Origin of the sequence: Microcoleus sp. FACHB-68 (genome assembly GCF_014695715.1) — a bacterium.
Lineage (GTDB): Bacteria > Cyanobacteriota > Cyanobacteriia > Cyanobacteriales > Oscillatoriaceae > FACHB-68.
In genome coordinates this window covers 57,672-173,014 of sequence record NZ_JACJOT010000015.1, presented here as the reverse complement: position 1 = coordinate 173,014, position 115,343 = coordinate 57,672, and the positions used below count along the sequence as shown (strand labels likewise).

The window sequence follows — 115,343 nt, the reverse complement described above, 5'->3', positions numbered from 1 at the left end:
GCATTCTCTATGAAAGCCTAGATGGCGGTATCCTAAATGCCAATCCAGCATTTTGTCGCCTCACAGGTTACACCCAAAACCAGTTGCGCCATTTAGATCGCCGGTCAATTTCTCATCCAGAAGATTTTGCAACTGAGGTGAGAGTCATTCAACAAATGCTGAACGACGGCAATAAACGTCAAACGCTTCGCAAACGATATCTGCGGCGGGACGGTTCCTTTATTACAGCAGAAGTGGCAATGTCGCTCATCGGCGAAGAGGCAGAAGAAAGCTACTTGCTGAGTTTTGTTACAGACTTGAGCGAACACCAACGAGCTGAACTGGAGATTCAGCAGCGGCGGGAACGCGAAGCCCTGTTGAGTGAAATTTCCGCTAAAATCCGCGCCACGTTCGATCTCGATGCGATTTTGCAAACAGCAGTTCAGCGTCTTAGACAGGCACTCGGTGCAGACCGGGTTTTAGCTTACCAGCTACTTGACGATTCGTTAGTCGAGCTTAGCGGCCCAGCGCTGGCTCAGGTTAACCCAAATCTGTCAAGCAGAGGACTTTGTGTTGCTGAAGACGTTCATGCTATTTATCCGACCCTCAAGGGAATATCGTTCTCTGCAGATTGTATTCCCCCGCCTTATCTGGAAGCCTATCGCAACGGGCGGCTGTGGAGTGTGACTGATGTTCGGATAGAAGAGCTGGCCGAATGCCACCATAAAATGCTAGAGCAAATGCAAGTTCGCAGCATGATGGCTGTGGCCATTCAACGCACCGAAGGCACGGAGTCTCGCGGCAGGAGAGACTTTCAGGAGGATGGCTCCAGGCAAGATGCCGGCAACCTCTTGCGCCGGCCCTCGATTCCTCCTTTGTGGGGTTTGTTGGTGGTTCACCAATGTCATGCCCCGCGACAGTGGACGACTGACGAACAGCAGCTTTTGCAAGCAGTTGCCAATCAGTTGGCCATTGCCATTGAGCAAGCCAATTTGGTGCACCAGTTGCAAGCTTATGCTCATGAATTGGAAAACCGGGTTAACCAGCGAACACGCTCTTTAGAACAATCTCTGAAATTTGAACAGCTGACCCGTCAGCTGACTGAAGCGCTGTTGCAATCGCTGGGTGAAGACCAAATGCTAAAAATTGCGGTGGAAGGTTTGGCTAACACCCTGGGCGTTGATGGTTGTTATGCCAGTTTGTTTGATGAAGGGCAGGAAGTTTTTGAGGTGCGTTCTCAACACTTAAGCGGCTCACTGCAACTAGCCGCACCGCTGATTGGATCGCGTTCGTCTCTGCAAGATTGGCCTGAGGGGTTCCGAACCCGGCTCTTTGCCGGTCAACCCTGCATTCACGAAGTTCCGATGTCGCAAACCGAAATTTCTAAGGTTGAGGACACACCGGGCGTACAATCTCTGGAAGCTACTAGGGTGGTGTCTTTGCTAATTAGCCCAATTTTGGATAACCAAGGGTTAATTGGGGTGGTGTGCGTGTTTCATACCACCCACCGCCGGTTTCAAGCCAAGGAAATTAACTTAGTAGAGCAGGTGGCTTCTCAGTGTGCGATTGCCATCCGTCAAGCGCGTCTATACCGGCAAGAACACGAACAGCGCCTTAGTGCGGAATACTTCCGCTTATTCTTAGAACAATCAACGGATGTTTTTGTCGAATATGACCGGCAGTTGTGCTACCTTTCAATCAACGCAGCGGGAGCATCTTTAATCGGCAAACCACAGAGTGAAATTATCGGTAAAACCAACCGCCAACTGATTGGAACCGAAGCCAGTACGATTGAACCATTAATTCATCATGTGTTTAGTACCGGCCAAAAAGTTGTTTTCAATCACGAAGTTTCCCTTCCCACCGGCACTCGCACATTTGAAACGGTTTACGCACCGATTACAGACGCCACCGGCACCATTCATCGCGTCCTTGGGGTGGGTCAAGATGTCACGGAAATCAGGCAGCAGTGGCGCTTATTGCAAGAACAAAATTATCAGCTTGCAGAAGTTAACCGTCTTAAAGAAGAATTCATTGCCACGACTAGCCACGAACTTCGCACGCCCTTGACTGCGATTCTTGGCTTCTCTAGCGTGCTTCTAGAGGAATCTTTCGGCAAACTGAATCCCAAACAAATGCTGTATGTTGACCGCATTCATAGCAGTGGCGAACACTTATTAGAACTGATTAATGACATTCTGGACTTGTCACGAATTGAGGCGGATCGTCTGGAATTAGAGCCGCAACTTGTGTTTATCCGAGATATTTGTGAAAGTGTGATTAGCTTAGTTCAAGAGCGAGTGATGAACCACGGTTTATACTTGGATGTGGATGTAGAACCTGACTTGGAGTACATGGTTACAGATCCGCGCCGGTTGAAACAAATGCTGTTGAATTTGCTGACCAACGCTATCAAGTTTACGCCTCAAGGCACGGTTGGGCTAAAAATTTATCGCACTTACAACGAGACAAAAGAAGAGGGTGACTCTACCGTTTCTACACCTGAAACCATTCACTTTCAAGTTTGGGACACCGGCATTGGTATTGATGAAGCTGACCAACTCCGGCTTTTTTCTCCCTTTTCACAAATCGATTCTTCTTTGTCTCGCAAGTATCAGGGAACGGGACTTGGTTTGGTAATTACCCGCAAATTAGCTGAACTCCACGGCGGTTCTATTACCTTAAAATCTAACAGTGGTCAGGGTTCAAGTTTCACGATTTCGCTGCCCCTATACCAATCTCCTGAGACATTAGCAAATATGCTTGGCAATATTGATCAGGCAAGTTTTGATACGGTTGTGCATCTCGTTCAACATTTGCCTGATGCTTCCCCGCCTGAAGAAAATTAAGTGTGGGAAAAAGGATCAGTGAGAAGACACCGGGAAAAATTCCCCTAAACTGGTCACTTTTCTTTTTTCCCGCCGGCTAAGCACCTAAGCGCCGGCCTCGACTGGCTGACGGCAAACAGATAATATGATCGCCGTGGGTGTGAATGAATCCTGTCGTTCGCAATTTACCCATCAAGCGGGTGACGGTGACGCGGGTAGAACCGATGGCGCTACCAATTTGGGCGTGCGTTAACGCCCAAGGCAGGCAGTAACCGGGTTCGTTGCCGGTTTTGCGAACTAGCTCGCAAGGTTCCCCATATTCTTCCACCAACAGTGTGAGAAACCCTAAAAGCCGGTCAATGGTGCGCCGCTGTCCTAAAGTTGCCAGCCACAGCAATTTCCGCTGATGCTGATAGCGAAAAGCATCCATGACTTCCCGCCGGAAATGAGGCCAGTTGTCTAAGTCTTGCCAGTACATCCACACCACCGAAGTTTGATCGATATGGGCGTAGGCTTGGAGCTTAAACGGAGATTGGGCTACAATTTCAAACGGTTGGCCGGCACCCACGAATCCTAAAAATGCTTCTTCTGATGAATCTATTGCAGTTGAGTCAGACTTTGAGTTGCCGGCAGCGGCACTCATTTGGGCAGTCCCCACCAGTCGCACAGCACCCCGTTGCACCAAATATAGCAGCTCAGATCGAGCTGGAATTCGCTCATCCTTACTAAATGTACGATAGCGATAGTGTTCCTCAGCCCAGTCGAGAATTAGTTGCCAAGTTAAAAATGGTCGAGAGACTTGTGACTGTAAGAATGAATGCATAAAAAAGGCTTTTGCAGAGCGGTGAAGACTTCAAAGACAGCGCATTTATTGAACCCGTGTGAGGAAGTTACACTTCACTCATAAATTTCACAAAATTGAGTAAAAAATCAAACTCCTTTGGGTTTAGCTGCATTGTCTCTGTTTTATTTATAGGTCTTAAGGAAAAATTGAAGGTAGCAAAAAATACTTCTAACCTCCATAAATGTTTCAGGATGTTTTTGTTTGATTGGTTATTTGTGCTGAAAGTTCCAATGACAAGCTGGTATTGAGTCCGCCATTACTTAAGGATGCAGGTGAGTGAGTGTGAATTTTGATTTATCTGCTACTAATTTGCCGGCTGTTAAACGGTTGTTGGAAGGCCGGCTACAAGCTGCCATTCGGCTGCACGGCACAACCTCCCAAACATTAGCCTCTGCTGCTTCAGAAGTTTTTCCACAGTCTATAACCTTACTCCGGGCAAAAGATACAACTCGAATTGTGTACCTTTGTCCGATGGGGTTAAAACTGGCTAAAATCTGGCAGATGTCTGCAATGGATATTGCAACTAAAATTGCAGCTGATTTATCACAGATTGCCGCAGGGGATGCCGGCAGACTGGATTTTACAGTTCAAGCTGTCCCCCCCGGTTGGATTCATTTGCAGCTAACAAACGCTGGTTTGGCGAACTGGTTGCAACGCCTCACTCAGGGGATAGATTCCTTACAGCTTAAAGAATACCTGTGGCAACGAGGGGGAGAAGGGGAGAAGGAGCAACCGGCATCGATAATCTTATCCAAGGCTGGGATAGGGATAGCCGGCGAAAAAGGAAAACACAAAACAGATGTGCTGCAAAATCCCGTTTATCCTTCTAAAAGCCTGTTTCTCGTTCAGTATGCTCACGCTCGTTGCTGTTCACTTCTGCGCTTGGCACATCTGGACGGCACAATTATCCTCAGCGATCCCCATCCTGAACTCTGCTCCCCATTTTGGCACCTACTCGCCCCCAACCCTATCCCCTGGCTCAACTCTGAAGTCTTCCCATCTTCCCCCCTACGGTTGGTGCATCCAGCAGAATGGGGTTTAATTTCCCAGCTAGTTGACACCCTAGATGCTTTATCTCTGCCACCGGCAGCTCATCGGCTGACGGAGTGGCTAAAACTGGCGACTGCTTTGAGTACGGCGTTTGAGAGCTTCTACAGCGCTTGCCGGCTTTGGGGCGAGGTTAAAACTGAAACGCCACAGCTTGCCCAAGCAAGATTGGGTTTGATCAAAGCTACCCAATCGGTGCTGCGGTTAATTCTGCAAGATTTATTCGGTGTTTCTGCGCCGGTGGAACTTTAAGGCTTTGACGAATGAAATGAAAACGGTTTGAATACTACTTTCTTAAAACTTTATTTTTAATGCTTAAAAGCATAGTAGGAAAGGGTTTTAGGATCAGTCTCAGATCCCATATACCAGCCCTATATCAGCCAACAATTTAAATGCATAATCTAAAATCTATGGTTAAGGGTTAAAACATCAATAAAACTTGCAATAAAAATATAAGAAAAGGGATTGACAAACTCAACATACATGGGCTAGAGTTTCTCTTGTGTGAGGAGCGAACCAGCGAGGGCACCGAGACGAAACACGGCCAGTCGTCGGTGCCCTTTCTGATGAGCGCTTATAGTAAAAATGCCTCAATCGCTGCCGCCGCACCGTCTTGCTCAACGCTAGGAGCAACCCATTTAGCCACAGCCTTTACTTCTGCCGGCGCATTGCCCATCGCTACACCAAGGCCGGCATAAGCAAGCATTTCGACATCATTAAAGTTATCGCCAATCGTCATCACGCTAGAAGCCGGCAAGCCCAGTATCTCCTCAGCGAGATAGCGAACCGCTTCGCCTTTGTTCACGGCTGGGTGAGTCGCTTCAAAAAAAGTGGCGACTGATTTGGTTAAGTAAAGCTCAGCCGGCGTGTAGCGTCCGCGCAACGTTCCTAGCAACTGGTCAATTACGGCGGGATCATCGCACAGCGCTAAGATTTTGGTTGGTTCAATTGTCAGAAATTGACGCAAGTCCCCAACTGGAATGGGCTGTACGCCGGTGCGTTCGCCATAAGCGATGCTAGCAGGGGTGAGTTCACGCACATAAAGCCGGTCATCAACGTAACAGTGAATAGAAAGCAGGGATCGTAATTCGGGCAACTCAAAATGATCCAGCAGTTGTAACGCAAGTGCTTGAGAAAGTCGCAAGTGCCGGTGAAGGTGTTGAGTTGTGGGATCTTTAATCAGCGCTCCCTGGTAGGTTATTAAGGGGAGAGTCGAGCCAATTTCCTCATAAAAGCGCAAAGCTGAGCAGTACATCCGCCCGGTTGCAACCGCCACTTGCACGCCTTTCCTTTGAGCTGCCTTAATGGCTTGCTTCACCGGCTCGTTTATTTCATTCGACACCCCGGCAATGGTGCCATCAATATCAAGCACTAAAAGTTGAATGTCTGTGGCATTAATGCCGGCAGTATTTGCGCGGTTAACTGCAGATGTGATATCTATCATCTTTTCCTTTCTCAAACGCGATTGGGACAAATCTTAAGTTTGGAATTCAGCCACCTCCCCCACTCTCCCCCACTCTCTCACTCAGCACTCAGCACTCAGCACTAAAAAGTCCCGAAATGGCCCATTAAACCGAGAAGGACACGGTTATGCCGTGCCCCTACAATTGGTCAGTGAATCATATTTTCAAGCTGCCGGCTACCCAATAGTGAGGGCAAATTGGTTAACTTCCATCCCCGCCGACACTTTCTCACAGTCCATCACAGACTCGTGCCGGCTACTTCATTTTTTGTTTAATGAACGTCATAATTTGAGTGATTTGTTTCTTCAAGCCATCAATTTCAGCCTGCATTTTGGCCATTTGTTGCTTCAGTGCCTGAACATCTGCTGAAGAATCACCTGAAGCTGCGTCACCGGCTGCGGCTGCGGCTGCCGGTGCGGCTGCGGCTGCGCCTGCCGGTGCTTTTGGCGCAATCTTCATTGCCAATTTGATCGCCTCAATCAGCGTTTTCTTTTCAAAAGGCTTTTCGATAAAGGCAAAATGCTTAAACGGTTCCTGAATTTTCTCCGTGACTTCCTCTTTACGCCCCGACATTAATACCAGAGGAATGCTTCGTAGTTCAGCATTCGATTGGATCTGCTGAAACACTTCCCAACCGCTCACTTTAGGCAGCAGGAAATCTAACATAATCAAATTGGGGCGTGCCTGACGGATTAGCTTGAGTCCTTCTTCGCCATCTTTCGCATCTAGGACTTCAAAGTTACCAGGCGGTAACATTTCTCGAACTCGCACCCGAATGACCTTACTGTCATCGATAACCAGGATCTTGTGACTTGCCACGACTGACTCCTCTAGTGGTTGAGTGAAGGATTAAATTTAATGGTGACAGTTTTGTGACCTTGAAGCAGTTGAATCCTAGTTGAGGATGCAACCCCGATCAGACAAACTAGCTCAGGCCAAGGAGGGAAGAAGAATCAGCAATGTCTAGCTGCGGTGCATCCAGCCCAGACCTGGTGAGTCACACTACAGCTAAATGAAGTAGCGTTCTCGCTGCCCAACAAAATCACTCTGATTAGAGTTTTATACAACAGTAATAGCAGCGATACAATTTTTGAGCCGGCTATTTCCATTTTCTGTATTCTGAAGTCTCGCTAAAAACGAGCTGAGTTCTTCATCCCCTAGCTTAATGCCCTATTGGAGCCAACGGCAAAAAAGCAACCTCACTTTTTTAGAGACACCCCACCGGCATCTCTTGAGAAAGGCAAAACATATCACAGTTATTGATGTTAGTAACCTGCCTGAAGGATTATAATCTCACTTTTATGCCTAACCAAAATCAGCAACCTTCTGTAACCCCATCCTCAAACAAACATCTGAGGGCAGAAATCGAAGCAATGCCAGAGTGGCTGCGACGCCCTATCGGTAAAGCCAGCGAACTTTCGACAGTTCAAAGAATTATTAAGCAACGCCAGATCCACACGATTTGTGAAGAAGGCCGGTGTCCCAACCGAGGCGAGTGCTATTCACAAAAAACCGCAACATTTCTGCTCATGGGTCCTGTTTGCACCCGTTCCTGTGCGTTTTGTCAAGTGGATAAAGGTCATGCGCCGATGCCTTTAGATGCAGAAGAACCCCAGAAGGTAGCCGACGCCGTGCAGCAATTGGGATTACGTTATGTTGTCCTGACATCTGTTGCTAGAGATGACTTGCCCGATAGCGGTGCCGGCTGGTTTGTGGCGACAATAGAAGCGGTGCGCCGGCTCAACCCTCAAACTGAGATTGAAGTGCTTACCGCCGATTTTTGGGGCGGTCATTCTGAGGAGATCGCGCCGGCACAGCAGCAGCGCCAACGCATTGAGACCGTCGTTAAGGCAAATCCCGCCTGTTATAACCACAATATTGAAACCGTCAGACGCTTGCAAGGGCCGGTGCGCCGGGGTGCTAAGTATGAGCGATCACTGGATGTGTTGCGGATCGTTCAACAAATTAACCCCAGCATTCCCACCAAATCAGGGTTAATGCTGGGACATGGGGAAACAGAAGCGGAAATAATCGAGGCAATGGCAGATTTGCGAGAAGCCGGCTGTGATCGCATCACCTTGGGACAGTATATGCGTCCTTCCTTAGAACACCTGCCGGTGCAAAAATACTGGACACCCGAAGAATTTAGCCGGCTTGGCGAAATAGCCACAGAAATGGGCTTTTCCCACGTCCGATCTGGCCCACTGGTTCGCAGTTCTTATCATGCTGGAGAGAGGGAATAGGGGATTGGGCAATGGGCATGGGGCATGGGGCATGGGGGATTGGAGGAGTTTTTAGTGCTGAGGGGAGAAATGTTGCTGATTCCTCATTCCTGAGTTCATGCCCGTACCTAAAGGTTGGCGCAGCCTAACCCCATGCCCATTGCCCATTGCCCATTGCCCATTACCCATTGCCCATTGCCCCATGCCCATTGCCCCATGCCCATTGCCCATTGCCCCATGCCCATTGCCCATTGCCCATTGCCCATTGCCCCATGCCCATTGCCCATTGCCCATTGCCCATTGCCCATTGCCCATTCCCCTACTTATAAACCGGCATCTCCCCACGATTGAGACGATCCATATAATTTTTGAGATCAGCAGCCACCTTGTTAGATAAGAGGAAGCCGCCCAGCATATTCGGGAACGCCATCGTTAATATCATCATGTCGCTGAAGTCAAGCACTGAGCGCAGGTTCACCACTGAGCCGATGAAGACGCAGATAACGAACAGCGCCTTGTAAAAAATTGTTGTATTTTCCCCAAATAGATACGCCCAAGCTCTTTCCCCGTAGTAACTCCAAGAAATCATTGTTGAGAAAGCAAACAGGAAAACAGAAATCGCTAAGATTGCGGGGAACCAACTAATGACCGTTGAAAAGGCCGCTGAGGTCATGTAAATGCCATCTAAGTTGGCAGTTGCAGGATCGCTGTAGACGCCGGTGAGAATGACAACAATTGCGGTCATATTGCAAATCACCACCGTGTCGATAAAGGGTTCTAGCAGGGCTACAATACCTTCACGAACCGGCTCATGAGTCCGGGCGGCTGAGTGGGCGATGGATGCCGATCCAATCCCCGCCTCGTTGGAGAAAGATGCGCGTCTCACCCCCTGCACAAGTACGCCAATAAAGCCTCCCTCAACCGCTGTGGGAGAAAACGCTTCCTTGACAACCGTGGCAAAAGCACCAGGGATTTCCGGGATGTTCAACAACAGAATCCACAGGGAAGCTAAGACATAAAGGAGGCACATAGCCGGCACGAGCAGTTCTGCCACTGCCCCAATGCGACGAATTCCGCCGATAATGACTAGAGCGACTAAAAAGGCAATCACTAAGCCGTAGAGCCAACTGCGGCCAGCGAAAACCGGCAGAACTTGGGCAACGGCAGCAAAGGACTGGTTGGCTTGGAACATATTGCCCCCGCCGAAAGACCCGCCGATGGCGAAGATCGCAAAGAAAATTGCCAGAACCTTACCCAGTGGGCGCAACCCAACTTCACCGAGTCCACGAGACAAAAAGTACATCGGGCCACCAGAAACGCGCCCATCTGGGCTGATCACCCGGTATTTAAGGCCCAGGGTACACTCAACAAACTTGCTACTCATGCCCAATAGGCCGGCAAGGGTCATCCAAAACATCGCACCAGGGCCACCCAGCTTGATGGCAATGGCCACGCCGGCAATGTTACCCAGCCCCACTGTTGCTGACAAGGCAGCCGACAAAGCTTGAAAGTGTGTGACTTCGCCCTCTTCCGTCGGGTCGTCATAATGGCCACGAACCACGTAGATCGCGTGTTTGAACGCCCGAATGTTAACAAAACCCATTCGGATGGTAAAGAAGATCGCACCGGCAATCAGCCACAACACAATAAACGGCATACCGCCGATGCTCAAGAACAGCACCCCAGACATCGCCTCAACAATCTTGGCGAAGACAGCATCAATAGCGTCTAAAAAGCCGCCGGCTGGGGCTGCTGTTTCCGCAGCGAGGGCGGCGCTAGGTAAGGCCAGAATCAGTAAAAATAAAAGCCAGGTTCGTTTCATGGTGTGATTTTTTAAACATTGTGAAGCCGCGTGGGCGGTTGTGGTGCTAAGTTCTTCAGGTTTACCGCAATCAAGGGCAACATGATTCTACGCAGTACCGGCTAAACAATCCAGCCAGTTTGCAACCCCGATGGTTGCGCCGCACGCGCCCAGTTTCCTTTGCTGCTAAGTTCGGTTGTTTGACCATAAATTTATGCACTTTTGTGGAAGCCATTAAACTCGATGAGAGCGCAGTTTAAATTGCCAAGTGTGTTTCTTAGCGGTCGTTTACAAAAAAATCTCATTTTTTCAGCTTTACAAATAAGGTGGCAATAGCAGAGCGTAACTGAATTTTATCCAAGATAAATGTATTAAGATTCACAAAATATTTAAGAAAAAAATATAAAGTTGTTATAATTTAAAATATTTCAAAATCTGTAGAGTAGATTAACGAAGTGTACCCTCTGGTTAACCGTTTACCAACCAATGGATTACAGTTCAACACGCACTCTCATGTCAAGAATTTGCATAAAATTGTCATCAATGACGCCTAGAAAGTTGAGATAACCTTGAAAGGGTTAGTGCGTACACTGAGTCAGAAAGATATATCAAAGGTTCAGCTCAGCCTTAATCCTTAAATTCTTTGGGCGCACTATGAAATTGCGGAAATTGTTGCTTGTTTCCAGCATTTTTACCTTATCTCTCATCGGCTGTAGTCTTGGAGAAAAATCATTTGCCGGTGTCTGCAAGCGATTGGATAAGGTAGTAGCAGTTCACGGATCTGTGAGAACGGAAATAGCTACATTTATGGCCATCACAGACGAGCAAATATCACAAAAATCGCAGTTTGCAGCCGGTACTAACTTTGAGAGAGTAGGAGAAGAGGCTACCAATATTAATTGGGCGATTCCCATTAATACCTATCGAGCAAATCTTAATCAGCCTTCTGCCGATGATGTTGAGACTACACGAAGCGCCAGAGACTGGTTGAAGATCGGCAATAATTTGTCTAACTATCAACGGTATGAAGAAGCGCTTAGTGCTTACGACAAGGCAATTCAAATTCAGCCTGACTATGTTGAGGCTTGGGATAGCCGAGGCATTGTGCTAGGGGCGCTGAAACGTTACGAAGATGCGGTGGTTTCTTTTGATAAAGCAATTCAATTTCGACCTGATGATGCTTATGCTTGGAACAACCGAGGCAATGCGTTAAGTCAGTTAAACCGCTACGAAGATGCAGTTGCTTCTTATGACAAAGCTATTCAATTTAAGCCTGATTTGGCTGCGGCTTGGAACAACCGAGGTGCTGCGCTAAGGAAGCTGAAACGCTACGAAGATGCAGTTGCTTCTTATGACAAGGCGATTCAATTTAAGCCTGATTTGGCTGAGGCTTGGCTTAACCGAGGCAATGTGTTAAGTCAGTTAAAACGCTACGAAGAAGCGGTTGCTTCTTTTGATCAGGTAATTTTAATTAAGCCGGACTATGCTGTAGCTTGGTATAGCCGAGGCAATGGGTTAGGTGAGTTGAAACGCTACGAAGAAGCCCTTGCTTCTTATGACAAGGCAATTCAATTTCAGCCTGATTTAGCTAATGCTTGGTATGGCAGAGGCGTTGCGCTGGGTGATTTGAAGCGCTACGAAGAAGCGGTTGCTTCTTATGACAAAGCAATTCAATTTCAGCCTGATTTAGCTAATGCTTGGTATGGCAAAGGCTTTGTGCTAGGTGAGTTGAAACGCTACGAAGATGCGGTTGCTTCTTTTAACAAGGCGATTCAATTTCAGCCTGATCATGCTAATGCTTGGTTTGAGCAAGGCGTTGCGCTAGGTGAGTTGAAGCGCTACGAAGATGCGGTTGCTTCTTTTAACAAGGCGATTCAATTTCAGCCTGATTTAGCTAATGCTTGGTATGGCAGAGGTACAGCGCTAGGTGAGTTGAAACGTTATGAAGATGCGCTTGCTTCTTTTGACAAAGCTATTCAAATTAAGCCGGACTATGCTGTAGCTTGGTATAACCGAGGCATTGTGCTAGGTGAGTTGAAACGTTATGAAGATGCGCTTGCTTCTTATGACAAAGCTATTCAAATTAAGCCTGAGGATGCTAGTGCTTGGTATAACCGAGGCATTGTACTAGGTGAGTTGAAACGCTACGAAGATGCCCTTGCTTCTTATGACAAGGTTATTCAATTTCAGCCTGATTTAGCTAATGCTTGGTATGGCAGAGGCGTTGCGCTAGGTGAATTGAAACGCTACGAAGATGCCCTTGCCTCTTTTGACAAAACAATTCAATTCCAGCCTGATCATGCTAATGCTTGGACTAGCCGAGGTATTACCCTACATTTGCAGGGACGAAATAAAGAAGCACTTGAGTCTGTGGAGAAGGCGCTGCAAATTAATCCCAACCTTCAACAAGCCCAGGAATTAAGAAAAACTATTCTACAACAGTTAGGGCGCTCAAGACAGGCATGAATTCATTGTTATTAGCTGAACTAATACTAAATCGTGACTCACGCACCCTACTTGATATTTCTTACCAAGCGAGTGCTAATCCATCGGCACGGGGTTCTGATGCGGCGATCAAGATATTATTTTTTCGTAAAATGATCTGGCCGCGACCAAATAAACCTGATTCTGAATTCACTTGAATATTGTGACCATGTTCACTTAATTCTTTTGCTAATTGAACACCGGCAGTCGGTTCTAAAAATACGTGATTATCCTTGACAAAATGCCAGCGTGGAGCATCAAGGGCGGCTTGCGGATTCATGCCGTAATCGACCAAATTTACGACTGCTTGCAAATGTCCTTGGGGCTGCATTGGCCCTCCCATCACGCCAAATGGGCCTACCGGCACCCCATCTTGGGTGAGAAAACCGGGAATAATTGTATGAAAAGGACGCTTTGCCGGCGCATATTGGTTGGGATGACCGGCTTCTAACGTGAACCCAATTCCCCGGTTATGCAAGGCGATGCCGGTGTCGGGAATCAGGACACCACTGCCAAATCCTGTAAAGTTGGATTGGATAAACGAAACCATCAATTCCCCATCGGCGGCAGCGAGATAAACGGTTCCGCCTTTGGGTAAACCCGGTTCAGCTAAGGGAATAGCGGTTTCTCCAATCAGTTGCCGGCGTTGTGCTGCATAAGTTTTATCTAAAAGTCGATCCACCGGCATCTCCATAAATCTGGGATCGGCGGTGTAGCGGTGAACATCGGCAAAGGCAAGTTTCATCGCCTCGATCTGCCGGTGGTAGCTTTCAGCCGACTCGCGGGGATATTTCCCTAAGTCAAAACCTTCTAAAATATTTAGTGCAATTAATGTGGCTAATCCTTGGGTGTTTGGTGGCATTTCCCAAACGCTCAAACCGCGATAGTCTGTTGAAATTGGCGTTACCCAATCAGCTTGATGGGCGGCGAGGTCAGCTAAGGTTAGAAAACCGCCGGTTTCAGCGGCAAAATTAGCCATTTCCTCAGCCAGCCGGCCTGTATAAAAACTTTCACCGCCGGTGGTTGCGATCTCGCGTAAGGTTGCAGCATGGGCAGGACTGGCCCAAATTTCCCCGGCTGCCGGTGCGCGGTTATTGTTAAAAAATACTGCTTTAAACGCCTGAAACTCTGGGCCGGTTTGAGATAAATAACTTGCTTCTGCACGTTTCCAAGCCAGGGATGTCACCGGCGAGACGGGAAAGCCTTCCTCTGCGTAGCGAATTGCCGGCGCAAATAATTGCTCAAATGGCAGCCGGCCCCAACGTTCCCACACCGTACGCCACGCAGAAACCGCACCCGGAACCGTCACCGGCAGCCAGCCATAGGTCGGCATTTTATCTACCCCAGAAAAATATTCCGCTGTCAAGTTCTGGCAGCTTTTGCCGGAACCATTTAAGCCGTGCAACTTGCCATCCCAAACGAGGGCAAAAGCGTCTGAACCGATGCCGTTTGAGGTGGGTTCAACAACGGTTAGCGCGACTGCCATTGCAATTGCAGCATCCACGGCATTTCCCCCCGCCCACAACATTTCCATGCCGGCGAGGGTGGCGAGGGGTTGGCTGGTTGCCACTGCACCCCGTTTTCCCAGGATGACTTGCCGGGTTGAGGAGTAGGGATTTTCTGTAAGATTTGCGCGATTCATGGCCTCGGTTGCCGGTTTGTAGATGTTTGCACTCTACAACACTTCTGATGTGGGTGGGTACGGTTTTAGTTTTGTGGGGAGGGTTCCTTAGCTCAACCCAACCTGTGAAGACTCATTAACCCATAAAATCCGCAGTGAGTAAAAAATTTGTTAGGTGAAGTGCATAAATTTAGATTCTACTTCCCAATACAAATAGAGAACAATCCGTTAATACCAATCAACTTAGGAGAATTGACTCGTGAAAAATCTTCTTTCCGTTGGCGCAGTTATTTTATTGGGTGTAGTAGGAAGCACTTGTCCCGCTTTCGCTTGGGAGCCGCATGAGCATCCCTTCGATCCAGCATCGGATGTTTGGCTTCATGATCTCGGTCAAGATGGTGCGAATCAATATTGTCGTGGTCGTTACAACGACTTGCTAAAGACCGGAGATTTACCCCCATCTGCACGAGGCGCAAACCACGTTTGGGCACATCTGGATGCCAATAAGTGCGTTTATAACAAGTAGAGAAGCTAAGTTGGTAGGCTGAAAAATTTTTACCTAGCTTACCCAAACTAATAGATCTGTCTTGGAATTCTACTTTTAAGACAGATCAACAATAACCCCTATGTTTTAAGTTTTGCAACTATCAATGGGTATCCTTCTAAATTTGAGTTGCTTTTGATGATCGCTACTGCCAGCTCACAAGCTCAATTGAGTAAACTCTCCTTATTCAACAATGTATTCATCAAAGCAAACTCTAAAATTGCTGCCCAACCATATCCTAACGGGGAAGGATATCATCAAGGCGAAGTTGCAAGCTTTTTAACAAAGGCGAAATAATCGGTTGGCTCAGGCGAAATTGTTGCTGGGTGTAATCTTCGTCAATTAGTTGACAAACCGTGACAGTTGGTTGTTTGGGTTTACCAATAAAAGCCACACCCCCCAAGCCGCGATAATCAACAATCCAATACTCAGAAATGCCTAAAAGGGCATATTCTTCAACTTTTCGCGCGTAATCTGTTTCCCAGTTGGTACTAACAACTTCCACCACCAATTTAATTGAGCGTCCTAGCGTAATTACAGGTTCTCTTTCCCATAAAGGTTCGCTACCGAGAACGGTTTCATCTAACACCACAATATCAGGCCGGCGGGCAGTTGCTGCCTCTGCAAAGGGACGGATTAAACAAGTGCGTGGAATGAACCAGGGGAGTTTTTCTGTAGCAATGGCAATGCCGATTTGAGTTGCTAGTTTACCACTGACGGTTTCGTGGGGTCCCGTAGGTTCCATATCAACTAATTCTCCGTCAGCGAGTTCGTAGCGGGGGTTATCACTATATTGAGCAATAAATGTTTCAAAGGTTAGAAGTTTTTGCGAAGTATAAGTCATGGGCAGTTGCTAAAATTAATAAAGAACCCGCTAACGAATTTTCCGATAACTCAAAACGTGCCTTAATTTCTGCCATTATACTGGGATTTAGTAGCAAGCACTAGAAACGCTTTAAGGTTCACCGGCACGATTTCTTTCTGTGAAGTTGAGTTAAGCTGAAGCGAGCAGCATGATCTATAAAATTTAGGGTTCAGTTACCACAAACAACTGAACCCTGATAGTTAATACGAGGATAGAAGGTAATGTAGGTGCGATTTAATCTGATTTTTTAGTAGATGCCGGCTGAAAATGAGTTTTTGAAGAGATTTTCAAAACCAAAAGGGGATGATTTTTTATTCTTCTATTTGGAAAGGATGCTCACCCACTCCCAATTGCTGTTTACTGCTTTCTAGTTGTTGCCAAAGCTTTTCAATATCTGTGTAAGCTTCTTCTACAGAGAGTTTTCCCCCAGTCGTTAAGCAGCTGATGATGCTGACGCGCTGAGCGAATTCTTGCAAGTTTGCATTAAAAACTAAATTTTCCGGTTTGACTTCGCCATAATAGCGACTGCGGGCGTACAGAAAACTAGAATTAACTGCCATCTTTGTTCCCCCCAGTTCGATCAATTTATTGCTTATCCTTTTAATATCTCACTAAATAATTATAAAAAGGGTGATGGTGATCGGTGTGAGGTTGTGACAACTTTTAGCCAATCAGGTGATGCCGGCACACATCAAATGTGATAAAGATTTTTCCTTTTAGTGATGTCGATCATAATCAGTAAGTTTACTGAAATAAGGTTGCGAGTTGTTCTAGCTCACAAATAGTCGGCACTTTATAACACAGCAGTTTTTCTAACCTCTATTTTTAATAAGCATTGCGTGAATCAGTTGATCGGCAGTTTCATCAGAAACCCCTAAAACGTGCTGAAGATCGGCTAAAAACTTTTCTTCTTTTTTATGTAAAACGCCATCTGACAAAACTAAATCAACAGAGACAGCAAAGGCTGTCGCTTGAAGTTCAGGAGAAAGAAATTCCTTAGCCGAGTTAACAAATGCCTCAGTTCCATGCTGTTTTAGAAATTGAAGCAGATTATCAAGGACGCTTTTAATTTGAAGTTCTGAATAGCCTTCAAAAAGTTTCATGCGCGATAGCACAAGAAAAATCGTTCGGGTTTCTGTATTAGTAAAGTAACCATCTGAAGCAATTGCCGCTAATGCAATTGCCGCAAAGGCTTCGGCACGGCTCAGCGAATTAAATATTAACGGCTTCTTCGGTTCGCCTTGAGAAAGTAAGTTTTCGTCACTTTGCTGTTGCTCTGACATTTTCAAAGATATCCTAAACAAACTTGAGTTCTGACTCCGAGAAGAGTCGCTCATCTCATATCAACTCACAATTCGCTAGCTAAACACAAAAAATAAAGATTATTTTAATATTATAAATCAAAAGAATACAAACATCTATAAAGGTAACGATTTATTAGTGTAATTTCTGAAGCTGAAGTAAGCCAATGCCCATATTAATCCCATTTCCCAAGATTGTCTGAGTCCAGTGTTCTCAGTGATAGATGAGGACGGAATTGGGGCAATCTAAAGCAGGTGAGGTGAAAATCTTTGTCAGCAAAGCAATAAAAAGCGTTTGTATGTAAAGTTACGATGAATCAGCTCGACTCTCTCTTATTATGTGGTAGATCAGTATTATCACGAGTGCTAGAGGTTTGTTCGTTTCTTTAAAGAGTTGTTAAGTCGCAAAAAGCATGACTTAAGCCGTTGCGTTCACTCAAACTCAGTGGGGTGCCTTCCTTACCTCGGTCGGAAAGATGCAAGTATGCCTAAAAAACAACCTATGCCCTGGTCTCGATATATCCCTGCAGGGTTGACACTCTGTGTGGGGGTGGGACTGTCTGTCCTTGCGTGCATCGTCGTCGCGAGATGGGAAGACAAACGTCGCGAATATGAATTTAACCGTTATGCAGATGGAGTTGCCGCCGCGCTACAGCAGCACTTCAAGGAGGATCTGCAAATTATCCCAAACCTGAGCGACTTCTTTGCCGCGTCTGACAAAATTGAACCGTCTGCTTTTAAGCAGTTCGTTCAGCGCCCTGTGTCTAGCAAAACAAGCATCCAATTTTTAGCATGGGTGCCAAAAGTTACTGACACGCAGCGGGAAACTTACGAAGCAGGAACTCAAACCGGCACGCTTTCTAATTTCCAAATTGTAGAACGAAACACGAACGGTGAAATTGTTCTAGCTCAGCAACGCCCAGAATATTACCCCGTATATTATCTCGAACCGCTCAAAGGCAACGAGAGGGCATTGGGGTTTGATTTAGCAAGTCAGCCGGCTTACCGAACGGCACTAGAAAGGGCGCGAGATACCGGCAAAATGGTCGTCACCGGCAAAGTTGAGTTACAGCCGGCACAAGACGCTCAACTTAGCCTCATGGTCATTCAACCCATTTACAATAATCAAGATAATTTTTCCAATTACAGTCCTGAATCTTTACAAGGGTTTGTAGTAGGAGTGTTTCGAGTTGCTGAAATTTTTGAAGCGGCTTTAAAGGGGCGAGGTGTTGGCAATCTCGATCTTTATCTTGCTGATAAAACGGATACAGCCGGCAGTTTGCTCAATAGCAGCGACGCTTTTCCCTTTGCGTCTGGACAAGAAAATCGATTCCTTGCTTTTTACGACTCCAGCACGAAAAAATTGGTGGAATTTCCCGCTGTCAAAAATTTGCTGCAAGTCGATGGAATCAGCAAAACTGCTCGGACGGTGGGAATGCGAACCTTAACGGTTGGGGGCCGGGAATGGTCACTTTACCTGCTTTCTACGCCGGCTTATCGAGAAATTCAAACAAAACATTGGCGGTCTTGGGCAGTCCTCATTATTGGGTTACTTTGGACTCATATTCCGGTTACTTATTTGCTCACTTCTTTGAGCCGGCAGAGACAGATTGAACAGCTCGCACAAGAACGAACTCGCCAAGCCGAACAGTTGCAAAAAGCGCTCCATCAACTATCAAAAGAGCAGGAAAAGTCAGAGCGTCTGCTACTCAATATCCTACCCCAACCAATCGCAGAACGCCTGAAACAAGAGCAAACAATTATTGCCGATAGCTTTGCAGAAGTTACCGTTTTGTTTGCCGATATTGTTGGTTTTACCCAACTAGCATCGCGAATCTCGGCAACAGAACTGGTACAACTGCTCAACGAAATATTTTCCGCCTTTGACAAACTGGCAGTCTGGCATGGATTGGAGAAAATAAAGACGATTGGAGACGCTTACATGGTTGTCGGTGGCCTCCCGATGCACCGACCTGATCACGCACAAGCGATTGCAGAAATGGCTCTGGATATGCAGCTAGCCATCCTTAAATTTAATGCCGAGCATAGAGAAGCGTTCACGATTCGCATTGGAATTCACACCGGGCCGGTGGTTGCCGGTGTGATTGGCACGAACAAGTTTATTTATGATTTGTGGGGCGACACGGTTAATATTGCGAACCGCATGGAATCTCATGGCATCCCTGGTTGTATTCAGATCAGTGCTGCGACTTATGAGCGATTGCAGCATCTTTATCAGTTTGAGATGCGGGGTTATATTCCGATTAAAGGCAAAGGAGAAATGCTGACTTATCTATTGGCCGGCAGACAACCCGATGAATTATCAGATTATGCTTTAAAACTTTCTGCCCAGCACAGATGCCGAGCTTTGGAAACAAGTCAAGCGGACGTAGGACAGAATGCTTCGGTGTCACCTTCGACTGGATGAACAAGCGCAGAATTTTGGCTCGCCGTCAAATGTAGCGATGTGTCGGTTGCCGGTTTTTATTGCGGTTGTAACCTTCTCGGTTATCAAGCCAGTCATCAACTCAACGGGATTGAGAAGCAGCCACACCGTCTACTAAAAAGTGAAGAAATTTTTTCTGCTCGTCTTTGACTCCGAGAAAATACTTAAAATTTTTAACCGTTCAAGTTTTTTAGCTACTTGTGAAAGTTCAGCGCACTTACTGTATAATGTTCAAAACTTATTAAAATTTAACTTTTCCCCGTATAAAAGCATACAAAACATTCAAGCTCTCTAAATAATAGTTTTTATAAAGCGACGAAAAAATGCGTTGCTATTATAGGTTTAATCATCTAACTTGTCCTCAAAGAGGTTTAAAATTTTAGAAACTCTTACAAGTAGTCTGGAGAGACTTAAGCAATTCTCAGTCCGCTCGGACAGATGAGAGTCTTTATCATGCTTTCACAATCAAAATTTACTTGAGACTTGCCGTGAATCGAGCTGTAGACAGCCTTTATCATGAAATTAATATGGCCAGGGAAATAAATGCAGCCGTCGTTAATGTAAGTGGGCGACAGCGGATGCTATCGCAGCGAATCGCTTTCTTCTGCTTGAAACTGGTTTGCGCTGAGAATCCACTGGAACGAGAAAACCTGCGTGGGGCGCTGGTGGATGCCATTGAACTGATGGAAAAGTCTCACAACGGGCTGATCGGCGGCGATGAAAGCATGAATTTACCGGGACGCCTCTCAAAGACTGTCAACGCGATGTATTTTGAGGCACCGCTGTATTTAGACAAGCAGGTGCGTCAGTATATTGAGCAAGTAAGGGCGCTGATTTCGCTTGCCGATGTTGAACTGAAGGCCGAGAATTCTCATCTGAGCTATATTATGAGTGCCGCATCCTCGGAATTGCTCGCGGCGTTGGATGCAGTGGTGAGTCAGTATCAGAAGGAAAGTGAGGCTGAACAACTAGCACTTGATAGGAAGCTGGTTGAACTTTACAAACAAAGTTGTACGGCGACTGCTGCCGCCCAAGCTCAAGCTCAGCAGTTGCAGCAAACTCTGCACTATTTGCAACAAGCTCAAGCCCATCTGGTGCACAGTGAAAAAATGTCTAGCCTTGGTCAGCTTTTGGCGGGTGTGGCACACGAAATTAATAATCCCGTGACGTTTATCTATTGCAACTTAAGCCACGCTCATAACTACGTTCAAGATGTGCTTGAGTTGCTGAATCTTTACCGGCAGCGTTACCCACAGCCGGCTGCTGAAATTGAAGACTTGAGTGATTGTATTGAACTTGAGTTTCTGCTAGAAGACTTGCCGAAGGTCATGTCTTCAATGAAAATGGGGGCTGAGCGGATTCGTCAAATTGTTTTATCTTTGCGGAATTTCTCGCGACTGGATGAAGCAGAAATTACCGTGGTTGATATTCACGAGGGCATTGAGAATACGTTATTAATTTTGCAAAATCGTTTGAAGGCTCAGCCTGATTGTGCCGGCATTAAAGTGGTAAAAGAGTTTGGAAATTTGCCGCCGGTGGAGTGTTATGCCAGCCAGCTTAATCAAGTATTTATGAATATTTTGGCGAATGCACTGGATGCGCTCAATAGCTACAACGCACAGCGCTGTGAACAAGAGGTGCAGGACAATCCTAGCTGCATTACGATCCGCACGGAAGTCTCGCACCCAGATTATGTGAGGGTGCGGATTGCCGATAATGGCCCTGGAATGACAAAAGATGTAATGACACAATTATTTGAGCCGTTTTTTACGACGAAGCCGGTGGGGCAGGGCACGGGTTTGGGTTTGTCGATTAGCTATCAAATTGTGGTAGACAAGCATGGGGGAAGGCTTGAGTGCGCGTCCCTGCCAGGAGAAGGGGCAGAGTTTGTCATTGAGCTGCCGGTGTGCCAAAGCCGGCAGGCAGTTGGCGATTTAAATTCAATGGTTGCACATCAAGAGCCGGTGGCTGCAAAAGAGCGAGTTTAAAGCGAGATCGCTTAACATCCGTTTAGATTAAATGCCGGTTGTACAAGAGGGTAAAATTATTCTTGCCTTTAAGGAGGAGCAAAAATGTTGACTACTACTTGTTGAATTTATTTTTACAACATTTTGGTTCTAATACTTTATATTCTGGAGAAAAGAAGCCTTAATTTATCCATTAAATTTTAAATTATTCCTGGACTTAATATGCATCCTATTTGCGCGAGCAGTCAGCAGTTTTGTATGATATCCATAAATGGGTGATGTAGGAAATATGTCTTTCGGATGAGCCAGTCGCTAACCTTCTCCGGAATATAATAAACAAAAGTGTGAGTTAACTTAATCAAGTTATCAAAAGGCTCGCAACTTTCAGATCGAGCCTGGGACACAAAGTAATTGAAGATGGAGTAGAGCATCATTTTGATGAAAATAAGTGGATCACCTTGAAAAAAGGCCGGCTGGGAACGTAAGAGCCACGCTTATAAAAATGGTTGTCTTGATCAGCCGTCAAAATTATATGAGCCTTCCGTAAATATTGGGTGTTCTACATTTCACTAAAAGCTTATAGTTTTTTGTATTTGATAGAGAAGACAACAAGCCGGCGTTTCTCCCAAAACCAGACGCTCTCAAAGCATCTAGGTATGAGCTTCTAGCACTTTTAGTGACTCTGATTGTGGGCACTGATATCCTAAAAGATAAAGCGTACCTGCACTTTCGTGTTTCCAGTGCAAGGCTTACTTTGAGGGAAAAGGAACTGGCGAGGGAACTTAGCGGGAGATATCGGAAGTCTGTTGAGATTAGGCAGAGAAAGTGTAAGAGAAGGGGGCCGATTGTGACAAGTTTTTTATCAACTTTTCAGCCGACAACAAGTGCAGCATTTCCAGGGGTGACACTCCCGCCGCAGCTATTTGTAGAACTGTTTCCATTTCACTTAGTCTTTAACCGGCATGGCTCAATTGTGCAAGTGGGAGAAGTCCTGCAACGTATGTATGCCGGTTTGGCAGCCGATAGCCCCATTAACCAGCATTTTAAACTTAATTCTCCTGTAATCGCCATAGAATTTGAAGCGATTCGAGAGCAATCTGGCTGCGTGTTTGTTTTGGAATCCAAGCAAAACGGGATACAGTTTAAAGGCTCGATGGTTTATGTTGAGGAGCAAGACGCTATCTACTTTTTGGGGTTTCCTTGGCTCACTGATCTAGACGCGCTTGATCGGCTGGGATTAACCTTCAAGGACTTTGCCATTCACGCGCCTATGGCTGATTTTTTGTTGTTGGTGGAAGCACATAAAAATGCTTTATTAGAAGCCACACACTTAACAAAAGAGCTGACTGAGCAGCGGGTAAAACTACATGAAACCCTACAGCAAGCCAAACTTGCCACCGCAGAATTAAAAGCAATTTTTGAAACTTCTCCAGATTTATACTTCCGATTGCGAACCGACGGCACGATTCAAGAATATTATGCCGGTAAAATATCAAAATTGTACGCACCGCCTGAAGCATTCATTGGCAAAACACTTCAAGATGTTGTGCCGGCTAATGTGGCGCAGCTCTGTTATGAGGCGCTGACGCAAGTTATTAATACAAATGCTTTAGTAACGATTGAATATTCATTATTCATTCAAAATACAGAAAAGTTTTATGAAGCCAGATTTTTCCCATTTTGGGAACAGCAAGTTATTGTTATTATTCGCGATATTAGCGACCGGAAGCAAGCTGAGGAAGCGAACGTTCTCCTAGCAACTGCCGTCAAGCACGCGGCTGATATTATTGAAATTACTGATGCTGAAGCGAGGCTGCAATATGTAAATTCAGCCTTTGAGCAAGTTACGGGATATAGCAGTGCTGAAGTGCTGGGAAAAACTGCTGATAGCTTGCTGCACACGACTGAGGATGAGGAAGCATTTAATCAAAGTATTTGGAAGACGATTTCTAGCGGGCAAATTTGGAATGGGTGTTTACTCGGAAGGCGGAAAGATGGGGCAATTTACCCTCAAGAGACAACGATCTCTCCCGTCTACAGTGGAGCCGGTACAATTGCCAACTATGTGATCCTCAAGCGAGATATTACTGAAAGCAAGCGCACAGAAAAAGAACTTGAACAATCGCTTTCACTGCTACGCGCAACCTTAGAAGCGACTGCTGATGGAATTATTGTGAGTGAGAGCGGAAAAATAATCGCTTTCAATCAAAAATTTGTAGATATGTGGGGCATTCCTGAGTCTGTAATTGAGTCAAGAGAGCTGAAACAAGTGCTGGCTTTTGTACTAGAGCTACTCAAAGAGCCGGCAGAATTTCTATGCAAAACAATGAATTTGTTTGCTCAACCGGACGCACAATGCTACGAGATGTACGAATTAAAAGATGGAAGAGTCTTCGAGCGCTATTCTCAGCCTCAGTGGATCGGCGGAAAAATCACAGGCAGAGTGTGCAGTTTTCGAGATATTACTGAGCGAAAACAGGCAGAGGAAACCATTCGCTATCAGGCTTTACACGACATTTTAACGGGTTTGCCAAACCGGACATTGTTTAACGAGCGACTTGCCGAATCGCTGACGAATGCCGCCGAAAATCAAAGTTCACTCGCTGTCATGTTTATAGATTTAGATCGCTTCAAAACGATTAATGATACCCTCGGCCATGCTGTTGGTGATAGGTTGTTACAAGGTGTTGCTAAACGGCTAAAAAGTTGTTTGCGAGAGGGGGATATTGTTGCCCGCTGGGGAGGGGATGAGTTTACTTTGCTCTTGTCCCACATCACTTGTAAAAATGATGCGGCTAAGATTGCTCAACGAATTTTAGATACCTTCAAAGTTGGGTTTGATTTAGAAACTCATCACCTTCATATCAGCAGCAGTATAGGAATTGCGCTTTATCCCTTTGGGGGCGAAGATGCGGAAGCACTGATTAAAAATGCAGATGCAGCCCTATATCGCACTAAAGAAGAAGGCCGTAATAACTATCATTTTTATACGCAGACGATGAATTCTAAAGCTTCTGAATTATTAGCATTGGAAAATAGTCTGCACCATGCTTTGGAACGGGAAGAATTGGTGCTTTACTACCAGCCTCAAGTCAATGTAACTACTGGGGAAGTCACCCAGATGGAAGCCCTTGTGCGTTGGCTGCACCCCCAGTTGGGGCTAATTTTGCCTGAAACATTTATTCCGCTTGCCGAAGAAAATGGGCTGATTGTACCGATTGGTGAATGGATATTGCGGACTGCCTGCACTCAAAATAAAGCTTGGCAGGATGCCGGTTTGTCACGGATAGGCGTGGCGGTAAATCTGTCTGCCCGACAGTTTCAGCAGCCAAATTCAGTCGAAAAAGTGGCACAAATTTTGCACGAAACCGGATTACCGGCAAGTTGCTTGGAGTTGGAAATTACTGAAACGACCGTGATGCAAAATGCCGACTTAACCAGTGGGATATTACGCAAGCTTCACAGTATGGGAGTTCGCCTTTCTCTAGACGGTTTTGGGTCGGGGTATTCTTCACTAAGTTATCTGAAAAATTTTCCATTTAATACCCTCAAAATTGCTCGCTCTTTTCTTGATAGTTTGGCTCCAGAATCAAAAGATGCAGCCATTATTAGAGCAATTATTGCTTTAGGAAAAGGATTAAATATTCGAGTGGTTGCAGAAGGTGTTGAAACTTCAGAACAAAAAGATTTACTAAATTCACTAGACTGTGAAGAAATGCAAGGAGATTTATTCAGTCAACCTTTACCGGCTGAGGAAGCGACTCAACAACTGATGAGAGCCGGTTTAAGTAAAGCATTTGATTGTTCCGTCGTTTAGATAAACTTAAGCCGGTGGCATTTCAAACAGCCGCTTTAACCATTCAACGAATGTGAGTGCAATTTCTTTATCGTAATTCAGTACCCGCGCAGTAATTGCTTGCCCCATTGGCATTCCCGGTTTCTTCTGCCAAGCCAGCCAAGTGTGAATCAATGCTTTAGGATGGTGAACCGATTTATAGCGATTAATCTTGGCTTGTTCAATTTCTTGCATAATAGCTTCTGCTTTTGGACGCAAAACATCATCAGCTGGGATGAGATGAGCGATAAAATCTTCTAACATTCCGGGGAGTTGATTATCAGGCATTAACCAGACTCCCACGCGAGGCAAAAAGGGATCAGGCGATGGGCAAACCCAACCTTCTGCCGGGGGAGTTCTAGGAATATTTTTATAGCCGGCTTTTTTTAACCGATCTCCCACAGCTTGCCATCTCGCAGCCAAGTCTTGATCGGCATCAACGACAATTCCTAATATTCGTATATGTTCTTGCTTTAAGCTCTCTTGCAAATTCTTTAAAAGCGCTTCGACTCCGTTCGGACCCTGTTCGTTCGGCGCTTCCTTCGTATCCTCTTCGTTCGGCACTTTCACAGAAAATGCATCCTTTGACATATGTTTGTTACGCAAAGCCGTAATAACGTGTTTATCATCTGATCCTTCAACTAATAACTGGTTTGGTTGTGGTTCTGGCATCAACGTACCTCAATATTTTGACGCACAGCAATCGATAAGTCATCAGGAGTGTATTCAACAGCACGAATATCCTCACCACGTCGGCTTAAGCGAAATAATTTCCCGACGGAGGGATCTTCTGAATCAGCTAATGCTTCTTGAAAAGCAATGATACAATCGCAACTATGGGTTGTTGCAAAGATTTGAACATTTAATTGCTTAGCTGTTTCAAAAAGTAAGCGCCACATATCAGTTTGAGTCCTATAGTACAAGCCGGTGTCTATTTCATCTACCAGTAAGAAACCATTTTCAACAGTTACAGATGCCATTGCTAGATTGAGAATTCGGCGCATTCCCTCACCCATGCTGCCTAGAGGAATTGGGTGATCTTGTCCGTGAAGCTTGAGCAGAATGCCGGTGTTAGAAGTTTGCCGGCTCGTAAAACTGATGCGGTTCACATTTGGCTCAAGAATTTGCAACGCGGCTACCACACTTTCTTCTTTTGGAGTCAGTGTAATTTTATCCCACAGTTCAGATAGTTGCACAAAACTTAGATTGCTCGTTGTGAGAAATAAACTTTGCTTTCTGGTTGTAATATCGGCAGCGATCTTAGTTAGATTACCCAATCGAGAGATGGGGTGCTGTCCAAATGTTCCATCACTGCGGACAGGAATCTTTATTTTAATAGGATGCCCGTATGTCAAGACAAGCTCAAAAGCTAATAAATTTGATTCAAATTCTTCAGAATCCGGCACAGATAACTGTTCAATTGCCTGCTCAATCTGGATTTTAAATGAAATTTTAGCATCCTTTACAGATTTTATATTAATGAATTGTTTTTCTTTAAGATTATGCCCGTAAAATATGTGTAAAACTTGATAGGTTTGACGCAGTTTAGTGCCTTCTTGTGACGACAGTGAATGCCGATCAAGAGTCGTCTCCCCACGATGGCTTAGAATCTCAAACAAACTTTGGATATTATTCTGATTAACTAACAAATAAACAGCTTCCAGCAAACTGGTTTTACCGGCATTGTTTGGCCCGACGATCAAATTGACACGGGCTAAATCATCAACGTGAAAATCTTTAAAGCAACGATAGTTTTGAATCGTCAGATCGCGTAACATAATTTTCCCTGGTAAAAGTTAGTGGTTATCTCTTATCTTAACAGCCGGCTTTCGATTCAATCACCCCTTCAGCTTGGTGAACCAGTGCCCTCAAATCTTCTAGCATTTCTTGGCTTGCAGATTGCCATAAAGAACGCTGATTTGCCTCCAGTAACCGTTCTGCCATATCGCGCAATGCCCAAGGATTTTTCTGTTCAATAAACTCCCGTACAGCCGGCTCCAATAAATACGCCCTCGCCACCCCTTCATACATAAAATCTTCCACACAACGCGCTGTGGCATCATAAGCAAATAAATAATCCACCGTTGCCGCCATTTCAAAAGCTCCTTTATATCCGTGACGCATCACACCGGCAATCCATTTAGGATTCACAACTCGCGAACGATACACCCGTGCAATTTCCTCCTGTAAGCGGCGAACTTTGGGGGCTTCCGGCCTGGAATTATCCCCAAAATAAGTATCAGGATTCTTGCCACTTGCAGCCCGTACAGCCGCCGTTAAACCGCCTTGAAATTGATAGTAATCATCAGAATCCAGTAAATCGTGTTCACGGTTATCTTGATTATGCAAGACAATTTGCATTCCCTTCAAACGCTGCTCAAATGCTTCTGGTGCGGAAATTTCGCCTTTTTTTGAAGATTGTATATTTTCCCCTTGAGGCAAATCTGAGATGCCCGTGTAAGCGTAACTACTCCAGTTAATATAAGCGCGGGCTAAATCTGCGTCGTCTGTCCAATTTTGTGCCTCAATTAAACCTTGTAAGCCGGCACCATACGCACCCGGTTTAGAACCAAAAATGCGATAGCGTGACCGGCTTTGTGCTTGCTGCAATGTTAAACCGGCACTTTCCCACAATTGAGTTTCCTGTTTCACTTGCGCGGCTAAAGGATTTTGCTGTGCCGGCTCATTTAAAGCTGCAACCGCATTGACTGCACAATCAAATAAATCAATTAAATTGGGAAACGCATCGCGGAAAAAACCAGAAATTCGCAACGTTACATCCACACGAGGCCGGCCTAATATTGACACCGGCAGAATTTCAAAATCCACCACTCGCCGCGATGGGCCATCCCAAACCGGACGCACACCCAACAAAGCCAACGCCTCTGCAATATCATCGCCGCCGGTTCGCATCGTGGACGTTCCCCACACCGATAACCCCAATGTTTTGGGATATTCACCGTTTTCTTGAGTGTAGCGTTCAATCAGCGCCTCAGCAGCTTTGCGCCCCACATCCCAGGCTGTTTCTGTGGGGATAGCGCGGATATCTACTGAGTAAAAATTGCGACCTGTGGGCAAGACTTCGGGACGCCCCCGCGTGGGTGCGCCGGATGGGCCACTAGGGACATAGTGCCCATTTAATCCTGTTAGTAATTGGGTAATTTCTTGGGTGGTTTGTTGGAGTGCCGGCAGCAAATAATCACATATCCAATCGAGTTCTTTTTGAGTATGGGATTGGGGATATATTAGGCCGGCATTCGTAGATTTTAAACTTATTGGGGTTTTCTGATTAATAACTTTTTCAACTAATTCTGCTGCTTGATGTTCTAGTTTTTCTATAACATCACCGGCATTGAGTAATTTTGTGTAACCGGCATCTGGCCGGCTCTCGTTTAAAGGCCGGGTGGAATCAATCGTTTGGGTTGGATCTGCGGTGAGAGGGTCGAAATCCCAGCCTAAATCTTCAGCTAATGCGCGGGTTAATCCCAAACGACCGGCACCCGGATGACGGGCAATTGCGACAATTAAATCTCGTAATTGCCGGCCTTGTGGAGGCTGCCCAAAAATATGCAATCCATCTCGAATTTGGGCTTCTTTGATTTCGCACAAATAACCATCTATTCGTGTTTGAATCTGAGCGTTTAAATTTTTGATATCGTCTTTTTCTAGTCCTAAATCGGTTTGCAAGTTTTCTCGCACAATTAGCTGAGTAATGCGCTCTTGTAAAATAGGCAAGCGGGAGGGATCTAAACTTTCTGCTTCGTAATACTCATCGATTAAATTTTCTAGCTGTTGCAAAGGCCCGTAAAGCTCTGCCCGTGTCATTGGCGGTGTTAAATGGTCGATGATGACTGCTTGCGCTCGTCGTTTTGCTTGGGAACCTTCCCCAGGGTCATTGACAATAAAGGGATATAAATGTGGCATTGCACCGAGAGCGATTTCTGGGTAACAACGCTCAGACAAAGCAATGCTTTTACCGGGCAACCACTCTAGATTTCCATGTTTTCCTACATGAACGACTGCATCGGCGTTAAAATGTTTTCGCAGCCAGTGATAAAAAGCTAAATAATCGTGGGTTGGTTCTAAATCGGGAGCATGATAATTTAAACTGGGATCGAGATCATAACCCCGCGCCGGTTGGATTCCTACGAAGATATTCCCAAATTGGATACCGGCAATGGGAAAAGACGGGGTAATTTTTTCTTGGATTTTCCCCCAACGTTCGGTAATTTCTTGCTGCACCGGCTCTGGTAAAGTAGCAAAATATTCTTGATATTCTTCTATCGATAATTCTTGATTGATTGAGCGCAATTCCCGCGCTTCTGAGTCATTTGTTACCCCAGCAGTCAAGCGTTGAATTAACTCATCCCCAGTTGCCGGTATATTCTCTACTTGATACCCAGCCTGTTGCAACGCTTTGAGAATTTCTATACAGCTTGCCAGCGTATCCAAACCAACGCCATTAGCAAGCCGTCCATCTCGCGTCGGGTAGTTTGCCAAAATTAGTGCAATGCGCCGCTGCGCCGGCATTGTTTGCCGCAACCGCACCCAGCCGGCTGCTAAATCTGCAACAAATTCGATGCGATCGCTCACCGGCTGATAAACCACGACATCGGTTTCTAACTGGGGATGCCGGTGTTGCAACGCTTTAAAGGAAACCACGCGGCTGATAATTCGCCCATCCACCTCCGGCAGCGCCACATTCATCGCCATATCTCGCGGCGAAAGTCCTTGAAATCCTGCTTCCCACGCTTCCACCCCGCCACTGCTGAAAATTACCTGCAACACCGGCACGTTTAGGGAGAGAAGGGGAGAGGAAGCGGGGGAGAGTGTGCCGGCAGATTTACCAAAGTCTGGAATTTGACTAATTGCAAAACTTGTCGTGTTAAGTAAAACTTGAATTTCCTCAGCGTCTTTTGGTTGGAAATACTCTAAAACCTCGGCTTGCACATCCGGATCACGCGGGGAAGAAACATACACCGGCACCGGCTGTAATCCTCGCTCAATTAAAGCTTGACAAAGCGCATCCACCGGCGCAGTATTTCCCGCCAAATAATGAGCGCGGTAAAAAAGCAGTCCTACCTTCTTCATTCCTGAAGAGGAGAATCGCGATCCCATCGCTTCCCCACTCCTCTGCTGCCACGCATAAAGCCCAACGCGGGGCACTTCCACAGGTGCCGGCGGATTGTAAGTGCCTCCCAGGCAAACATCAGCGGCAAACTGAAGGGCATTCACGAAATTATCAACGCCACCTTCACAGAAATAGCGCCACAACTGATTAACCGCCTTAAGAGAAATTGTGGAGTGACTGATTAAATCTGGATCGGGCCGGTCGTCGCCAGGAAGTACAATTAAATGAGCTTTGTTACGCGCAATTGTGTCTATTAATACTTCCATTCCATAAGACCAGTAGGCACGTCCGCCTAGCAATCGCACGATAATAATTTGTGCCGATTCTAAAATTTCTTCAGCATAAACATCTATACTTATTTGTTGTTGCAGTTGTAGGAGATTCGCCACACGTAAGGCAGGGAAACCCTTGGGAAGTTTAGAAACAGCAACCGCAAGCGTTTGAATATCCGTATCAGCCGCAGTGAGAAAAACAATTGGTGCCGGTGTTTGAGAAACAAAGGAAATCCCTTCGGATTGAGAATTCCATCCTCCGGGAGATGTGGCGAGACGGTGCATGATGCTAAGCTCCTGTGGCAATGCGAAAGAAAAAGGCAAAAGACGCTTGAGTTTAGTGGTGGAGAGAACTGAGGGGCGATGGATTCAGGCACTCGGTAATGGCTCAAACTCAAGATTGATCACCCGAATACCTCGCCCCCAGCGGCAAAACTGGGATACTGCTTTTTCTTCCAACGTGCTGAACAGCCGCAATCGTCATCAACAATATCTGCCGGCTTCCGATTGAGTTGAAGAAACAAAATAGCAATTTTAAGTCAAATTAGTTAGAAAGACTGGGATCGCAGACTACTATAACAAAGTAAGCGATCCACTAGACGGTCAGAGACTGCGCCAAGGATACCCGAAACGGCGTGGCCAGTTCTAGGCTATGTTGCTGCTAATCATAATAAGGCACTTACCACTGGAAACTCCGAGTGTCGATTAAGAGATGCTAATTGAGTCTCAGGTGAAAAGTTTTGAATCAACTGTCACGCTTTCTGCAAACCAACCGAGATAATGCCTAATTCTCAATTCATCCGTCGAACCTTGCCGCTAGCAATCTTTGAGCAACTGCGCTTTACGCTATTACAGCAAGTTGCTCAAAATCAAGGGGAAACATCTGTCACGATTGCAGAAGATATTCTCGCCTCTGTAGAAATTCCTCAAAGCCAGCGGACAAGACGGTTTGCAGTCGTGGTGTCCCAAAGGTTTAGCGCGTTGCTGACGGCAATCCCCAGCGCCACCACCTCCGCGCTGGGGTGGGAAAATCCTCAAATGACGCTGTATCAAGTCGAGATCAGCTTTGACGAATCGGGGATCGCGGCTTTTTTATCCAATCTGCGGAGTATTCTGCAAAACCACCCCCAGGTACTGAACCTAATCGAACAAGCTGAGGGCATCCTCTGCCCCAATGATGGGAAAATTCAAAGTGAGTTTACGCTGCAATTACTGAACATTCTTGCCCCAGACACCAGCAGCTTTCCTGCCCCGCAGATGGAATACGCTTATTCCGTCTGTCAGCCGGTAGAAGAAGCGTTAAGCCAGCAAATTGAACAGGAACGGCTTTTAAATCAAGTCACGGCTCAAATCCGCCAAAGCTTGGAGTTGCCCGTCATTTTGGCAACGGCGGTTGAGAAGGTACGAAATTGTTTGCAGGTTGATCGGTTAGTGATCTATCAATTTGATAGCTATAACAGTGTGCCGCAAAAGCAGAAAAGCAAAGACGGCGAAGCACACCCCCTCAAAAGCCAAAGCAAAGACTCGCACCGCGTAGAATTAAACATCCCAGACGGCAGCGGTTCGATTGCCTACGAAGCTAGAGCATCCGAGAGTATCTCTTCTGTACTGCACTGGCGTGAGAAAGAGCAGTGTTTTGTGGGGGTACGCCATTTGCGAGATAAATATCGCAAGGGCTTCACTCAGGCAATTGAAGATGTTGAAACAGCTTATGCATTGTCTCCTTGCTTATTAAATTTTCTGCGAGAAGCGCAGGTAAAAGCAAAATTGGTGACAGCGATTGTCGTTGGCGAGGAATTATGGGGCTTACTCATCGCCCAGCAGTGTTTTGAACCGCGCCGGTGGCAAGAAAATGAACAAGATTTTCTCAAACAAATTGCGGAACATTTAGCAATTGCGATTTACCAAGCTCAACTTTATGCTGAGTTGCAACAGCAAAAACAAACCTTAGAAGATCGAGTGAGCGAGCGCACTCAAGCGCTGTATGATGCGCTAATCGCCGCTCAAGCCGCCAGTCGCGCTAAAAGTGAATTTTTGGCGACGATGAGCCATGAGTTGCGGACGCCTCTAACGTGTGTGATTGGGATGTCGGGGACGCTGTTGCGCTGGTCGTTTGGGCAATTAAATCAGAAGCAGCGGAGTTATCTGCAAACGATTCACGACAGTGGGGAGCATTTGCTGAATCTGATTAATGATATTCTCGACCTGTCTCAAGTGGAAGCCGGCAAGACGGTTTTAAATATCAGTGAGTTTTCGCTTTCCCAACTCGCTGAGCATAGCTTGCAACCCGTAAAAGAAAAAGCTGCCGAGAATGGTGTTGAACTCAAAAGTGAGTTAAGACTCGATCCGAGTCAGGATCGCTTTACCGCAGATGAGCGACGCTTAAAACAAATTCTTAACAATCTTTTGAGCAATGCGGTTAAGTTTACGCCTGAAGGGGGAGGAGTGACGCTGCGAATTTGGATCGAGAGCAATGCTGCCTTGTTTCAGGTGCAGGACACCGGCATTGGGATTTCTGAGAATCAGCGCCCTCTACTTTTTCAGAAATTTCAGCAGTTAGATACCTCTTATCAGCGTAAATATGGCGGCACCGGCTTGGGTTTGGCGCTGACTAAACAGTTAGTCGAACTTCACGGCGGCTGGATTGAAGTCGAATCTACCCTTAATGTTGGCTCGACGTTTACCGTATGGCTGCCGGCTCAGCCTTTAAAGGCGGCTCAATCAACCGTTAATCAAGATGGGTTGTCTGTGAATTCTGAAAGCCCGCATGGGCGCATCATTTTGGTTGAAGATGATGAAGACACGGCGACGAGCATCTGCGACACCCTGACAAGGGCGGGATATCAGGTGGTGTGGATGATCGAGGGTTCCACCGCAATTGAACAAATAGAAGTCCTACAGCCCACTACCGTGATTGTTGATATGGAATTGCCCGGTATGGACGGGTATGAAATTATCTATCATTTGCGCCAATCCCCGGCAATGCAACAGTTGAAGGTTTTGGTGATCAAGGAGAAGGCGAGAACGGATAACCAAGAATATTGCCTCGCTGCCGGCGCGGATGATTATTTGGTCAAACCCATACAGCCGGCTCATTTATTGCAAAAAATTGCCGCTTTGACCGCTTCTCAGGCTTGAGCCGCTCTGCTTTCCCCTGAATTATGAGAGAATGTTGTAGAAGTTAATAAATTTTTGTTACATTAGCTTTAAGGTGAAAGGCAATATGGAGATAGTGTCTGCACGGCTAAATCGATTGATCCGCTTCTTACAAGAAGAATTGACCCTGCCGGCCAATGCAATTAAGCTGGCTGTACGAGAGTGTGAGCAAAGCTCAAACGTTCTGCCAATCGTACTTTGGCAGTATGGACTGGTAACGCTAGAACAATTAGAGCGAATCTTTGACTGGTTAGAAACCGCTTAATCTCTTACTGAAGAGGGATTAAAATTAAGAATTAAAAATTAAAGAATAGAAAGGGTGAGTTACATTTTTTTAATTTTTAATTCAGCTTTGAGAGGTTGTTCTGCTAACTGCGATCAGAGCGGGTAAAGCCGCTCATTTTTATGGGCCAGTTAGCCAAAAATATGTTTCCTACCCCTTAAAATTTCGGCAACCACCCCGCCCCAACGATTTCTCAAACTTCAATCAAAGGAACGCTGACATCCATGAGTATCAAAGACAAGCCACAACCCCCTCGCTCTCGCCAGATTGGCAATATTCTATTACTGGTGTCTGGGTTGTTCTTGCTGGCCAACATATTTGTGCCGCAATTTTTTGGCCCCAAAATTCCACAGGTGCCCTACAGCTTATTTATCGATCAGGTAGAAGACGGAGAAGTTGCACGAGTTTCTGTGGGCCAAAACCAAATCCGCTACCAGCTTAAAGCGGAAGGTGACCAACCCCCAGCAGTGTTGGCGACAACGCCGGTACTGGATTTAGAATTACCCAAACGCCTTGAAGAAAAAGGCGTAGAATTTGCCGCCACACCGCCGCCCAAAAATGGCTGGTTCAGCAATATTTTAGGTTGGGTGGTTCCGCCACTGATTTTTGTTGCGATTTGGCAGTTTTTCATCGGTCGCAATGGTGGCCCGCAAGGCGCACTTTCAATTAATAAAAGCAAGGCGAAAGTTTACGTCGAAGGCGAAGCTGCAAAAATTACCTTTGCTGATGTCGCCGGCGTAGAAGAAGCCAAAACTGAATTAGTGGAAATCGTTGAATTCCTGAAAACTCCCCAACGCTTTACCCAAATTGGGGCACGAATTCCCAAGGGTGTGCTGTTGGTTGGCCCTCCTGGGACGGGTAAAACTTTGCTAGCGAAAGCGGTGGCAGGGGAAGCCGGCGTGCCTTTCTTCAGCATCTCTGGATCTGAATTTGTCGAACTGTTTGTCGGTGCCGGCGCGGCGCGTGTACGCGATTTATTTGAGCAGGCGAAAAAGAAAGCGCCCTGCATTGTGTTTATCGATGAACTTGATGCGATTGGTAAATCCCGCAGCAGTTCTGGTATGTACGGCGGCAACGATGAGCGAGAACAAACCTTAAACCAGTTGCTAACAGAAATGGATGGTTTTTCTGCCGGCGATGCAACAGTCATCGTTCTGGCTGCAACCAACCGTCCGGAAACCCTTGACCCTGCGTTGTTACGTCCAGGCCGGTTTGACCGGCAAGTGTTGGTAGATCGTCCAGATTTATCGGGTCGCTTGGAGATCTTAAATATCTATGCCCAAAAAGTGAAATTAGGGCCAGATATCGACCTCAAAGCAATCGCCACTCGCACCCCTGGGTTTGCCGGCGCAGATTTGGCAAATTTGGTCAATGAAGCCGCTTTGCTTGCTGCACGTAATCGCCGCGAAACCGTTGCCCAAGAAGACTTTGCTGAAGCCATTGAGCGCGTTGTTGCCGGTTTAGAGAAGAAAAGCCGCGTCCTCAACGAAAAAGAGAAAAAGATTGTTGCCTATCATGAAGTGGGTCACGCCTTAGTCGGTGCGTTAATGCCAGGTGGCAATAAAGTTGCAAAAATCTCTATTGTGCCGCGTGGGATGGCAGCTTTAGGCTACACATTGCAACTGCCAACTGAAGATCGCTTCTTAATGGATGAAGCAGAATTGCGCGGTCAAATTGCCACACTTTTGGGTGGACGTTCCGCAGAAGAAGTTGTCTTTGGCAGCATCACCACAGGTGCCTCTAATGACTTGCAACGCGCCACTGACTTAGCAGAACGGATGGTGACTGCTTACGGAATGAGCAAGGTTCTTGGCCCTCTGGCTTATGATAAGGGGCAGCAGACGAGCTTCCTAGGGGATGGTGCAATGAACCCCCGCCGCATGGTTAGCGATGAAACCGCAAAAGCCATTGATAGCGAGGTCAAGGAAATTGTAGAAAGTGCCCACGAGCACGCTTTGAATATCTTGAAGAACAACCGGGAGTTACTGGAGAGAATTGCCTCTCAAATTTTAGAGACAGAGGTGATTGAGGGCGAGATTCTGCAAGATTTGTTGAATCAAGTACGTTCTCCTGAATCTGCTGATGGCAAGGTGCCGATTAGCGTTTAAGTTATTCGATTTCTAAGATAGCAGGGCCGGCAATGCCGGCTCTGTTTTTTTTATTTGATAGAAGTTGGGATTTTGGGATTTTTCTCTGCAACTCATCATTCTCATTTTTAGAAGATTAAAAATCTTTCTCAAGGCACATTGGCTTGAGCTAAAGCTTGAATAACATATCAGAGGATACACAAACTTTTGAGCAAAGGAATGAGATAATGATTAACCCGAACCGAGGTTTTCAGTTATTTAGTCGCACCATTGTGACTGGAGTGCTAGCCGGCTTCTTCTGGCTATTCAGCTTGCCGGCTTTCTCAGCGTGGGCAATGCCGAATCTGAATTTTGACAGCAATATTTACTACGCAGATGGGGCGCACACCGCCTTGCAACCCAAGGAGGATTTGACTCAGGGAGACTCTGCGGTTTCTCAAGCAAGGGGTCAACGAATTGATGCGGTTGAAGATTGCAAACAATACCTGAATAAAAGTAATAAAAATAAGGTTGCCAAGCCAGATAAACCCCTGGATAAAATGGGAAATGACCGGCTTGCCGGCGCACTACAAGGAAACAGTGATCAAACAACGGTAGCAGAAGTCGAGTTTAAGCGCTGCATGGAAGAAAAAGGAGTTGCCCCTCAGCCGTAATATCATTCGGGTGCGTGAGTTACGCACCCAACGAACCTTTTTAAGCAAAACTTAGAGAAATCATCAATCTCCTAACCATCACCTTTTAGAAACCTTAATCGACTACCAAACTAAAAATATTTCTAAACCATCTGTGTTTATCTGTGTGCATCTGTGGTTTATAAAAAAATACAGGAAATGCGGTAAACTATAAAAATATTTGCCGCTAATTGTTGCCATGTCTGCTAATTTTGTAAACCCCATAGAATTACTTAACCGAGGACTAATTGTGTCCTGCCAAGCACCGGCAGACTCACCCTTACACGATCCTCAAGTCATTGCAGCAATGGCACAAGCAGCGATCAATCAAGGCGCTGCCGGCATCCGAATTGATACTCCCGCACACGTTAAAGCAGTACGAGAACGTTTAGGTGCCGGCATTCCAATCATCGGATTGTGGAAGCAACAAGTGCCGGGATATGACGTTTATATTACGCCCCTATTTGAACACGCGGCAGCCATTGCAGATGCCGGCGCAGATATTATTGCGATTGACGCAACTTTGAGAAATCGCCCAGAAGCCGTGGGTGAATTAATTTACCGGATTAACCAAGAATTAAACGTGCCGGTGATGGCAGATGTGGATGCAATTGAAGCAGCAATCGCCGCAGCAGATGCCGGCGCAGGAATTGTGGGAACGACACTTTATGGTTACACCGGCATCACTCAAAACCAAACACCCCCAGGATTTAACTTGCTTGCTGAAATCGTAGAAAAGGTGAGAGTGCCGGCAATTTGTGAAGGTGGAATTGCCTCGCCAGAAATGGCAAAACAAGCCCTTGATTTAGGTGCTTATGCCGTCGTTGTTGGCACCGCAATCACCGGCATTGATCTCCAGGTTAAAGCGTATAAATCAGCCTTATTTAACCTAAACTAACCTGATCTGCCGAAACCTGCCGGCACCCGCGCAATTATCTGCGCTATCATCTGCGTTTATCTGCGTTTATCTGCGGTTAAAAAATCAACTCGCTAAAGATTCAGGACTCGTAACCCGTCGCTTCAAAATCACCATATCTGGGCCAATAACCGGACTCCGGGCAACCACAATACTTTGAGAATCCGTAATTTTCAGCCGGCTAAAATCTAAATCCTTCGCCCGTTGTAGCATTTCCTTCGCCAACTTATCTTGACGCCCATTCTTCAGGTTATACCAATCATCACTAACTTTGACCACCAAAAGACTGCCCTGAAAATTCGCTTCTATCGACTGAATTAACCCCTCGGCATATTCAGTAGTAACTTCCGTAACTTGCTGCTGAATCGATGCAATTAAACGCTGTTCTGGTGTTAATTCCGGCGTGGGTTCGGGGACAGGTTCCACCGGCACCGGCGCTGAGGGTGCGCTCAATTCTGGGGGTGTGGGGACGCCTCCGGTGGGAAGTTTGGCAACTTCTGGGGGTTTTTCGGAGAATAGGGCAGATCCCGTCCAAATTACCAGCGCCAGAAGTCCGGCGATTGTGCCGGTTAAACCCCAGTTGGGCAACTTTTGACTCAGGGATGCCGGTAAAAAAGAGCGAATCGTATCCAGCACAACCACCCAGCCATTCCAGAGGCTGAGGAGTACGGGGCGAACTTTATCCAGCACAGAAGGCTGAGGCTGTGCTGGGGGGGGTGCCTCCAGTTTTGCCACCGCCTTTTCTAGCACCCCGATTGTGCCTCGCAGAGTGTTAATACTGAGCGTTTTGAGTAACGATGGCTTCTGGGGTTGCAACCCTTTTGCTGCCGGTGCGTCTGAAGCTTGGGGCGCAGGCGCTTGAGGTTGAGGTTGTGCTGACTCTGGGGGGTTTGGCTGATTTTCGGTCATGTGATCTCCCTTTTTTCAATCCCGTTGAGGGATTCAAGGAACCGCTTTCCCTGTGTTCACCCCTCATTTTATGGGCATTCTAGGATAAAAATCACCTGGGCGCACCGGACAACTGAAGTGGCAGAGTTTACCGGCATCCCCAGAAAACCCTTTTGTGCCGGTTTCTGTCACTAGGCGAATAGAATATATAGCGGTTCTCGATTAGATGAGATATAGACTCACAGCCAAAAGGCTTTGTAATACCAAGCTCTGGGTTACCTCATTCGAGTAAGAGCCGCTATCTAGTTATGCCGCAAGTTCTTAGTGGCGGCAGTGCTTGAAATTGAACAGTCAATGATTCAGCTTTAAACTAATGTTAGATATTTGAATGAAGTGGGAAACCTAAAGTGTAGTTTTAATTCTTAGAGCCAGTATGGAGATTATCTACTTTATCCCATTGCCTGAAATCACTCAATTTGTTGTTGGACAGGTTGGAAGTAGCTGTGCCGAACCTACATTGTGGAAAATTGGAATAATCGTTAGTCTAATTGCTGGTTCAGGAGTGGTTGTTGCGAGTGCGGGTGTTGGGTTTGTAGGCGCTGCTAGTATAATCATACCACTCATTATGACAGGAGCCAGCCTAGAGACTATAGCTGCTACATTAGGGGCCCATATTGCGCTTATAGGTGGTTCTTTAACAGCATTGAACGATTTGATAAACAAGATCCACGGGGTTCTAGGATGCTGACGAATCAATTAATGAGCACTTGAGAAACTGTCATTGGTTTATAGCGGTTCTTACTCGAATGAGGTAACCCAGAGCTTGGTATTACAAAGCCTTTTGGCTGTGAGTCTGTATCTCATCTAATCGGGAACCGCTATAGTGCTTTGTGTTTTAGTTCAGGACAGATCGCCAGTATCCGCCTGCCACACTCTAAGCTTTTACCTTATATTTCAAAAGATCGCGATAGCACACTACCTAAACATTTCAATCCCTGATAGGGATTCACCTAGATTTCAAGGTTACCCCAATGGGTATCAGCGCCACCATCAAAATTTTCAAGTTTCAATCCCTGATAGGGATTCAAGTGGCTTTCAGGCGCTATCACCGGCTCACTTTCCCGGCACGGCAAGCCCACAGAAAGTAAAATCGAATATCTTAGCCGTTTGTCTTATTGTCAAATCTAGCCCACCATGAGCATTACACGCCGTCAGTTTCTAATTTTCAGCAGCCTCACCGGCTTTGGGTTAGCTGCGCTAGGCAAAACCCTTCAGGGACACACTGCCCAAAGTGCGGCTGGCTATGCCATTACTGCCACTGCAGAAGAAGCGGCGACAATCGCCTCTTTACGCCTCAGCCGGCCAATTTTTCGCTTTGTTTCCCTGGCAGACACCGGCACCGGCACTCGCGGACAATATGTTGTTGCTAAGGCGATGACTCGCTACCATCAGCAACACCCCTTTGATTTAGCAATTCTTGCCGGCGACAATATTTACGACACTGGTGAAATTCAAAAAATTGAGGCTGTTTTTGAAAAACCTTATCAGCCCTTGCTTGATGCAGGAGTGAAATTTCAAGCCTGTCTCGGCAATCACGATATTGCCACCGATAATGGCACCCCTCAAGTGAAATATGCCGGTTTCAATATGTCTGGGCGCTACTATACATTTCGCCGCGATTCCATCCAATTTTTTGCGTTAGATACCAATTACAACGCAGATTGGAAAACGCAACTTCCCTGGTTAGAAAAAGAACTTAGCGCCAGCGATGCCCCTTGGAAAATTGTATTTGGTCATCATCCCGTTTATTCTGCCGGCTTACATGGCAGCAGTAAGAAATTAAAGCAAATCTTACGGCCTCTTTTTGAGAAATATAACGTCCGTCTTTACATCAACGGCCATGATCACAATTATGAACGCACCCAAGTTGTTAAAGGCACAACTTATTTAACGTGTGGTGCCGGCGCAGGAACCAGGCCGGTTGGTCATTCTGAAGTAACGGCTCATTCTGTCAGTAAGCTAAGTTTTGCCGCCATTGATATCTATCCCACACACATATTGCTCAGTGGAATAGATAAAAATAATCAAATTTTCGATCAAGGAATTATTTTATTAAACAGCTAAGGGGAATTCAGCACCGGCATCCATTCCGACTAATACCCCATTTCGGGCAGCAAGGGTCGTCACAACTTCGATTAACTCATCTAGATTGACCGGCTTAGGTAGGTGGGCGTGATAACCGGCTGAGAGTGCCTGTTCGCTATCTTCCTCCCTGACATAGCCACTCACCGCAATGGCTGGAATGTTTCCGCCTCGCTCAGCATCAAGACTCCTGATTTTGGATATCAGAGCGTAGCCGTCTTCTTCTGGCAACTTAATATCGCTGATTAAGACATCTGCCTTAAAATATTTCAGTGCTTGTAGTGCTTCACTGGCTGAATTTGCTGCGATCAGTTCTGCTCCCTCGGCTTCAAACAGAAGGGTGAGCAAACATATCGTATCAGGGTCGTCATCAACAACGAGCAACCGCAGACCGTCCAGCGATAGAGATTTATTAAGCATGGATGGAACTCCCATATACGCAAGAGCTTCTCCTAGCAAAGGAATAAACGACCATTGCTACTACAAGATCCGTTAACGCCTATTTCTAGATCCTTTAAGAATAAAATCCCATGCCCGAAGTTGTCAGTGCGCTTTCGGACATAAACGGGAATTTAACCGGAATTTCTTAAGAATTTAACCATGATCAGCATTCAATAGCCGCCCAAACTCCCTGGTGATCACTCGATAACACTCGCAGGCCGTGGCTTCCAAGTTTTCTTGGTTAAGGATGGTAATCTTACCGCGTTTGTAAGAGATAATTCCCGCCTCTTGAAGAGTGCCGGCTGCCACCGTTACACCGGATCGACGTGTGCCTAACATTTGCGAGATATATTCTTGCGTGAGCGGCAACTCGTCCGATTGTAGCCGATTCTGGACTAACAGCAGCCACCGCGCAAGTCGTTCCTCTAGGGTATGAAGCCGGTTACAAGCAGCCGACTGCGACGCCAAACTCAACAGCGCTTGCGCGTATCGCAGCAGCAAAGTTTGCAGCACACCTGCCCGTTCAAATTCACTTTTCAGCACGCTTGCCTTAAGCCGCATCGCAGAGCCGGGAACTTGCACAAGAGCTTGGTTCGTCGTTTTTATGCCTCCCAAAATTACGGGAATACCAACCATTCCTTCCGCTCCAACGATTCCAACTTCGACAGTTGAGCCGTCTTCCATTGTGTAGAGCAAAGAAACCACTCCTTGAACGGGAAAATAGACAAAATCAATGGGCTCGAAAGGTTCGTACAGCACTTGGTGGTTGTTGAGAGCAACTTTTTCCAAGTGAGGAACTAGGCGTTCGTACTCTTGGGCCGGCAGCGCCGCAAGCAGTTGATTTTCCGATCTTCCGGAATCTTTAGATACAGGCATAGCTCTCTTGACCAAGTCCTTATAAAAAAAGTGAGGACATTAGCAACGCAATGCAGAAAACGCTGCCAATGTCAAAAACGATTTGGCAGGAAAAAAAAGACTAAATTTCCTTTTATTCAATCCAATCGTAACAGATTAAGTTTGCATTCCGTCTAACTATTTTATCTAGTTTGTATGTACGATAGCGTACAGATGGAGATAAGCAAACTTAACTGCAAAACTTATTAATTTAGAATTTGCCATTAAAGATTTAAGCCGGCCTAATTGTTGCTGACTGTAGAAAAAATAAACTTTTTAGCGAGTTGTTCGCTAAACGCTCATCGTTGCGTTCGCTTTCCTCGGATTTTCGCCAGTTAGACACTTATTTTAATAAGAAGTCACAAGAACTTCAGCAATCTTTCCGCGCTTACTTCCCTTTGAATTAATCGCCCTTGCAGCTGATATCGTGTGAATATGGAAATCTTTATACAGTTCTCGAATAAACAAACAATCTGAATTAGACAGCATCACCTTTACGCCCAAGCTTGCCAATTTCGTAAAAATATCTTTCAATTTAATTTGGTCAGCTTCAGTAAAAGCATGACGACTGTATGCCGTAAAATTACTGGTTGGGCTTAAAGGATAATAAGGCGGATCAAAATAAACAAAATCTTTGCTTGTTTTAGCAAAATTAAGAACAGCATCAAAAGGTCTGACTTCGATTTGAGCAGTTTTCAGCGCGGCTGAAACCGAGCGCAGCAGATCGGCATTACAAATTGTGGGATTTTTATAGTTTCCCATCGGAACATTAAACGCGCCCTTAGAATTTTCTCGGTAAAGTCCGTTAAAACAAGTTTTATTGAGATAAATTAAACGAGCCGCCCTTTCAACGTCAGAATTGCCAGCACGAGAACGCACTTCATAATAATATTCTTTGTTGTGTCTGGATTGATGATTTTCCAAAAGTGAAATAACTAACTCTACCTGATCTCGCACACAACGATAAGCATTAATTAATTCAGGATTAATATCTGTTAAAATAGAGGAAGCCGGCAACAGGTGAAAAAAAACAGCTCCACCACCCAAAAAAGGTTCATAATAAGTTTTAAATTCTGTGGGAAAATAAGGAATATACTGCTGAATCAGCTTACCTTTGCCCCCAGCCCATTTTAAAAAAGGACGGGGAGAAATTGTCTTGAAATCGTGCGTTAACATGAGCGATAAAAATAGAGAGAGCCAGCAGCTAAGACATTTAAAGTTAACATAAAGAACCTGACCTAGCCGCGTCCAGAACAATTCACCGGCTGCCAAGTCCAAGGCTACTCACCCAAAAACCCGCACTCCCTTCTCCCCCTCTTTCACTCCTCGACTCCCTCACTCTCCCACTCAGGACTCAGCACTCAGGACTAAGCACTCCCATGAACTTGTCGAACTCGCCAACAAATGTTACCAGTTAAAGAGCAGTGACTCTTAGCAGCTCGTGTTAGCCGCTCTTAATATGGTCGTATTTGATGATTTTTGGACGAACGTCTCTCGCTACCCCCGATACTTTATCACCATCATCCTGGGGATATTTTTCTTCTTGTTTGAATGGTTGAAACCGCTGCTAAAGCGACCTGTCACGGCGATTGCCATTGTGGCATTATTGGTGTCGGGTGCAATTTTTGTCAGTTTGACCCTGCGAGCCATGCTGGGGCTGAGTCCAGTCTAGACTAGAGGTTAGCACTCAGAGGTTTTTGCCTTTTGTCATTCCTCCTGTGTCTTTTGCCGGCAGGCAAATAACCCATAACCGAACACAACTGACATCAGGTAACTGACAAAAAGCAAAAGCGCATACTGCATTAAAAAGGTTGAAATTATGGCTACCGATCGTCGAGTTTCCCGCGTGGCTTCCCAAATCAAACGCGAAGTTAGCCTGATGTTGCTAAACGATATTAAAGATGACCGCGTGGGTGCCGGCATGGTTACCGTTACAGATGTTGACGTTTCCGGCGACCTGCAACACGCTAAAATCTTCGTCAGCATCTACGGCACCACAGAGGCCAGAGCCGAAACAATGGCCGGCTTGAAGTCTGCAACCGGCTTTGTCCGTAGCGAACTGGGCCATAGAGTGCGCCTACGCCGCACGCCAGAAGTTGTGTTTTTAGAAGATCGCTCTTTAGAACGCGGCGATCGTATCCTATCGCTGATTAATCAGATCAGCAGCGATCGCAAACCCGACGATCTTTTAGAAATCAACGGCGATGAAGGCAACGATCTTTCAGAAACCGACGGCGATGAAGGCAACGATCTTTCAGAAACCGACGGCGACGAAGACTTCTATATTATTTCGGCAGAAGAGGATTAACAGATTTGGTGAATTTTAATTCCAAAGCAGCGCTGCCTGACGTGGAAACCCTCTCCTTAGAGGAACAGGTGGCTCAAATGTTCGTAATTCGGGCGTCAGGCTACCTGTTTGATCACCAAATTCGTTATCCGGAATGGGAACCAACGGCAGCACACCTCAAACACTTAATCGCTAACCTCGGTGTCGGAGGTGTGCTGTTGCCGGTGGGAAACAGCGGCGATCTGATTTTACGAACTCAACAGCTGCAATCTTGGTCTAAAATTCCCCTGCTGCTCGCCTCTGATATCGAAGAAGGCACGGGCCAACGATTTGACGGGGCCACTTGGTTTCCGCCACCGATGGCCCTCGGTGCCATTGCCGGCAAAGACGCGGTTAAAGCGGAAGGCTACGCGGAAGCAATGGGAGCCTTCACCGCCCAAGAAGCGGTCGCTCTCGGCTTTAACTGGGTGCTTGCGCCGGTGGTGGATGTGAACAATAATCCCGACAACCCGGTGATTAATGTCCGCTCATTTGGTGAAACACCGGCAACGGTGAGCCGGCTGGCAAGTGCCTTTATTCGCGGTGCTCAGCAGTGGCCGGTTTTAACCACCGCCAAGCATTTTCCCGGACATGGCGACACAGCGGTTGATTCTCATCTAGAACTGCCGGTGTTGCCCCATAGCAGCGATAGACTGGCAGAAATTGAGTTGCCGCCTTTTGCCGCTGCCATAGCTGCCGGCGTCGATGCAGTCATGAGCGCTCATTTGGTAATTAAATGCTGGGACGCTGAGAAACCGGCAACCCTGTCCCATCAAATATTGACCGGCCAGTTGCGAGAAAAATTAGGATTTAATGGCTTAATTGTCACGGACGCCTTGGTGATGGGTGCCATCGCCAATGAATATGGCCCTAACGAAGCCCCAATTTTAGCTTTAGAAGCCGGTGCCGATATTCTGCTGATGCCGCTTGATCCCGCGAATGCGATCAAAGCCGTGTGTGATGCCGTTGCAGCCGGTCGCATTTCCCCAGAACGAATTCGCGCCTCCGTCGAGCGAATTTGGCAAGCCAAGCGGAAAATTTACGAACAATCCGCACAAAATCATCCCACCACTCAGGAGTCAGCACTCAGTCTCCTCGCCACACCGGCAGCCATTAGCGCTTCAGCAAATATCTTGCAGGATTCAATGCAAGCCGGTGGATCTTTGCCTTTGCCGGTGGACAAAAAGGACAAATTACGCAACTTGATCATCCTTGATGACATCCTTCTCAGCGATGTTTTGGGCCACCACGCGCCGGCCATCGACTTCCCCAAACAGCTGGGCTATCAACTGAGAATCTGTGACCGCAACAGCGATTTTCTGCTCAAGGATTTAGAGACAGGCGACTCTCACCCCACATTGCTGCAAATCTTCATTCGCGGCAATCCCTTCCGCAGTAGCGCCCAGGTTACTGAGGCAGCACTCGCTTGGTTTAAAAAATTATTACAATCCGGGCAACTACAGGCATTAGTAGTTTACGGTAGTCCTTATGCATTAAAACAGCTCTCAGCGGATCTACCAAAAGAAATAACTTACGTGTTTTCTTACGGACAAACGATCCCCGCCCAAGCACTTGCTCTAGAAACTTTGTTTGGTCATTCCTTTTCTCTCTCCCAAACTTTCTGATCTGGCGGAGCCGGTATCCAAATCTTTGTAACTTACATAATTCTTAGTGGCAGGAGGAACACTCAGCCCGATCAACCCAAAAAATTTTTTAACGCTTCAGTCAGCGACAGAATGACGGCATAGTAAGGGATATAATCGCAGACTCCGCTTACTAAGCCCCTTTTTTGGCAAATTCTTAATAATTATTTAACCTAATTCAGGGGTACTTAGCCTGAAAATAGGAAGGATTCAGTATATGTAGATACAAATTTAGGATTACTATATCAAGAAGGGAGTGTTTACCTCCTGTTACTAGATATTTCATCACACGTTAGTGGTTTTCACTGTCTATCCCTGCTAGTTTGTAAATCAAGATTGAAAGGATAAATATGAATTTGTCTACCGTTCAATATTCCATCGATGTCATAAAAGACGAAGCTCGCGAACTCGTAAGTAAAGGTATCGTCAGCCGGCAGCAACCCATTTACAGCCTGTGCCAGTATATACCGGCGCGTGAGTGGGCCTGCGTAGAAAACGAGTTAGAAAGATGCAACTTCTTACTAAGAGACCGGATTGGCGACCTCATGGGTCGTGAAGTCTGGGACAACGATTAAAAATTAAATCGGCGCTGCGGTGCCTCAAGGACTTGTTTGCCGGTTGACAAACCGCCCATAACATAGGCATTGTGAGTGCTCGATTAGATATCTAACGAGCACTTTATGTTTTCAAGGGGATTTAAGGTTACACTCTGGCAACCCACACACTTCACCCGTTAGAGTCCGAGGACTTGAGATTTTCCAGCTCAGCTCGAAGCGCCGCAAGTTGTGCCGTCAGCGCCTCAACATCTGCCTGAACATCAGGTTCGGTAACTGACTCGGCGCTTGTCGTAACGGTGGCATCTCCTGCCGCCGTTGTTTCGCTGTTTGCCTGTTGAGTCCAGAGAGCATCCACGAAATTTCGGGCCTCCAGCTCAGTCACCGCGCCTTTGTCCGCCCACTCCTCAGTTAGTTTACCGAAATCTGATTGCATCTTAGAAAGATTTTCATCGCGTTTTTGGGAGTCTTGCAGACTTTCAACTAAGGCACCTGTAGCGCCCAAGGTGACGCGAAATCCTTTTTGCAGTAACTCAGTTAAATTATCTGGGTTCATTCGTTAAAAATCGCTTCAAAACGATTGGAACACAATACAGCTAATGATGTCGCTTCGGCTACCCACTGGCATTATCTGCGAGTGTGGGGCGGTTTCCAAAGGTGCCGGCATATCCCCATCCCCCGATCCTTGACGCGTCCCCAAAATTTAACCCACTTGCTCCAGAAACTGGTTAACATCCTCAAGGGTGCGAGTCAGTTCAGCTTCAGTCGTCAAGCGAATGCGCTCATCGCGCAGCGTAATTAAAACTTTCGCCGCAAACGGACTGGGCCAAATATTCGGGTTGCAGAAAATTTCTAAAAACACCTCGCCGGCGTGCTGATATTCCATCGGTTTCTGAGGGCTAGGTTTGCCGCCACCCCCCACGGCTGTCTTAGTGGCTACAGCCTTGAGTTTAAGCATTAATTCTGCCAGTGCCCCTTGCAACTCTCGCGCCGCTTGGGGGCTAAAGCTAAAGGAGACAGAACCTTCAACGAGATTCAATTTTAGTTGGGAAACAGACATGGGCTATCAAATTTAAGATCCTGCTCTTAATGCTAAAAGATAGCGTCGCATTAGGGAAAGCATTTTTGAAATCTCAGATGAGCGGTTGAGCATAATTGATCAATTGTGTCAGGAAAATGTCTTCCCATTGGCAACTTACAAACATTAAAAGCCTTACCCCATAACAGATTGGAAACTTTTTAGCTATTAAGCTCTACACTAAATGACATAGAACTTAATGGTGAATCAGACAACTTTATGTTAGAAGATAACCGCGCCGAAATTCGCAAAGTTTTAATCATTACCCTGCTGCTAAATTTGGTGGTGATGACGATCAAAGCAGGGGTGGGATTCCTCACCGGCTCTCTTAGCTTACTAGCCGATGCTTTGCATAGCGTCACCGACAGCGCCAACAATATATTAGGACTGGTGACCAACCAATTAGCCTCTCCCACACCAGATCGGGATCACCCTTACGGACATCAGAAATTTGACGGGGTGGGAGCACTGGGAATTGCCGCGTTTTTAGGCATTGCCTGCTTTGAAATTCTCCAAGGGGCAGTTGATCGGCTACTCAACGGTGGCAAGCCGGTGAACATTTCTCCCTCAGAACTGTGGTTGCTGTTACTTGTGCTGGGCATCAATATTTTTGTCACCTATTATGAGCGCAATGTCGGGCAGCGCATTGGCAGCAGTATTTTGATTGCAGACGCCAAACACACCATGAGCGATGTTTGGGTGACAATTCTTGTTATTGCCGGTTTAATCGGTGTCTGGCAGGGGGTAATGTGGCTCGATATTCTGCTGGCGTTTCCCGTCGCGCTGTTAGTATTTCGCAGTGGCTGGGAAGTCATTAAAGATAATCTCCCCTGGCTGGTTGATGAAATGGCAATTGCCCCTGAAGCCATTCATGCCATTGTCATGCAAGTACCAGGAGTGATTAATTGTCATGAAATTGCTTCTCGTGGCATAGTAGGCCGGCAGGTGTTTATTGAAATGCACATGATTGTCAATGCCGAGGATGTGGAAACCGCTCACCAAATCACAGAAGAAGTCGAAACTCGCCTGCAAGAACGTTACAACCCGGTGCGAGTTATGATTCATATCGAGCCGCCGGCTTACCAGTCTGAAAATATCACCTATAAATCTGAATCTGAGCCAAATTAGTTGCCGGCAGTTGAGGAAAATTTCCCTAAGTTTTCCACAGAAAGGGGGAGTTTTCCACAGATTTTTGGGGAGTTTTCCACAAAAGTTAATAGGAAGGTTAAGAGCAAACTTCCTAATCATTAATCCGACTTTAACCGGCTCAGCAGTGCCGGCAGCCATTTCTCTCAAGCAAGACTTACGTGTTTAAATCCCGACGTAGATCGAAAGGGAGACGGGGAGATTAGAAGCGGGAGAGAAACATCTCTGACTGCTTTAATTCCTCTCGTCATCCCAATTTTAGAAAGGAAGGCGACCCAAGGGGAGGTTGGGTTGAGCAAAGCTAACCCTGTACCCATCGGACATCCTAGAGCAATCAATTTTTAAAATAAAAGCCGGTTGCTATTGGCAATCTACTCCCATTCAATGGTTCCAGGCGGCTTAGAAGTAATATCGTAAACCACGCGGTTCACGCCTTTAACCTCATTAACAATTCGGTTAGAAAGCGTTTCCAGTAGATCGTAAGGCACACGGGACCAGTCAGCCGTCATGCCATCTTCACTAGAAATTAATCGCAAAACAATCGGGTAAGCATAGGTGCGCTGATCACCCATAACACCGACACTGCGAATCGGTAACAGCACCGCAAAAGCCTGCCAGAATTCGTGATACAATCCCCGCTGATTAATTTCTTGGCGGACAACGTAATCGGCATCTCGCAAAATATTTAACCGTTCTGCCGTCACTTCACCCAAAATGCGAATAGCCAAACCTGGGCCGGGGAAAGGATGCCGGCGTACAATTTCTTCGGGTAAGCCAATAGATCGCCCAACTTTACGCACTTCATCCTTAAATAGTTTCCGCAGCGGTTCAACTAATTTAAAGCGCAAATCTTTTGGCAAACCGCCGACATTGTGATGACTCTTAATTTTCACCGCCACCCGTTCGCCGGTTTTGGGATCAACGTTCGTATCAGCCGACTCAATCACATCTGGATAAAGAGTGCCTTGTGCCAGATAATCAAAAGGGCCGAGGCGTTTAGACTCTTCTTCAAATACCTGAATAAATTCGTGCCCAATTATCTTGCGTTTTTTCTCCGGATCGGTGACACCGGCAATTTGTGAAAGGAAACGCTCGCGGGCATTCACATACTCTACATCAATGTGAAATTGCTCTTTGAACAGCTTCACCAACCGTTCTGGCTCATACTTACGCATAAAGCCTTGATCGATGAACATACAAGTGAGCTGATCTCCAATTGCCCGGTGCAGCAAGAAAGCCAGGGTGGATGAATCAACGCCTCCCGATAGCGCCAGCAGCACTCGTTTATCGCCGACTTTTGCCTGAATTTCTCGAATGGCTTCTTCAACAAACGCTTCTGTTGTCCAAGTCGGTTCGCACTCGCAGATGTGGTAAACAAAGTTGCGAATTAAAGCCAAACCGCCTATGGAATGTACCACCTCTGGATGGAACTGCACGCCGTAAAACTTTTTATCGTGGTGAGCAACAGCGGCACAGGATGTATTGCCGGTGTGAGCGAGCACTTTAAACCCATCTGGCAGTTTTGTCACAGAATCTCCATGACTCATCCACATGGTGGTGCCATCGTCCACATTGGTTAGTAAATCTGTGGGATCGTCTATTAATAAGGAGGCTTTTCCATATTCAGCTCGTTTGGCACGTTCGACTTCGCCGCCTAACTGCTGCACCATTAATTGCATTCCGTAGCAGACACCGAGAACCGGCACGCCCAAGTTCCAAATTTCTGGGTCACAATGGGGAGCACCGGCATCATAAACGGAACTCGGTCCCCCAGAAAGAATAATTCCTTTAGGATTCAACCGGCGCAACTGTTCAGCGGTGGTGCGGTAAGATAAAACTTCCGAATAAACTTGCGTCTCACGAATGCGGCGAGCGATTAATTCCGAATATTGAGAACCAAAGTCCAGAATTACGAGCATTTGGCGATTTACAAACGCTTCTTCTTCCGTCTCTCCTGAAGAGAGCGCCTCTGAGGGGTGTTGGGTTTGTGTTGGCAGGGTCATGCTGATTTTAGACTTTAGATGCGTGGATTTTGGATTGACTCAACAATCAGCAATCAACCCTTCGCAAGCCGGCATTTAGCCATGAATACTTAAGGCTGATGGCATCTTGTGAATTGCTTATCTATAGAGTTCATTCTATGGATTTAAACTACACTAACAAAATTTTGCTAGTAATGAAGCACCTAAATCGCTTTTAACAATGATTTGACGTTTGCGGTCAAACATAACGCAACCGACGAGAACACCGGCTTCTGTATGATTGCGGATGTAATCCTGTGAACGCTGGTCAATTTTTTGGGCGATTGCACGATAAACTAAGTTGACCCAATCAGTGCCGGCAGTTTGATCCAAAGCCCGAAGATATTGCAGCGCGTCTTCTGCGGTGGCACAATTAAAAATTGCTTGTAAATCCTGCGCCGGCAACCCTAAATTCCCACAATGAGCGCAAAGAATCTCTAGGCGTCCGTCGGCTAAGTGGTGGTGGGTATGAAAGATTCCACCGGCTAGTTTGATCAGTTTGCCGTGATAGCCAAATAATAAGAGCGATTTCAGTCCCACGGTGCCGGCAAGTGCCAGAATTGGCCCTAACCAGTTAGCCGTCTTCACGAGCTGTTCTGGATTAACGCCTAAACTTTTAGCTAAATCTAATCCATTTTCTCCAACACAAAGCACTAAATTATCAAAATTGCAAGCTTTTTGTCGCAGTTCTTCGCAGTAGGCGTCAAGTTGTCCTGGGGCGCTTAAAGGTTGAGAGATAGCGGAGGTTCCCAGCAGCGAGAGTCCTTCAATCACGCCAAAGGCTTCATTGGAAGTGCGCGTAGCTAGCTGCCGGCCTTCTGGCAAAATAATTGTGACGGTAATTTTTTCCCCGGCTTGCAAATGCCGGCTTAGGTTTTCTTGTAGCAACCGCCGCGCATAGGCATAGATTGCCGGTTGCTCATTGGCGTTCATTTGCCGGCCAATTCCTTCGCCTCCTTGGATAATGATTTGTGATTCGGAATCACTAAGATTTTGTTGACAAGAGTTCTGCCGGTTTTGGAATTCTACCATTGCCCAAATCGGCGTATTGCGTGTTAGGTCAAGATTATCGCCGGGATCGCTGCGCGTAATAGCTAATGCCATCCCTTCTTTAATACCGGCAACCTGTTCAATCGAAATTTCTACTGTTTCAGCCGGCTCAATTAAATCGATTGATACTGAGGGGATCGGTTGCAAAGCGTTTTTAAGCCGGTGTAATGCAGCGAGGGCAGCCGCACAAGCAAACACCGGCAGCGTATATCCAGAGCGGGGTTTAGAGATATTCATCAGGCAATTGTGTTAATTGATGTGATAATTTCAGCCAGACAGAGCGATAAATTTATATTAAAAATTAAAATACACTTTTCCTATTTATCTAGTTGTTAAAATTGCCTTGCGCCGGCTGGGAAAAGACGAGTTAGAATTAGGGGAAGCGTAAAAGCGAACGCTTTGATGACATCAGAAAGTTTTTCAGGATTGAGCAGCAGATACATCAACTGAGACACTTTCCGATTATCCCCTGCAATTGCCGGTTCACCCTAAGTAGTAGCGCTCTCTTCAGATTCAACTGCTTTGCTTCCTGTAATTTTCAATCCGTGGCAAAAATTTCCCCCATTTACCAATTGTCAACCCCTGCCGGTTTGGTATTTCAATCGTGTAAATACGCATCTGTGAGGTTTGCCTTGCTCAGCTTGACTTCCTTACAGGATTCTTTGGCATCCAATTATTCCACACATCAATCCCTTGGGAAATTATTGCCAAATGTTCCTCAACCCCTATCAGAATTTCTTGTAGGCAATAGTTCAGTTGCTTTTCCTATCTTCTGGCAGACTCAACCATCAAAGTTAACCGCTGCTCAAGCTTGCTTTTTTACAGCCAAAGGAAGAGGGCGGCGTAGGCTTTTATCTCGGCTATTTGCAGTTCCTATCAATTCATTGAGATTAGCCGGCATTGATTGGGCATTCTAAGAAGAATACACCTATAAGCTGCATATCTTCGTCTTAATGTCAATAAGCAATGTAGATGATCGCAAATTGCATAGCAACGCCCGGACAAATTATGTAGTTTTGTCTCAATATATTGAGATATATCTCCCCGCTGATGGATGTGCTCGCACTACCTCACCCTTTACTTTCAGAGAATTACCCGGTAACGCTAGCCTCGCCTTCGATACTTGCTTATTGAAGGTGGGGTTGGCTTCATTCCTCGCTTAACTTCCAAGATTTTGAATGCACGGATTTTGAGTTTTGTTTGAGCAGTAAAAGCCATGAGACAAAACAGTTTCAGCAAATTACCCTTTCACTCAGCAACACTCAGCCATCAACCCCAACTTATATCAAAAGGTTGCCAATTCCCATATGCTCAGAACCGTGGTGGATTTTGCTCCTGTTGAATCACTTTCTCTCTCAAAGCCGGAGATTTCAGAAACGATGATTTCCGACTCCATAGTGCCTTGCGAAGTGCTCAGCACTTGCGAACCGGCGGGGGAGCAAAAGGGGATTTCCAAGCAGGCAATACGTTCTAGCTTAAAAGCTTCAACGTTTGATAGTGTTTTTTCCAACATTTTTGGCGCAGCCACCACCGGCGTGTTGCTAACAGACTTCACGCTGCAGTTAGGTGCGACGAGTTGGGAAATCGGCTTGCTGTGTGCGCTGCCGATGGTGATGAACTTTCTGCAGCCGGTGGGAGCCTATTTAGCAGACCGGCAAACAAGTCGCAGCCGGTATAACTTGCTAATGTTTGGCTGCTCAAGGCTGCTGTGGCTGATGTTAGTGGTGGGGATCGGGTTTGCTAGTTGGTCTCACGCAGACCGGCACCTGCTGCTGCAAGGGACACTGTTTATTGTCTTTGCCGCTAATTTGCTCTCAGCACTCGGCAGCGCCTCCTGGCTAAGCTGGATGAGCGTATTAGTTCCCCACAAGCTGCGGGGACGGTATTTTGGCTTTCGCAACAGTGCCGGCAGCTTGACAACACTGCTGGGCGTGCCGCTGATGGGAATCGTCGTATCTGCATGGGCCGGCGGTACAATTCAAGGCTATGGAGTCGCTTTATCTGTCGCAGTTATAGCCGGATTGATCAGTCTGGGGTGCCAGTGTTTCATGGCAGATGTTAACCCCCAGCAGCAGGAAAACCCTCAAAAGGCGGAGACGGGGGAAGAAGGAGAGACAGAGACAAAAAACTTCGCTACACTCCTCAAAGACACCAATTTCTTAACGTTTCTGCTTTACTTTGGCTTTTGGACGTTTGCGGTTAATCTCAGCAGCCCGTTTTTCAATCTCTACCTGCTGAAAGATTTAGGCTTGGATGTGAGTTGGGTAACGATTTTTAACAGCTTTAGCGCTGGGGCGAACCTGCTGATGCTGATGCTTTGGGGTAAATTGGCAGATCGGCTGGGCAACCGGCCCATCCTGCTTTTAGTGGGGATTTTAGTGGGAGTGACGCCTTTACTCTGGGTAGGCACCAGCAACAATCCTCTGTCTCTTTGGTTGTTGTTGCCACTGCTGCACGCGCTGGGTGGCGGAACTTGGGCGGCAATTGACCTGTGTAGCAATAATATTCAGATGGAAATCGCGCCGAAGCGGCAGCCGTCTACATACTTTGCCATTGCCGCAGCCGTTGCCGGTGTGACGGGTGCGTTGGGAACTACAGTCGGCGGCTTTCTTGCCGAGATCCCGGCAGTCGGTGGTTTAACCGGCTTATTTGCCCTCTCAGCCGTCCTGCGACTGGTAGCCATTGTGCCTTTGCTGTTTGTCCAAGAGCGTCGTAGTCTTTCACTGGGCCAGCTTATTCGTAATTTCTTACCGTTAAAGCCGCAAAGGGTGCCGGTTTTAGCCGCAATTCCTGTAGCCGGTTCTATGGCGATCTCGCAAACCTCAGAAAGGGACTAGGGGCTAGTAAATTAAAAAAATTAGGCTCTTGAGTCAATCGGGTGAGCATAAAATCTGAGAGAACGAGTGGTTAGCCATTGAAAAGCCACTCGACTAATTCTTTATCGAATAGTGCCGGTTCTTCAAACTGAGGCGCATGGCTGCTCTTTTCAAATATGCGGATAGTCAGATTACTGAACTTGTCTCTGACGGATTCCCACAGATATGCCGGCGGCTGAAGATAATCATAGCGACCAAGGGCAAGAAATACAGGCGCTTGTAACTTATCTAAGTTTTGAGTAATATCTATGTCCCGAAAAACCTCGCCCCAAACATAATCAAACATAGCCATATTGACTTCTACTCCTTCCCAAAGTTTTGTCGCATCAAAGTTGTAGTCAAACCAACTTTTGGGTGCCATGAGAAGGCAATAGGTAATAAAGGCTTTCTCAGGTGCGGCTTCGATTTCTTGAGGCAACCGGGCTAGATTTTCAGCAAGCGCTGCTTTACGCTCAGGGCAAACCGAGTCATTCAAATATCGTTGAGCCGCAAGATGCCCTTCCTGCGACAAATTCGGGCCGGCACAGATCATTACCACATGAGACACATGGGCAGGATATTTCTTCGCATATTCCAGCGCCATAAATGCATGACCTGAATGACCAATAACAATAATTTGATCGAATCCTAACTCTTTTCTAACGAGTTCAATATCATCACTCAGTCTATCTAACTGGAACTGAGCCGTATCTTTACAATCATAAGGAGGTGAAAACCCTCGATGATCGACAAAAACCAACTTTAGACTATTACGCAGATTGTTAGAGAAGGTTCGAGAGTAATATAGTGAACTTCCAACCACGATGGCAGGAACCCCCTTACCTTCAACAATGTACTGGAGTTTGAACCCGCTGGAATATACATAGCCTCTTAAAGACATATTCTTACCTGCCCATATTTCATACGCTTAATCACTAGGAAAGCTAAGGTTACGCTTCCCCTTTTCTCAAAATTCTTTCTACCCTCCTAGCGGAGAGTGGGAGAGAAATTGCAAAGTTAAATGCTCATTAGCTTATCAACCTGTTGGACTCAACACTCAAAAGTCAAGACTCAGGACTTAGAACTGAGAACTCATCACTCAGGACTCCTCCTTCACCACTGAGGTTCTGAGGTTATCAACGCCTCAGCTTTTTTTGTATCTAAAGGTTTAGAAAATAAATATCCTTGCCCGGAGTCGCATTGCAGTCCTTTGAGTTGCAGCAGTTGTTGCTCGGTTTCTATTCCCTCTGCGACTACATCCATCCCCAAATTATTTGCTAGCACAACGATGGCTTTAACGATTTCTGAATTTTCATCCTGAGTATCTAACCGGCTGACAAAGGAACGATCAATTTTTAAGGTACTCACCGGCAAGCTTTGCAAGTAGCTTAAAGAAGAATAGCCGGTGCCAAAATCATCGATACATAACTGAATATTTCTGGCTTTAAGTTGGTCGAGCGCTTCCGCTGCGGCTGCGGCATTCTCCATTAGCAAACTTTCCGTAATTTCCAGCTTTAAGCTCGTCGCATCTAGCCCACTTTCGAGGAGAACTGCATCAATTTGCTCGATTAAACACGGTGCTGTGAGTTGTTTGCTAGATAGATTCACATTCACGGACAGTTCTTGAGTGTTGAACTGTTTTTGCCATTCGGCCATCTGCAAACAAGCTTCGCGCAAAACCCACTGTCCGAGAGGAACAATCAAGCCGGTATCTTCGGCAATGGGAATGAATTCGGTTGGTGAAATGAAGCCTCGTGTGGGGTGCTGCCAACGAAGAAGTGCCTCGAAACCTAAGAGTTTACCCGTCTTGAGGGACACAATCGGTTGATAGTGAAGCAGGAATGAAGTATTGAGACTAGAGACAGGAGAATTAAGAATTTTTTCCCCATTTTTTATCGTTGCTGCTTCATCTTTTCCTAAGATGGCTCGCCGCAAGTCTGTTTCTAAGTGCAGGCGTTCTAATGCGTTGGCGTGCATGGCGGCGTTGAAAACTTCATGACGCGCTCTTCCTAAGCTTTTGGCGCGATACATGGCGGTGTCAGCATCGCGCAGGAGGTCTTCAGGCCGGCTATAAGAGTGAAGGGTGAAGGCGGAAGCGTTTCCAGCAGCAATTTCTTGGACTTCACTTTTACTCAAGGCAATGCCAATGCTGACTGTTGTAAACACTTCATGTCCATTGACGTGAAAAGGTGACTTTAAGGAAGCGTGGATCTGCTCTGCTACAGCGTCGGCATCACCGGCATCGTGGATACTGTCGAGGAGGATGGCAAATTCATCCCCTCCCAGACGCGCGACGGTATCACCAGGACGCAGACAGGTTTGCAGCCGGTGGGCAAAAGCGACGAGCAGCTGATCCCCTATACTGTGCCCAAGGCTATCATTAATCAGCTTGAAGCGATCCCAATCTAGAAACAGCACGGCAAATCTGTAATCAGAGCGCTGTTTGGCGACTTCGACGGCATTCCACAAGCATTTAGTGAACAAAGCGCGGTTTGGTAAGCCGGTGAGGGGATCATGAAACGCTGCGTGCCATAATTGCTCTTGCGCCCGCTTGCGCTCTGTTATATCGCGGGTGACGACTGAAAAACCCCGCAGATAACCAAATTTATCGCGGGAGACGGTAATGATCACATCAGCCCAAAATTGCGAACCGTCTTGCCGCACGCGCCAGCCTTCTTCTTCGAGCCGGCCTGCCAGAGCAGCTTGTTTCAGGACTTTCCAAGGTTTTTCTTCCTGAATTTCTTCGCTGGTGTAAAAGCAAGAAAAATGCTTTCCCACAATCTCAGAGGCTAAATAGCCGGTGATGCCTTCCGCACCTGGATTCCAACTAACCACCTGACCGAGGGGATCTAGCATGAAAATGGCGTAGTCTTTGACGCTTTCTAGTAAAAGGCGGAAGCTCTCTCTCTCTTCATACAGCGCTTCCTCTGCCTTTCTGCGATCTGTAATGTCCCGGCAGCTATAAAGAATGGTTCCCTCTTGGATGGAGACGCGCTTGACGTTCACGAGCATGGTGCGACGCTTACCGACTTTGTTCCTTACCTGGCGCTCGATATTTTGAACTTCTCCGGTTGTTTTCAGCTGATCCCAGTCAAAAATATTTTCTCCTAGCAGCTTGGAAATCTTGCCTAAGGCATGAATTTCGGCGACTGAATATCCGAACAAAACTTGGGCGTTGGGTCCGATAAATGTTATTTTGCCGGCGTCATCGGTGATAAAAACTGCTTCTGTAATGTTAGATAGAGTGATTCGATGTAACTCTTCCGAGGCTTGCAGTGCTGCTTCGGCTTGTTTGCGCTTGGTGATGTCTGTGTGAATTTTCATCGAACCGCTCAGGCAGTGATATCCATCAAACACCGGCGTCCCACTAACTAACACCCAAATTGTTTCTCCCGACTTTGTCCGCAGTTCGATTTCATAATCTTCGTAAGTGCCGGTGCTGCATTGCTGTCTTTTTTCTTGCAACAAGCAATAGCCGGCTTCTCCCATTGCTAAGTCATCTTCCGAGCGCCCTAGCAATTCCTCTGCTTTGTAGCCCAGCATTTCACAAAAGTGCTGATTCACAAATTCGATGGTGCCGTCTTTGCCGGCAATTAATAAACCTTCGTTAATCTGCTCAAGTAGCGGGCGATATTCCAAGATAGAAGTAAAATCTTTTATTTCAATATTTTGTTTTGGCTTGCTTATTTTCCAAGCAAAAATAGCCAGTCTTGTTACATCGCCCTGATCATCAAAGACTGGAAATATCACATTTTCTAGGCAAATTTCTGCATAGTCTTCTTCAAATCGCACAGGCTTTGATGTGCGAATGACTTGCTCAATTTGTACTTTTTTTTGTTGAGCAAGTTCGGCAGATTGTAGCTCGTAAATACACTTGCCGGTGATTTCTTTAGGGGATACGCCTAATCTTTGGGCAGCGATTTCGCTCGTAGCGAGAATAATTCCTTGGGGATCAATCAACAAGGCTGACTCTGCCGGCGCATTCAGAAGCGCCTGCACCCTTTCTTCTCTCTCTTGTAGAGCTTTTTCAACCTTTTTCCGCTCCTCAATCTCTTTTTGTAATTGCTCGTTTGCCTGGTTTAATTGAGTCTTGAGGGCGATCAATTGACTTTCCAACTCGGCACACGTTAAATTTACTACCCCTTCAACAGCCGGAAGAGAAGCCTTGGTTTCAGTGGACTCAGCAAGCGGCTGGGCAATGGCGCAACAGTATTGCTTGCCCTCTAATTCGAGATAATATCCTGTGAATTTCACCGGCACATTTTGACCGTTTTTGTGGAGCTGACACGATTTTAAAGTGAAGGAGCCGGTTTGTTTTAGGGTGTGCCAGTGCTGTGCCCAATTTGTGGCACTCAGATCAGGGTTGATATCCCAAATACTCAACTTAAGCAGTGCTTCGCGGGAATAGCCTATTTGCCGGCAGGCGGCTTCACTGGCATAGACGCATCGCCCATCTGAGGTGATCCAGAAGACTGCTTCGGCTGCCATATCAACGCCATGTTTTATTGTGTCAGATGCCGACTTGTGCGCGAATTGGGCAAGTTCACCAGGTAAGTCGGTTGGGTACTGGTGCCGCCAGAGGAGAATAACAGCCTTGTGGCTTAAGGCTTGCAGGGCTTTCCTTTGCGGTTCTGCCAGATTGTGAGGCAAAAAGTCTATCACGGATAAGGTGCCGATTTTAGAACCTTGTGCATCAATGAGGGGGATTTTCGCATAAAAGGCGATATCGCTGGAAGCGTGGGGAGCAGGAATTGCCGGCAACTCCAAGTTTTCTTTTAATTTAAAGCAATGCTGGTAGCCGTTTTCAAGGGAGATTAGGGCAATGGGTGCGTCGCACACCTGTGCGGCTAGGCGGGTAATCTCTTCCAATGCCTCTTCAAGCCAAGGTTCAAATCCATGTGTTTTGGCAGGCGAAGTAGCAAGCTCATCTGTTTGACTTTTCGGCATTGTTGTTGGAATCATTGCATCCTCTAGCTCTTGCTGGCTTGCCAATTTGAACCCTGCGATCTGCCGGTTTTGCCCGAATGTTTGAAAATTTCGCTGACAGTGCGTTAGACACACAGACTATTTAATTTGTTTTGCTGTTGATTTAGTTGTAACTTAAAATACAAACAAGTGTTTTCAGTTAGCCTTCGATTCAAGCTATTTTGGTGCGAATAGACTCGCTCTGATGACTGGTCTTTGTAAACAAATTTAGTTTTTTCTCCTAACCTGCCACCGCCAAATCGCTCAAATGCTTCGCTCTGCCCCTTTGGCTACGCTGAAGTTGACACAAAGATACTTGACTCTTTATTATCTTGATTGTAATCTTACATTTTTTTAAGGATTGTAACTTTATTAAGGCTTTAGTGAGAACTTTAAGAATCAATGCCAGAACAAGTAGTTTAATTTAAGCATTTGTCCAGAAAACACCTTTGTAGAATCTTCATAGTTTATCAAAACCTTATAGTTTATAATATAGGACATTTTATGATAAAATTATAGGGATTTTATTAATTTTTTATTGAAAATCAAGTTTTTATGGCAGCGAATAGCTAGCTGATCTAGCAGCCTCCTCAGTTACAAAATGTTTTACAATTTAAGGAAATGTCGGCTATCAATGAAGACTTTGCATAATTAACTCGCAAGCAGCCCTTTCCCGTCCAGCATCGTTGAGCGATTAGGCGTTTGGCAATCGAGAGACGGTTACCCGTAGTTCAGAGAATTCGGGAAATCGCTGAAATCCTCTAAACTGTAAATATTAAGTAAGATTAAGAGAGCCGCAGCTCTGGCCCAAGTGAGAGCCGGCCAATCAACCGCCTCTAGTCTAGAAGTATGGACTCAGGCTAGTTCCGGCAGTCAGACTCGCAAGCCGGGTCAGGATAAAAACATGAATCAGGTAGATTATCTTCGCATCAGTCTGATTGATCGGTGCAATTTCAACTGCCAATACTGTATGCCAGAGGGCGCAGAAATTGACTACATCCTGAAGCAGAATTTGCTAAGCAATGAAGAACTGCTGACGCTAATTCGAGAAATCTTTATACCAGTTGGATTTCGTCGGTTTCGTCTCACTGGGGGAGAACCGCTGCTGCGTCCGAATGTGGTGCAATTGGTAGGCCAGATTGCCCAGTTGTCAGAAACCGAAGACTTGGCGATGACGACGAATGGATTTTTATTAGCCGATCTGGCTGAAGATTTGTATCAGGCCGGCCTGCGGCGAATTAATATCAGTTTAGACTCGCTGGAACCGGCAACCTTTGACCGAATTGCCGGTAAAGCAGGTCGAAGCCGGTGGCCACAAGTTTGGGCGGGAATTCAGGCAGCTCATCGGGTGGGGTTTGACCCACTCAAGCTGAATGTCGTGGTAATTCCGGGCGTAAATGATGGGGAAGTTTTAGATTTAGCCGCGCTTACCATTGAACGCCGGTGGCACGTCCGATTTATTGAGTTTATGCCAATTGGCAACGGCGATTTATTTGATGGTCGCGGGTGGGTGCCATCAGCGCAGTTGCGGCAGCAAATTAGTGATCGCTGGGGATTGGTCGAATCGCGAGTCACAGGTGCTGGGCCGGCTGACGTATTCCAAATTCCTGGTGCCAAAGGCACACTAGGATTTATCAGTCAAATGTCAGAATGTTTTTGTGATCGGTGCAACCGGATGCGCCTCTCAGCAGACGGCTGGTTGCGACCGTGCTTGTTAAATGAAACTGGCCAGATCGACTTGAAAACGGCTCTGCGAAGCCGAGTTCCCTTAGCTGAGTTGAGGGAGAAGGTGCGCCAGTTACTCGGTCTCAAACCAGAGATTAACTTTAAACAGCGCGAGTCAGGCACGGCTGCCGGCATCTATACGCGCACCATGTCACAGATAGGAGGTTAGTCAATTGTCCTTTGTCACTTGCCCTAAGACAGTAAACGCAGGACAAAAGACAAGTGACCTAAGCTTTGCGGGAATAGTATTCAACCACAAGCAGTTCGTTAACTTGTAGAGCCACCCATTCGCGCTCAACAACGCCGTTGACCTTACCAACCAAGGTGTTTTTGTCAAACTCCAAATGGCTGGGCGTGTGGGCCAAGCCTGGGTTGGCCAAGTTGGCTTCAACTATCTTGCGGGAAGCTTCTTTGTCTTTAACCGCAATGATTTCTCCCGGCCTGCACTGATAGCTGGCAATATTGACTCCACGACCGTTGACGGTAATGTGGCCGTGATTTACCAGCTGACGGGCGGCTGGAATGGTGGGAGCCATGCCCAAGCGGAAGACGGTGTTATCGAGACGCATCTCCAACAACTGCAGGATGACCTGGCCGGTGGAGCCGGTGACTCGGCGGGCTTTGCGGACATAGCGCAGCAGTTGCCGTTCCGTGAGACCATAATTGAAACGGAGCTTTTGCTTTTCCTCAAGGCGGATAGCATACTCAGACCGTTTTTTGCGGTTTTGGCCATGTTGGCCCGGTGGGTAGGCTCGTTTCGGCTGTTTGCGAGTAAGCCCTGGCAGGTCGCCCAGACGACGTACAATTCTGAGGCGCGGGCCTCTGTATCGCGACATGGAATTTCCTCTCTATATCCTTCGGTGGAATTTTACCCAGACATTCTAGTATAAACCTTAACGACTGTGACTTACCCGTGTTAAGTTGGATTCATTTTGAGGACATTAACTAGAATGGCTATGCTTCCTCTTAATCGTTTGCACTATGATCTCCCCAGGATCGGCCAAGGCTGTGATCGGGCCGGCAGCCGAAAAGCCAAGCGTTTGATGCGCTTTTCTGTAAGGCAGTTGGTGATTGCCGGGTTACTGGCAATGGCAGTTCCCCAGCAGCCGGCTACTGCCACGCACGGAAATAATTATCAAAGTTGTGCGTCTAAACTGTTAAATGCCGGTCTTTTTCCAGAAACAGTAGCCCCAGCCTGTGCCGGTGCCCTCGATCCTGAGGAAATGGCTAGCTGCGTTGTGAAAATATATCGGAGAACTGACATTGCCGCGACAGATGCCTTGACGACTTGCCGCAGGGTACGGCGTCCCAACGAATTAGCGACTTGCGTGGTGGATATTAGCAAAACTGCTCAAGCCTCATTAACCCCAGACGTTTTAGACAACTGCCGGCGCAGTCTGTTGCCGAAGCGCTATTCCGAGTGTGTGGTCGGTCTCAGCCGTAATATTGATGTAGTTCCCGCTCAAGCAATGACTGTGTGCATTGATGCAGCGGATCGCATTGCCGATTTCGATCCCAGCTTTATCCCCCAAAATCAGCTGCCAGGGACGCCGGCACCCACACCAAATTAACCCACTATTGGGATGAGAGGGGGGTTGGCGGGGGTTTGGGAAACATTCTCCTATCCCCCATCGCCAAAACTAGCGCAATTTATAGCCACGAAGAATCGTCACGTTGAGGAACACAGCCGTGGATGCCGGGAAGCAGCAACAGATTTTAGGTTATTTCCTAGAGGAGGCCAAAGAGCACCTCGAAACCTTAGAAAAAGGATTCTTAGAGCTGCAAGCTACTGTAACAGACCAAGAACGGGTTAACGAATTGTTTCGAGCCGCCCATTCTGTTAAAGGAGGCGCTGCAATGCTGGGTTTCAACAGCATTCAGCAAATTTCTCACAGGCTAGAGGATTGTTTGAAAATCCTTAAAGAGAATCAAGTTAAGGTCGATCCAAAGATAGAAGCTCTATTTTTAAAGGGGTATGACGCCCTCAAAGACTTGCTCGAACGTCTCCAAGGACCATTTGGCTTGCGGGAGGAAGAAGGAGATCGCGTGGTTCAAGAAACCGAACCGGCTTTTACTCAACTTCAAGATTATTTGAACAGCCGGATCGCTGGAGGCGCGTCCGATGAAGCGGGTACAGACGCGAGTGTTTTTGGTGATCAAGTGGTGAGTGTTCTTAAACAGATGTTACAACTGTTTAAACAAAAAGAAACGCCAGCCAGTCGCCAGCAGTTACAGAAATTGTGTGCCGGCTTAGCAAAGATGGATGCCGGTGCGGAAACTTGGCTCAAACTTGTTAAAACTGCTCATAAAGCAATTTCTCATCCACAGCATTCTTATGCGATCTTGGCTCCTTTTGTGATTAAAGAACTCAAGCAAGCCAGTGATTTAGTCGTCGTTGGTAAAGCCGAGAAAATTGCACCCAGTTACAGTTTGCAGCAACTAGCAGCCGGTGCACCGGCTGCCGGTTTAAAGCAAGTCGTTGTGGTTGTAGAACCCAAGGCAGCAGCAAAAACGCTGATCCAAGCCTTTAGTAAAGAGCAGCTGGTGCAGTTGGTGCAGTTACTTCATAAAGCCACGAAGTAAAACAGACTTGACGCTTTGCAAGGGCTACTTCAATTAACAGGAAAGAAAGATTCCTGAATTGTTTAACGGGTTGGCTAATATCTACAAAAAATAACTCCCCCATCTCTATAAAAGTTCAGAGAGGGGGAGAAATAGTAAAAATCAAATTTGATTTTTACTAAGGGGTAATTTTACAAATGCCGGTATTACAGGCCACCGTTGTTAACGATATAGACTGTGTTGCTCTCTGGGAAGCCTAAGCTGTATCCAGCGCCTTCTACTAAATCCACCTGCAATTCGTCATAGGGGGGTTCCGGTTCGCTGCCGATGTCATTCAACGCTGTTACCGTCACAAAGGCATCGCGCTGTTCAGGTGCGAACGTCACAGTATTGCCTAATTGGACGTAGTCAATACCCGGGGTGGCGCTACTGGTGCCGGCAACCGCATAATTTACCGTTAGGGAGCCACTGAGATCACCCAGACGCTGGATGAGGAATGAGCCGGTGCTTAGGTCAGCTTCTTCAGCCCGATCATCAGATGCGAAGATGACCATCGTCGGAGTTTCGTTGTCCTTAATGTTGACAGTGGCATCTTTTAAAGGCCCAACACTATAGGTCGTAGAATTGGATAAAGTCAGCTTGACCGACTCAGTTAGCTCCACAGTCGCATCATCAACGGGATTTAAGGTAATGTTGGCAGTGGACTGACCCTCTGGGATGACAATCGTACCCGTCAAGGCGTCATAATCATTGTTCACCTTCGCTGAGCCGCCGCTCGTGTAATTAACTGTAAGATTGCCGGTGGTGATAGGATTTCCGGCACCGTCCCGGCGGCTGACTGTGTAGAGACCCTGATCTGCCCCTTCCCTGGCATTGGGGTTAGCGGCAACGATCTCAACAATGGGAACGTCATTGTCAATAATTGACACCGAGGCTGTATTTTTCGTGGCATCGACGTTGTAGCCGGTAGAAGCAGTCAGCGACACATCCACCGTCTCAGTGCCTTCTAATAGCACATCATCAATCGGCGTTACCGTCAGGGTTGCCGTGCTATTTCCCGCAACAGTAATTTGACCGACCAGATCGGCGGGGTTGGAAGAGGTGACGGTGTAATCTGAGTTATCGGTGGCGGCTGTGCCGGCAACGGTGTAATTCACCACGACAGCGGTTGCGCCACTATTGGTAATGGTAAATCCGCCCGTCGTTTGGCCCTGTTCTGCTGCCGTTGCGTCGCCAGTGGCCACAATCGAGACAGTGGGAACGTCATCGTCGGCAATATTTACAGCAGCCGTAGCCTGGGTGCCAATCGTCGCACCGCCTGTGGGGGTGCCTAATGTCGCAGTCAGGGTCTCATTGCCCTCAACCAGCACGTCCTGCGTAATCGCAATGGTCACGGTTTGCTCAGCCGTTTGCCCGTCAAAGAATCTGACAGTGATGGGAGTGTTGGTGTAATCTACACCGCCGATGGCTGTGCCATCTGCCAGGGTTACGGTGGCGGTTACCTCTCCCGCACTACCGAGGGTACGTTTCACCGTGATCGCGGCTGAGGTGGTGCCGTCTTCGTTGATCGTGAAGGTTGGCGCAGTAAATTCGAGAACACCAGGCTTATCATCGTCAACAATCGTCAAAGTGGCGGTATTTTGAGCACCGATGTTTGCCCCAACAGCATTCCCTAACGTTAAAGTCACCGTTTCATCCTCCTCGTTGGGAGTAGTATCAGGGGTAATCGGAATTATTACTGTCGCTGTTTCTGCGCCATCGGCGAAAGTAACTTCAGTGGGTGTAGCATTATCGTAATCTTCGCCCGGTGTGGCTGTGCCGCCGGCTAGTGTGATCTGTGCGCTAGCTTCCCCATCACTCCCGCCGGTGCGGGTGACGGTAACTGCGACGCTGATCGGTGTCCCATTTTCATTGTATTGGTAGGCTGCCGCACTAAACTGTAGGGTGCCAAGGGCCGGCGGCGCAACTTGGCCAGGGGGTGCGGGAGGTGCCGGCACGAAATCCTCTTGAGTGATGGCGGCGACGTTCACATTGTTGAGGACGAGCAAAAACTGGCCCGTCAGCTTATCTTGAATGACGGTGTTCGCTGCGTTTACGTCTGTGCCTTGAAAGATATTGAGATCGGTAAACGCCAGACCAGAAGCCAGCTCAATAAAATCAGTGGTGTCTTCAAAGTCTGTTACGAAATCTGCAATGGTGACGGTTGCGCCTCCACTTTCTTTAGAAATGCCAAAAATATCGCGTCCCTGTCCGCCAGTTAAAGTGTCGCTTCCCAATTCACCGGCGAGGTTGTCATCTCCAACCTCGCCAAATAACTGATCGTTGCCTTTACCGCCCTGTAAACTATCGTTACCCTGACCACCATAGGCGCTATCGTTGCCTTCGTTGCCATAGACAACGTCGTTGCCTTGGTTGCCATAGAGAGAATCATTACCATCTCCCCCAGCGACTAGGTCGTTGCCGATATCACCTAACATGACATCGTTGCCTTGGTCGCCATACATTTGGTCGTTGTCTTGGCCACCTCGCATTGAATCGTTGCCTTGGCCGGCATACATATCATCAGCTCCTTGGTTGCCAAACAACTGATCGTCGCCCAAGTTGCCAAAGATATCGTCATTCCCATTGCTGCCGACTGCGGTATCATTGCCGGCCCCGCCGACGATCACATCCTGAGCCAGATCGTTGCTCAAAAAGTTTTCCAGCCCAGGTAAAGGAACCTGTGTATCAAGTTCGATTACGGGTTGAGGAGTGTCTAAGTCCCCTAGTAAAAAATCATTGCCATCAGCGCCATCAAGGGTATCGCCGCCAACACCCCCCCTGAGTGAGTCATTACCGGCACCCCCCACAAGCACGTCATTGCCTTCGTCGCCCAGCAGTCTGTCGTCGTCTTCTTCTCCCTCTAGCCGGTCATTTCCCTCGCCGCCAGAAAGGGCATCGCTGCCACTGCCGCCTCTTACCAAGTCGTCGCCTGGATCGCCAAAAAGTTGATCATCACCCTGCCCACCTGCAACTAAGTCATTGCCGATGCCGCCCCGGCCTGTATCATTGCCCAGACCGCCGTCTATAGAGTCGTTCCCTTCGTTGCCAAAAATATCGTCATTTCCGATATTGCCAAATAGTTGGTCATCGCCTTGCCCCCCAAATAGTTGGTCATCGCCTTCATCGCCGAGCACGGTATCGTTGCCTTGGTCACTGGCAACGAGGTCGTCTCCTTGGCCCCCACTGACACTGTCATCTCCTTTAGCACCAAGGATCGTGTCGTCTCCCTCCAGACCTAGTAGGGCATTAATACCTGAGGCGTCTATAAAGTCATTATTTGATGAGCCGATGATCTCTGCCATTTTGATGCTCCTAACTGCAAACCTTATTTATTTCCGTGTTCCTACTTATTTTGAGAGTATACCCGCATAAAGGTTCAATTTAATCACTTAGGTAGATGCGAAAAATTCGGTTTAAGAATCATTAACACAGGCTTTTATTTACGGACATAAAAGCCCGCAAAATCTCGATTTTGGCAAGATTTCAGCGATTCAGCCTCTCCTGAGTTTTTTCAACTTAGCAGTTAGGCTTGTTGATATTGTTTAAAAGGTTGATTAGACCTTGAGTTTTACATAATAAAAATTTGTTGAGACGGTTATTTTTCTAGAAAAGTTCCCAGGTTACGAAAAAATTAAGAGGGCTGCGGGCTAAAAGGCAAGTCTTGATTAATGGCATCAATTTCTCGCCGTTCCATTTCGTTGATTTCACCTATATAAGACCGCAAAACTTGGCTAAGACGCTGATTGTAAAATCGGTGCAAACTATGGTTTGGAGTTGCAGGAAAGCCGCGTCGTTTCTTGTGCCGGCCCCCAGCCCCCGGATCGAAAGTTTGGATGCCGTGGTTCACAGCCCAGTCAATGGGTGTGTAATAACACGCATCAAAGTGCAGGCAGTCGATTTCATCAAAGCTTCCCCAGTAGCGCCCATAAAGTTGGTCGCCTTTGGTAATACAAAAAGACATTCCTATCGGTTGCCGTTCGTCTGCTTCTGTATAAGCCGCAACAAACAAAACTCGATGCCGATAGTTGTGATGCAACTGTTCAAAAAACCGTTTAGTTAAGTATTTACTTCCCCACCAGCCAAATTTGTCGCAAGTATTTTCATAAAAGCTATACATTTTGGAAAACAGGGGTTTGGGAATTTCATCGCCCGTGAGGGTTAACAGTCGCAGGCCGGCTTTTTCCACGGCTTTGCGCTCTCGTTTGATGTTGCGGCGCTGGTTCGCGTTGAAGGCTCCTAAATAATCATCAAAGCTATCAAATCCATTGTTTTGCCAAATGTAGCTGTGGTGCAGCCAACTTGTAAAGCCGTGGCGTTCAAGAATTGGTCGCCATGCGGGATCGACATATAAAAAATGAGAGCCAGAAATGCTGTTGCGAGCGCAGAAATGGTCAATGGCATTAACCATTAAGCCGGTCATTTCGTCTTCATCTTCTGAAGGGGCGATTAAAAAGCGATAGCCTTCTGCCGGCGTAAACGGACTCATACCGAGCAATTTGGGATAATATTCAATGCCCAGCCGGTGGGCCAAATCTGCCCACTGGTGATCAAAGACAAATTCGCCGTAGCTATGACCTTTGATATAAAGTGGGGCAGCAGCGATCAGCTGCCGGTCTCGCCATACAATCAAGTGATTGGGCAGCCAACCGGCTTTTGCCGTAGCACTGCCAGAGGTTTCCATATTGTTCAGCCATTCCCACTCTAGAAATGGGGTTTTCAGCGGTAAAGCCAAAGCATCCCACTCGGACTGGGGTACAGAGGCGATTTTGTTAATCCACGCAACCGAATAGCTTGGCTTGAGCTGTTCAACCATAGGTGGGATGGGGGGCTAGGGGCTAGAGAGGGAAAGGGGGAGAGAGGGAGATAGAGGCTAGTGTTGGTTTCTCTGTCCTTGCTCTTGTGCAGCGCTTTCCTAATATAGGGTAATGCAATCACTCATCACGCTGCCGGCGATAGTGCAAAAATACTTCCTGTCCAACCGGCTTAACTTCTAACAGTTCCAGACGAGGGGCTTGTTCGGTTAAAAATCCGTTGCCGTCTACGGGGGTTGGGGCTGTCGATCCCCCTAAAATTAACGGACAAACGGTGATCCACAATTCATCAATCAAATCAACGGCTAGCAATGAAGCGATGAGTTCGCCGCCTCCTAAAACTGCAAGACGCTTTAACCCTAAAGTGGCCAGATGTTGTAGGGCTGCGGGTAAGTCTATTGCTTGCTGGGATGTCTCGATGGCCAAAATTCGCTCGAATCCTGGCTGTTCTCGCCACCGGCTTTCTCCCGCAGCGGTAGTAAGCAACCAGCGGGGGATCGGTTGCTGAAAAAATTTTAAGTTGGAGTCAATGTTAGCTGAGCGTGAACACACTATCTGCACCGGCTGGCTGGGTTTGCCTTGTTCCTGGCGCTGTTTGAGGAGTTCGGGGTGGGTGACTCTCATGGCGCTGCCACCGGCACGCAGGGTGCCGGCTCCAAATATCACGCCATCGGCTGTAGCCATTTGGTTTTCCAGGTGGGCTTTATCTGCTGGGGAACCGAACAGCACTTGGTTTCGTGAGGCTTCCGCAATTTTGCCATCAGCACTCATGGCAACAACTACTATTGTCTCAGGGCGCGTTAAATTGTTTTGCATCATCTCGTTATAATCTGTTAATTTTTACGAATTTGCGATTAATCTGCGGATTATTTAGGTTAATATTTCAAGAGAAAGTTGACGTAAATCAATTGCAGTCTTACCACAAAACAGTAGGATTTGTAAAATGCCAAATGCAATTATTTAAAAAAGCCTGTTTACGTCTGGCGAAGTTTTAATAGCATTTTGGTTTTGATCTGTCAAATTATGGGCGGCACACCAAATAGCCCCTATAATTGATTGAAATGTAGTGACTGATGTTGTTGACCAGCCGCTCTGTGCTGGCATAAACACTTCACCTAAGCCCCTAAGATAGTGGTGGATGGATGCCTAATCTATCCGGTCTATTGAAACAATTTCGTTTTACTGAGATCGGTCCGACTTCCTTTCGCAGAATTCTGCTGTCGCGCATCTTACTTCTGAGCGTGCCGGTTCTACTGCTTGGGGAATATGGGACTTACCGAAAGGCACGCTCTGGCCTACTAGAAACTGCCCGCCAGAACCTTTCTGAAAGCGCTGTTAGAAAGGGAGAAAGAATTCAAGACTCCATCAAAGCATTACAAGCGGGACTGATCACAGCCAGTGAAACCACAGCCCTGCAATCAGGTTCGTTAGAGGTATCTAAACAATTTTTAGAGCAGCTGGCGCAACAATTGCCAACCCCGATCCAGTGCATTCAATTGACGAATGTAAAGACGGGCGCAATTGAAGTGAGTACCTGTGGAGTGCAACCGATTGGAGAGCTGCCGGCTAATATGTGGCCTCAGCGGCGTGATCGACTGGTTCCAGAAGCTTCAGATGTGCGAGTCACAGCGCTGCTGCCCAATGTCTCCCAAGAGGCATTGCCGGCGAACCAAACTGCCACAATGAGCGGTGAAAGCAAACTCAGTTTGCTGTTAAGTGCGCCGGTTTACGATCAGGGCACGGGGGAATTGCGCTACGCGCTGAGAATTCAGTCAGCACTGCTTGAGCCAGAGAAGGATAAACCAAGATCTTTATCTGGCTATACGGTGGTGATTGGCCAAGATGGAACGATTCTAAATCATCCGAATGCCAGCCGAGTGGGACGGAACATTCAGCAGGAGAAAGACGCCGAACGACTCAGAAATATGGTGGGTACGGCGCTCAACGGGAAAACAGATTTTGGCCACCTATTTGGGTTTGAAAACAAAGGTGTGGAATTGCTGGCCGGCTATACGGCGATTCCTAGCCCCATTACCAATGATCGCAATCAAAAGTGGATCATTTTAGCCATCACTCGTCTGGATAACGCCCTGGCCGGCTTAGAAGAAATTCAGCACGTTCTGGTGACGCTGATTTTGGGTTTGTTAGCGGCTAACCTGCTGGCAACCGTCTATCTATCTCGCGATCTGGCGCGTCCTTTAGAAAAACTTGGCTACTACGCCCTAACAGTAGAGGGCAGGCGCTCTTTAGATCGAGTTCCCCACAACTTCAAAATCAAGGAGTTCAATCAACTGGCAGAATCGCTCGACAGTATGGTAGAGCGGCTGACAGCGTGGGCGGAGGAGCTAGAAACGGCATGGAAGGAAGCAAAAGTCGCCAACGAACTGAAAAATGAGTTTTTGGCCAATACTTCCCACGAGCTGAGAACGCCGCTGAATGCGATTATTGGGTGCATCCGGCTGGTGCGCGATGACTGCTGTGATGATGAGGAAGAGGAAATGGAGTTCTTGCAGCGGGCGGATGACGCTGCAATTCATTTGCTTGACATTATCAATGACGTGCTTGATATTGCCAAAATTGAAGCCGGCACCTTGTCGGTGATCACTGAGCCGGTCGATCTCCCAAAATTACTCAGGGAAGTCGTAGATTTACAGACAAGCCACATTCAACAGAAAGGCTTGCAGTTAAATTGGCACGAGCATCCAGAAACGCTGATTGTCGAAGCGGATACCGCGAAGCTCAAGCAGGTGCTGCTCAATGTCGTAGGCAACGCGATTAAGTTTACCGATACCGGCAGCATTACCCTGAAGACTCGGATAGAGCCTTGCCAGTCAACTCAGTCAAGTCCCCAAGCAGCAACAGCGGCACCTGTATGCGAGTCTCGTGTGATTGTCGCGATCCAAGATACGGGAATTGGCATCGATCCCACCCAGCAGCACCGGCTGTTTCAACCGTTTGTGATGGTGGATGGCAAGCGAACTCGCAAGCATGGTGGCACAGGATTGGGGCTGGCCATCTCTCGGAACCTAGTTGAACTCATGAAAGGCTCCATTACCCTGCACAGTTCTGGGATAGGCCAAGGCACGACGGTTGAAATTGCTTTGCCGCTGATCGATATGACGCCGTCGCCCTCGCCGGCAGCAACTCAGAAAACGGAAGAAACCCAACCGCACACCGAGCACGCGGATCGACCCTCCCCCGCTTCCGAAATGCCGATCGCAAACCCCAATCCGTCCTAAACCGGCACCGCTAACCCTCCCCGCTTCATTGACTCGGTTAAAGCGCTGAGAATTCGCACCAACTCCACACCCTTCCAACCTGACGAAACAGGGGAGGGTGTTTTTTTGATGGCACAGTTCAGAAAGTGATCGCAAACCCGCGCTAAAGGCTCAGCCGGCTCTAAGCTGAGTACCTCACGAGGCTCAACCGTTGGGGTAAATCCTGTGCCGGTGCCCTCTAAATAACCTGGATATAAGCTCAGCACTGCCTCCGGTGACATTTCATCAAAAATTAAAGTCCCGTGGCTACCCACAACCCCCAACCGTCTTTGTTTATCGGGATTGCACCAGCACAAGTGGATAAACGCTTGAAAGCCGGTGGCATAACTGAGTGTCACCCAGACTAAGTCAGCCAAATTCTTTTCCCCCTCTCGCTGAAGCCAGACAGTGCCGGTGGCTTGCACTTGAGTGGGAACAAGCCCCAGCCAGGTATTAAAAATGTTAATGTCGTGGACGGCCAAATCCCACAAAGCATCAACATCCGAGCGAACCGGCCCTTGGTGGGTGCGGGTGGCATAGCCGTAGCGCAACTGGCCCAGACAGCCCGACTGAATCGTTTTCTCGCCCTGTTCGACCGCTGGGTGAAACAGGTAAGTGTGGTCAACCACCAGAACACAGCCGTGGTGTTCCGCCAGATGGCACAGTTCCACAGATTCAGCGACATTCAGTGTTAAAGGTTTTTCTGCCAGGACGTGGTATCCCTGCGTGAGCGCGTCAGCAATTAAGGCATAGTGAGTCAGTGCCGGCGTTGCGATCACAACCGCCTCAATTGCCGGCAGGTGCCGCACCTGCGCCCAGTCGGTAGCCCAAATTACGCCGGCATCCAACTTCGACCGCTGCTGGAGTACGCTCAAGCGTTCCGGATGGGGGTCTACCACAGCCACAATCCGCGCTAGGGGATGTTCTAGGAAATTGCGAACCAAATGGGCACCCCACCGGCCAGCGCCCAATACCGCAATCCCCATCGGCTTTTCGATTTCAGATGTTAGATTTTGCATTAATTCCTAACTTATAATTGACTGTTCGCCTATTTTTCTTAAATTTCAAACTTTGGCGCGAACGATATGCCGTTACACATCAATAAATGCAACACGGTTCAAGCCTGTAATTGAGTTAAGATGCCGGCTCTTCAAAAGTTTATTACAAAAATTTTCTACAAAATTTTAGAGGTTTAAAAATACAGTCGCTGACTTTTTAATTTTTACTGTTTGTAATATTTAATTTGCTATTGACAGGTTATAATTATCATAATCAGATGGTTGCAAAAATATTATTTACGCACAGATTTCTATTGTAATATAATACCATACAAATTTTTGAAACCCTTATTTTTTCAAAAAAATTATAAAAAATTTCTGCAAGACTCAGCAAAACCGCACATTTTTTGATGTTCATCCATTCTAATCATTCCAACTAATAGAAAAGCTTTCTTTCAAGGCTCAAAATCGGGATGAGATGCCTCATGCAAAGACAAAAAAGCTTCTTGGGCAGCAGCTTGTTGAGCGGCTTTAATTGACCGGCCTTTGCCTTGACCCAACCGGCGGCCTTCCAGCAACACCTCAGCCGTGAATCGCTGGGCATCATCGTGAACTTGCGTCGTTTCCTTAACGCGATAAACCGGCAAAGCTTTGTAGTGCGCTTGAGTCCATTCTTGGAGAGCGGCTTTGTAATTTTGGCGAGCGGGATCAGTGCGAATTTCAGTCGCTAGTTGCTTAAAATGAGAATCCAGCCACGGGCGGACAAGTTCCAGCGTGTGCGTACTTAGATAAAGCGCCGCTAAGACAGCTTCCAAAGAATCTGCCAAACGTGACTCCAAGCCGGCTGTGTCAGCAGCAGCACTATTAGCAACCAGCAAATAACGGTCCCAACCGTAGCTATCAGCGATCCTTGCCAGAGCGCGATCACTCACCAACACCGAGCGAATTGCGGCAAACTCACCCACTTGACAGTCTGGATAAGTTTCTAATAACAACTCTGCCGCCGCCAGACGCACCACGGCATCTCCGACAAATTCTAGTTGCTCATAATTAGCTGCCGGTGAAATTGTCGGATGAGTCAGTGCTAAATCGAGCAGTTGCCATTGCACCGGCGAGTTTTCAGAAAGTCCTAATTTTTGGAGCAGTTTTTGGAGTTGCTTTTGGCGGTGAGGGTGAGTGAGGGTCATGACAGAACAGCTTGATTGGAATTTTAGAGTTTGAAGTTTAAATGTTATCGCCAATTCAAATTCTAAAATCTAGAATTCCAAATAAAAAAGGGGAGAGAGTCGGACATAAGCCGGGTTCTGTTTTCCTAGCTGACGCGCAGCTAAGAAGGCAGCTATCTATCTCCGACGCCTGTTACCAGACGCCTCTAGCGGTACATCTCGACGGAACGGGTAAAAGACCAACCGTAGTTCCTCTGACCTTGCTCCCAACCGGGGTTTACCGAGCCAGCGCCTCTCGACGCTGCTGGTGCGCTCTTACCGCACCTTTGCACCCTTACCAAAACAGCCCTGAGTGCTGAGTGCTGAGTTTAAAGAGACTCACGACTTAGGACTCAGGACGAAGTTTGGCGGTATCTTTCTGTGGCACTTTCCTCACGGTCACCCGCACTGGGCGTTACCCAGCAAGTTTGGTCTTTCGGGAGCCCGGACTTTCCTCAGACGGGTTAGCACGCCCATCCGCAACCACCTGCGCCTACTCTCTCCTTAATTCCAGTCTAATTCCTTGAGGGACTTTTTACGCTTACCGCTTGGAATACCAAGGAAGGGCGTATGTCCACTCAAGTTTTTTGACACTTAACAGGCAATACAAAGCGTAAGAGGGCTTCACCTCCTCAGGACTGGTGGGATCACTCAGCCGCAGCACCAGTCTCAGGGAAAATGAAGTCCAGGGGTTTGTGGAGCCAGATTTTGGCTTGAGCTGAGAGCGTTTGATTAAAGGCGCGGCGGGTTTGAAGGGGCCAATTTCTGACTCGCGTTTCAGGACAGTTTCAGAGGTGAGTTTTTCCTTGAGGTTTTTACCTGGGGCAATTACGCTGTCAACTTGGGGTTGAAACAAATCGTAAGTTAAGCCCTGTGTAAGTCGCACAATTCGCTGTGTTTGCCCATCTGGGCCAATCAGACAGCAGCTTTCCCAATCCACGTCAATGTCATATTCTGGGGAATTATTTTTAATGTTAATGACTAACTCACGCAGTTCCTCGAATTGGTAACGTTCTTTGAAGTCAAATTTAACTTCAACCAGATCGGCAATATCTTTGTCGGCAAGTTGTTGCCTAAAGCTCGCTCGCTCAAATTTAATCGTGATTTGCTCTCCGATTGAGTTGATGGATTGGTAAAGGACGGATGTGACGACTATCACATAAATAGTCAAAATTAGGAGGTCGTATTCAGTCATGACCTAAACGAGCGTTTCTATTGTTGAGTTTCGGGCGAGTAACACGAGCAGCGCGATGATAAAGAACGAAGGGATCGAGGAAGCAATTTTTTAATTGTGTGTGAGGGGGTTAGTGCTAATTGTTCTGACCTTTCTTTGTAAATTTGTCCGCAATTATCGGGATACGTTTTAATTCAAGATTTTAGGATTTAGATATTTGAGCTAAATCTAATTAATTTTTGACAGCACTATTAGATGCCTCAAATATTAACTTAAAATCTTGCTATATTAAGGTTTCTTCTTAATTGCAGAAAAATTCTCAAACCAGCCCCGTTTCCAGAAAAAATAGACCAAACCAAAGGCAGTTGTAAACATTACTACCCAGCAGAGCGGATAGCCAAAATACCAATTCAGCTCTGGCATATTCCAAGGTGATGTTTCTACATTAAAGTTCATGCCGTACACGCCGGCAATAAAGGTCAGGGGAATAAATATACTAGAGACAACAGTTAAAAGTTTCATGATTTCATTCATTCGGTTACCCATTGAAGAGAGATAAACATCCATCAAACCTGAAGTTAGCTCTCGATAAGTTTCTACCATATCCATGACTTGAACGGCGTGGTCATAACAGTCTCGCAGGTAAATTCGCACGGATGGGCTGAGCAGATCGCTGCCATCTCGAATCAGGGCATTAATTGCATCTCGCTGTGGCCAAATAGCGCGACGCAATGCAAGTAATTCGCGTCTGACTTGATAAACTTTTTCTAATGTTTGGCGAGTTGGGTTCATTACGACTTCATCTTCTAGTTCGTCAATGCGCTCACCATAATCTTCTAACACGGGAAAAAAGCCATCAATAATTGCATCTAACAAAGCGTAGGCTAAATAATCTGCCCCACTTTTGCGAATACTGCCGCGATTTGCACGAATGCGTTCGCGCACCGGCCCAAAACAATCGTGTTCTGGTTCTTCTTGCACCGTGAGTAGGTAATGTTTCCCTAAAACCAAACTGACTTGCTCAATCCAAAAACCGCCTGTCTTTTCTTTGGGCATCACCATCTGAGTAATGATCACTAAGTGGTCATTATAATCAGCGACTTTCGGACGTTGAGGCACGTTAACGATATCTTCTTGGGTGAGGGGATGCAAATTAAAAACTTGACCGAGTTTGCGCCAAGTTTCTTGATTGCCTAAACCCAGAACATCCACCCAAGAAACTGACTCGGTATCTAAGTAGGGCGCACAAGCTTCGGGCGTGGTAACTTTGTGCCGGCTGGCATTGGCTTCGCAGTAATCTATCAGCACAATATCGGGAGGCGGGGCATTTGGTTCAAGGTCAAGGGTGCCCGGTAAACTGCCTGGTTTATCAAAGAAGTAATCAAAGTAATCTTCTTCTTCCTCGTCAGCTTGGATTTCGAGTTGGGAAGGTGATATGCGGTTTTCTGTCATGTTATGTGACCTGAACAGATTTGCACTCGTGATTTTAAGCGATTTATCCTAAATTCTGTGTATCTATTGGTTACATTTACAGGGCTGCGCTCAAGTTCCCCTATCAAAAAAGCAGCTTGCCAGGAAAGGCAAACTGCTTCTATTGTTCAGCAATTAATTACTCTTGACGAGTGACTGCTGACGGCTAAGTGCTGAGAATTACATCATTCCCATGCCGCCCATGCCGCCCATGCCGCCCATGCCACCCATGCCGCCCATGCCACCCATGCCGCCCATGCCGCCCATGTCAGGCATACCGGCACCTTTCTTTTCAGGCCGTTCGACAACGAGGGCTTCGGTGGTGAGAATCATACCGGCAATTGAACCGGCATTCTGTAGGGCTGAACGCACGACTTTGGCAGGGTCGATGATGCCGGCGGCGAGTAAGTCTTCAAACTTGCCGGTGGCGGCATTGTAACCCATGTTGAACTCTGAGTCGCGCACTTGCTCAACAATGACGGAACCTTCCACGCCGGCATTATCGGCAATTTGACGCAGGGGGGCTTCCAAAGATTTGGCGACGATTTCTGCCCCAATTTTTTCTTCGCCAGTCAACCCGGCTTTGAACTCATTCACTTTTTTGACCAAGTGAATCAGGGTGGAACCACCACCGGGCACAATGCCTTCTTCTACAGCGGCTTTGGTGGCGTTGAGAGCGTCTTCAATCCGCAATTTCCGGTCTTTGAGTTCGGTTTCAGTTGCCGCACCCACTTTAATCACGGCTACGCCGCCAGCGAGTTTAGCAATGCGTTCTTGCAGCTTTTCTTTGTCGTAATCCGAATCGCTTCTTTCTAATTCTTTCCGCAATTGGGCGATCCGCTTTTGCACGTCGGTTTTGTTGCGATCATCGGTGCTGGAGACGATCGTTGTCGTGTCTTTGGTGAGCGTTATCTTCTGGGCAGTCCCTAGCATCGTTAGGGAGATATCGTCAAGGCTGAGACCGACTTCTTCGGAGATCAGCTGTCCGCCGGTGAGAACGGCGATGTCTTGCAGCATGGCTTTGCGGCGTTCGCCAAATCCAGGGGCTTTAATCGCGCAGACGTTGAGCACGCCTCTGGCTTTGTTGACAACCAAGGTGGCTAAGGCTTCGCCTTCTACATCTTCGGCAATGATCAGCAACGCTTGGCCGGCGCGGGCGACTTTTTCAAGCACCGGCACCAATTCCTGAATTACGTTAATTTTCTTATCGGTAATCAAGATGCGGACGTTTTCATATTCAACCACCATCCGTTCTTGATCGGTGACGAAGTAGGGAGAAATGTAGCCGCGATCAATCTGCATCCCTTCCACCACATCCAATTCTGTGGCGATGGATTTAGATTCCTCAACGGTAATGACACCGTCTTTGGTGACTTTATCCATTGCTTGGGCAATCATTTTGCCGATTTCTTCATCGTTGCCGGCTGAGACGGTTGCAACTTGTGCAATTTCGCTGCCTTCCACCGGCTTAGCAATCGCCTTGATTTCTTCAACCAAGAAAGCGATCGTCCGTTCAATTCCTCGCCGCAAACTCACAGGATTTGCGCCGGCGGCGACATTCTTCAACCCTTCGCGTACCAAAGCTTGAGCGAGCACGGTGGCTGTGGTGGTGCCATCGCCGGCTATCTCTTTGGTTTGCGACGCGACTTCCCGAATCAGCCGAGCGCCGGTGTTCTCCAGAGGATCTTCTAATTCAATTTCTTTAGCAATCGTAATTCCATCATTAACAATTTGAGGCGCACCGTACTTCGACTCTAGCACCACGTTGCGGCCCTTGGGTCCCAGGGTAATCCGCACCGCATCGGCTAGGGCGTTGAGTCCCTTCTCCAACGCCCGCCTAGATTCTTCATTAAATGCAACAATTTTAGCCATGAGTCGTTTTTTTTAGTTCTCCAAGTAGACAATTTAGCACTCCCAGGTGTTGAGTGCTAAATTTTTGAGTGTGGAGCACCGAACAAAGTTGAGCGGATTTTAGCCCATAGGGCGTTAAGCTGCTAGGCAAATCAGTTTTTCTGTTGAGATTCGGGGGAGAGACGAATAGGGAATGCTGAATTAGATGGGCGTTAGCTTAGTCGGTGGCAGTGCAGTCAGGGCCATGTAGGGTTGGTTGGCCCTTGTCCGCAGGAGCCAGAATTTTCCCAACTCTGGTATTTTATATAAATAAAATAATTTAATCAATCAAGCTTCTAGTCTTAGGATTTTATTATGACAGCAGAGGAATGGAATTAGGAGCCGGCAAAACTTCGAGTTTTTGCGGTGGGAATTCTGCCATAGGAAAACGAAGATATCTTGGCACCTTATTTTATCAATAGGGTTTACATCTAATTACTTATGACAATTATTCAGATTGGGACGACGAATGGCTCGGTTTCTATTACATCCGGGCGCAAGAGTAAAGGGAAGAAAAACTGAAGCAAGTATCCACAATGGGAAGACGGGCGAGTTTTGGGTTGAATTTAATCTTTACAAAATTTTTACCAAATTCGCCCTTTTTTAGAGAAATGCAAAATGTTGAATTTACAATCCCCCTTACCCATATTAATTCTATAAGTTTCTTTGGCAATTTAGAGAATGTTACATTCCCTAAATTCAGCTTAAAAAACCCCGTTTTTGCCCTTATTTAACTGCCACAGCCTCAAGCTTTTCTAAATCTTGAAACAGCGGTGTACTCAAGTAGCGTTCGCCAAAACTTGGCTGCACCATTACAATCAAACGACCGGCATTTTCTGGACGCTTTGCCACTTGGATTGCAGCGGCTAAAGCAGCGCCGGCAGAGATGCCAGAGAGCAAACCCTCTTCCCGCGCCAGACGCCGGCTATATGCCATTGAATCGTCGTCACTAATGGCGATGACTTCATCAATTAAATCGACTTTCAACACTTCTGGAATAAAGCCGGCACCAATTCCTTGAATTTTATGCGGGCCGGCATATCCCCCAGAAAGCACGGGACTGTTGACAGGTTCAACGGCAATGACTTGAAAACTGGGTTTACGCTGTTTAATCACCTCAGCGACGCCGGTAATGGTGCCGCCGGTGCCAACCCCAGCCACCAAAATATCCACTTCGCCATCTGTATCTGCCCAAATTTCTTCCGCTGTGCTTTCCCGGTGGATTTTAGCATTGGCCGGGTTACGAAACTGTTGCAGCATAAAGGCATTGGGGGTTGTGGCCACAATTTGTTCGGCCCTGGCAATTGCCCCTTTCATGCCTTCAACGCCAGGGGTTAATTCTAGCTGCGCCCCATAAGCTTTCAGCATTGCCCGCCGTTCTTGGCTCATGGTTTCGGGCATCGTTAAGATTAAGCGGTATCCCTTGGCTGCTGCCACCATTGCCAAGGCGATGCCGGTGTTTCCAGAGGTGGGTTCCACTAAAACTGTTTTTCCCGGCTGAATTTCACCGGCTTCCTCAGCCGCCTGAACCATACTAATGCCAATGCGATCTTTAACAGAAGAGGCTGGGTTCATCCCCTCCAACTTCACAACAATTCTGGCAACACACCCTTCTGCTTGGGGAATTCGATTTAGCTGAACTAAAGGTGTGTGGCCAATTAGTTCTGTAACATCATGAGCAATCCGCATAACTGTTTTAAGTTTTGAGTTTTGAATTGAGGGATAGCGTAATTTGCTAAACGCTATATGTAATACATAATATTCAATCGCTGGCAATCATCCCGTTTTAGGCACAAATCCTGTAACGAATAGCGCCGCAAAACTTCTTGAGCGGCTAAATTTGATTCTGCCCACACCTCTTGAAGTGCCGCACTCTCCGGCGTCGGGGCTGAATCCGGCTGTCCTTCGCGTTCAACACTTTGTGGCCCTTCTAAGCAATCGAACACTTCTAACAGTGGAATCTGCCAAGGCGGCTTAGCCAACAAATAACCGCCTTTCGATCCGCGCTGACTGCGGACGAAACCCCCACGACGGAGTGTGGTTAACAGTTGCTCTAAATAACGGTCTGGTATCTGCTGACTTGCCGCAATTTGACTGATCTGCACGGGTTCCCCGTGTCCATACCGGCTGGCAAGTTCTAGAAGTGCCACCATAGCGTACTTGACTTTACACGATAGTTCCATGAGTTGCCATCACCCAAAGGCCAACATCGATTTTTATTATACTACGGTTACCCGATGGAGTTTAAGTATTTTTTCTTGACGAACTGGGCTTGCTCGTGACATACTCCTGATTAACGCTCACTAACTACGGTATGTTTATCGGCTTACCGTAGTTTATCTAATTCAATGAGCGACTGAGCAGATTTGTGCTCAAGTTTAGTCAGAGAGAAATGCTGTGATGAAAAAAATAGTTTTAACCACAATTGACGCGATAAGGACTCCCTTTGAACCCGTGGGTGAAACCTTGTTTTGGTCGGGTTACGGTCTGATATATGGAGCAATTACCGGCTTCATGTTTACAGTACAGATAGAGACGAAACCACGCCGGTTTGCCATCATTTGGCGGGTTGCGGCACTAATTGCCGGCACCCTTACTGGAGCCATTGCAGGAGCGCTTCTCGGTGCGTTTGGGGGAGCTTATTTTAAGGAAACCTCTAGCAGTCGTCGGTGCCAGTTTCCTAATTCTCCAAGACATTCCTTTTAATGGGTTTGCTATTGCTGTTTTAGGGAGAATTGGCTGACGACAAGGAAAGCCGGTCTATATCCAAAAGCAAAAATGATTCAAGCCTTGTTTAACCGGCTTCAATTCTTAAAGCGATATTGAACACAAGAAACTCGAAGAAAATCTTTCCCACAGCGCCATTTTAAAGAACAAATTCATAAATTCTTTAAAACTTAGAATCTTCTCATTAAAGAAATCCTCAATAAATAAGAATTAAAGATGATAGTTTCTCCTGTTTTATTAGATCAGTATCCCAACCGGACGCAAACAACCTTTGCCCGCCGATCTCTACTGCCTTTGAAACCCCATGAAATCTGGCAGATTAAAACCGGCGTGGTGCGGACATTTACCTGGAGTGAAGACGGAACGCTGATTCCCCTAGGATTATGGGGTTCCCAGGATATAGTTGGCAAAGCGCTATCAAAAGCTGAACCTTATACCATTGAATGCTTGACGCTGGTGGAGGCAACTGTTTTGCCGGCAAATAACAGTTACGAATTTATCAAAGCGCTGATCCAGCACACTCAACAGTTAGAAGAATTCTTAGAATTGCGGCATTGCAAACCAATTGATGCCTCTCTTTTAAAACTGTTAACTTGGCTCTCTCAAAGATTTGGTCGTGCAGTTGAGCAAGGACAGCTCATCGATCTGCGTTTGACTCATCAAGAAATTTCAGAAATGATCGGTTCAAACCGCGTAACCGTCACCCGGATGCTGAAGAATTTTGAAAAGCAAGGACTCATCAGCCGGCATCAACAGCGTTATATTGTTGTACCCGACCGGCAGCCGTTTTGGCACTATGAAATTTAAATAAAAGCAGGCAGTTTTAACGCAAAGAGCGCAGAAGTCATTACACAATCCTCTACAAATTGTGTGCATTTCCTTTGCGTTCTGTGCGTTAAATATTGTCAGCCTACGCCATGACCATGCCGCCATCGACATTCATTACTTGGCCGGTAATGTAAGCGGCTGCAGAGTCGGCGGCGAGGAAGCGAACAAGGCCGGCAACTTCCTCTGGTTGACCGTAACGCCCTAGAGGAATGAATTTTAAAATTTCCTCAGATTTGAGGCCGTCGGTCATATCTGTGGTGATAAATCCAGGGGCAACCGCATTGACGGTGATCCCGCGAGAGGCGAGTTCTTTGGCAACGGTTTTGGTAAATCCAATGACGCCGGCTTTAGCGGCGCTATAGTTAGCTTGTCCAGGGTTGCCCATTTGACCGGCAACTGAGGCAATATTAATAATACGACCGGCGCGTTGCTTGAGCATAATTTTACTAACTGCTCGCGTGCACAAGAAAACGCCGGTGAGGTTGAGATCAATCACGGCTTGCCAATCTTCTAGTTTCATCCGCAGCAGCAGGGTGTCGCGGGTAATGCCGGCATTATTCACTAAGATATCGACTCGGCCCCATTTTTCAAGGGTGCCATTGATCAGGGCTTCGACTCCATCCGTTTTAGAAACATCTGCTTGCAGCGCCATCGCACTGCCGCCTGCTGCCTCAATTGCCCCGACAATCTCCTCTGCAGCCGCACTTGAGCTGGCATAGTTGACCGCGATCTTCGCCCCCTCTGCTGCTAATGCCAAAGCGATCGCACGACCAATTCCCCGTGAAGCGCCGGTGACAATGGCCACTTGATCGCGCAACCGCTGCAAACTCTCTGGCAATGCTTCCATTTCCAATCCTCTTGTGACTGTGTAACAAACTAGACCATCTTATCGGAACGATGAAGGGTGAAGGGTGAACTGGATAATTTTGCTATAAATTTGCACTACTACGGGAGAATCTAGGTCTTTGAACGATAGGGTTGGGTTAATTTGAAATCTCAAGTTTAAAATTTAAAATTGTATTAATTATAAGCGTCGTATAACGCCGTCGATATATCATAAAAGTGTTCAAACTAACCGCGTAAAAAGAGGATTTTTATGGCAGTTAAAAAGCAATTCAGCAGCTTTCAAGAATTGTTATCTGGTTCCGAGTTGCCGGTTTTGGTAGATTTTTACGCGCCTTGGTGCGGCCCGTGTCAAATGATGGCTCCGATTTTGGAGGAGGTCAATAGCCGGCTCAAAGACCGGCTGAGAGTTGTCAAAATTAACTCCGATAACTATCCTGACTTGGCAACCACTTATCACATTCACGCTTTGCCAACGCTGGTGCTGTTCAAGAATGGGCAGCCGGTGGAGCGCATCGAAGGGGTTCTGCAAGCTCAACAGTTAATTCAGCGCTTGCAACCCTTAATTTAAAATTTTTGTGAATGACAGACTGTTAAGGGAGGGAAAGAAAAATAAAATTAACAATCCTGGTAAAAGAAGAATTTAGGCTTACAATTGGCTGATAAAGTCTAGATTCAAGCTGAAATACCGACAATTTCAGATATTTACTCGTGATTTTTGCAATCAGCAAGAGTTGCTACTTTAGGGGACAAAAATGAACAAAAAACTAGGAAGCCTTGCATTTGCCACACTGTTAATCACGATGGGTTTAACCCATCGAGTGAACGCTCAAAATGCATCGACGATTGAACGGCTTTTAAACACAGGAGAATGTCGGGGGTGCAATCTGGATGGTCTTGTCTTAGCAGGCCGGCGATTCCTTGATCCCATCATTTTTGAGGGAGCGACTTTAAGAGGTGCAAACCTCAGCGGAGTCTCCTTTTCCTTCGCCGATCTCAGTGGTGCTGATCTCAGAGGCGCTAACCTGAGTGGTGCTGATTTAAGAGGTTCTCTGTTAGTCGGTGCAGACCTCAGAGGCGCTAACTTAGAAGGTGCAAACCTGAGCTTTGCGAACCTCAATAAAGCGCAGCTTGATAATGCCACTCTCGCAAAGGCTAACTTGACAAACGCTCACTTAAGTGCATTTATGCGCCAAGCGAACTTGAGTAACGCGATTCTTCGAGGCGCTCAAATGGGTAATGCAACCCTAGAGTTTGCAAATTTAAGGGGTGCAGATTTCAGACCCTTCGGTGAAGGGGAAGGGATGGTGCCAACGAATTTGCGTTATGACATGAGTACGTGTAATAAGCGGGAAGCCAACGACTTTAGTTCCTGTACAGTCACACCGGCTAACTTGAGAGGTGCCGACTTGAGAGGTGCCAATCTAACGAATGTAGATATGACGGGTGTTAATGTGACCGATGCTATCAGAGACTAAAAAATCCAGGCAGATGGGGAGTCTATCTCCAAGCTTTTAACTTTTTAGGGGTGCCGGCTTGCACCCCTATTTCATTTTCAGTTTTTAAGGTTTAAGCAATTCTACTTGATAAAAAAATAGTTGAGACAATAGCCCTATCAAAGGCCGGTTGGAACTTTTTGTAAGACGCCTTAACAAACCAGTACAGTTCTGCCTATCTTTCAATCTCCCACTGTCGCCGTGTTCAAGGGAGAGTTGAATCTTTTTGTTACCTTTAGAAAAGGTTGAAGGGATTGCTCAATCGCGAACAGCAATAACTCATCGGTAGGGTTCCTGATCTCTCCAAATTCTTTTGTAAAGACGGAATAGTTAGATAGATTTTTTCACGGGAGAAACGCCCCTTCCCCAGGTAGGAATATTTAAGGTTCCAAGTTTTCCATTAAATAAATTTTGGCTTTGAGCTTTTAGGAATGATTATGGCTGCAAATACCGCACACATCAAACGCTTGCTAGAAACCAAACAGTGTCAGGGAGGTGACCTGCGTGATGCTAACATGGCTCGGTTTAATCTCAGTGGTGCTGACTTGAGTGGTGCCAAGCTGTCCTATAGCAATCTTAATGGTGCCACCCTTAGCAATGCTAATTTGAGTGGTGCTGATCTGACTTTTGCCAATTTAGTCGCTGCTGATTTAACAAAAGCAGACCTCAGTGGCGTTGACGGGAAAGGCATCAATCTGCTAGATGCCAACCTCAAAGGGTCTAATATTAGAGGGGCCGAACTGATTTTTGCCAACTGTGTGAATACCAACTTGCAAAACGCCAACTTGAGTGGTGCGGATTTGGAAGGCGCTAATTTAATTGGTGCGGATCTCGAAGGTGCTAATCTCAGCGGTGCGGGACTGAGTGGGGCGAATCTCAGTAATGCAGTTTTAATGGGGGCTAACCTGTCAAATGCTGACTTGAGAGAATGCCAGTTAGTTGGGACGGATCTCAGTGATGCCAATTTGAGTGGGGCTAATCTTTCGAGTGGAAACTTATTAAATGCCAACCTCAGTGGTGCCAACCTAACGGGGGCTAATATTGCCGGCGCTAACCTCAGTGGTGCTCAGTTAGACGGTGCAATAGGACTTTATACCGAAACCCCCGTTACCGTTCGACAACATAATTCGCCCAACTCAGAAGCACCCACATCCGGTTTTTCTTACCCAAATTTTCTCCAGCCAAGTTCGCCCCATGCAAAAACGAATAGCTTGCGTATTCCACGCCCAGGATTGCCCTAGCTGAGTGAGTGAGTGGGGAAAGGCAGAGAGCTTTTTTTACCGGCAACTGGAAAATTAGATGCTTAGTCGCTGACAAAAACCGTCTTTCCCACTTCAATTTTCATCTAACTAAGACCGGCGAATATTAAAACAGCACCAATCTTGCCTGCGCCAGAGGGTAGCCACTATCCAGCCATGTTGCTCTAGCGTATCGGCAACCGGCTTGGCTTGATCTAACAAAACACCGCTAATAATCCCCCAAGTAGTCGGTTTGGCTAACATATCCAGGTGCGGGATCAAGTCAATAATCACTTCTGCCAAAATATTGCAGAGAATGCCATCAACCGGCTCATCTACTAATTTGCCCAAGCGATCCAGACTGCCAAGTTCAAAAACGAGGCGCTTGTTAGAAATGCCATTGAGTTCTCGATTGCTGCGAGCAGATTTTACAGCTAAGGGATCGATATCTACACCGTAAGCCTTTCTTGCACCCAAGAGAATCGCGGCAATCGATAAAATGCCGGAACCGCAACCGATATCAGCAATTAGGGCATCAGTTTTTTCATATCCCAGCCGCATCTCTAATGCTTCTAGACACAGCTGAGTTGTGGCGTGGGTGCCGGTGCCAAACGCTACACCGGGATCTAAGCGTAACAGGTGCCGGCCTGGTTCTTCAGGTAAAGGCAGCCATGCTGGATAGACTAACAACTGATCCCCAATCTCCATTGGATGCCAGTATTGCTTCCAGTTGCTTGCCCAATCTTCCTCATCAATTAAGTGCCACTGCATTGCCGGCGGTGGCAAACTCATACAGAGGGCATCTTGGCGCAGCAACAGAGATAAAGCTGCCAAATCTAATAACTGCGCCTGTTCTTCAGGTAAGTAAGCGCATATCAGGCAGGCATAACCTTTAATTTCACTGGAAGTGCCGCGACAGCCAAACGTTTCCAGCCGCCAGAAGATTGTATCTTCTAGGGCTGGATCGCCCAGAATTTGAATTTCCCACCAGCTATGTGCCAACTTCTTGGAATTAAAAATTAGGAATTGAGAACTGAGAAATGGAGATTGGAAAATGGAAAATCAGCGAGGTTGTGGGATTTCACCACAACCGTAGCTTGCTTGATGAGAAGCGGTGGAATTAAGAAATCAGCATTCGATCAAATAATTTCCCCTGACTCTTTCAAACTTTCTCCCCGCCTAATTCCCTATTTTCCAAGCCTTACAGCGTCACCGTGTAGGCATCACGAATGCCCGAAACTTTGGTAATTTCAGCCAAAATGCCATCAGGTAAGGGATCGTCAAGACTGAGAACCATGACTGCATCACCCCGGACTATTTTACGGCCTACCTGCATACTGGCAATATTGACATTAAAACTACCCAGAAGAGAACCGATTTTGCCAATAATTCCTGGCATATCCCGGTGACGGGTAAACAACATATGGTGAGTGGGGGGCACGTTGATCGGGAACTCATCAACGTTGGTGATCCGAATTTCACCATCTCCGAGGACTGCGCCGGTTACGGAGTGCTCGCCCAGAGAGCCTTTCGCCTCTAGGTGCAACGAGCCGGTGTAGTCACGAACTGAAGCATCGCGTGTTTCCACGACGCGAATTCCGCGTTCCTTGGCTTCAATGCTGGCATTGACGTAGTTAACGCGTTCGCGCAAGGCTTGGGAGAGCAATCCTTTTAGCGATGCCACCACCACCGGCTTGCTTTCACTGGTTGCTAATTCTCCCTGTAAGCGCACATTGAGAAAATCAACGCGTCCCCCTGCTAGCTGGCTCACCAAGTTGCCCAAGGTTTCAGCCAGTTGCATATAAGGTTTGAGCTTTTCGAGTACGTCGGGGTACAAGCCGGGAATGTTCACCGCCGAACGTGCCGGCAGCCCCAGCAGCACATCGCGAATTTGTTCGGCAACGTCGATGGCGACATTGATCTGCGCTTCTGCTGTTGAGGCTCCTAGGTGGGGGGTAAGGACGATTTCCTTAGAAAGTGAACGCAAAGGCGAATCGGCTTCCAGCGGTTCGTTGTTGTAAACATCCAAAGCCGCACCGGCAATTCTGCCTTCTTTCAAGGCGGTTGCCAGCGCCGGCTCGTCAATAATCCCCCCACGAGAACAGTTAATAATCCGGGCGGTGGGTTTCATCTTCGCCAGCGCTTCGGCATTAATTAAGTTAGCCGTCTCTGTTGTTTTCGGGATGTGCAGGGTGATGTAGTCGGATTCGCGGAACAGTACATCGAGATCCACTAAGCGACAGCCCAATTGCTCGGCACGCTCTGTTGAAATGAACGGATCGTAAGCGAGCAGTCTCATGCCCATTGCTTTTGCGGCTGTGGCGACATGGGAACCAATTTTTCCCAGTCCCACGATGCCCAAAGTTTTTTTGTAAATTTCAGCACCGATAAAGGTTTTGCGATCCCACTGGCCACTTTTAACAGATTGGTTGGCGTCGGGAATGTAGCGGGAGAGGGAGAACATCATAGCCAGAGCGTGTTCGGCTGCCGCAATTGTGTTACCTTCAGGAGAATTAACGACGACAATTCCCTGACGAGTGGCTGCCGGCACATCCACATTATCCACACCCACACCGGCACGCCCAATGATTTTTAATTGTGCGCCGGCTTCTATCACCGCTTGGGTGACGCGGGTGCCGGAGCGAATCATTAAGGCGTCGTACTCTGGCATGATCCGCACCAGTTCTTCGGGTGCCAGACCAGTTTTTACGTCAACTTGGGCGACTTGGGAAAGAATATCGATACCGGCTTGGTCAATCGGATCGGAAACAAGAACCTTTGGCATGGTCAGCAGATAGGTTGCAACAGCAAGAGGTGAAAGATCACCGGCAGTGAGCGCAGCCTCTAGCCGCAAGGCATAAGACTGGAGGGCGAGCACAGGAACGGTCTTTTACTCGATGGAAAGGTTTCACCGCAGTAGGTCATTTTAACTGTAATGGAGCCTGAAACTGCCAACTGCCCGAAAGTTTTTACCTTCTGTGGGCGTGACAGGCGGTTCATTCTTATTATCCACTACCGCTTGGCTTTGCTGAGCGCCAGTGGGCTGTGTTTTTGGCTAAAAGATTTGTCCGCTTGTGCGCTGTTAACTAATGGGGGTTTGGCGGTGGATAAGTCCCTCGCTATAAATAAGGAAGGGCGATTTAAAACAACGCAGTTGTTGCGCCCGCTATTTTAGCGACAGGATACAGCCACCCCCAAGTTAATTTTACGGGGTATTGAACCCCGTGAAATTAACAATAGGCATAGGTTTATAGACCAACGATTCTGCATTAGAATCAGTCTCATGACTTTCATCATGAACGACTGCTACCGAATTTATCCAGACGCTAGCCAAGAGCAGACAATGCTGCATTGGCTGGAAATATCTCGCAAGGTGTACAACTACGCTTTGCGGGAAATCAAAGATTGGGTGAATTCGCGTAAATGTAGCTGGGACTATTGTTCGCTGGAACGTGAATACATTATTCCACCCGACAAACTCTTCCCTACCTATTACGCTCAACAAAACGCACTTCCCAAAGCAAAGAAAGAATTTCCTGGATTGGGAGAAGCACCTTCTCAAGTTCTGCAAACTACTATCCGTAGATTGCACGACGCTTGGAATTACTTCCAAAAGAGGGGATTTGGCTTTCCTCGCTTCAAGAAGTTTGGACAAATGAAGTCCATGCTGTTTCCGCAATTCAAAACCAACCCGATTACTGGATGGCAAATCAGTCTTCCCAAAGTCGGGAGAATGCCCATCAACTTGCACCGACCCATCCCAGAAGGGTTTGTGGTCAAGCAAGCGAGGGTCTTGAGGAAAGCGGATAGATGGGAAGTCGTTGTCACGATAGAGTCTGAGGTGTCGATACCAGACGCCCAACCTCATGGAGATGCACTGGGTATCGATTTGGGATTGGAGAAGTTTTTAACTACCTCGGATAGAGAGTTTATCGCTAGACCTCGATTCCTGACATCCTTGTACGGCAAGCTCCAATTACTGCAACGCAAGTATGCCAGAACGAAGACAGGTTCTAAAAATCGTGAGAAGGCTCGACTCAAGGTTGCCAGATTCCACAACCACATCGCTAGTATTCGGAAGGATTGGCAGTTCAAACTGGCTAACCATCTGTGTACCAAAGAAAGTATTGGGATGGTGTTTGTTGAGGACTTGAACTTGAAAGCGATGTCGAGAGGGATGTTGAGAAAACATACCTTAGATGCCGCTGTCGGTCAGTTCCTCAACTTGCTGGAATGGGTAGCGAAGAAACATCAAATCTACTTTGCCCGTGTCAATCCGGATGGAACCTCTCAAACCTGTCCTAAGTGCGGAACGCATACAGGAAAGAAAGAACTTTCCAAACGGGTTCATAAGTGTGATGGTTGTGCGTACGAAACAGCTCGTGATCACGCAGCATCAGAAGTAATCAGGTTGCGCGGTCTAGAACTCATTAGTACGCAGGGACTCTGCGGAATTGAAAACGCCTATGCAGTCTGTCTGCCGGGGATTGATGAAAGTCAGTCTAGGTCAGAGGCGAAACCTCGTAAGAGAAGAACTAGGAATGTCAAATCGTGAGGTTTGGAAGCCTGCCCTATAATCGCAAGATTTAGCGCAGGAGGATGTCACTCTGTTAGGTAGACCGTTAACCACTCTCAGACACTGATTCGCTGCTATGTATTATCTCGTCGCTGTGCTGCCAGACCGCATCAAAGCAGAAGCTGCTTACTCTGCCCTAGAGAAAGAAGGCTTGCCGATGGAGCAAGTGGCCATTCTGGGCAGGGGTTATAAAAGTGCTGATGAATATGGCTTGATTGACCCGAATGAGGAGGCCGGCAAACAAGCTAAACTGATGGCCACTTGGCTGATTCCCTTTGGTTTTGTCGGCGGTTTCATTTTTAACGCGATCACCGGCTTATCAATTGTTTCCTGGGCCGGGGATTTTGGCAATCATTTTATTGGGGGATTTTTCGGTGCCATTGCCGGTGCAATGGGTAGTGTTTTTGTTGGCGGAGGTGTCGGCTTGATGTTTAGAAGCGGTGAGGCTTTGCCTTACCGCAACCGACTTAATGCCGGCAAATATCTGGTTGTCGTCAAAGGTTCTGAAAGCCTAACGCGCCGCGCTACCTCTATCATCCGCCCGTTTGAGCCGGAAAATATCCAAGGTTATGCAGAACCCGGTAGTGTGTAAGAACCCAGCTTGCAAAATGTAAAAAAAGCGTAAAAAGTCAAGTATCTGAGGAGAGAAACTACTGTAAAAATTTTTCTTTGACCTTTTTAAATTTGACTTTTTACGCCCTTCACTCGCCTCCAAACTGAGCAATTAATCCCACGCGTTCAATCGCAATTTTTATCGCTTGGTTAAGTGGCATTTGCTCTTGTCCTAGATGCGGGTCAAGGTTGGCAATCTCATTGCCATATTGGGAAAAATCAGGTGCCGGCACCCCCGCTGTTACGGCTTTCTTCGCAATTTCTACGGTTGCCGGCACCGTTTGTTTATGATGCCGGCAGGCTGCTAATTCTGGCGTTCCTTGCTTATTTTTAACGGTGGCATAGCCAAACAGCCGGCACACAGCCGGTCGCCAAGCATAGACTCCGCAACGACCATTTCCAGGGATGAGAGGATCGCTTTGATAGAAAACACAAACGCCCAGTTCGTTGTGATCGGCAAGTCGCTCTAACCAATACTGTGCCTCGCCTCGACGGAATAATTCTATTGCTAAAGGCAGCATTTCTAGTGGCGTTGCTTCTACTTCAGGATTGGCACAACATCGACCGCAGCCGGCAGGACATTGCAAGCCGGTTGCCGCTTGAAATGCGGTCGTTTCCTCGTCAATTTGTTGGTAGAGTGCGAGTAATCGCTCAATCACATCAGTATTCATAAACTGCGCTCAATGGCGCGGCAAAGGGAATCTATTAATTTTAGATATTAGATAAACAATTAAGGCAGACTCGACTATTTAGGCGTATAAAAAAAGACAAAAATTTATAAAATTCGTAAAAGGCGATCATTTATTCTAGGTATCTCTACAACGAATGATGTTTTAATCGCGCCGCTCAATCGATAGAATCAGAATAGTGATTAAATAAAATACTGCCAGAATGTTGCCAAGAGAAGAACTGTTAAAAGGCGTTGAAAATCGAGACACAGTGGCTCGTGTGATCGACCAAGCGGATCAGGCGATTAAAACGTGGGAAGTTGTCTTGACGGATTTTCTCTCGCCGCCGGTGCAGGCTGAGGCGCAGCAGGCTTTTAAGCGTCTGACAGAGGTGCAGTTGGTTGCCTGGGGTGGCTATCCGCAGGCAGAAAGACAGCGGCTGGGGATTGCCCGCTCAGAATTGCCCTTAGAACCGGCACAAGTGGAAGTGGCAGCGCTGGAGATTGCCGGCAATTTCTTATTCGATACCGCCACTCACCGAGACTTTATGGGGGCGATTTTAGGCACCGGCATTGTGCGAGAAAAGCTCGGTGACGTAATTGTGTTGGGTGAGCGAGGTGCTCAGGCAATTGTCGTGCCGGAGATGGTGGAATTTTTGGAACTCGAACTCAAGCAGGTGCGCTCAGTGCCGGTGAAAACACAGCGGATTGAGTTGAGCGAGCTGAAGATCAAAGAACCCAAAAAGAAAGAATTAACCACGGTAGAGGCTTCCTTAAGGCTGGATGCGGTGGCTTCTGCAGGCTTTGGGATGTCTCGTAGCAAAATGGTCGATTTAATTGCTGCCGGTGATGTGCGCGTAAATTGGAAAGAAACCACCCAATCTAGCCAGCCGGTTAAATCAGGAGATTTAATTGCAATTCGTGGCAAAGGACGCCTTGAAGTTGGAGAAGTGGCTATTACCAAAAAAGAGCGATATCGCGTTCAACTCACCCGATATATTTAAGCTCAGCTAAAGCGCATTTAATTCCCTATTTTATGGGAGACTCCTAAATCTCCCATTCCACACTCACTTCCTCTCTCCCGGCAGACAACGGTATAGCTGATAAGGAACACCCACGCGGTAATAATGGGCGGCATCGATTGTACAAACAATTTGCTGAGACTCAGCGGTGAGTGGTGTTAAGGCAAATAGCTGCTGTGGATAGTCTTGTTGTTGCAGCAATTCGGGTGCAACCACCCACAAATTGAGCGGGAGTGCCGGCAGTGGTAGTTGAGATAAGTTTTGCCAAACTTGCTCGTAATCTGTTTCCTGCTGCAAAAAAGCCATATAAGAACCGGCATTTTCAGGGAGATCATGTTTGTGAATTTCTAAAGCAAAGCTCACCCCTAGCGCTACATCTTGAAAGGTTTTATATGCCACGACAACTAGGCGGGAAATAGCCGGCTCTAAGCTCATATCTAGCCCAACTCGCTGGGGATGAAAAGGCTTTTTAAAAGCTAAATCAGAAGTAACACAAAGGCAACTAATGATGCCAACCAATAACAGTGTAAAGGGTGTAATCCATCGTGTTAACGGCCTTTTTTTGGGCATTTTCACGCGGGCATTTTGCATTTTCCAAAGGCTTGCTCCGAGTAAGGCACAAAAAGCAGGATAGTAGACAAAGTGATATCGAGGGGCAATCGTAATATCCTTGTTTAATAGATAAACAATTGCCAGAAATGCCAGCAGCACCCAAAGTGTGAAGCTAAGCAGAGTTCGGGTTGCCGGCAGGGTTTCTGAATTGCCCCAGAGTTTTTTCAATCCCGCAAAAAAAAGCCATCCCATCCCCAATCCGAACAAAAGTATGAAGAAGCCGGCAGGAATTATAATCCAAAGAGGTTGCTTTTCCACCGGCAGCATCACAACCATTGTCAGCCAGCCGGCAAGGGTTTGATAGAACGGGGCAATATTGTGGGGTTGCGGTAGCCAATTGGTTTCAGAACGCCCAAAATGACCGATCAAAATTGGCAACCAAGGGATAAACAAGGCAAAGGGCAGAAACCCAAAAATTAAACTATTTTGCAGTTTGTATTTTAGATTTCGGCTGGGGGAGCTAACATTAAAAATTAAAACGAGCGGTTGGGCGATTAGGGCAAGAATAAAAAAGTAGTGAACATAAAGACCAAGGGTGTTAACAATAACCCAACTCGCCCAAATAAGAGGTCGGCTGCGCTGCCGGTTATCAAAGTCTTGCTGAATGAGAGTTAATGCTACTAAAGCCAGGGTAATTAATAACACCGGCAGCGTGTAGTGTCGTGCTTCTTGAGACAGGTAAACGCTATAAGGAGAAACCGCCATAACAGCAGCCGCAATTAATCCTGCTGCCGGGGAGAAAGCAAGACGATTTAGCCAATAAACCGCAGCAATTGAAGCCACACCGAATAATGCCGGCAGAGATCGTAACTGCCATGCTAACTCCCAATTTCCGTCAGATGCAGAAAGCCAGTTAAACTGATTCAGCCAAATCAACCAGCGATGCATCAAGCAAAAAAATAGTGGCGGATGTGTTGATTGAATGGCAAGGTTGTGAGAAATTTGGTTGCAGGTGGTTTCTGGATTTAGTGTAAAAATTTCCTTTAATTGTTCAATCTTAAACACTGCATCCAGGGGGATGTCATAGTAGTTGCGTCCCAAGCTGAACAAAGCGGTAATCACTTCATCCAGCCACAGGGATTTGAAGTCAAGCTGAGCGAAGCGCAGGACACCGCCCAAGGCAATCACCCCAGCCAGCGCTAGGTAATGTTGAAAAAATCGCATTCTGTCAGGCAGTAGGCAAGCTAGCAACAAATAATAGGCTTTCTGGTTTCCTATCGCCCCTAAGCCTACCGCCTATCGCCTACTTGTACCGTAGTTTTCCCAGAAAATTATTTAATTCCGCCACTAACCATTCTTTTTCCGCCGGCATTAACTTTGTTCCAAAACGGTACTTTTTCGCTCCCTCTACTAAAGTGCCAGAAAAAGGATCGCAGCGAAGTTCTATATTTTCCGTTCGTCCCTTGACTTGGTGACTAACAACACCCAGTAACTTCCAACGCAGCCGGAAGGTTTGCAGGTCTATCTCTAATTGCTCACTAAGAATGATCCTGGACAGGCAAGATTCTATCGCACTCACGCAAATAATTACTCCTGGAATTCCCACAGCAAACCTGAATGACATATCAAGCAAGGGTAACAAGGAGATTATTCCTGAACTTATGTAGAAAATTACCCAACATATCATCAATACATAGAAGCTGATAAATACACCTTCGATGACTAGGGTAAGAGAATCGTGGAATCTATAAGGTGGAATATCTACAACTAAACGTGAGGCAGTTTTGTTCAAAACGATGCGACTACCGGCTGGTTGCTGAAGAGTGGATGATCGAGGATAAATCATTTCTCGTTCACCTAATAGCACTGCCAGCGCTTCCTTTGCTGAAGTGAACCGATCTTCCACAGCCGGCTCAATGAGGGTTTCTATCCAGCCGGCAAAGTCATCTGAGATGTTAACTTGAGAGCGAAATTCAATTTTAAGCCGGCGCTGGGGCAAATCTGCCGGCGATTGGTGTGTTAGCAAAAATAATAAAGTTGCCCCTAAACCGTACAAATCTGTTGCCGGTTCTGCGTGCCCCCGAAATTGTTCCGGTGCCATATATCCATAAGTACCCACTACCGTACTGCTGCCGGCAAATGTATGCCGGTAAGTGTCTTGTACCGCCCCAAAATCAACTAAAGAAACTTGCCCATCTTCCGCCAGAATAATATTTTGTGGCTTAATATCTCGGTGAATCACCGGCGGCGTTAAACTGTGCAGATAGCTAAGGATTTCTAACACTCGAATTGCCAGTTTTTGCGCTTCACCTTCCGACGCCCGCCAGCCGGCTTCTACTAGCGCCGAGAGTGACTTCCCCGGTGCAATTTCCTGAACCAAATAGAAACTACGATCACTGGCGGTATCCACCTGAAAGTAATCTAAGTAAGCCGGAATGCTTGGATGATTGAGTTCTGAGAGTACCCGCGCCTCTCGTTCAAACAATTCTAGAACCTTCCAATCCCTCAGCCGGCGTAGTGATACTTCCTTCAGTGCCACTCGCTTGCCGGTTTCCTGATCTTCAGCTTCATAAGTGATACCAATCCCACCCTGCCCTAAAATATTGGTGAGCCGGTATCGGTCAGCAATGATGTCTCCCATCTGGTGCAGTGGTTCCATAAGAGCGCAGCGCATCCCACTAACAACTCATCAATTAATATACTCTCAAACTTGTTAAAAGAAAAAGATACAAACAGAGAATTGGCATTTTTACAACTTCTCTTATCTCATCCCAGCCTCTTTTCTGCAAAATTTTTAATAAAAAAATACAAATATTAACGATAACCTACTGAGAAGCATACACCATTTGTCGGTTAACCCTATCTGCAATCATCTATAATGATTAATCATTTGTATCTGCCTAACGGCCCGCTGCGCTATCATCGGCGTATGTCTCACGGCCCGCTGCGCTATCATCTACAGTAAAAAAAATCAACCTTTACAAAAAACTTTGAAAAAATTCTTTTCTTGGAATCAGCCTAATAGCCCTTATAAAGTAAAAGAAGAAAACACGTCAAACCCTTACTCCAACGATCTGGAAATTGATCGGGCAGTGCAGATAGAAATGGGCAAACAAGAACTTTACGGGCTAGCTATTGGCATCGTTAAAGATGAAGAAATTATTTATTTAAAAGGTTATGGCTACGAAGACTTTGAAAACAAAGTGCCGGTGGAAGCTCATAAAACCATGTTCCGTTGGGCGTCCCTGTCAAAATCAGTAACAAGTGTTGCAGCAATGCAAGCTGTGTTTGCCGGCACCCTCGATCTCGATACAGACGTAAGAAATTATGTGCCTGAATATAAATTCCCAAATAGTTACGCTTATCCCTTAGAAAATGGCAAGTTTCAGAGACAACCGCTTCCCAATTCTCCGAGCTTATACATTACCCCTCGAATGCTTCTTAACCATACTTCAGGGATCAAAGACTTTAGGAATGGTCCAAATGAAGCGGGTGTTCCTCCAGATCATTTAATTAATGATCCCAATGTTAACACCGGCATCTTTTGGGCAGGAGAATATTTTTGGAATGATCCCGATCATTTGCTTTATATTCCCGGCACTCAATACAGTTATTCCGTTTACGGCTACACCCTTGCGGGAATGGTGATTGAGCGTGCCGGCAATACATCTCAGTCTTATTGGGAAAAAGTGCGTGACAAAATAGCCGTGCCGTTTGGTATGACACCGGCATCCATTCCCAATCACCCTGAAGCCGGTTATTTATCAGAAAGTTGCTTTCAACCAGATTGGGAATGGGTGAATATTCCACGTCGGGCAATTGGATATATTTATAATGAAAAAACGAAAGAATATGCAAGAGTTGAAAGTAAAGATGTGAGTTGGAGATTACCGGCTGGCGGGTTTATTTCCACCGTTGAAAATTTGGCACAATATTGCAACGGGTTGATGAATCGAGAAGATCTGCTGCCGGCACAGTTTAAAAAAGATGTTCTTTTGAAAAGCGGCGAAGGTAGAAACCGTATTGTCGCTATCGGCGCTCAGCCAAAAACGAGAACCCGCTTCATAATTTATCCAGATGAACGTCTGGCATTTGTGGCGATGAGTAACTCGGAATGGGCTAATTTGAAAAAAGTTTGTGAGGTTTTAGAGAAGGCTTGCAGAAAGAAAAAGCGATTCTTAAATAAATGAAATTTTGACACAAAGCCAAAGGCTGGTGGTATGACAACAATGCCAGCATTTTTTTGTATAAATTGAAATAAATTTTTAATTTCAAAGCTAGCTAATAAAAAGCAATAAAACCTCAAACATAGCTAATAAATCAAAACATCAAGGAGAAAGAATTTTTCTTGTTATCCAAAATTTTGTATAAAATAATACAAACTAATTTCATCTAAAAATCATTCCTTTGGAAGAATCTACAGAAAACGAATACAGTTACAATCACAATTGGCTTATAAGTTTAGATATTTGTGTCAGGCAATACAAACTCATACTAATTAAATATTTATATGCTAAAAAATTGGCTGTCTAGTATATTCAGTCAAGTCGAAAATGAGAGCTTAGGGGAAGCAATCCCTCTTACCCTTCAGGAAATCCAAGAAGATCGGGCATCATCAGAGACAGCACTTCTGGCAAACGCGCCTCAAAAAATTTCTAAGCCGGCAATTCGCTCAAGCCTGAAAGCAATAACGCTCGAAGGTATCTTCGCCACGATTTTTTACAGCATCATCGGCGGCGCATTGCTCAGCAATTTCTTGCTCGGTTTAGGTGCCGGTCCTGTAGAAATCGGGATGCTAGCCTCGATTCCTCAGTTAACGAATCTGCTGCAACCGTTAGGAGCATATATAGCAGATCGGATGAAAAGCCGGCACTGGTATTCCATCTGGATTTTCGGCCCATCACGACTGCTGTGGTTGATTCTCGTGCCGGCACTTTGGTTCGGAGGCTCGTTTCATATCACTAACCACCGGCTGGTGCAGCTAACACTGGCCATTATTTGGATCACCAATATCATGGAAGCTTTGGGCCGAGCTTCTTGGTTCAGCTGGTTGGCTGCCTTAGTCCCTCAGCGATTGCGGGGCCGGTATTTTGGCTTTCGCAACAGTGCGATCAGCTTGACCAATCTTATTGGTGTGCCGGTGGTGGGTTTAGTGATCTCAAAGTGGCCTGGTGGAACGCTCCAAGGTTACAGCGCTGTCTTAGTTCTAGCGATTGCGGTGGGGTTAGTCAGCCTGTGCTTTCAGTTCTTTATGGCCGATGTGAACCCGCAGCTAGTACATCTCACCCATTCAGATACCGCCCAAAAGTCGTCCACAGGGAGTGTTTTTAGCTTCCTCAAAGACGCCAATTATTTGAAGTTTTTGCTTTACTCTGCTCTATGGAGCTTTGCGGTCAATGTTAGCGCACCCTTCTTTAACCTCTATCTGCTCGATGACTTAGCAATAGATGTCAGCGTGGTTACGCTTTATGGCAGCTTAGGAGCCGGTGCTAACTTGCTAATGCTAGTTTTCTGGGGGAAACTGGCTGATCGGGTGGGAAATCGGCCCCTGATGATCGCCGTCGGGGTTTTGGTAGCGCTAACACCGCTACTCTGGCTGGAAGCTGGAACTGCCCCAATTTTCCTTTGGGTTTGGTTCCCCCTGTTGCATATCGTCGGCGGTGGGACATGGGCAGCAATTGATCTGTGCAGCAGCAATCTTTTGATGGGAGTGGCACCCCTGCGAAATCAGTCTATTTACTTTGCGATCGCGGCGGCGGTTCCTGGTGTCACCGGCGCAATGGGAATCACGCTTGGTGGCTTTCTCGCAACTGTCAGTGAGTTCAATGGCTTGCCGGGGCTGTTTGCCCTCTCAGCCGTCCTGCGGCTGGTTGCTCTCCTGCCTTTGGTTTTTGTTCATGAGCAACGCGCTGTCTCTCTGGGTAAGTTTTGGCAGCTTCTGTTACCAGCTTGGTGGCGAAGGCTAGCCATTGAACCGGGTGATATTCGTTTTCAACCATTCATCCTTGAAGAAGCTGAGCCTTTAGAACAAACACCAACAGAACAATCACCCGAAACTTTGCCGGCAAGCGATCTGCCTGATTCTCACCTCTAATTTTTGCCAGAATTTTAAGGCTAAAGGAAGAATCTCCTCGATAATTACCAGGCAAACACTCAACTTTTCACTTCTATCTTTCACTCTCTTACTTTCACCTCGTGAACTCTGGAAAGAGACTTGTGTTTTCTAAATCGTTTCCACCCTGCCCTAAAAGATTGATGAGCCGGTATCGCTCAGCAATGATGTCTCCTATCTGGTGCAGTGGTTCCCTAAGAACGCAGTTCATCCCACTAACAACTTATCAATCAATATACTCCCAAACTTGTTAAAAGAAAAAGATACAAAAAGACCAGCAGTATTCTTGCACGGCCTATCTCATTTCATCCCAGCCCTAGTAATACCAGTTCTTGAAATAGGTACTACGCATCGGATAGAATAGTACGTTGAATAGAGTTTGAGGAAAAAAATGGCAGGAGTTTATCAGCTAGAAATCACAGAAAGTGAAAGCGAACTCAAAAAACGACTGAGCCAAGAAAAAACCGCATCAGGAAAAGAAAGATTACAAGTGTTGTACCTACTCAAAACAAAAAAAGCTAAAACGGTCAAAGAAGCCGCAGAACTGATTGGCAGAAATCGAGTCACAGTCCAAGATTGGTTAACCAAATACCGTCAAGGAGGACTCATTGAACTTTTAGCGAAAAAAGTCAGCACAGGAAGACCTAGAAAAATCCCAGCGTGGGCAGAAAAAGAACTACAGAAAAAACTCCAGTCGCCAAGGGGATTCGACAGTTATGGAGAAATTTGCTCATGGTTGAGAGAGAAGCTAGGGATAGAAGCCAATTATAAAACAGTCCATCAATTAGTATATTATCGACTCAAAGCCGCCCCAAAAATAGCCAGACCAAAAAGCACAGAACAGTCAGAGGAAAGATTAAAAGATTTTAAAAAAACTTTTTAGAAAACCTAGCCATGCTGAGCGTAATAGCAGTAACCATCATGGGGTTAGGGAAAAAGATCAGATTTTTCTGTCAAGATGAAACCCGAATAGGACTAAAAACAATAAGTGGCAGAAGAATTACTTGCCCGGGGGTAAAACCCATAGGAAAAGTGCAATGGAAATTCCAAGGAACATATATATATGGGGTGGTTGAACCCGAAACCGGAGAGCATTTCTTTTATGAGTTTACCCATTTGAATAGTCAATGCTTTCAGATATTTTTAGAATTGGTAGCCCAAAGATTTCCGGATAGCGTATTGATTATTCAATTAGATAATGTCAGGTTTCATAAAGCGAAAAAACTGAAAATACCGAATAACATTATTTTAATGTTTCAGCCGCCGCACACACCGGAATCAAACCCAATAGAACAAGTGTGGCAGTATCTTAAGCGAGGTTTGAGATGGGAATTACCAAAGACTTTAGATGAGTTGAGGAGTTTAATTAGTAAACAACTGGAACAATTGACGAAAGAAGTTATTAAATCAATAGCGGGAAGAGCCTATATTCTTGAGGCTCTATCTGTAGTTAACGTTTAGAGAATTGGTATAACCTTTTCCCAAAAAAGAGTATGACCAACATCTGGATTGATCTGCGGTTAAAAAAATAAATCCTCGCCCCAACGAATTAAGCATCTGTATTCATCTGTTTTCAAAGGAGTATAAGCAAACAAAATTTAGTCTGAGTCCTCTAAAAAGTACCGATGCTGTTAGTTAGAGATTTGAATCCCATTCGGTTACTCGGTGCGATAGGTGTTAGGCAAGTCTGCAAAGGCTTCGAGAATGGCAAGTTGAGACATACAACTCCGGGGGATGAGTACGATACTTTACTAACATATCCACTACTCAACTAGAATGAAACAGCCCTGGCCGGTATCTACAAATTTCAGCTTAAGCCTTGTGAGCTTTCTTACAATACGTCTTCACTTTTAAAACATTCTCTTAGGTTTATGGCTGCCTAGGATTGACAGGGCGACAATTTTCAGTCTAATATTATTTTTTCCAATACTCTCGAATCAAAACCGTCAGTCTTTCATTGTAGTATCAAGATTTGTATTAACCCAAATCCTAGGAGATTAACAGATATGAGTACAACTCCCGGCTTACCCCTCTGGGTGCAAGATAGAGAAGAAGTTTTGAAACAGGATGACGGAGTAGAATGGCGGTACGGAAGTCGTCCAGACTATTCTCACACTAATGCTTCCTTGGAAAAGGAAAAGAAACACAATCATGTTGAAGGGTCTTTGAATGCGATCGCCTATAATCTGGTGAGAACATTTGAAATGGAAGCATCCTTCAAAACCAATCCCCAACAATGGATCTCTGTCGTTACGGATAAATTCCGTATGAGAACTAATGGAGGAAAAGAATACACAGCCGAAGAGATTGTAGATCAGGGAACCTATAATCTCTTTCTAGAAAACTCAGACCACTACCGCGCGTCTGATGAAACCTTTCAATCCTCCTACAACCTCTTTCACACAGCTTTTCCCGACGGTTTTCACTGGGAATTAATCGAAGTCGTTGCAGGGCCTCCTAGCGTTGTGTTTAAGTGGAGACACTGGGGTATCTTTAAGGGATCTTACAAAGATCATCAAGGGAAAGGAGAAACTATTGAAATTATTGGTCTTAGTATTGCTAAAGTCACAGAGGATTTAAAAATTGAGTCTGTAGAACATTTCTTTGACACCAATAATTTCTTAACAGGGTTAACGAGAGGAGGATGTCCCGTAAGTCATTAATCAAAGGAAGAGGTCATCTTGTTTCCGCTGGCGTTGTAATGCAACCGTCTCGTTCGCTTTCGCTAATTATAGCGAGCGAGACGATCACTTTCGCTACTGTATGATTCCGATGTAACCGGATTTGAAGCGAAACCCAACGAAAGCATCCCATCAGAGCCATTCTGCTATAGATAATTACCAAGCACCGGCTCGACCTTTATTTCTCCCCTTCACTCCCTTACTTTCGTCTCATTAACCGTCGCAAGAGACTTGTGTTTTCTAAATCGTTGAAAGCCATAGATAGCCGCACCCCCTAACAGCAAATAAGGGCTGAAAGCAACTAACCAAATGCTCAAAGCAAGTAAAGCTAAACTAAATTCACTCACTGACTGAGTTGCTTGTCCCCAGGTTTCCTGCATCCGCAAACCTAGGGCCGGCTCCGTCTCAGACGAAGCAGAAACAGCCGCTTCTAAATTTAGCAAAATAGTCGAGTACGCAACCTGATCTCGCAGTTTTTTTAACTGAGCATCAATGCGCTCAATCTCATCGCGAATGGTATTTACTTGTTGAGATGCCTTCAAAACATCCCCAATAGAACCAGATCGCTCCATTATTTTTAAAGTCAATTCTTCAGATTTTCGTAAATTTCGCAGCCGCGCATCTAAATCGACTAACTGATTAGAAACATCCTCTGCGGTGAGGGTTTGTTTTTGCACAGTTCCTAATCTATTTAAAGCATCTAACGTAGCTTCAAGTTTGTTTTGTGGCACCCGAATTCGCATGGATGCTGTGTGCCGCATACTGGAATCTTGAGGCTTTTGATTCTGAAATCCCAAGATATCACCCTGCTGGGTTTGGGCGATTGCAGAAACTTCTTTCATGGTTTTGTCAATGGATTTAACCATGAGAGTTAGTCCTGCATTTTTAATCAGTTGGGGTGGAGCTTTCGGCACTTCAGCAGCCGCGACAGCCTGATTTGCTGGTGCTGGAGCACTTGCCGGCGACATGGGAGGACTTGCCATAGAGGCGTTGTATTGACTGGCTTGCTGGGCACAGCTTCCCATCATGACGGCAGATAGCACTGCAAGCAGCAAGACAACACTAAAACGCTGGCTGCCGGCACAGGTTTGAGGCGGGTTTAATCGGGCAAAATATTGGGCAGATTTGGGTTTGAAGTCAATTTTCATAAGGATTTGTTTAGCGAAAATCGAGTGCTGTTTCCTGGGTGTACCCAAGTTAACCTCAAATAAATCGTGTGTACATAACTGATACAAAAATTGAAACGCCAACAGTTGGGGTAGGGCGAGTTTACAGGGAAATTAAGGGACGATAGGCGTTAAATGCCGGCTAAACCCGCTGCTATATTCATATTTTTGTCAGCTGTCTAACGAGATAACGGGATTTTCCGAATTGCTATTTAAGAGATAAACTCAAAATTACGACCGGCTCAAAATTCCGCCGCCAAGCAAACGATGCCAAAAGATTCAGATAAAAATATTACCCATTCAGAGAGTGCGGATACCGAGACGCAAGCACTCACACCGGCAGCGCTACGCGAGTTAGCTGTGCGTCGCATTCGGGAGGGACTGCGATCGGGACAGCAGCAAATGACGGACTGGCAAGGTGGCCCTTTGGCGGTTTCCGCTGTTCCTGGTGCCGGCAAATCGACAGGCATGGCGGCTGCCGCAGCTTTGGCAATTGCAAATAACCAGTTACACACCCGCCGGCAGTTGGTTGTTGTCACCTTTACCCGTGCCGCTGCTGCCAATATTAAAGCTAAAATTCGCGAATATCTGAAAAATTTATCATTACCCTATTCCGGGTTTACGGTCAATACATTGCATGGCTTGGCGTTGAACATTGCCACTCGCCATCCAGAACTTTCACATTTAAGCCTCGATACTGCCACATTAGTAACGCCGACTCAAAATCACCGGCTAATTCGCACTTGTGTGGAACAGTGGATCGCCGCAAATCCGCGCCGGTATCAAAGATTACTCGAAGGGCGGCAATTTGATGGAGAGGAAACAGAAAGACTACGCCGGCAATCTGTTTTACGCACAGAAGTGTTGCCAAATTTGGCAATGACTGTGATTCACGAAGCCAAATCATCGGGTTGCTTACCGCAAGATTTATTCACGATGAGCGAGGGTATTTCAGAGGATGAATATGAGATTTTAACCATTGCCGCCGGCTTATATGAAAATTATCAAAATTTGCTACAATCTCGTGATTTTATCGATTACGATGACATGATTTTAGCAGCCTTGCGCGTCCTTGAAAATGAAGGGACAAGGCAATTGTGGCAAAACCAAGTCTTTGCCGTTTTTGAAGATGAAGCCCAAGATTCGTCACCCTTGCAAACTCGGTTACTAGAAATCCTCGCAACTCAGTCGCGCAGAGGAAGAGATGGAGAAAGAGGCAAACTAACCAATGCCCAATTCCCAATCCCCAATGCCCCATTTCCAACTTTAAATCTAGTCCGAGTAGGAGATCCAAATCAAGCAATTAATTCTACGTTTACACCGGCTGATCCCAAATACTTTCGGGAATTCTGTAAGGATTGTGCAACTGAAAACCGGCGCGTGAAAATGTATGAAGCCGGTCGCAGTTCTCAAATTATTATTGAGGCGGCTAATTTTGTCTTAAAATGGGTGAATAATTCTCATTTAGCGGGAAGTGAACCGCCTTTTGAGGAGCAGCAAATTAACCGGGTTGATGTGGGAGATCCGCAAGCGAATGCGAACCCCGATCCGGTCGGTCATGGCTTGGAAATTTACACGCCCCGCGATATTTATAATACCGTTCAGTTGATAGGAGCGCGGGTTATTGAGTTATTTGCTGAAAACCCAGAAAGTACGGCAGCAGTTTTAGTGCGAGAAAACCGGCAAGGCGAATGGTTAGGCAACGAACTCAGCCGCCAATATAAAGACAAGATCGATGTTTATGATGTGGTGCAGCAGGAACGGCGTTCTCATGTGCCGGCTCAAATTTTAGCAATGCTGCAATTCCTTGATCGGCCTCATTCTCCAGATTACTTGAAAGCGGCGCTAACGGTACTGGTGGAACGCCGGCTAATTCCCACTCAAGACCTTAACACTTTAGCAAGTTTACCCGAACAATTCCTCTATCCCGGCCCTCTTGATCCGCAACCGCAACCGCAGCCGGTTGAGCAAGCACGTCGCTACTGTTGTAGTTTACTTCGCGCTCGGATGGAATTACCGATTTATAATTTAATTTCATTTCTAGCTTTGGCGCTGAATTATAACCAAGCAGAGTTAGCAACAGCGGATAAATTAGCAGAAAGAGTTGCTCAACAAAATGCCGGAAATAGTTCCATGAGTTCTGTGCTGACAGTTTTGAGTGATATTGTCAGTTCAGAGCGATTTGAAGGGGTGGAAACAGATGATAATGAGTCACTTTATACGCAAGCCGGCAAGCTGACAATTATCACGATGCACAAGGCAAAAGGGTTAGATTGGGATTACGTTTTTCTCCCATTTTTGCACGAACAAACGATTCCAGGCCGATTGTGGGTGCCGCCTCAAGTACAGTTTCTTGGAGAGTTCACACTGGCGGAAGTTGCTAGGGCAAAGATTCGTGCCGGCTTACATAAGAAACCTATTCCAGATGTTGGCAATGCTTGGGAACAAGCCGGTTATTTAAAAACAGCAGAAGAGTTTCGTTTGCTTTATGTGGCGATGACGCGCGCGAAGCGTTTGCTGTGGATGTCTGCGGCTCAAAAAGCGCCTTTTACCTGGAATAAACCGAATAACTTAGAAGATAAAAAACCCTGTCCTGTGCTGCCGGCACTCAAAGGCCGGTTTCCCAATTCTGTAATGCATTTATCTGCTGAAACTATCCTGGGTTTTTAGTTATTTGAATTGTTAACAGTAAGCCGGCATAAATGTAAAACCGGCACCCCAAATCTGCAGATGCCGGCATAAATTCCATTCACCAAAACTTTAAAACGGATTCATAAATCTTGCCTGACTGCTGCTAACTTTTAAAGGCACCTGCCGGTGTTGCTGCAAGACCTCAGTATAAAGCTTCTCGACTTGCGAGATATTGCTGCTGAGCGTGTAACGTTCCAAAACTCGCTGACGCGCTTTTTGCCCCAGCATCGTGGTAAATTCCGGCTGCTGTTCAAACACCGGCAGCAACGTTCGCAACTGTCCCGTCACCCCCTGCGTCCTCAAAACCACGCCGGCACCCGCTTCCAGCACTTCCCCATCCGCCCCGGCATCCGTCGCCAAACACGCCAACCCGCACGCCATCGCTTCCAACAGCGACAGGGAAAGCCCCTCGACTAAAGAAGGCAAAATAAACACATCTGCCCCTCGCAGAATTTCTATCCGCCGCTGCTCATCCCCAATAAATCCCAGCCAAGTGATGCCGTAATCTTCCCCGTAAAACTGCATCAGCGAGGCTGCCATCGGCCCATTGCCCACAATCACGAGCCGGCTATCAGCACCCATTTCAGCCCGCTTCCACGCCTTCAGCAGCGCCTCTACATTCTTTTCCAAGGCAACGCGGCCTTGATAGACAAAAATCCGCTTTGCACCCAATTCAGCCTTTAACTGGGAAGGGCCAGGGGAATACTTCTGGACATCAACCCCATTCGGAATCACTGCCAGCCGTGATTCTGGAACGCCCAAGCGCATCAGCACATCTCGCTGTAGTTGGGAAAAAACAATTGTCCGGTCATAATTTGCCAAAAATGGCGCATACAACTGGTACATCAACTGCTGCGTTCCTGAAGTCAAATTCCGCAATTTGCCATCAAACGGCGGGTGGAACGTTGCCACTAAGGGCAAATTCAGTTCCTCACAGATTTCTGGCAGCATAAAGTCGAGGGGAGACAGCGTCAGAGACGCATGAACCAAGTCAGGCTTAAGCTTCCGCAGCGAGTCGCTCAACACCTTGCTCGATTTTAAGGTGGGAATTGTGTAAATCGTGGATTTGTAGAGGCAAGGTAGAGAAACTTCGCAGGCAACAGGGCCGGTGCTTGCTTCTGCAACAATTGGAGCAATTTTTGACTTCTGTAAAGCAGTGCGGACGGTGCTGCCGAACTGACCGGCCCGCAGGTAAGGAAAAAAGTTATCCGGGTCGAAGGCTTCTTGGGCAAAGTGGAGGAAGCTCACTTCGTATCCCCGGTCTAGCAGCGCATTGGTGACCTCGCGAGAGTAGGTTACATTGCCACAAAAGGGTGATTTTTTTCCAAGCCAAGCGATGTGCATTGTTTATTTGTTTGTTGCCCAATGGGTTGCCGGTGAGCAGTGTTGATTTTTCAGGGTTTATTGTTGATCGCACTCAGGCGCGAACAATTAACCGTTAACACTTGACTTCTTGCAATGGTTGTTTTTTTTATCCCAGATAAACGCAGATGATAGCGCAGATGTTGGTCATCCTCTGCCGTTAGGAATAGGCAGATAAGGTTAAAAGTTCGATGCGATTAAGGGTTTTTGCAAGAAGTCTACTCAACCATGACAGCTATTTACGGGAAATATACCAGGTTAAGACGCCTCCGGCGAGGGCTAATGCGGCTAAGCCTAGAAAAACGACTTTTAATCCGAAGAAAGTTTCGGCAACACCGGCTAAGGCTAAGGGTAAGGTGAGAGCGATATTAATGCCGTTATTCTGTAGCCCAAATACTTTGCCCCGCATTTCTTCGGGGGTTTCTGCCTGAATGGTGGTTTGCATGGGAACGCCGACCACGGCGGCAAATGCCCCTAGCAGGGTAATCAGCAATAATGTCGGCCATAGTTGTTGTGTGAATACGGACAGACCGGCAAGAGAGGCTGCCATGCCCATTGAACCGGCCAGACTCATTTGAGAGTGGGAAAAGCGCTGGCCTCCGTGACCGAGAATTGCGGCACCGGCACCCATGCCCACCCCACCGGCAGCGAGTAAAAAGCCAAATTGAGAGGCTTTCATCGCAGGGATCAATTCCGCTAAACGAACGGCCAAAACTGCTAAGGCGGCAAAGATTGAGAAGAGAATGACCAATTGAATCATCGCGTTACGGACGCGCCGGTTCTCCCGCAAGTAGCGCAGACCATCCCGAATATCTTCCCAAACATGGGGAGATTCATGATCTGCCGGCATTGACTTTTCGCCGGTTTTAAGGACTAGCAGCAGCAAGCCGGCGATGCAATAGCTACCTCCTACCACCAGTTCTTTGCCAATTTCCAAGTGACCAAATAAGGTGTCTGCCAGTGCCAGCAACGGTTCTCCCACGGCAAACCCAATAATGACCGAGGCCATCATGGTTGTGGTGTAGAGTGAATTTGCCGCTAAAAGCTGGCCACGTCCTACGATCAAAGGCAGGGCTGCTTGTTCTGCCGGCGCAAAAAATTGCGTCAGCGTTGAAACCAGGAATGTTGCGGCGAGTAAAATGCAGAAACCCACCGGCAGTCCCGCCACAGGTGCCCAATCCTGAACCACCCACAACTGCACCGGCAGCGCCAAAACAATCGCACCACGCAGTAAATTCGTGATCACCATCACTATCTTTTTGGGCCACCGATCCACAAACGCGCCGGCGAGAGAACCCAACAGCACGGCTGGAATGGTAAAGGCGATCATAATCGCTGAAACCCAGGAACTGATTGTTTGTCCTGATGCTTGAAAGCGACTGGCGATCAGCGCAATCATCAGCACTAGATACACCTTATCGGCCAGTTGGGAAAATATCTGGCCGCTCCACATCGTCACAAAGTTGCGATTTCTCAGAATCGGCCTAAATCCTGTTTCTTCTGGTTCTGCCGGTTCGAGGGTTTCTGGAGTGGAGGGGGAGACAGCCTGGGGTGTCGCTTCAATGTTCTCTCGCTCATCTGCTGCCCCGTGTCCATTTGCCGGTTCGCCTGTTTTTTGCGAGGCAGTCTCGGATGCCGGCATTTTATCAAGCCTGTGGGCTGCCGGCTCTTTGCTGCCGTTTGAGCGATCAGCGCTTGGGCGACGATAAGGCGTTTGATTACTACCATTACCGGGATGGCGGGGTTGGCTCACCTCGTTGGCTGGCTGGTTAGCGTGTTTTAGGGGTGAATGCTGTATTTTAAAATCAGAATCAGACAGTCGCATCATGGCTCACGGGGAAATGGGCAGGGAGGCAAAATAGGAATCTATTAAAGCAGCCGAGCGGATCGAGCGATCAAATTGAGACTGAGCGTACTGACGCAAAATGCGTTCAACTGCGACCCAAGCTGTCTCTGTGTTCTGGGTTCGTAAATGAGATAAACCGGCATGGGGCCAAGATATCTGAGGTTCCGCTAGCTGCTGAAGTAATGCCAGCTCGACCGCATTGAGCTGGGTATCGATTTTTACGGGTCTTTCGGGATGGATGAGTGTGCGGTAGCTGTTGTTAGTAGTCTCAGCCACTTTGTTGCCGATGGCAATGCTTTTTAAGGCAGAATTCTTGTTGGGTCGCGTTTCTGTGCCGGCTTTAAATCCAGTTTGACTGCTTGCAAATTTTGTAGTATAAGAAGCGGATCGTGGTAGTTCGATGGCCGGCCCTGAACCTGGCCCTTCCAACCGGCGTTTCTCTGGTAAACTCACGGTTCCGCCGGCAGCGATACTAAACCCAACTCGCCAGTCTGGCGCGGTAAAGTCTGGGATGAGTGGGCGCTGGGTGATAGAGCAGGATTGAACTTGAGGTGCAATGCCGGCTAAAGCCAAAAGGTGATAAACACCGTGCGTTAAGTGGGCTAGCACCGGCACAGACATTGCACCCTCGCCTGCGTTGGGTAACTGCTCAATTCGGCTCAAATGCTCGTTTAGCAAGCAAAAAAGTTCTTCCTGCGGTTGTTCGCTCAACGCTTGACAAAGTACCACTTCAGCCAAATACTGCCCAGCTGCAAGTTTTCCCAGATCCCGACTTAAACCCGGATAAGATTCTAAAGTTTCTGCTTGGGCAATTTTATCAAGCGAACGCCCCTTTTGAATCAGCAATTCGTTAACCACAAACAAGCCACCACGCCCCCCCATCTGCGAGTTTGGCTTTCTCGCCCCCGGTACGACTGCGCGAATTAAACCAAACTCCCGCGTCAAAATCGTCAAGAGCCGGTCAGACTCGCCCATTGGTGAGCCTTTCAGGTTAATTCCAGTCGCTTTGTAAGTTTGACCCATTTTTAGTATTTAGGGGATGGGGCATGGGGCATGGGGCATGGGGCATGGGGCATGGGGCATTGGGCATGGCTGCGCCAACCTAAAGGTACGGGCATCGGGCATGGGGCATTGTACAAATTTTTCCTCTTAGTCCCTAGTCTCTAGTCCCTAGCCCCTTTATGTTTCTTCATGCTTCTCTTCCAGGTTATCGCGTAAGCGAATTAATTCGGGTCCTCGAGAGGTGCCTAGCCGCGTTGCGCCGGCTAAAATTAACTCCACAGCTTGCTGATAAGTACGGATTCCCCCCGATGCTTTGATTCCTGCCTGTCCTTTGCTGAACTCTTTGAGCAAGCGGATATCTTCCACAGTTGCCCCCCCGTAAACGCCTGTGCTGGTTTTGAGGAAATCCACACCGGCATCCATACAAAGTTCAGCAGCGATAATTTTTTCCTCGTCTGTGAGTAATGCTGTTTCTAAGATTGCTTTAACAGGTTGCCCTGTCTCGTCACAAATTTCCGCAATCTCCCGGTGCAGTTCGTCTGTTTTGCCGGCTTTCAACCAACCTAAGTTAATCACCACATCCAGTTCAGTCGCACCATTCTCTACAGCTTCTTGAGCTTCATGCAATTTCACTGCCGATGTTGTTGCGCCGGTGGGAAAGCCGATCACTACACACACTCGCGGTTGCTTGCCGTGCAAAAGTGTTGCGGCTTGACGCACGTAGGTTGGATATACGCACACTGTCGCGAACTGAAAGCGATCTGCCTCTTCGCACCACTTCTGAAGCATTACCGGCGTTGCTGTTGGGTTCAGCAGGGCGTGATCGATAAAAGGCGCGATATCAATTTCTGGCTGAGCCGCAGCCATTGCTCGTTCTCCATTAGATATACTTTTCACTTGTATCAGAAATTTTAAGAACTTTAAAGCAACTGCTGGAATCTTTACGGATACGCACCTCGCAAGTCTTGAGATCGGCCCAGTGCGCTCTGGATAGCTACAAATGCCTCTGCCTCTGCATTCCAGTGTTCTCGCTACTGTAGCGCCTCCCACAAATCCCCCTCGTGCCGGCAGCCGCTTCACTGGGCCTCAATTTTACTTCAACACCTAGTTTGCTTTTTCTTAAGAGTTCGGACAGTATCTATCCCTATATAGCAATCCTAAATTGGTTGTCGGATTTCTATCCGATGAAATGCTGCAACCCGTTTAAATAAAAGGTTTTTCAACTACTCAAGAGTATTTTATAAAAACCTTTAATGGGCAATTATTTTATAAGTGGGTTAACAATTGGTTTTAACTTTATGCAAATTAGAAGTTAGTTGCTTTGCTAATTTTGTCAAAAATTGCTTGAAGACAGCTCCTACGACTTAAGATAGAGAAACAAACTAAAGAGCTGAGTATTTTTCAGTATATTTGCAGTTGACAACAAGTAAATTTTTGTAAAAATTCTGTAAATTTGTATAAAATATAACAAAATTGGATAAAACTAGGTTTAAAGTAGTACATAGTCAAAACTAGTAAATATACCCTTGTAAAGATGACTTAAAGGCACAGTTCCTCATAAGTTATGCCAAGGTCAGTAGCTGGTTGATATTACTTAACTTAAGGAAAAATAACGATGGCCACCCTACTTGTAGGCTCATTTGGATTGGTTTACCTCGTCAGCGCTCCCTGCTTTTTCACGAGTTGGCTGCAATTCTTCAAGCGCGAAGCCGGAAATTTATCGGAAGAAGAAAAGCAGCTTTCCTTGGTAACTTTGGTTATGGCGAGTGTTTTGTGGCCTGTTGTGGTTCCTGTGGCTTATCTAGAGCAACTGTCAAAAGCCAAAGAAAAGCAGCCACGGCAAATCATGCCGGAAGCTCAGTAAAACCGCTGAACAACAAGGGTCTTGGCTTATTTCATAACGTGCTAGATTATTCCCGTAAGGGCATCTTTAACCGTAATTGCTCGCGCAACTCATCAGCTGTTTTGGGGCGTTGCATTCCTGTCGTCATCGGCATTTGTTCAAGTAACGTCTCCCAAACTTCCCAAAGCAAAGGAACACCTATCTGTAAATCCTGCAACAGATGACGCTGAGAAAACACAGCGACTGCGTCGCCTTCAGTGATCAGGCGTCCTTGGTGAATCACAAAAATCCAATCTGCCCACTGATAAGCTAGATTTAAATCGTGCGTTGCCATTAATTGAGTGGTGCCGGCAGCATGAATTTGTTCAAGTTTTGCCATTAGCTGCCGTGTCTGCAATGGATCTAAATAAGCGGTGGGTTCATCTAGTAATAATAGTTCAGGCTGTAGTACCATCACGCCGGCAAGGGCAACTCGTTTCTTTTGCCCTAAACTAAGATGATGTACAGGTCTAGTAGCTAGTTCAGTTAATCCAAAATCAGCTAAAGCTGTATCAACACGCCAGCTAATTTCAGCGGCGGATAATCCTAAATTACATAAGCCATAAGAAATATCTTCCTCAACAGTAGGCGCTACAAGTTGTTGCTCTGGATCTTGAAACACTAGCCCTACTTGTCGTCTAAGCTGAATTAGGGAGTGCCGATCATAGCGCATTGGTTTGCCATGCCATCGCAGCATTCCTTGTTGAGGTTGATGCAAGCCATCGGCTAGGAATAGGAGGGTGGATTTGCCGCAACCATTATGACCGATCAGGGCGCTTTTTTTTCCCACCGGCACCCGTAATGTCAAGCCGTTGAGTGCCGGCTGCTGGCTGGCTGGATAGGCGTAGTGTACGCCATCAAATTCAAGTAACCATTGTGTCATTGGGAATTGGGAATTGGGAATTGGGCATTGGGAATGGTAAGCGAAATGTCCTTACCCTCTCTCACTTTTCCCTAGTTCCTCATCTCTGAGGCATTGGACTATTATCGATAGCTTGTAAGCATTTCGAGTCCAAGTAATGCAATGCAGCCGAGGGATGCTTCTAGGGTATACCGGCGCGAGGGACGAGTGCGCTGTGGGTGCCAAACTTGGAAGTCGCCGGTGAAACCGCGTGATGCGAGGGTAAAGGAATACTGTCGATAGCGTTCGAGGGTGCGCTGTAATAATTGACCGATTAATAATGTTAGGCTACGCATAGTGATGCTCCAAGAGCGATGTCCGTTCCGCGCTTGTTGGGCGATCCACAATTCACCTGCAGTTTGCAGCAGCACAAAAATAAAGCGATACATTAATAGCAATAGTTCTGTTAAAAGGGTTGGACATCCCAGCCGGCGCAAAACTTGTAGAATTTCTACAAACGGTATGGTGAGAAGGATGAAAAACAGACAGCAAACCCCGGCAAGCGATCGCAACAAAATGCCGAGTGCTTGTTGAGTGCCGGTGTGACTGATATAAAAATACCAATCACCCCATTCTATTCCTATCCATCGATCTGAAAGAATTGCCGGCATTTCGCTGACTGAAGTCATGTTAAGCATGAGTGCCGGTAAACTCATGAGTAAAAATACCCCAGCGCCGGCAATCATTTTTAAATAAACTCCCAAGGGAATTCGCGCATAACCAATTGTCCAGATCGTCATCCAGATGATTACTGCCAATTGTACCGGCGCATGACTGAAAAAAGCGATAAATAGGGGGATAATCGCAAACAGTAATTTATGTGCCGGTGGCAAATACCGCAACCGATTCGTGTAAGCCAGCGTATCGATATAAAGGTGCATGAAAAAAAGGCAAAAGGAAAAAGTAAGCGAAAATTTAGCTCTCTACTTTTTACTTTTTACTTCCCGAAAACCTCGGCCCCGGTATAAGCCAATCACATATCCAATTACGCCGGCACCGGCAGCAGCTTGCACTGCAAATAAGAGCGATTCAACTTCTCCACCCGGTAACTCTACAACCGGCTCAAACCAAGGCTTATAATCGGGCTGAACTTCCTGAATCGCCTCCTCTGCTTGGCCATCCGCACCCCCAAACTCTGAATTTTTCACCAAAATTAACGGCATCGCCGCTAAAAATACCACTCCCAAAATTAACAGCCAATTATCCCAAGCTTTTTGTTTCTGCTGCATTACTCAAAACCTTTCAGACATTAAATAACTAAAAAATTCCCAAATCCCCTATTACCAAAAACTTAACTAAGCGCCCCGCTTAATTAACTTTAATTGTTCCAATTCTTGACGCCCATAACTCGCAAGCCAATTCCAAACCAACACAGTCAGCAATCCCTCGCTGATTGCTAAAGGAACTTGAGTGAGTGCAAAAATTCCAGCAAACTTGACAAACGAGGCAACAAAGCCGCCGGTTGCAGAGGGAAACGCCAAGGCTAGTTGCAACGAAGTGACAAGGTAAGTGGTTAAATTTGCCACTGCTGCCGCCAAAAAAATCGCAACTTTCTGTTTACCGGCTACCTTCATCACCAACTGATACACAGCATAGGCCACTAACGGCCCGACGACGGCCATCGAAACTGCATTTGCTCCCAAAGTGGTCAAACCGCCATGCGCCAGCAATAAGGCTTGAAAGAGCAGCACTAAACTGCCTAAAACAGACATGGCCATAGGGCCAAACAGAATTGCCCCTAAACCTGTGCCGGTGGGGTGGGAACTGCTGCCGGTGACTGAAGGCATTTTTAAGGCAGACAGGACGAAAGCAAACGCGCCGGCTAAGGCGAGAAGTAATTTTAATTCCGGATTTTCTTTGGTGATGCGGTGCAGCGATCGCAACCCCAAAGCGAAAAATGGGATAAACACCAACCACCAAAAGATTGCCCACGGTGCCGGCAAAAAGCCTTCCATGATGTGCATTCCATAGGCGGGTGCCGGTGCGCCGATACTCAAAAATAAGATCAGGCCGGCTAGGAATAATCCACTAGGTTTTAACAAATGTCTTTTCATCCTTATCATCTGTACCTCGCAGATGGATAACAGGTTTTTATACAGTCGGTGGGCATTCTGACTTAGCAACCACCCGTGGCGGTTACATCACAGCTGCGGGACAGTGTCGGATTGGCACCGAACTTTCCCCCTTACGTCTGGTGACAGCCACCAGAACCGACCAAGCTTTAAGAGGTTAAAGCATT

General features: G+C 46.8%; 89 protein-coding genes, 1 other RNA gene and 1 riboswitch (1 of these 91 only partly in view). Of the genes, 40 read left to right on the top strand and 50 right to left on the bottom strand.

All coding sequences use genetic code 11. From position 1 onward, the window contains the following. Positions 1–2,828: the 3' portion of a GAF domain-containing protein gene (locus tag H6F73_RS21275; RefSeq protein ID WP_190760769.1), read on the top strand. 943 nt of this gene lie to the left of the window's left edge; the window shows 2,828 of its 3,771 coding nt (coding positions 944–3,771); the start codon falls outside the window, past its left edge; its stop codon occupies positions 2,826–2,828. A gap of 76 nt (positions 2,829–2,904) precedes the next feature. On the opposite strand, the gene H6F73_RS21270 is transcribed toward H6F73_RS21275, so the two are convergent. Then, the gene (locus tag H6F73_RS21270; protein WP_190760768.1) at positions 2,905–3,630 is read right to left on the bottom strand and encodes a Crp/Fnr family transcriptional regulator; all 726 of its coding nucleotides are present in this window, start codon (positions 3,628–3,630) and stop codon (positions 2,905–2,907) included. Between the two features lie 297 nt (positions 3,631–3,927). Here H6F73_RS21270 and H6F73_RS21265 point away from each other — a divergent pair, with 297 nt between their 5' ends. After that, the gene (locus tag H6F73_RS21265) at positions 3,928–4,950 is read left to right on the top strand and encodes a DALR anticodon-binding domain-containing protein (RefSeq protein ID WP_190760767.1); all 1,023 of its coding nucleotides are present in this window, start codon (positions 3,928–3,930) and stop codon (positions 4,948–4,950) included. 322 nt (positions 4,951–5,272) lie between these two features. Here H6F73_RS21265 and H6F73_RS21260 read toward each other — a convergent pair whose 3' ends face one another. Together H6F73_RS21260 and H6F73_RS21255 are read right to left on the bottom strand one after the other, a co-directional pair. Next, the gene (locus H6F73_RS21260) at positions 5,273–6,142 is read right to left on the bottom strand and encodes a Cof-type HAD-IIB family hydrolase (protein ID WP_190760766.1); all 870 of its coding nucleotides are present in this window, start codon (positions 6,140–6,142) and stop codon (positions 5,273–5,275) included. 274 nt (positions 6,143–6,416) lie between these two features. Beyond that, entirely contained in the window at positions 6,417–6,980 is a 564-nt protein-coding gene (locus H6F73_RS21255) for a response regulator (protein ID WP_190760765.1), read from the bottom strand. Between the two features lie 482 nt (positions 6,981–7,462). Here H6F73_RS21255 and lipA point away from each other — a divergent pair, with 482 nt between their 5' ends. After that, positions 7,463–8,404 (top strand): lipoyl synthase, encoded by a 942-nt coding sequence (gene lipA, locus H6F73_RS21250; RefSeq protein WP_190760764.1) that lies wholly within the window; start codon positions 7,463–7,465, stop codon positions 8,402–8,404. Between the two features lie 107 nt (positions 8,405–8,511). Here lipA and H6F73_RS21245 read toward each other — a convergent pair whose 3' ends face one another. After that, positions 8,512–8,691 (bottom strand): hypothetical protein, encoded by a 180-nt coding sequence (locus tag H6F73_RS21245; protein WP_206754760.1) that lies wholly within the window; start codon positions 8,689–8,691, stop codon positions 8,512–8,514. An 11-nt stretch (positions 8,692–8,702) separates the two neighbouring features. Beyond that, on the bottom strand, positions 8,703–10,205 hold the full coding sequence (locus tag H6F73_RS21240; protein ID WP_190760762.1) for an alanine/glycine:cation symporter family protein: 1,503 nt from the start codon (positions 10,203–10,205) through the stop codon (positions 8,703–8,705). Positions 10,206–10,838: 633 nt separating this feature from the next. Here H6F73_RS21240 and H6F73_RS21235 point away from each other — a divergent pair. Next, entirely contained in the window at positions 10,839–12,650 is a 1,812-nt protein-coding gene (locus H6F73_RS21235) for a tetratricopeptide repeat protein (RefSeq protein WP_190760761.1), read from the top strand. A 61-nt stretch (positions 12,651–12,711) separates the two neighbouring features. On the opposite strand, the gene H6F73_RS21230 is transcribed toward H6F73_RS21235, so the two are convergent. Continuing rightward, entirely contained in the window at positions 12,712–14,310 is a 1,599-nt protein-coding gene (locus tag H6F73_RS21230; RefSeq protein WP_190760760.1) for a gamma-glutamyltransferase family protein, read from the bottom strand. A gap of 238 nt (positions 14,311–14,548) precedes the next feature. Here H6F73_RS21230 and H6F73_RS21225 point away from each other — a divergent pair, with 238 nt between their 5' ends. Beyond that, positions 14,549–14,815, top strand: a complete 267-nt coding sequence (locus H6F73_RS21225; RefSeq protein WP_190760759.1) for a hypothetical protein — start codon at positions 14,549–14,551, stop codon at positions 14,813–14,815. 256 nt (positions 14,816–15,071) lie between these two features. Here H6F73_RS21225 and H6F73_RS21220 read toward each other — a convergent pair whose 3' ends face one another. The 3 genes from H6F73_RS21220 to H6F73_RS21210 all read right to left on the bottom strand — a co-directional run bounded on the left by H6F73_RS21220 (position 15,072) and on the right by H6F73_RS21210 (position 16,981). Continuing rightward, on the bottom strand, positions 15,072–15,677 hold the full coding sequence (locus tag H6F73_RS21220; RefSeq protein WP_190760758.1) for a Uma2 family endonuclease: 606 nt from the start codon (positions 15,675–15,677) through the stop codon (positions 15,072–15,074). A 332-nt stretch (positions 15,678–16,009) separates the two neighbouring features. After that, a complete protein-coding gene (locus tag H6F73_RS21215; RefSeq protein ID WP_190760757.1) occupies positions 16,010–16,258 on the bottom strand; it encodes a hypothetical protein in 249 nt (82 codons plus the stop codon). Positions 16,259–16,510: 252 nt separating this feature from the next. After that, positions 16,511–16,981, bottom strand: coding sequence for a tellurite resistance TerB family protein (locus H6F73_RS21210; RefSeq protein ID WP_190760756.1), 471 nt, complete (start codon positions 16,979–16,981; stop codon positions 16,511–16,513). Positions 16,982–17,483: 502 nt separating this feature from the next. Here H6F73_RS21210 and H6F73_RS21205 point away from each other — a divergent pair. The 3 genes from H6F73_RS21205 (at position 17,484) to H6F73_RS21195 (ending at position 25,229) form a co-directional block, all read left to right on the top strand. Continuing rightward, on the top strand, positions 17,484–19,427 hold the full coding sequence (locus H6F73_RS21205) for an adenylate/guanylate cyclase domain-containing protein (RefSeq protein ID WP_190760755.1): 1,944 nt from the start codon (positions 17,484–17,486) through the stop codon (positions 19,425–19,427). A gap of 506 nt (positions 19,428–19,933) precedes the next feature. Further along, a complete protein-coding gene (locus H6F73_RS21200; RefSeq protein ID WP_347239590.1) occupies positions 19,934–21,433 on the top strand; it encodes an ATP-binding protein in 1,500 nt (499 codons plus the stop codon). Between the two features lie 826 nt (positions 21,434–22,259). Next, a complete protein-coding gene (locus H6F73_RS21195; protein ID WP_190760754.1) occupies positions 22,260–25,229 on the top strand; it encodes an EAL domain-containing protein in 2,970 nt (989 codons plus the stop codon). Positions 25,230–25,235: 6 nt separating this feature from the next. Here H6F73_RS21195 and H6F73_RS21190 read toward each other — a convergent pair whose 3' ends face one another. The 3 genes from H6F73_RS21190 to cobN are packed head-to-tail and all read right to left on the bottom strand — an operon-like array spanning position 25,236 to position 30,935. Continuing rightward, positions 25,236–25,919: a DUF3226 domain-containing protein gene (locus H6F73_RS21190; protein ID WP_190760753.1), complete on the bottom strand. Its 684-nt coding sequence runs from the start codon at positions 25,917–25,919 to the stop codon at positions 25,236–25,238. Next, positions 25,919–27,025 carry an AAA family ATPase gene (locus H6F73_RS21185; RefSeq protein WP_190760752.1) on the bottom strand — a complete coding sequence of 369 codons (1,107 nt, stop codon included), beginning with the start codon at positions 27,023–27,025 and terminating at the stop codon, positions 25,919–25,921. The genes H6F73_RS21190 and H6F73_RS21185 overlap by 1 nt, the downstream gene beginning before the upstream one ends. 37 nt (positions 27,026–27,062) lie before the next feature. After that, a complete protein-coding gene (gene cobN / locus H6F73_RS21180; RefSeq protein ID WP_190760751.1) occupies positions 27,063–30,935 on the bottom strand; it encodes a cobaltochelatase subunit CobN in 3,873 nt (1,290 codons plus the stop codon). Here cobN and H6F73_RS21175 point away from each other — a divergent pair. The 6 genes from H6F73_RS21175 to H6F73_RS21150 all read left to right on the top strand — a co-directional run bounded on the left by H6F73_RS21175 (position 30,934) and on the right by H6F73_RS21150 (position 37,745). Then, the gene (locus tag H6F73_RS21175; RefSeq protein WP_190760750.1) at positions 30,934–31,161 is read left to right on the top strand and encodes a hypothetical protein; all 228 of its coding nucleotides are present in this window, start codon (positions 30,934–30,936) and stop codon (positions 31,159–31,161) included. The genes cobN and H6F73_RS21175 overlap by 2 nt on opposite strands. A gap of 269 nt (positions 31,162–31,430) precedes the next feature. Beyond that, positions 31,431–33,788: a GAF domain-containing hybrid sensor histidine kinase/response regulator gene (locus H6F73_RS21170; RefSeq protein ID WP_190760749.1), complete on the top strand. Its 2,358-nt coding sequence runs from the start codon at positions 31,431–31,433 to the stop codon at positions 33,786–33,788. A gap of 85 nt (positions 33,789–33,873) precedes the next feature. After that, positions 33,874–34,071, top strand: a complete 198-nt coding sequence (locus H6F73_RS21165) for a DUF2949 domain-containing protein (protein WP_190760748.1) — start codon at positions 33,874–33,876, stop codon at positions 34,069–34,071. Positions 34,072–34,313: 242 nt separating this feature from the next. Next, the gene (ftsH4, locus tag H6F73_RS21160) at positions 34,314–36,197 is read left to right on the top strand and encodes an ATP-dependent zinc metalloprotease FtsH4 (RefSeq protein ID WP_190760747.1); all 1,884 of its coding nucleotides are present in this window, start codon (positions 34,314–34,316) and stop codon (positions 36,195–36,197) included. Between the two features lie 206 nt (positions 36,198–36,403). After that, complete coding sequence (locus tag H6F73_RS21155; protein WP_190760746.1) at positions 36,404–36,829, top strand: hypothetical protein; 426 nt, start codon at positions 36,404–36,406, stop codon at positions 36,827–36,829. Between the two features lie 217 nt (positions 36,830–37,046). Next, positions 37,047–37,745: an N-acetylmannosamine-6-phosphate 2-epimerase gene (locus tag H6F73_RS21150; protein ID WP_190760745.1), complete on the top strand. Its 699-nt coding sequence runs from the start codon at positions 37,047–37,049 to the stop codon at positions 37,743–37,745. An 84-nt stretch (positions 37,746–37,829) separates the two neighbouring features. Here the strand turns inward: H6F73_RS21150 and H6F73_RS21145 are convergent, their stop codons facing one another. After that, the gene (locus H6F73_RS21145; protein ID WP_190760744.1) at positions 37,830–38,672 is read right to left on the bottom strand and encodes a hypothetical protein; all 843 of its coding nucleotides are present in this window, start codon (positions 38,670–38,672) and stop codon (positions 37,830–37,832) included. 1,173 nt (positions 38,673–39,845) lie between these two features. Between H6F73_RS21145 and H6F73_RS21140 the strand changes: the two genes are divergently transcribed. Beyond that, a complete protein-coding gene (locus H6F73_RS21140; RefSeq protein ID WP_190760743.1) occupies positions 39,846–40,775 on the top strand; it encodes a metallophosphoesterase in 930 nt (309 codons plus the stop codon). On the opposite strand, the gene H6F73_RS21135 is transcribed toward H6F73_RS21140, so the two are convergent. The 3 genes from H6F73_RS21135 to H6F73_RS21125 all read right to left on the bottom strand — a co-directional run bounded on the left by H6F73_RS21135 (position 40,764) and on the right by H6F73_RS21125 (position 43,304). Then, positions 40,764–41,213, bottom strand: a complete 450-nt coding sequence (locus tag H6F73_RS21135) for a response regulator (RefSeq protein ID WP_190760742.1) — start codon at positions 41,211–41,213, stop codon at positions 40,764–40,766. The genes H6F73_RS21140 and H6F73_RS21135 overlap by 12 nt on opposite strands. Positions 41,214–41,387: 174 nt before the next feature. Further along, positions 41,388–42,110, bottom strand: coding sequence for a Crp/Fnr family transcriptional regulator (locus tag H6F73_RS21130; protein ID WP_190760741.1), 723 nt, complete (start codon positions 42,108–42,110; stop codon positions 41,388–41,390). 366 nt (positions 42,111–42,476) lie between these two features. Continuing rightward, positions 42,477–43,304 (bottom strand): DNA adenine methylase, encoded by an 828-nt coding sequence (locus H6F73_RS21125; RefSeq protein WP_190760740.1) that lies wholly within the window; start codon positions 43,302–43,304, stop codon positions 42,477–42,479. 283 nt (positions 43,305–43,587) lie between these two features. On the opposite strand from H6F73_RS21125, the gene H6F73_RS21120 reads away from it, so the two are divergent. From H6F73_RS21120 to H6F73_RS21105, 4 genes are all read left to right on the top strand, one after another. Further along, the gene (locus H6F73_RS21120) at positions 43,588–43,800 is read left to right on the top strand and encodes a DUF751 family protein (RefSeq protein ID WP_190760739.1); all 213 of its coding nucleotides are present in this window, start codon (positions 43,588–43,590) and stop codon (positions 43,798–43,800) included. 147 nt (positions 43,801–43,947) lie between these two features. Then, positions 43,948–44,436 carry a 30S ribosome-binding factor RbfA gene (gene rbfA / locus H6F73_RS21115; RefSeq protein ID WP_190760738.1) on the top strand — a complete coding sequence of 163 codons (489 nt, stop codon included), beginning with the start codon at positions 43,948–43,950 and terminating at the stop codon, positions 44,434–44,436. Positions 44,437–44,444: 8 nt separating this feature from the next. Then, the gene (locus H6F73_RS21110) at positions 44,445–46,079 is read left to right on the top strand and encodes a glycoside hydrolase family 3 N-terminal domain-containing protein (RefSeq protein ID WP_347239589.1); all 1,635 of its coding nucleotides are present in this window, start codon (positions 44,445–44,447) and stop codon (positions 46,077–46,079) included. A gap of 368 nt (positions 46,080–46,447) precedes the next feature. Next, a complete protein-coding gene (locus H6F73_RS21105; RefSeq protein ID WP_190760737.1) occupies positions 46,448–46,672 on the top strand; it encodes a DUF4327 family protein in 225 nt (74 codons plus the stop codon). Positions 46,673–46,823: 151 nt separating this feature from the next. On the opposite strand, the gene H6F73_RS21100 is transcribed toward H6F73_RS21105, so the two are convergent. Next, positions 46,824–47,207, bottom strand: coding sequence for a hypothetical protein (locus H6F73_RS21100; RefSeq protein ID WP_190760736.1), 384 nt, complete (start codon positions 47,205–47,207; stop codon positions 46,824–46,826). 147 nt (positions 47,208–47,354) lie between these two features. Further along, on the bottom strand, positions 47,355–47,711 hold the full coding sequence (locus tag H6F73_RS21095; RefSeq protein ID WP_190760735.1) for a hypothetical protein: 357 nt from the start codon (positions 47,709–47,711) through the stop codon (positions 47,355–47,357). A gap of 237 nt (positions 47,712–47,948) precedes the next feature. Here H6F73_RS21095 and H6F73_RS21090 point away from each other — a divergent pair, with 237 nt between their 5' ends. After that, positions 47,949–48,857 (top strand): cation diffusion facilitator family transporter, encoded by a 909-nt coding sequence (locus H6F73_RS21090; protein ID WP_190760734.1) that lies wholly within the window; start codon positions 47,949–47,951, stop codon positions 48,855–48,857. A gap of 389 nt (positions 48,858–49,246) precedes the next feature. On the opposite strand, the gene guaA is transcribed toward H6F73_RS21090, so the two are convergent. From guaA to H6F73_RS27085, 3 genes are all read right to left on the bottom strand, one after another. After that, on the bottom strand, positions 49,247–50,878 hold the full coding sequence (gene guaA / locus H6F73_RS21085; RefSeq protein WP_190760733.1) for a glutamine-hydrolyzing GMP synthase: 1,632 nt from the start codon (positions 50,876–50,878) through the stop codon (positions 49,247–49,249). A 153-nt stretch (positions 50,879–51,031) separates the two neighbouring features. Beyond that, positions 51,032–52,183, bottom strand: a complete 1,152-nt coding sequence (gene cbiD / locus H6F73_RS21080; protein WP_190760732.1) for a cobalt-precorrin-5B (C(1))-methyltransferase CbiD — start codon at positions 52,181–52,183, stop codon at positions 51,032–51,034. Positions 52,184–52,278: 95 nt separating this feature from the next. Next, the gene (locus H6F73_RS27085; RefSeq protein ID WP_277882632.1) at positions 52,279–52,401 is read right to left on the bottom strand and encodes a hypothetical protein; all 123 of its coding nucleotides are present in this window, start codon (positions 52,399–52,401) and stop codon (positions 52,279–52,281) included. Positions 52,402–53,325: 924 nt separating this feature from the next. On the opposite strand from H6F73_RS27085, the gene H6F73_RS21075 reads away from it, so the two are divergent. Further along, positions 53,326–54,783, top strand: a complete 1,458-nt coding sequence (locus H6F73_RS21075; protein WP_242072586.1) for an MFS transporter — start codon at positions 53,326–53,328, stop codon at positions 54,781–54,783. A gap of 70 nt (positions 54,784–54,853) precedes the next feature. Here H6F73_RS21075 and H6F73_RS21070 read toward each other — a convergent pair whose 3' ends face one another. Both H6F73_RS21070 and H6F73_RS21065 read right to left on the bottom strand, forming a co-directional pair. Continuing rightward, the gene (locus H6F73_RS21070) at positions 54,854–55,702 is read right to left on the bottom strand and encodes an alpha/beta hydrolase (RefSeq protein ID WP_190760730.1); all 849 of its coding nucleotides are present in this window, start codon (positions 55,700–55,702) and stop codon (positions 54,854–54,856) included. Positions 55,703–55,914: 212 nt separating this feature from the next. Beyond that, positions 55,915–59,763: a bifunctional diguanylate cyclase/phosphodiesterase gene (locus tag H6F73_RS21065; RefSeq protein ID WP_190760729.1), complete on the bottom strand. Its 3,849-nt coding sequence runs from the start codon at positions 59,761–59,763 to the stop codon at positions 55,915–55,917. Between the two features lie 907 nt (positions 59,764–60,670). Between H6F73_RS21065 and moaA the strand changes: the two genes are divergently transcribed. Then, positions 60,671–61,660, top strand: coding sequence for a GTP 3',8-cyclase MoaA (gene moaA / locus H6F73_RS21060; protein WP_190760728.1), 990 nt, complete (start codon positions 60,671–60,673; stop codon positions 61,658–61,660). A 58-nt stretch (positions 61,661–61,718) separates the two neighbouring features. Here the strand turns inward: moaA and rpsD are convergent, their stop codons facing one another. Then, on the bottom strand, positions 61,719–62,327 hold the full coding sequence (gene rpsD / locus H6F73_RS21055) for a 30S ribosomal protein S4 (RefSeq protein WP_190665071.1): 609 nt from the start codon (positions 62,325–62,327) through the stop codon (positions 61,719–61,721). 120 nt (positions 62,328–62,447) lie between these two features. Here rpsD and H6F73_RS21050 point away from each other — a divergent pair, with 120 nt between their 5' ends. Both H6F73_RS21050 and H6F73_RS21045 read left to right on the top strand, forming a co-directional pair. Continuing rightward, positions 62,448–63,062, top strand: coding sequence for a hypothetical protein (locus H6F73_RS21050; RefSeq protein WP_206754759.1), 615 nt, complete (start codon positions 62,448–62,450; stop codon positions 63,060–63,062). 103 nt (positions 63,063–63,165) lie between these two features. Continuing rightward, a complete protein-coding gene (locus H6F73_RS21045; RefSeq protein WP_199330707.1) occupies positions 63,166–64,074 on the top strand; it encodes an Hpt domain-containing protein in 909 nt (302 codons plus the stop codon). 185 nt (positions 64,075–64,259) lie between these two features. Here H6F73_RS21045 and H6F73_RS21040 read toward each other — a convergent pair whose 3' ends face one another. The 3 genes from H6F73_RS21040 to H6F73_RS21030 form a co-directional block, all read right to left on the bottom strand. Further along, entirely contained in the window at positions 64,260–67,397 is a 3,138-nt protein-coding gene (locus H6F73_RS21040) for a Calx-beta domain-containing protein (RefSeq protein ID WP_190760726.1), read from the bottom strand. A gap of 329 nt (positions 67,398–67,726) precedes the next feature. Next, positions 67,727–68,908 (bottom strand): GNAT family N-acetyltransferase, encoded by a 1,182-nt coding sequence (locus H6F73_RS21035; RefSeq protein WP_190760725.1) that lies wholly within the window; start codon positions 68,906–68,908, stop codon positions 67,727–67,729. Positions 68,909–69,026: 118 nt separating this feature from the next. Then, entirely contained in the window at positions 69,027–69,725 is a 699-nt protein-coding gene (locus H6F73_RS21030; protein ID WP_190760724.1) for a dihydrofolate reductase family protein, read from the bottom strand. A gap of 323 nt (positions 69,726–70,048) precedes the next feature. Between H6F73_RS21030 and H6F73_RS21025 the strand changes: the two genes are divergently transcribed. Then, the gene (locus H6F73_RS21025) at positions 70,049–72,145 is read left to right on the top strand and encodes an ATP-binding protein (protein ID WP_190760723.1); all 2,097 of its coding nucleotides are present in this window, start codon (positions 70,049–70,051) and stop codon (positions 72,143–72,145) included. Here H6F73_RS21025 and H6F73_RS21020 read toward each other — a convergent pair. From H6F73_RS21020 to H6F73_RS20985, 8 genes are all read right to left on the bottom strand, one after another. Next, positions 72,142–73,182, bottom strand: coding sequence for a Gfo/Idh/MocA family oxidoreductase (locus tag H6F73_RS21020; RefSeq protein ID WP_190760722.1), 1,041 nt, complete (start codon positions 73,180–73,182; stop codon positions 72,142–72,144). The two genes, H6F73_RS21025 and H6F73_RS21020, sit on opposite strands and share 4 nt — an antisense overlap. 434 nt (positions 73,183–73,616) lie before the next feature. Further along, a complete protein-coding gene (rnc, locus tag H6F73_RS21015) occupies positions 73,617–74,348 on the bottom strand; it encodes a ribonuclease III (RefSeq protein WP_190760721.1) in 732 nt (243 codons plus the stop codon). 91 nt (positions 74,349–74,439) lie between these two features. Further along, an RNA gene (gene rnpB, locus H6F73_RS21010) (RNase P RNA component class A) lies at positions 74,440–74,866 on the bottom strand. A gap of 41 nt (positions 74,867–74,907) precedes the next feature. Further along, the gene (locus H6F73_RS21005) at positions 74,908–75,561 is read right to left on the bottom strand and encodes a hypothetical protein (RefSeq protein ID WP_190760720.1); all 654 of its coding nucleotides are present in this window, start codon (positions 75,559–75,561) and stop codon (positions 74,908–74,910) included. Between the two features lie 267 nt (positions 75,562–75,828). After that, a complete protein-coding gene (gene corA, locus H6F73_RS21000) occupies positions 75,829–76,992 on the bottom strand; it encodes a magnesium/cobalt transporter CorA (protein WP_190760719.1) in 1,164 nt (387 codons plus the stop codon). A gap of 198 nt (positions 76,993–77,190) precedes the next feature. After that, a complete protein-coding gene (gene groL / locus H6F73_RS20995; RefSeq protein ID WP_190760718.1) occupies positions 77,191–78,882 on the bottom strand; it encodes a chaperonin GroEL in 1,692 nt (563 codons plus the stop codon). A gap of 744 nt (positions 78,883–79,626) precedes the next feature. Then, positions 79,627–80,589, bottom strand: coding sequence for a cysteine synthase A (cysK, locus tag H6F73_RS20990; protein WP_190760717.1), 963 nt, complete (start codon positions 80,587–80,589; stop codon positions 79,627–79,629). A gap of 53 nt (positions 80,590–80,642) precedes the next feature. Further along, positions 80,643–81,083 carry an Rrf2 family transcriptional regulator gene (locus tag H6F73_RS20985; protein ID WP_190760716.1) on the bottom strand — a complete coding sequence of 147 codons (441 nt, stop codon included), beginning with the start codon at positions 81,081–81,083 and terminating at the stop codon, positions 80,643–80,645. A 217-nt stretch (positions 81,084–81,300) separates the two neighbouring features. Between H6F73_RS20985 and H6F73_RS20980 the strand changes: the two genes are divergently transcribed. Beyond that, positions 81,301–81,606, top strand: coding sequence for a hypothetical protein (locus H6F73_RS20980; protein WP_190760715.1), 306 nt, complete (start codon positions 81,301–81,303; stop codon positions 81,604–81,606). A 237-nt stretch (positions 81,607–81,843) separates the two neighbouring features. Then, positions 81,844–82,434 (top strand): Crp/Fnr family transcriptional regulator, encoded by a 591-nt coding sequence (locus H6F73_RS20975; RefSeq protein WP_190760714.1) that lies wholly within the window; start codon positions 81,844–81,846, stop codon positions 82,432–82,434. 103 nt (positions 82,435–82,537) lie between these two features. On the opposite strand, the gene fabG is transcribed toward H6F73_RS20975, so the two are convergent. Then, positions 82,538–83,302, bottom strand: a complete 765-nt coding sequence (gene fabG, locus H6F73_RS20970) for a 3-oxoacyl-[acyl-carrier-protein] reductase (protein WP_190760713.1) — start codon at positions 83,300–83,302, stop codon at positions 82,538–82,540. Positions 83,303–83,551: 249 nt separating this feature from the next. Between fabG and trxA the strand changes: the two genes are divergently transcribed. The 3 genes from trxA to H6F73_RS20955 all read left to right on the top strand — a co-directional run bounded on the left by trxA (position 83,552) and on the right by H6F73_RS20955 (position 86,035). Further along, on the top strand, positions 83,552–83,869 hold the full coding sequence (gene trxA, locus H6F73_RS20965) for a thioredoxin (protein ID WP_190665047.1): 318 nt from the start codon (positions 83,552–83,554) through the stop codon (positions 83,867–83,869). A 184-nt stretch (positions 83,870–84,053) separates the two neighbouring features. Further along, positions 84,054–84,776: a pentapeptide repeat-containing protein gene (locus H6F73_RS20960; protein ID WP_190760712.1), complete on the top strand. Its 723-nt coding sequence runs from the start codon at positions 84,054–84,056 to the stop codon at positions 84,774–84,776. Between the two features lie 455 nt (positions 84,777–85,231). Continuing rightward, positions 85,232–86,035 carry a pentapeptide repeat-containing protein gene (locus H6F73_RS20955; RefSeq protein WP_190760711.1) on the top strand — a complete coding sequence of 268 codons (804 nt, stop codon included), beginning with the start codon at positions 85,232–85,234 and terminating at the stop codon, positions 86,033–86,035. 108 nt (positions 86,036–86,143) lie between these two features. Here H6F73_RS20955 and prmA read toward each other — a convergent pair whose 3' ends face one another. Then, positions 86,144–87,034 carry a 50S ribosomal protein L11 methyltransferase gene (gene prmA, locus H6F73_RS20950; protein ID WP_190760710.1) on the bottom strand — a complete coding sequence of 297 codons (891 nt, stop codon included), beginning with the start codon at positions 87,032–87,034 and terminating at the stop codon, positions 86,144–86,146. 199 nt (positions 87,035–87,233) lie between these two features. Next, a complete protein-coding gene (gene serA / locus H6F73_RS20945) occupies positions 87,234–88,817 on the bottom strand; it encodes a phosphoglycerate dehydrogenase (RefSeq protein ID WP_190760795.1) in 1,584 nt (527 codons plus the stop codon). A gap of 498 nt (positions 88,818–89,315) precedes the next feature. Between serA and H6F73_RS20940 the strand changes: the two genes are divergently transcribed. Both H6F73_RS20940 and H6F73_RS20935 read left to right on the top strand, forming a co-directional pair. Continuing rightward, entirely contained in the window at positions 89,316–90,587 is a 1,272-nt protein-coding gene (locus H6F73_RS20940) for a transposase (protein ID WP_242072585.1), read from the top strand. Between the two features lie 97 nt (positions 90,588–90,684). Continuing rightward, on the top strand, positions 90,685–91,200 hold the full coding sequence (locus tag H6F73_RS20935) for a hypothetical protein (protein WP_190760709.1): 516 nt from the start codon (positions 90,685–90,687) through the stop codon (positions 91,198–91,200). 109 nt (positions 91,201–91,309) lie between these two features. On the opposite strand, the gene H6F73_RS20930 is transcribed toward H6F73_RS20935, so the two are convergent. Next, positions 91,310–91,891: a YkgJ family cysteine cluster protein gene (locus H6F73_RS20930; RefSeq protein WP_190760708.1), complete on the bottom strand. Its 582-nt coding sequence runs from the start codon at positions 91,889–91,891 to the stop codon at positions 91,310–91,312. 220 nt (positions 91,892–92,111) lie between these two features. On the opposite strand from H6F73_RS20930, the gene H6F73_RS20925 reads away from it, so the two are divergent. After that, positions 92,112–92,891 carry a photosystem II S4 domain protein gene (locus tag H6F73_RS20925; protein WP_190760707.1) on the top strand — a complete coding sequence of 260 codons (780 nt, stop codon included), beginning with the start codon at positions 92,112–92,114 and terminating at the stop codon, positions 92,889–92,891. 63 nt (positions 92,892–92,954) lie between these two features. Here H6F73_RS20925 and H6F73_RS20920 read toward each other — a convergent pair whose 3' ends face one another. Next, a complete protein-coding gene (locus H6F73_RS20920) occupies positions 92,955–94,685 on the bottom strand; it encodes a glycosyltransferase family 39 protein (RefSeq protein WP_190760706.1) in 1,731 nt (576 codons plus the stop codon). Between the two features lie 79 nt (positions 94,686–94,764). Continuing rightward, positions 94,765–96,120, bottom strand: coding sequence for a serine/threonine-protein kinase (locus H6F73_RS20915; protein ID WP_190760705.1), 1,356 nt, complete (start codon positions 96,118–96,120; stop codon positions 94,765–94,767). 331 nt (positions 96,121–96,451) lie between these two features. On the opposite strand from H6F73_RS20915, the gene H6F73_RS20910 reads away from it, so the two are divergent. The 5 genes from H6F73_RS20910 (at position 96,452) to H6F73_RS20895 (ending at position 102,236) form a co-directional block, all read left to right on the top strand. Next, on the top strand, positions 96,452–97,651 hold the full coding sequence (locus H6F73_RS20910) for a serine hydrolase domain-containing protein (protein WP_190760704.1): 1,200 nt from the start codon (positions 96,452–96,454) through the stop codon (positions 97,649–97,651). A gap of 320 nt (positions 97,652–97,971) precedes the next feature. Next, positions 97,972–99,555, top strand: a complete 1,584-nt coding sequence (locus tag H6F73_RS20905) for an MFS transporter (protein ID WP_190760703.1) — start codon at positions 97,972–97,974, stop codon at positions 99,553–99,555. A 409-nt stretch (positions 99,556–99,964) separates the two neighbouring features. Then, entirely contained in the window at positions 99,965–100,456 is a 492-nt protein-coding gene (locus H6F73_RS26115; protein ID WP_199330706.1) for a helix-turn-helix domain-containing protein, read from the top strand. Positions 100,457–100,467: 11 nt separating this feature from the next. Next, complete coding sequence (locus tag H6F73_RS26110; RefSeq protein ID WP_199330705.1) at positions 100,468–101,034, top strand: IS630 family transposase; 567 nt, start codon at positions 100,468–100,470, stop codon at positions 101,032–101,034. 545 nt (positions 101,035–101,579) lie between these two features. Then, positions 101,580–102,236 carry a SnoaL-like polyketide cyclase gene (locus tag H6F73_RS20895; protein WP_190760702.1) on the top strand — a complete coding sequence of 219 codons (657 nt, stop codon included), beginning with the start codon at positions 101,580–101,582 and terminating at the stop codon, positions 102,234–102,236. A gap of 209 nt (positions 102,237–102,445) precedes the next feature. Here the strand turns inward: H6F73_RS20895 and H6F73_RS20890 are convergent, their stop codons facing one another. Next, positions 102,446–103,402: a DUF4349 domain-containing protein gene (locus H6F73_RS20890; protein WP_190760701.1), complete on the bottom strand. Its 957-nt coding sequence runs from the start codon at positions 103,400–103,402 to the stop codon at positions 102,446–102,448. A gap of 285 nt (positions 103,403–103,687) precedes the next feature. Here H6F73_RS20890 and H6F73_RS20885 point away from each other — a divergent pair, with 285 nt between their 5' ends. Next, the gene (locus H6F73_RS20885; protein WP_190760700.1) at positions 103,688–106,090 is read left to right on the top strand and encodes an ATP-dependent helicase; all 2,403 of its coding nucleotides are present in this window, start codon (positions 103,688–103,690) and stop codon (positions 106,088–106,090) included. Positions 106,091–106,180: 90 nt separating this feature from the next. Here H6F73_RS20885 and H6F73_RS20880 read toward each other — a convergent pair whose 3' ends face one another. The 4 genes from H6F73_RS20880 to deoC form a co-directional block, all read right to left on the bottom strand. Next, on the bottom strand, positions 106,181–107,455 hold the full coding sequence (locus tag H6F73_RS20880) for a glycosyltransferase family 4 protein (protein WP_190760699.1): 1,275 nt from the start codon (positions 107,453–107,455) through the stop codon (positions 106,181–106,183). A 253-nt stretch (positions 107,456–107,708) separates the two neighbouring features. Continuing rightward, entirely contained in the window at positions 107,709–109,301 is a 1,593-nt protein-coding gene (locus tag H6F73_RS20875) for an MFS transporter (protein ID WP_190760698.1), read from the bottom strand. A gap of 3 nt (positions 109,302–109,304) precedes the next feature. After that, positions 109,305–110,342 (bottom strand): DNA repair protein RecO, encoded by a 1,038-nt coding sequence (gene recO / locus H6F73_RS20870; protein WP_190760697.1) that lies wholly within the window; start codon positions 110,340–110,342, stop codon positions 109,305–109,307. 156 nt (positions 110,343–110,498) lie between these two features. Then, complete coding sequence (gene deoC / locus H6F73_RS20865; RefSeq protein WP_190760793.1) at positions 110,499–111,188, bottom strand: deoxyribose-phosphate aldolase; 690 nt, start codon at positions 111,186–111,188, stop codon at positions 110,499–110,501. Between the two features lie 748 nt (positions 111,189–111,936). Between deoC and H6F73_RS20860 the strand changes: the two genes are divergently transcribed. Further along, positions 111,937–112,185 carry a hypothetical protein gene (locus tag H6F73_RS20860; RefSeq protein ID WP_190760696.1) on the top strand — a complete coding sequence of 83 codons (249 nt, stop codon included), beginning with the start codon at positions 111,937–111,939 and terminating at the stop codon, positions 112,183–112,185. A gap of 46 nt (positions 112,186–112,231) precedes the next feature. On the opposite strand, the gene H6F73_RS20855 is transcribed toward H6F73_RS20860, so the two are convergent. From H6F73_RS20855 to H6F73_RS20840, 4 genes are all read right to left on the bottom strand, one after another. Continuing rightward, the gene (locus H6F73_RS20855; protein WP_190760695.1) at positions 112,232–113,086 is read right to left on the bottom strand and encodes an ABC transporter ATP-binding protein; all 855 of its coding nucleotides are present in this window, start codon (positions 113,084–113,086) and stop codon (positions 112,232–112,234) included. 101 nt (positions 113,087–113,187) lie between these two features. Beyond that, positions 113,188–113,985, bottom strand: a complete 798-nt coding sequence (gene cbiQ / locus H6F73_RS20850; protein ID WP_190760694.1) for a cobalt ECF transporter T component CbiQ — start codon at positions 113,983–113,985, stop codon at positions 113,188–113,190. A 42-nt stretch (positions 113,986–114,027) separates the two neighbouring features. Next, a complete protein-coding gene (locus H6F73_RS20845) occupies positions 114,028–114,333 on the bottom strand; it encodes an energy-coupling factor ABC transporter substrate-binding protein (RefSeq protein WP_190760693.1) in 306 nt (101 codons plus the stop codon). A 66-nt stretch (positions 114,334–114,399) separates the two neighbouring features. Next, positions 114,400–115,158, bottom strand: coding sequence for an energy-coupling factor ABC transporter permease (locus H6F73_RS20840; RefSeq protein ID WP_190760692.1), 759 nt, complete (start codon positions 115,156–115,158; stop codon positions 114,400–114,402). Between the two features lie 29 nt (positions 115,159–115,187). Beyond that, positions 115,188–115,334: riboswitch (cobalamin riboswitch) on the bottom strand. Positions 115,335–115,343: the final 9 nt, after the last annotated feature.

Bases quoted from the DNA above. Each gene is read 5' to 3' on its own strand.
- H6F73_RS21270 (WP_190760768.1), bottom strand. From the start codon at position 3,630: ATGCATTCATTCTTACAGTCACAAGTCTCTCGACCATTTTTAACTTGG.
- H6F73_RS21260 (WP_190760766.1), bottom strand. From the start codon at position 6,142: ATGATAGATATCACATCTGCAGTTAACCGCGCAAATACTGCCGGCATT.
- lipA (WP_190760764.1), top strand. From the start codon at position 7,463: ATGCCTAACCAAAATCAGCAACCTTCTGTAACCCCATCCTCAAACAAA.
- H6F73_RS21245 (WP_206754760.1), bottom strand. From the start codon at position 8,691: ATGGGCAATGGGCAATGGGCAATGGGCAATGGGCATGGGGCAATGGGC.
- H6F73_RS21240 (WP_190760762.1), bottom strand. From the start codon at position 10,205: ATGAAACGAACCTGGCTTTTATTTTTACTGATTCTGGCCTTACCTAGC.
- H6F73_RS21235 (WP_190760761.1), top strand. From the start codon at position 10,839: ATGAAATTGCGGAAATTGTTGCTTGTTTCCAGCATTTTTACCTTATCT.
- H6F73_RS21230 (WP_190760760.1), bottom strand. From the start codon at position 14,310: ATGAATCGCGCAAATCTTACAGAAAATCCCTACTCCTCAACCCGGCAA.
- H6F73_RS21220 (WP_190760758.1), bottom strand. From the start codon at position 15,677: ATGACTTATACTTCGCAAAAACTTCTAACCTTTGAAACATTTATTGCT.
- H6F73_RS21215 (WP_190760757.1), bottom strand. From the start codon at position 16,258: ATGGCAGTTAATTCTAGTTTTCTGTACGCCCGCAGTCGCTATTATGGC.
- H6F73_RS21210 (WP_190760756.1), bottom strand. From the start codon at position 16,981: ATGTCAGAGCAACAGCAAAGTGACGAAAACTTACTTTCTCAAGGCGAA.
- H6F73_RS21205 (WP_190760755.1), top strand. From the start codon at position 17,484: ATGCCTAAAAAACAACCTATGCCCTGGTCTCGATATATCCCTGCAGGG.
- H6F73_RS21190 (WP_190760753.1), bottom strand. From the start codon at position 25,919: ATGCCAGAACCACAACCAAACCAGTTATTAGTTGAAGGATCAGATGAT.
- H6F73_RS21185 (WP_190760752.1), bottom strand. From the start codon at position 27,025: ATGTTACGCGATCTGACGATTCAAAACTATCGTTGCTTTAAAGATTTT.
- H6F73_RS21175 (WP_190760750.1), top strand. From the start codon at position 30,934: ATGATGCTAAGCTCCTGTGGCAATGCGAAAGAAAAAGGCAAAAGACGC.
- cobN (WP_190760751.1), bottom strand. From the start codon at position 30,935: ATGCACCGTCTCGCCACATCTCCCGGAGGATGGAATTCTCAATCCGAA.
- H6F73_RS21170 (WP_190760749.1), top strand. From the start codon at position 31,431: ATGCCTAATTCTCAATTCATCCGTCGAACCTTGCCGCTAGCAATCTTT.
- H6F73_RS21165 (WP_190760748.1), top strand. From the start codon at position 33,874: ATGGAGATAGTGTCTGCACGGCTAAATCGATTGATCCGCTTCTTACAA.
- ftsH4 (WP_190760747.1), top strand. From the start codon at position 34,314: ATGAGTATCAAAGACAAGCCACAACCCCCTCGCTCTCGCCAGATTGGC.
- H6F73_RS21155 (WP_190760746.1), top strand. From the start codon at position 36,404: ATGATTAACCCGAACCGAGGTTTTCAGTTATTTAGTCGCACCATTGTG.
- H6F73_RS21150 (WP_190760745.1), top strand. From the start codon at position 37,047: ATGTCTGCTAATTTTGTAAACCCCATAGAATTACTTAACCGAGGACTA.
- H6F73_RS21145 (WP_190760744.1), bottom strand. From the start codon at position 38,672: ATGACCGAAAATCAGCCAAACCCCCCAGAGTCAGCACAACCTCAACCT.
- H6F73_RS21140 (WP_190760743.1), top strand. From the start codon at position 39,846: ATGAGCATTACACGCCGTCAGTTTCTAATTTTCAGCAGCCTCACCGGC.
- H6F73_RS21135 (WP_190760742.1), bottom strand. From the start codon at position 41,213: ATGCTTAATAAATCTCTATCGCTGGACGGTCTGCGGTTGCTCGTTGTT.
- H6F73_RS21130 (WP_190760741.1), bottom strand. From the start codon at position 42,110: ATGCCTGTATCTAAAGATTCCGGAAGATCGGAAAATCAACTGCTTGCG.
- H6F73_RS21125 (WP_190760740.1), bottom strand. From the start codon at position 43,304: ATGTTAACGCACGATTTCAAGACAATTTCTCCCCGTCCTTTTTTAAAA.
- H6F73_RS21120 (WP_190760739.1), top strand. From the start codon at position 43,588: ATGGTCGTATTTGATGATTTTTGGACGAACGTCTCTCGCTACCCCCGA.
- rbfA (WP_190760738.1), top strand. From the start codon at position 43,948: ATGGCTACCGATCGTCGAGTTTCCCGCGTGGCTTCCCAAATCAAACGC.
- H6F73_RS21105 (WP_190760737.1), top strand. From the start codon at position 46,448: ATGAATTTGTCTACCGTTCAATATTCCATCGATGTCATAAAAGACGAA.
- H6F73_RS21100 (WP_190760736.1), bottom strand. From the start codon at position 47,207: ATGAACCCAGATAATTTAACTGAGTTACTGCAAAAAGGATTTCGCGTC.
- H6F73_RS21095 (WP_190760735.1), bottom strand. From the start codon at position 47,711: ATGTCTGTTTCCCAACTAAAATTGAATCTCGTTGAAGGTTCTGTCTCC.
- H6F73_RS21090 (WP_190760734.1), top strand. From the start codon at position 47,949: ATGTTAGAAGATAACCGCGCCGAAATTCGCAAAGTTTTAATCATTACC.
- guaA (WP_190760733.1), bottom strand. From the start codon at position 50,878: ATGACCCTGCCAACACAAACCCAACACCCCTCAGAGGCGCTCTCTTCA.
- cbiD (WP_190760732.1), bottom strand. From the start codon at position 52,183: ATGAATATCTCTAAACCCCGCTCTGGATATACGCTGCCGGTGTTTGCT.
- H6F73_RS21075 (WP_242072586.1), top strand. From the start codon at position 53,326: ATGATTTCCGACTCCATAGTGCCTTGCGAAGTGCTCAGCACTTGCGAA.
- H6F73_RS21070 (WP_190760730.1), bottom strand. From the start codon at position 55,702: ATGTCTTTAAGAGGCTATGTATATTCCAGCGGGTTCAAACTCCAGTAC.
- H6F73_RS21065 (WP_190760729.1), bottom strand. From the start codon at position 59,763: ATGATTCCAACAACAATGCCGAAAAGTCAAACAGATGAGCTTGCTACT.
- moaA (WP_190760728.1), top strand. From the start codon at position 60,671: ATGAATCAGGTAGATTATCTTCGCATCAGTCTGATTGATCGGTGCAAT.
- rpsD (WP_190665071.1), bottom strand. From the start codon at position 62,327: ATGTCGCGATACAGAGGCCCGCGCCTCAGAATTGTACGTCGTCTGGGC.
- H6F73_RS21050 (WP_206754759.1), top strand. From the start codon at position 62,448: ATGCTTCCTCTTAATCGTTTGCACTATGATCTCCCCAGGATCGGCCAA.
- H6F73_RS21040 (WP_190760726.1), bottom strand. From the start codon at position 67,397: ATGGCAGAGATCATCGGCTCATCAAATAATGACTTTATAGACGCCTCA.
- H6F73_RS21035 (WP_190760725.1), bottom strand. From the start codon at position 68,908: ATGGTTGAACAGCTCAAGCCAAGCTATTCGGTTGCGTGGATTAACAAA.
- H6F73_RS21030 (WP_190760724.1), bottom strand. From the start codon at position 69,725: ATGATGCAAAACAATTTAACGCGCCCTGAGACAATAGTAGTTGTTGCC.
- H6F73_RS21025 (WP_190760723.1), top strand. From the start codon at position 70,049: ATGCCTAATCTATCCGGTCTATTGAAACAATTTCGTTTTACTGAGATC.
- H6F73_RS21020 (WP_190760722.1), bottom strand. From the start codon at position 73,182: ATGCAAAATCTAACATCTGAAATCGAAAAGCCGATGGGGATTGCGGTA.
- rnc (WP_190760721.1), bottom strand. From the start codon at position 74,348: ATGACCCTCACTCACCCTCACCGCCAAAAGCAACTCCAAAAACTGCTC.
- H6F73_RS21005 (WP_190760720.1), bottom strand. From the start codon at position 75,561: ATGACTGAATACGACCTCCTAATTTTGACTATTTATGTGATAGTCGTC.
- corA (WP_190760719.1), bottom strand. From the start codon at position 76,992: ATGACAGAAAACCGCATATCACCTTCCCAACTCGAAATCCAAGCTGAC.
- groL (WP_190760718.1), bottom strand. From the start codon at position 78,882: ATGGCTAAAATTGTTGCATTTAATGAAGAATCTAGGCGGGCGTTGGAG.
- cysK (WP_190760717.1), bottom strand. From the start codon at position 80,589: ATGCGGATTGCTCATGATGTTACAGAACTAATTGGCCACACACCTTTA.
- H6F73_RS20985 (WP_190760716.1), bottom strand. From the start codon at position 81,083: ATGGAACTATCGTGTAAAGTCAAGTACGCTATGGTGGCACTTCTAGAA.
- H6F73_RS20980 (WP_190760715.1), top strand. From the start codon at position 81,301: ATGAAAAAAATAGTTTTAACCACAATTGACGCGATAAGGACTCCCTTT.
- H6F73_RS20975 (WP_190760714.1), top strand. From the start codon at position 81,844: ATGATAGTTTCTCCTGTTTTATTAGATCAGTATCCCAACCGGACGCAA.
- fabG (WP_190760713.1), bottom strand. From the start codon at position 83,302: ATGGAAGCATTGCCAGAGAGTTTGCAGCGGTTGCGCGATCAAGTGGCC.
- trxA (WP_190665047.1), top strand. From the start codon at position 83,552: ATGGCAGTTAAAAAGCAATTCAGCAGCTTTCAAGAATTGTTATCTGGT.
- H6F73_RS20960 (WP_190760712.1), top strand. From the start codon at position 84,054: ATGAACAAAAAACTAGGAAGCCTTGCATTTGCCACACTGTTAATCACG.
- H6F73_RS20955 (WP_190760711.1), top strand. From the start codon at position 85,232: ATGGCTGCAAATACCGCACACATCAAACGCTTGCTAGAAACCAAACAG.
- serA (WP_190760795.1), bottom strand. From the start codon at position 88,817: ATGCCAAAGGTTCTTGTTTCCGATCCGATTGACCAAGCCGGTATCGAT.
- H6F73_RS20940 (WP_242072585.1), top strand. From the start codon at position 89,316: ATGACTTTCATCATGAACGACTGCTACCGAATTTATCCAGACGCTAGC.
- H6F73_RS20935 (WP_190760709.1), top strand. From the start codon at position 90,685: ATGTATTATCTCGTCGCTGTGCTGCCAGACCGCATCAAAGCAGAAGCT.
- H6F73_RS20930 (WP_190760708.1), bottom strand. From the start codon at position 91,891: ATGAATACTGATGTGATTGAGCGATTACTCGCACTCTACCAACAAATT.
- H6F73_RS20925 (WP_190760707.1), top strand. From the start codon at position 92,112: ATGTTGCCAAGAGAAGAACTGTTAAAAGGCGTTGAAAATCGAGACACA.
- H6F73_RS20920 (WP_190760706.1), bottom strand. From the start codon at position 94,685: ATGCGATTTTTTCAACATTACCTAGCGCTGGCTGGGGTGATTGCCTTG.
- H6F73_RS20915 (WP_190760705.1), bottom strand. From the start codon at position 96,120: ATGGAACCACTGCACCAGATGGGAGACATCATTGCTGACCGATACCGG.
- H6F73_RS20905 (WP_190760703.1), top strand. From the start codon at position 97,972: ATGCTAAAAAATTGGCTGTCTAGTATATTCAGTCAAGTCGAAAATGAG.
- H6F73_RS26115 (WP_199330706.1), top strand. From the start codon at position 99,965: ATGGCAGGAGTTTATCAGCTAGAAATCACAGAAAGTGAAAGCGAACTC.
- H6F73_RS26110 (WP_199330705.1), top strand. From the start codon at position 100,468: ATGCTGAGCGTAATAGCAGTAACCATCATGGGGTTAGGGAAAAAGATC.
- H6F73_RS20895 (WP_190760702.1), top strand. From the start codon at position 101,580: ATGAGTACAACTCCCGGCTTACCCCTCTGGGTGCAAGATAGAGAAGAA.
- H6F73_RS20890 (WP_190760701.1), bottom strand. From the start codon at position 103,402: ATGAAAATTGACTTCAAACCCAAATCTGCCCAATATTTTGCCCGATTA.
- H6F73_RS20885 (WP_190760700.1), top strand. From the start codon at position 103,688: ATGCCAAAAGATTCAGATAAAAATATTACCCATTCAGAGAGTGCGGAT.
- H6F73_RS20880 (WP_190760699.1), bottom strand. From the start codon at position 107,455: ATGCACATCGCTTGGCTTGGAAAAAAATCACCCTTTTGTGGCAATGTA.
- H6F73_RS20875 (WP_190760698.1), bottom strand. From the start codon at position 109,301: ATGATGCGACTGTCTGATTCTGATTTTAAAATACAGCATTCACCCCTA.
- recO (WP_190760697.1), bottom strand. From the start codon at position 110,342: ATGGGTCAAACTTACAAAGCGACTGGAATTAACCTGAAAGGCTCACCA.
- deoC (WP_190760793.1), bottom strand. From the start codon at position 111,188: ATGGCTGCGGCTCAGCCAGAAATTGATATCGCGCCTTTTATCGATCAC.
- H6F73_RS20860 (WP_190760696.1), top strand. From the start codon at position 111,937: ATGGCCACCCTACTTGTAGGCTCATTTGGATTGGTTTACCTCGTCAGC.
- H6F73_RS20855 (WP_190760695.1), bottom strand. From the start codon at position 113,086: ATGACACAATGGTTACTTGAATTTGATGGCGTACACTACGCCTATCCA.
- cbiQ (WP_190760694.1), bottom strand. From the start codon at position 113,985: ATGCACCTTTATATCGATACGCTGGCTTACACGAATCGGTTGCGGTAT.
- H6F73_RS20845 (WP_190760693.1), bottom strand. From the start codon at position 114,333: ATGCAGCAGAAACAAAAAGCTTGGGATAATTGGCTGTTAATTTTGGGA.
- H6F73_RS20840 (WP_190760692.1), bottom strand. From the start codon at position 115,158: ATGAAAAGACATTTGTTAAAACCTAGTGGATTATTCCTAGCCGGCCTG.